This window comes from Actinomycetospora sp. CA-053990, from assembly GCF_050948445.1.
GTDB classification, from domain to species: domain Bacteria; phylum Actinomycetota; class Actinomycetes; order Mycobacteriales; family Pseudonocardiaceae; genus Actinomycetospora; species Actinomycetospora callitridis.
Map to the genome: position 1 here is coordinate 1340017 of NZ_CP192043.1, position 112171 is coordinate 1452187.

Genomic DNA, 112171 nt, shown 5'->3' on the forward strand with positions numbered 1-112171 from the left:
CCCAGCGCGGGGAGTCGCCCCGCTAGGCGCTCGACCGGGCTCGCCGCGCGTGGCAGATGGCCCGGTGCGGTACGCTCAATAACACAATCGTGTTCTGCGCTTTGTCGCAGCGAGAGCCCTGGTCCCCGGGTCTCCAGGCGCGATCGACGCCCGACCGAGGGGGCCTCGTGCGCGACCAGAGCACTCACAGTCTCGATGCCGAGAGAGTGTTGGTCAGGGGGTTGCGTGCCGTGCTGACGGTGTCCTACACGCCCCTGGTCGGCAACGTCGCCCTGCTGGACACCACGGCCGCCGCCTGGACTCTCGAGCTCGACACGGGGAGCTCGGCGGAGGACCACTGCTGGGCGATGCTCGACCTGCTCAAGGTCCTGAGCTTCGGTCTGCAGGCCGCCGACTTCGCGACGCCCTCGCCGCTGTTGCGGCTGGTGCGGGGCTGAGGCCCCACGGCGACGACAGCGACTACGACGACTCCGACGATGCCCCGGAGGTCTCGGACGGGGCCGTGCTCTTCGGCCACCCCAACCGCAACCCGCCGAGGGAGTCCGACCGGGCGCCGGCGAGGCTCTCGTCCGCCGACGCCTCGGCGACGGCAGCACGGATCAGCGTCAGGATCGCGTCGCGCATGCCCGCCGAGAGCCGGTTCGTCCGTTCCGGCATCAGCTCCGAGAACGCGCTGTCCCGACGGACGACGTCGAGGCCGAGGGTCTGCGCCGCCGCGAGGACGACCGTCGTGATGTCGACGTCCAGGACCGCGGCGATGACCGTCAGCGACTCCGGGTCCGGGAACCTCCGCTGTGGGACCCCGGAGCCGAGCTGTTGCCATCGGCCGCGTGTGAGGGCCTTCTCGGACATGCGCTCGAGGTCGCTGTAGGACCATCCGCGATCCTGCATGCGCGCGCGGATGAGTTCGTGGAGGGGCATCGCAGGGCTGCACCCACCCGGATCGTCCTCGGACACTGCTCGCTCACCTCGCACCACGACGAGCGGCCGTGGGTGCCGACCCCGAGGCGGGCGACACTCGCGAAGCGCCGCTGCTGCGTCTACTGTGGCTCTCTCTTCGGCATCACTGTACTTGACAGGGCGCAACGGGGCGCAGGGAGTCTGCCGCCCGCAAGTTCCAATTCGGTCCCGGGCGTAACGCGGAGGGCGTGCGCTGCGAACCACCTGTGCGGGGCACGCGCAGTCACTTTCTGGTCACGGACAGAGGCCGGGGTGAGCGCGGGATCGTTGTCGAGAGGAGCGCTGATGAGTGACCGTCCCGGGCCGGACGATGCCGGACCGACGTGCGCTCAGGTCCTCGGCGAAGAACTGGACGACACCGGCCATCCCGCGTGGTGCCAGTTCGACCGGCCGGGCGCGGTCGGGGGTGTCGAGCACGTGTCGAGGCTCTTCGAGTGGCGCCCCACCTACATGCCCGATGTCGCGGTGACCGGATGGTTGCGGCACGTCTCCTATCAGGACCGCAGCGCGGAGACCCCCGTCGTCGTCCTCCAGGTCGACAACCCCGAGCAGCCGGGCGAGATGGGGATGTCCGCCGAGGACCTCGCGTCGCTGGCCGAGCACCTCCTGGCACTCCGGCGGACCCTGCTCGGCTGAGTCCGTCCGCAGGGTCAGTTCTCCAGGGTGCTCTCGGGGCTGGGCCCGTCGGCGTTGCCGAGGGAGCGCTGACGACCTTCGTTGGCGATGCGGAACTGCTTGGCCAGCTCCACCAGCGATCGCCACTGGTCGTCGGTGAGGTGGTGGAAGTCCTCGGGCAGGGTGCGGACCTGGTGGACCGGGCGTCGGAGTTCGGCGAGCACGGCGTTGTAGTCCAGATCCAGCGCCGAGCAGAGCGGCCTGATCGTGTCGTAACGCGAGTGCGACACCCGACTCTTCAGGACGTTGTGCACGGTGCCCTCGGACACCGGGTCGCCGAGCTCGGCGGTGAGTCGAGCGAGCTGCTTGATGTTCACGCCGCGCCGCTGCATCGCCTCTCGGACGATGTCGCCCAGGCTCCGCTCCACGAGCCCGCACCTTACGACCTCGCCTCCCGCCGTTGTCCACCTTCCGTCACCGGTCGGTCTCTCTGCGGCGCCCGAACGTGGATCTTGCGCCGCAGTCGCCGACAGTTCGGTGACACAGCGTAAGAACAACACGAGAGTGGCGACGCACCGTCACATCGTCGACCCGGGTGGCGGCTTGTGAGGCGAGGGTAGGGGCTCCTAGTCTCAAGTCGCGATTGTTATCTGCGCTTGACGATGTGGCCCCAGACCTCGGCCCCGGTCGCCGAGGGGGTTCGTTCTCCCGTCGACCTCAGATGCGAGTACCGGGGGGATTTCTGTGGGTGTCGCTGCGTGGATCTACCTCGGTGCTGCGTCCTGGACGTTGGTGAGCTGCGGCCTCGGCCTCCTGATCGGCCGATTCCTGGCGACGCGGGATCAGGGCCTCCCGGTCGAGGCGGACCGGGGGACGTCTCAGGTCGTCTGGTCGGCCCGCGCGCCGGCCACGGCGGTCAGGACCGGCACGCCGTCGATCCGCCGGGGCAGGAGCCCGGACTCGGCGGCGGTGGTGACCAGGACGACGAGGTCGACCGCGGGGTGCTGCGCGGCGTGGTGCAACTGCCGCTCCACGGGTTCCGTGAGCCCGCCGAGCGCCGGCACCACACCGATCGACGCCTCGACGCGCGGGTACGGCTCCGCGGCCAGCAACGGCAGGCGGAGGTCTCCGCCGAGCGCGTAGTCCCGGACGGTGACCAGGCCGGCTCCCGCCAGGAGCAGGGCGATGACACCGATGACGGATGTCGGGTCGAGGTGGGGGAACGACGCACCCTCGATCAGCTCGACGACGCGGTGAGCCAGCAGCTCAGCGTTCATGCTCGACCCTCCCGCCTCCCACGACAGGACCATGATTACCTGTCCAGGCCCCTGAGGCGAGCCCTTGACGGGGAACGGTGTGTCGCGGACCTGCTCAGGCGAGCACCGACGCCCCGTGGGGCAGGCGTGCCGCGAAACGGAGCGCCTCGCCGTCGGTGTCGTCGACGTGGTTCCAGCCGCTGACGAACACGCCCTGCTCGGAGAGCACGCGCACCGCGACGGCCTGGGCGACCGCGGGACGGACCCGCGGCGCCGCACCCCGCGGCGCCAGGGGGATCGACCAGGCCACGCGACCGCCGCGACGGCACAGCAGCGACCAGCCCTCGGCGTGGGCGAGCGGCTCGCTGACCAGCTCGTACTCGGTGACGGCTGCCGGCGTGACGACGACGCGCGGGTCGGGGGCGGGGGGTGCCGCGACGGCGAGGTCGCGGAGCCCGATGACGTCCAGGTCGCGGTTCGTGATCATGTCCGGCCCCTCCCGCGGTGCCCTTCGCCCGGCGAGCCTCCCGCCCCGGGGCGATACACGGCAGCTATGTATCGAATTACGCCAAACGTTAGCTGCGCCACACCGCGAGGAGCAACACGCTACGTGTCACTGACACCGGATGGAGCACGCACCCGGGAGGTGTCCCTCACTCGGACGGCCCAGTACCCGGAGATTCGTCGTGACACGAGCGTGAGCGACGGTCCGTCAAGGCGCGGAGCATCGATACGACACGTTTGTGTATCCGTGCCCGAGGGTCACCTACTCGTCGTGTCTCCCGCCGAGCGCGATCCCGCACGTCCGCCCGCGGCACCCCGGATCAAGGCCGTGGCGTCGGGCGACGGCGCCGCTCACGCCGGGGGACACGTGGGCGGCAGGCCGCGCAACGCCGAGATCGACAGGCACGTCCTCGAGGTGGCCCTGCGCCACCTGCGCACCGTCGGGCTGCACGGGCTCTCGGTCGCCGCGGTGGCCGAGGAGGCGGGGACGACGCGCGCCGCGGTCTACCGGCGGTGGGCGGACCGCACCGAGCTCGCCGTCGCGGCGCTCGGCACCATCGCCCACGGCCACCCCGCCACGTCCTCGGGCGACCCGTTCGCCGACCTCGTCGGCGAGCTCGCGCGGTTCCGGCGCTTCGTCGTCGACACCGACGCGACCGCCCTCGTCGCGGTCGGGCTGGTGCAGGGCACCGACGTCCGGGTGTGCGAGGAGATCCGGCGCCGGGTCGTCGAACCGCGCCGCCACCGGCTGCGCGAGTGCCTGCGCGCCGGGGTGGAGTCGGGTGCGCTGCGCGCGCAGGCCGACCAGGCGACCGCCGAGGACCTGCTGACCGGCTCCTGGCTGGCCCACGCCGCCCGGGGAGGCCCTCGCCGACGACTGGGCCGCGCGTACCGCGGCGATGGTGTGGGCGGCGTGCGGCGGGGTCCCCGGCGAGCACGAGACCCGGCGTTAGACGTCCACCGCAGCCGCCTCCGGGTCGGCCGACGCGCCACGCACGGGCAGGTCGGCGAAGAACGCCGGCGGCTCCGTCCAGGGGTTCGCGGGGCTCCCGTTCTCGGCCTCATGGATCGCACGCCAGACCCGTTCGGGAGTGAGCGGCATGTCGACGTGGCGCACCCCCAGCGGGGCGAGGGCGTCGACGACGGCGTTCTGCACCGCGGGCGTCGAACCGATCGTGGCGGCCTCGCCGATCCCCTTCGCGCCGAGCGGGTTGTAGGGCGTCGGTGTCTCGGTACTCGCGACCTCGTAGGTCGGCAGCTCGGCCGCGCTGGGCAGCACGTAGGCGGCGAAGGTGCCCGACGTCGGGTTGCCGTCGTCGTCGTAGGAGAAGCCCTCCCACAGTGCCTGCGAGATGCCCTGCGCGAGCCCGCCGTGCTGCTGGCCGGCGACGAGCGTCGGGTTGAGCACGGTGCCGCAGTCGTCGACGGCGACGTGGCGCACGGGCGTCACGCGGCCGGTGTCGAGGTCGACCTCGACGACCGACACGTGCGCACCGAAGGGGTACGTCGCGCCGGACTGGCTCTCGTCGCGGGCCTCGGTCAGCGACACGCCCTGCTCGGTCGCGGCGGCCGCGACCTCGCGCCACGTGAGCACGCGGTCGGGCACCCCGGCGACACCCAGGCCGACGACGCCGGCGTCGTCCACCGCGGTGATGTCGCCGGGGTCGGCCTCCAGGGCGGCGGCGACGACCTCGCGCGCCCGGGACAGCACGGTGTCGGCCGCGACGAGCACGCTCGAGCCCGCGAGCTGCAGCGAGCGCGAGCCGCCGGTCCCGCCGCCGCGCGGTACGGAGGCGGTGTCGGACTGCACGAAGCGCACCTGGTCCATCGGGACGCCGAGACGGTCGGCGACGATCATCGCGAACGACGTCGCGTGGCCCTGGCCGTGGCCGGAGGTGCCGACGGACACCGTCGCGCCGCCGTCGTCGTCGACGCTCACGGCGCCGTACTCCGCGCCCCCGCCACCCGCGGTGACCTCGACGTACACGGCGAGCCCGATGCCGAGCGCGACCCGGTCGCCACGCGCGCGGCGGGCCGCCTGGTCGCGGCGCAGCTCGTCGTAGCCGGCGATGCGCAGCGCCTCGTCGAGCGCCTTCTCGTACTCGCCGGAGTCGTAGAGCGAGCCCGTGCGCGTGGTCACCGGGAACTCGTCGGGCTGCAGGAAGTTGGCGCGGCGCAGCGCGGCGGGATCCATGTCGAGCTCGTGCGCGGCCATGTCCACCAGCCGCTCGACCATCGCCGCCGCCTCGGGTCGCCCGGCCCCGCGGAACGCGCCCATCGGCGTCGTCGTCGTCAGCACGGCCGCGCCGTCGTAGGCGATGGTGGGGATGCGGTAGACGCCCTGCGCCATGTTGCGCGTGGGCCCGAGGGTGAGCGCGCCACCGAACCCCGCGTACGCGCCGGCGTCGCCGACGACCCGCGCGCGCAGGCCGACGATCGTGCCGTCGCGGCGCAGTCCGAGCTCGCCGTACTGCACCTGCCCGCGGCCGTGCGGCATCGCCGTGAGGTTCTCCGAGCGCGTCTCGGTCCACGTCACCGCGCGCCCGAGCTGCCGCGCCGCCTCGATCACCACCGCGTGCTCGGGCGCGAGCCCGGCCTTGCCGCCGAAGCCGCCGCCGACGTGCGGAGCGACGACGCGCACGCGCTCGGGGTCCCATCCCCACTGGCGCGCGACCTGCCCGCGCAGGCCGTGCGGCATCTGGGTGGAGACGTGGATCGTCATCTCGTACCCGTCGCCGGGTGACGCGGTGACCGCGTTCCCCTCCATCGGCGCGACGGCCAGGCGCTGGTTCACGATCCGCGCGCGCACGACGACGTCGGCCCCCTCGAGCGGTGCGACGTCGTCGAGGTCGCGGAAGCCCGCGGCGAGGTTGCTGCCGAGCTCCTCGAACTGCAGCGGCGCCCCGTCCGCGAGCGCGGCCTCGGGGTCGACGACGGGCTCGAGCGGGTCGTAGTCGACCTCGACGAGCTCGGCGGCGTCCACGGCGGCGGCACGCGTGGTGGCCACGACCGCCGCGACCATGTCGCCGACGAAGCGCACCTTGCCGCGCGCGAGCAGGGGGCGCGCGCAGTCGTCGTTGAGGACCATGAACGGCCGGTGGTCGGGCAGGTCCGTGAGGTCCTCGCCGGTGAGGACCGCCACCACGCCCGGCGCCTCGCGCGCCTTCGCGGTGTCCACGGCGCCCAGCCGGGCGTGCGCGAGCGGGGAGCGGACGAAGACGCAGTGCAGCGCCCCGTCCGGCACGATGTTGTCGACGTACGTGGCCTGGCCGCGGAGGAGCTCGGGGTCCTCGACACGGCGCACGGCCGTTCCCATGATCGATCCTGGCACTCCTCGACGCTAGGCCTTCGAGCGCGGTCGAACGCAACCCGAGCGGGTACTCGGCCGCCATGTCGCTGCCGCCGCCGGGACCCGACGCCGCCGTCCTCGTCACCGGAGCCTCGTCGGGCATCGGTGCCGCCGTCGCCCGGGTGCTCGCCGGGCGCGGCCACCCGACCGTGCTCGTCGCCCGCCGCGGCGACGCGCTGACCGAGCTCGCCGCGGAGCTGCGCGCGGTCTCCGGGCAGGCCTCCGAGGTCCACGCCGCGGACCTCGGCACCGACGCGGGCCTCACCCTCACCCGGGACCTGCTCGACGACGACCGCGTGGTCGGTCTGGTCAACGCCGCCGGCTTCGGCGTGACCGGCCGGGTCGCCGACCTCGCCGGGGACGCGGACCAGCGCGCCGCCCTCGACGGGCTGGTCCGGCTCAACGTGCTCGCGCTGCACGACCTCACGGTGGCCGCGGTCGGTGTGCTCACCCGCCGCGTCGGCGAGGACCGCCCGGGCGCGATCCTCAACGTCTCCTCGATCACCGCGTTCCAGCCCCTGCCGGGTGCCGCGAGCTACGCCGCGAGCAAGGCGTTCGTGCAGTCGTTCTCCGAGGCCGTGCACGCCGAGCTCGCCGGCACCGGCCTCACCCTGACCACGCTGAGCCCCGGCCTGACGCGCACCGGGTTCGCCGACGCGGCCGGCACCGACGCCTTCGACCAGGTGCCCGACCTCGTCGTCGGGGAGGCCGCGGACGTCGCCGAGGCGGGCGTCGCCGCGATGGCGCGCGGCGACCGCAGCGTCACGCCGGGCCTGGTCAACCAGCTCTCCGCCGTCGGCGGACGCCTCGCCCCGCGGACGCTGCTGCTGCCCGCGCTCAAGGCGGGGATGGAGGCGTTCGGGGCCTGAGGGAAAAGTTCTCGGACCCCTGTCGAAACGGGGCGGCGTCGTTCGACGCCGGGGCGAGACCATCCCCGCCCCACCCCGAGGAGCCCCCGATGAGCACCCCGACCAGCACCCCCACCAGCACCGGCTACGCCCCCGTCGGCGACCTGCAGATGTACTACGAGCTCCACGGCCCCGCGGACGCCGACGGCACGCCGCTGCTGCTCCTGCACGGCGGCCTGTTCGACATCGACCTGCAGTTCGGTGCGGTCCTGCCCGGCCTGTCGGCGGACCGCCGGGTCATCGCGACCGACTTCCAGGGCCACGGCCGCACGAACGACCTCGACCGCCCGCTCTCGAGCGCCGCCCTCGCGGGTGACGTCGTCGCGCTGCTGGCGCACCTCGGCGTCGGCCAGGTCGACGTGTTCGGCTTCAGCGTCGGCGGGGCGGTGGCGCTGGAGCTCCTCGTGAACCACCCGGAGCTGGTGCGCCGGGCCGTCATCTCCTCGGTGTCGTTCACCCCCGACGGCATGCGCCCCGAGAACGCCGCCGTGGGGGAGATGAAGGTCGAGATGATCGAGGGCACGCGATGGCGGACTCCTACCGCGCGAAGTCGCCGCACCCCGAGGGCCTGCAGGGGCTGCTCGACAAGCTCGGCGCGTTCGACGGTGGGCCGGGCTGGAGCGACGCGCAGATCGAGGGCATTGCCGCGCCCACGTTGATGACGGTGGGCGACTGCGACGCGGTCCACCTCGAGCACGCGGTGCGCTTCCTGCGCCTGCGCGGCGGCGACGTCAACGGCGACTTCGTCGGCGTCCCCGCCTCCCAGCTCGCGGTCTTCCCGGGCACCACGCACTTCAACGGCATGGCCCGGACGGCGCTCGTGCTGGACGTCGTGACGACGTTCCTCGACTGACGTGCGGGGCTACCCATCAGCCCAGGAGCTCGGAGCGCGGGTTCGAGGCGAAGAGGCGGCCGAGGACCAGGTCGTGGACGACGCGCTGGCGCACGTGCGATCCGCGGGTTCACACGCAACTGCGCAACCTCGATCGATGCGTAGACCAGCTTGAGATTGCGTCGTTGCCGGAGGTGCTGGACTTCGCGTGGCGCGAACTGAGCGAGCGGCTGCTCGTCGAGTGAGCACTACGGCGGCGCGATCAGGCCGGGTGAACCCACGGGCAACGCGCTCGCCGCGGAGCGGATCGCGGCGTGGCTCGACGAGCGTCACGAACTCGCGCCACCGGGCTGAGGTCACCACCGCCCCGCGGGACGCTTCGGAAACCGAAGCTTCCGCAGCACCCCCGGCACGGTCGTCGCGACACACGACCGCCCCGGCACGCAGGGCGCGCCGGGGCGGTCGTCGTGGCTCGGAGCGTCAGCGCCGAGGAGTGCCTCCCGGCGGGGTACCGGGTGCCACGGGCTCGGTGGCGCCGACGCCGTAGGGGTCGCCGGGACGGGTCGCCGGACCCGCCTGGCCGGGCTGGGCGTACGGGTCGCCACCGGGGACGGCCGTCCCCTGCGGCGGCGTCGGCGCGGCCGGGGGAGCGCCGGCGTCGTGCCCGTTGCCGCTCATCCCGCTCGGGGCGTGGGCCCGGGCGTCCGCCTCGGCCCGCTCGCGACCGATCTGCATGTCGCGCCGGACCTGGTCGGACTGCTGCTGGGCCCTGCGGTACCCGGAGTTGATGAGGTCGGCGGCGGCGTCACGCCCGCCGAGACCGAAGGCCAGCGCCGAGCCCAGCGCGACCGCGCCGATCAGGGCGATGTACGTGGCGGTGACGATCGTCTGCGCGATGCCCAGCTGGTTGAGGATCATGAAGACGGCGATGGCCATGACCAGCGTCGGGGCGGCGCTGCGCGCCACCCGGCCGGTGGGGGTGTCGCCCATGGTGCGGTGCACGAGGCCACCGACGGCGGCGGCGATCGCCGCGGCCACCAGGAAGATCAGCACGGCGGCGAGGACGTTCGGCAGGTACGAGAGCACCAGGTTCACGAACCCGGTGACGGCGGGGATGTTCAGCGTCCCGACCGCGGAGACGATGACGAAGACGAGCAGCACCCACTGCACGACCAGACCGACGAGCTTGGACGGGCTGCCGTCGGGGGAGAAGCGTCCGACGTACTCGCCACCGCGGCCGTGGGTCAGCCGCTCGTCGAGGCGGACGCGCTTCAGCAGCTTCGTGATCCCGGCCCGGAGGAGCCGCGCGATGAGGTAGCCGATGAGGAGGACGAGCAGTGCACCGATGATGTTCGGTACGTAGTTCAGCAGGGTGGTGAAGGCGTTCTGGAGGCTCTGCAGGATGTTGAATCCACCGCCTCCGGACGATGCGGGGGGCATGCGGTCTCCGTTCCCGTCGATCGGTCGTGGAGTCCCGTGGTCCCCGATCGACGTCGGCCGTAATCGCTCCGTCACCCGTTCGTCGTGCCCCGACCGGTGGGCCGGGATCAACGGCCGTAGTTGATGTGCACGTTCTTGAGCTGGGTGTACGAGAAGAGCTCGTCGAGGTCCTCCTCGCGGCCGATGCCGCTGTCCTTGACCCCGCCGAACGGCGTGCCGGGGACGTGGCGGCCGACCTCGTTGACCCAGACGTAGCCCGCCTCGAGATCCTCGGCGAAGCGGTGCGCGGTGGCGAGGTCGCGGGTGAACACGCTCGCCGTCAGGCCCAGCGGGGTCCCGTTCGCGATCTCCAGCGCCTCGTCCGCGTCGGCGAAGGGCATCACGGCGAGCACCGGCCCGAAGATCTCCTCCTGGGCGAGACGCGAGCGCGGGTCGACCCCGTCGAACACCGCGGGCCGCACGAACAGCCCGTCGGCGAGCGCGCCGTCGGTGACGCGGTCGCCGCCGGTGCAGAGCCGGGCACCCTCGTCCTGACCGAGTCGGACGTAGCCGAGGACCTTCTCCATCTGCCCGGCGTTGACGATCGCGCCGGTGTCGGCTTCCGGGTCGTCGGGCAGGCCGGGACGCAGGGCGGAGACCGTCTGCACGAGCCGCTCGACGAACGCGGCGTGGATGTCGCGGTGCACCACGACGCGCGAGAGCGAGCCGCACGACTGGCCCTGCCAGGTGAAGTTCATGCCCCGGACCGAGGCCGCCACGGCCGTGTCGAGGTCGGCGTCGGGAAACACGACCAGCGGGTTCTTGCCGCCGAGCTCGAGGGTGACGGTCTTGACGCCGACCTCGGCGGCGCGGCGTTGGATGGCCCGGCCCGTCGCGGCGGAGCCCGTGAACGCGAGGCGGCGGACGTCGGGGTGCGCGACGAGCGCGTCCCCGGAGCCCGCGCCCGTCCCGGTGACGATGTTGAGCACGCCGGGCGGGAGGACGTCGGCGGCGAGCTCGCCGAGGCGCAGGGCCGAGAGGCTCGTGTGCTCGCTCGGCTTGATCACCACGGCGTTGCCGGCCGCGAGCGGGGCCGCGATCTTCGACGCCGCGAACATCAGCGGGTGATTGAAGGGGATCAGGCGTCCGACCACGCCGTACGGCCGGCGCAGCGAGTACGTCAGCGTCCCCGGCTCGCTCGGGACGGTGTCGCCGTGCAGTTGCAGGACCAGGCCTGCGTAGTAGCGCAGGGCGAAGACCGCCGTGTCGACGTCGCGGCGCATCTCGCGCAGCAGGCTGCCGTTGTCGTCGGCGTCGAGCCGTGCCAGCTCGTCGGCGTGGCGCTCGACGATCTCCGCGAGGGTCGTGAGCGCCTCCGAGCGCACGGCGGGGGCGGCCCGCCGCCACTGCGGGAAGGCCGCGCCCGCCGCGGCGACGGCGTCGTCGACGTCGGCGGCCGTGGCCTCCGGGATCGCAGCGAGGACCTGGCCCGTCGACGGGTTCGGGGTCTCGAGCACGCCACCGTCGGAGGCGGGGCGGAGCGTGCCGCCGATGAGCATCCCGGGGCGCCTCACGGGGCCTCCTCCAGGGCGCGGACGAGGTGCTCCCAGACCGCGGCGATCGCCGTCGGCGAGTAGATGTGCTCGCGTTTCGCGAGGGCCTCGTCGGGCGGCGACCAGGACGGCCAGCCGCCCGCGGAGCGGGTGAGGATCTGCTGGGCGCAGGCGCGCTCGAGGATCACGGCCGTCACCACCGCGGTCGGCAGATCGGGCCCGACCGTGACGATGCCGTGGTTGACCAGGAAGAGCGCGTTGCGGTCGCCGAGGTCGGCGGCGACCCGCTTGCCGAGCTCCTCGGTGAGGATCAGGTCCGCGGTGTCGGTGAAGCGCGGGACGTCGGGCGGGGTGAACATCGTCGCCCCGTGGCTCACCGGCAGCAGCGGCTGACCGGTGGCGGCGAGGGCCACCGCGTACGGCGGGTGCGTGTGGACGACCGCGCCGACGTCCGGCCGGGCCGCCAGGACCTCGGTGTGGATCGGGTACTCGCTGTGCCGCGCGCCCGGTCCGCCCTCGACGACGCTGCCGTCCCCGGCGACGAGGTGTACCCGCTCCGGGGTGATCTCCTCCAGGCCCCACTCGGCGGTCTTGATCCACACGCCCCGGCCGTCCGGGTCGCGGACCGAGGCATGGCCCCAGACCAGGTCGCCGTGCCCGTTCGCGGCGAGCACCCGGGACGCGGTGGCGACCAGGGACGCGGTCTCGTGCATGCGGTGTCCTCCGTGAGCGACGTGGGTCACGTTTCGCTGAGTAGACATAGTCTGCTGGGCAGAACGATCGCGGGAGATTCTGCTGGAAAGAACCGCAATGCGGGATCGTCAGCCGGCGCCGAGGTCGTGCGCGATCCCCCGTGCGGTGGTGGCGAGCAGCCCCGCCCACTCGGTGAGGCGGTCGCGACGGTAGCGCGCGGTGGGCATGGAGATCGAGATGCCGCCCGCGAGGCCGTCGGCCGGGACGGCGGCGCCGACGGCGGTCACCCCGGTCTCGGTGCGCTGATCGTTGACGGCGAAGCCCTGGCGCCGGATGCGGCGCAGTTCGCGGACGAGGCCGTCGAGGTCGGCGACCGGCGACCCCGCCCCGCCGTAGAGCGCGCGGAGGTCGTCCTCGTCCCGGGTGGCCAGCACGGCCCGCCCGCCCGACGCCAGGTGCGCGGGCAGCACCCGGCCGCCGCGGTCGCCGACGCGCAGTACCCGGTCGCACTCGACGGAGGCCACGAACCGCGCCTGGTCGCCGACCACCACCACGAGGTTCGTGGTCTCGTCGGTCCGCGCGGTCAGGTCCTGCAGGTGCGGGAGCGCGACCCGGCGCAGCTCGACGGCCGGCTCGGGCGCGGACGGCCGGCGCAGGACGGGGCCGGCGACGTAGCGGCGGTCCTCGTCCTGCTCGGCGAAGTCGCGGTAGACGAGCATGGCGAGCAGTCGGTGCGCCGTGGAGCGGGCCACGCCGAGACGCTCCGCGGCGTCGCTGACGCGCAGCGGGCCCTCCTGCTGCAGCATCGCCGCGAGACGCAGGGCGTGGTCCACGGACTGGATCCCGTACGTCGGCCTGTTCTGCACTCCAGAAGAGTAGGACTCGTCGAGCAGAACGCTCCTAGGGTCGACGCGTGGTCCAGTTCTACGTCGACGGCTACCGGACGGGCGACCCGTTCCTCGAGGAGCCGCACCCCTCGGTGCGCGACCGGCCGGACGGGCTCCCGGAGACCACCGACGTCCTCGTCGTCGGGTGCGGCCCGGCCGGCCTCGTGCTGGCGGCGCAGATGGCGAGCTTCCCCGAGCTCCGCACGGTGGTCGTCGACCGCCGGGACGGCCCGCTCGAGATCGGGCAGGCCGACGGGGTCGCGTGCCGCACCGTCGAGATGTTCGGGGCGTTCGGCCTCGCCGACCGCGTCATCGCCGAGGGCTACCAGGTCAACGAGGTCGCGTTCTGGCGCCCGGACCCCGACGACCCCTCCGCCATCACGCGCACCGGCCGGATCCAGGACGTCGAGGACGACCTGTCCGAGATGCCGCACGTGATCGTCAACCAGGCGCGGATGCTCACCTACCTGCGCGAGCACATGGCGCGGTCGGCGGCGCGGCTCGAGCCCCTCTACGGGCTGCAGGTGGACGGGATCACGGTCGGGACCGGCGACGAGCCGGTGACGGTGACGCTCGCGCACGTCGAGGGCGGCGCGGCGACCGGCGAGACGTCGACGATCCGCGCCCGCTACGTCGTCGGGTGCGACGGCGCCCGCAGCGCCACCCGCACCGCGATCGGCCGCGAGCTCGTCGGCGACCCGATGAACCAGGCCTGGGGTGTCATGGACGTCCTGGTGGTCACCGACTTCCCCGACATTCGGCTCAAGAGCGCGATCACGTCCGCCGAGGGCAGCATCCTGATCATTCCGCGCGAGGGCGGGTACATGGTGCGGCTCTACATCGAGCTGGACTCCGTCGACGGCGTCCGCGACGTCACGCCCGAGACGCTCGCCGCCGTCGCCAACCGGATCCTCCACCCCTACGTGCTCGAGGTGCGCGACGTCGGGTGGTGGTCGGTGTACGAGGTCGGGCAGCGGCTCTGCGACAGGTTCGACGACGTGCCCGCGGGCTCCGACGGCCGTCTCCCGCGGGTGTTCATCGCCGGCGACGCCTGCCACACCCACAGCGCCAAGGCCGGCCAGGGGATGAACGTGTCGATGGCCGACACGTGGAACCTCGGCTGGAAGCTCGCCGCCGTCCTGCGCGGCCGGGCGCGCCCGGAGCTGCTGCACACCTACTCCGAGGAGCGGCAGGAGGTCGCGCGGGAGCTGATCGACTTCGACCGCGAGTTCGCGGCCATGTTCAGCGCCCACCCCGGGGGGCAGGGGGCGGACCCGGAGAAGTTCCAGCGTTACTTCCGCGACCAGGGCCGCTTCACCGCGGGCGTCGCGGTCCGGTACGCGCCGTCGATGATCACGTCCGGCGCGGCGCACCAGCACCTCGCCGAGGGCCTGCCGGTGGGCATGCGGTTCCACTCCGCGCCGGTGATCCGGCTGGCCGACGCCAAGCCGATGCACCTCGGGCACGTCGCGCGGGCCGACGGCGCCTGGCGGCTCCACCTCTTCGCCGACCGCGACGGGTCCCGGCTCCGCGCGCTGTGCGCGTTCCTCGCCTCGCCGGCGTCCCCGGTGGTGCGCCACACCCCCGCCGGCGCCGAGCCCGACGAGGTGATCGACGTCCGGGCGGTGTTCCAGCAGGGTCACCGCGACCTCACCGTCACCGACCTTCCGCCGGCCCTGCTCCCGCGCAAGGGACGGTTCGGGCTCGTCGACTACGAGAAGACCTTCTGCCCCGACCCCTCGGTCGACGTCTTCGACCTGCGGGGGATCGACCGCGACGCGGGCTGCGTCGTGGTCGTGCGCCCGGACCAGTACGTGGCCCACGTCCTCCCGCTGGACGCGCACACCGAACTGGCGGAGTTCTTCGCGGGGGTGCTGACCGAGGCGCGGTGACGACCCGGGCCCGCGAGACGCTTCGGTTTCCGAAGCATCCGGCCGGTCGCTCCCTCGGCCCCGCGTCGAGCGCCGGCTCGTCGACCCGGTCCCGCGGGACGCTTCGGTTTCCGAAGCATCCCGACGGTCACCCTCGGCCCCACCCCGCCCGCAGCTGGGCGTCGATGCCGTCCGGTCCGTCGGTGCGGTTGTCGACCGCGAGGTGGGGCACGGGCGGCGGGACGTCCGGCTGCATCCGGGCGGCGAAGGCGTCGAAGGACGCGAGCTTGCCCGCGTCGTGGTCCCGACCCCGTGACGCGATCCGCCGGCGCAGGGTGGCGGCGTCCGACGCGACCCAGACCAGGTGCACGGGCGGGCCACCGAGCTCGTCCACCCACGCCCGCCAGCGGTCGACGTCCCGGATCTGGCCCGTGAACGGTGCGCTCAGCAGCACCGGGCACCCGCGGGCGCGGATCTCCCGGGCGACGGCGGTCATCCCGCCGTACTCGTGCACCTTGACGTGCTCGTCGTACCAGGGCCCCTCGCGCTCCCCGGGAGGACGACCGGCCGCCGCCAGCGTCGCGGCCACGAAGCCGCCGTACATCGTGTCCTTGTCCAGCAGCGCCGGCACGGGCTGCAGCAGGGCCAGCAGCCGGTCGGCCACCGTCGACTTCCCCGACCCGGGCGGTCCCGCGACCACCCAGACGTCCGCCGGCTCAGGCACGGCGGAAGGAGGGGTAGCCGGCGGCCGCCTCGCGCAGGCACCGCTCCCGGTAGAGGCCGACGCCGCCGGGGTAGTCGGACGACGACGCGACGGGCATCGTGCCCGCCACCTCGTGGTGGTGGGCGATCCAGGCGTCCTCACCCGCGGCCGTCGCCTCCAGGGTCCCGAGACCCACGGCGTGCAGGTCGGCGATCGCCTGCGCGATCCACTCGACCTGCACCTGCCGGCAGGTCGTCATGAGGCACCGGTCCGACGGGGGCGTCAGCGGGGCCGCGGTGGTGAACAGGTTCGGGTAGCCGTGCTTCGCGAGCCCCAGGGCGCTGCGCGCCTCCCGTCCCCACTCCTCGGCCAGCACCCGCCCGCCGTGCCCGCGCACGTCGATGCGCGTCAGGGCGTCCGGCCCACCGTCGAACGTCGAGGTCAGGACGATCACGTCCAGCGCGTGCACCGTGCCGTCGGACAGCTCGATGCCCTCGGGCACCAGGCGGTCGATCGGGGTGTGCGCCAGGTCGACGAGGTCGACGTCGTCGCGGCCGAACACCTCGAGGTAGCCGGAGTCCAGGCGCACGGGCCGCACCCCGAACCCGCCCCGCGGCACGAGCACGTCGGCGAGGCCGGGATCGGGGAGCCGTGCCCGCATCGCCGCCCGCACGGCGTCGCCCGCGTCCGCGGCCCCGGGCGCACCGAGGGCACCCGTCCACGCCGACCTCGTCCCGTCGCCGAGCGTCGGCACGCGCTCCTCGTCGCCGGTCAGGGTGTGGACGACGGTGTCGCGGAGCTCGGCGAACCGGCTCCGGTAGGCGTCCCGCTCCCGCCAGCCGAACACCGGGTTCGCGCGGGGCAGGAGGTCGACGGGACCGGTGGCGAAGACTGTCAGCCGGGACACCCGGTCGACGATCGTGGGCACGAGCTGGACCGCCGCCGCGCCGCTGCCGAGGACGCCGACCCGCTGCCCGGCGAGGTCGTACCGGCCCTCCGGCCAGCGCGCGGTGTCGAGGACCGGCCCCGCGAAGTCGCCGCCGATCAGGTCGATCGTCCGCTCCGCCAGCAGGCCCGTGCAGGCGACGACGAACCGGGCGTCGAGGGTCTCGCCGCGGTCGGTGCGCACGGTCCAGCGGCCGCGCTCCTCGTCGAGGTGCACCTCGACGATCCGGGTGCCGAGGCGGATGTCGCGGCGCAGGTCGAGCCGGTCGGCGACGAAGCGCAGCCACCGCTGCACCTCGTACCCGGCGGGGTAGCGCTCGCTCCAGCCCCAGTCGCGGTAGAGCTCCTCGGCGAAATCAGCGAACAGGTACTGGTACCCGTGCCCCTCGGAGTCGAGGTGCGAGCCCGGGTAGCCGTGCCACCACCACGAGCCGCCCACGTCGTCGGCGGCGTCGTAGGCGCGCACCCGCAGACCCTGCGCCCGCAGCAGGTGCAGCTGGTACAGGCCGGCGACGCCCGCGCCGATGACGACGGCGTCGAGCTCCTCGACCGTCACCGCAGCACCAGCGGGCCCGGCGGTGTGGGCGCGGCGCCGTCCTCGGGTCGCACGAGGTGGACGGAGACGTCGACCGTCACCGCCCCGTCCCCGCTCCGCCCGAACTCGAGGATCATGAAGTGGTCGCGACACGGGTCGCCGGAGCCGCGGAGCGGATCGGAGTACGTGGCGGTGCCCAGCGGCTCACCGTCCAGCGGGAACGGGCTGGTGTGCTCGGGTCCCTCGCCCTCGGGTCCGGCACCGAAGTGGTTGCCGGCGGCGGGGAGCAGCGTCAGGGGCGAGGCGACGAGCTCGTGGAGCACGTGCGCGCGGTCCGTCAGCGTCACGCGGGCGTAGCGGGCGTAGTGGACGTCCCCGGAGAGGATCAGGACGTCGTGGCCCGCCGAGGCGAGCGCGTCGCACAGCCGCCGGTACTGGTCGGCGTGGTCGGGCAGCCCGCGGTCGAGGAGCCGCGGGAAGAAGTCACGGGCCGGGGCGAGCAGCGGCTGGCCCGTCACGAGCACCCCCGGCACGTCCAGCCCGCGGATCCACGCGAGCAGCTCCCCGAAGTCGTCCTCCGCCATGAACCGCTCGACCGGGCTCCACGGCCACCTCGGGCGCTGGCGGCGGACCCGGGTGTCGGCCAGGAAGAAGGCGAGCTCGCGACCGTCCGGGCCGATGTCGAACCCGACGGTCCGCTGGGTGTCCTGCACCTTGTGCAGGAAGTCGCGGGCGTGGAGCTCCCACCGCTCCCGGGTGCGGCGCCGGAGCAGGGTGATCCAGGCCAGCGGGTTGGCCGGGTAGTTGTTCCAGAACTCGTGGTCGTCGGTGACGAAGAAGTTCCCGCCGTGCGCGAGCAGGTGGTTGAGCTTCTCCCAGGTCCGCGAGTAGGTCCGCGAGATGTGCCGCTTCATGCGCGACTGCCCCATCGGCAGCAGGAAGTCGCGGTACGGCGCGTCGAGGTAGACCTGGTCGCCGACGAGGAACTTCACGTCCGGCCGCAGACCCAGCCGGCGCACGTCCTGGTAGCGCGCCGCGACGCGACCGGTCGGCTCGCCCGACGGCGGTCCCGTGCGGAGCAGGCTCGACAGCGCCACCCGCGCCCGCCGCAGCCGGCGGCCGACGCCCAGGGTGGGCCGGGCCCACCGCGGCGGGGCGGCCCGGGTGAGCAGTGAGCCGGTCTGGCCACGCTCGTCGCGGTCCTCGCAGTAGCAGGACGCGAGGAGCACGCGGAACGGCTGGTCGCGCAACGACGTCGGCAGCGTCCGGAAGCTCGCCACGACCCGGTCGCCGTCCTCGCGCGACCATGCGCTGCGCCGGGGCAGGTACCAGACGGTGTACTCCGTGCCCGGCGTCAGCCCGGCGAGGTCGACGAACCAGATGCGGGTGTCGGTGCTGCGCGGCGCGACGTTGGTCATGAGGTGGTCCGGGTCGCGCTCGTCCGGCGACCAGGCGTGGACGACCTGCTCGCCGTCGCGTACCTCGAGCGACCAGCCCCGTTCCTTGAGCTCGGCCTGGATCCAGAGCCGCGCACCGGAGACGGTCGGGCGGTGGATCACGACCTGCATGCCGGCATCCTGCCGCGCCCCGGCGTGCGCGGCGAGGCGCTACGGCACCGGGGCCTCGCTCGCCGCTCCGGGGGACGGGGCCACCGGCATCCCCGGCCTCGACCGTCGAGCGGGCCGGGGGGCGGGCTGGGGTGTCGGCTCGTCCCGCAACGCCTCGCGCCAGGCCCGGCGCGGGTCGGCCGAGCGGATCTCGGCGAGGGGCTCACGCAGCTCGTCGAGCTGGCGGCGGACCTCGGCGAGATCGGCGGCCTCGCCCACCTGGTCCTTGACCGCGGTGGCGTACTGCTTGGCCTGGGTTACCATCCCGGCCACCGCGCGGATCGCCGCCGGGAGCCGCTCCGGGCCGATCACGAAGAAGCCGACGAGGGCGAGCAGCAGCAGCTCGCCCATGCTCATCCCGAACACGGCTACTTCACCTCCTTCTCGAGGGGTGACGGCTGGTCGTCGTCGAGGTCCTCCCAGCCCGGGTCGCGGCGGGCGCGACGGCGGTCGTGCAGCCGGCAGACCTGGGTGGCGGCCTCGAGCAGCACGCAGAGCGCGGCGCCCAGCACCGCCATGGAGATCGGGTCGCCGCCGGGCGTCGCGACCCCGGCGAACAGGAACGCGCCGAAGATCATGCCGCGGCGCCAGCTCGCCAGCTTCCGGTAGGAGACGACGCCGACGCGGTTGAGCATGATCACCACGAGCGGGGTGAGGAACGCGACGCCGAAGACCACCATGAGCGACAGGACGAGGGAGTAGTACTCATCGCCGCGCAGCGCCGTGGTCTGCACGCTGTTGCCGACCATGAGCAGGAACCCGAGCGCCTCCGCGACGACGAGGTACGCGATCACCGCGCCCCCGGCGAAGAGCACCGAGGCGCTGCTGACGAACAGCACCGCGCCCCGGCGCTCGTGGCGCCGCAGACCGGGGGTGACGAACGCCCACAGCTGCCCGAGCCACCCCGGCGAGGACAGGACCACGCCGGCGGTGATCGCGACCTTGAGCCGCAGGACGAACTGGTCGAAGGGCCCGGTGGCGAGCAGCCGGCACTCGCCGGCGCCCAGCCCGGCGCGCGCCGACGACGGCAGGGAGCAGTAGGGCTCGAGCAGCAGGGAGCCCAGGGTGGGTGCCCCGAAGACCGCGTTCTCGTACCAGACGAACCCGGCCACCGTGCCGACCGCCACCGCGAGCAGCGCCCAGGCCAGACGGCGACGCAGCTCGAGCAGGTGGTCGAGCACCGACATCGTGGCGTCGGGGTTCCGGCGCCGCCGGCCGGGCCACCACCGGCTCGCCCGCAGCCGTCGCAGGTCCGGCACCGCCTAGACCGTCGAGGCGTCGGTGGACCTCGCCGGGGCGGCGTCGGCCGACGGCGTCGTGCCTGCCGGCCGCGCGGACCCGGCCTCGACGGCGGCGGGCGCCGGCGTGGGCGACTCCGCGGGCGACGGGGACTCCCCGTCGTCGCTCAGGGCCTTGGTCTCGGCCTTGAAGATGCGCAGCGACCGGCCGATGCCGCGGGCGGCGTCGGGCATGCGCTTGGCGCCGAAGAGCAGCAGGACGACGACGAGGATGACCAGCCAGTGGGTGGGGCTGAGGGCTCCGGTCATGACGGTTCCTTCCGAGAGCGTGCGGGGGAGCGTGCGTGGTGGAGACGGGGAAGCGAGGTGATCTACATGTTCTCGGCGCCCTGCTTGATGGCCTCCCGGATGCGGGAGTACGTGCCGCAGGCGCACATGTTGCGGATCTCGTCGATGTCGTCGTCGGTGATCGACCCACCGTCGGCCTGGACCTTCTTCACCAGGTCGACGGCGGCCATGATCTGGCCGGGCTGGCAGTAGCCGCACTGCGGGACGTCCCGGTCGATCCACGCCTCCTGCATCGGGTGCAGGTCGGCGCCGACGGTGTCCGGGAGGCCCTCGATCGTGGTGACCTCGTCGGTGGGCTGGATCGCGCTGACCGGCACCGAGCAGGGATTGAACGCCCGGCCGTTGATGTGGCTGGTGCAGGCCTTGCAGACGTTGATGCCGCAGCCGTACTTGGGCCCGGTGATGCCGAGGACGTCGCGCAGCACCCAGAGCAGGCGCACGTCGTCCTCGATGTCGACCGTCACGGGGCGGCCGTTGACCTTGAAGGTGCGGGGAGGCATGCGGGGCTCCTCAGCTCGCGGGGTTGAAGGCCGGGCCGGCCGCGGACGGCGTCGGGTAGGCCGTGAGGCCGTCCGTGGGCGACGGGGGCAGCGGCGGGACGAACTTCTTCACCTCGAACGGCACGTCCTTGGTGTGGCCGATCGGGAAGCTGGTCGGCATCTCCCCGACGGCCCGGGCGTAGGCGCACGCCACCGCGGCCGTCGCCGCACCCACGGCGAGCTCGCCGGCGCCGCCGGGCCGGTCGCCGCTCGGCGGCATGACGATGACGTCGATCTCCGGCGGGGCGTTCCAGTGCCGGGTGTAGCGGTAGTCGTCCCAGCTGCCCTCGAGGAAGTTGCCGTCGCGCAGGTGCAGGCTGCCGGTGAACACGTGGGCGATCCCGGTCATGACCCCGCCCTCCATCTGGGCCTTGAGGCCCAGCGGGTTGATGGGCAGGCCCACGTCGACGGCCACCGTGACCTTGCGGACCCGCGGGCCGGTGGTGGCCCCGCGGATCTCGCGCTCGGCCGTCTCCGGGCGGGTGTCGACCTCGGCGAGCACGGCGACCGAACCCTTGTACTCGTTGTGCACGATCACGCCCTGGGCGACGCCCTCGGGCAGGTCCCGTCCCCAGTCGCCCTCGTCGCGGACCGCCTCCAGGCAGGCCTTCGCGCGCTCGTCCTCGACCCGGTTCAGGCGGAACTCCATGGGGTCCTCGCCGAGCTTCGCGGCGAGCTGGTCGACCATGAGCTCCTGCGCGGGCCGGAAGTCCTGGTTGTTGAGGTTGCGGACACTGCCGGTGGCGAACCGGTCGAAGTCGAAGATCTCGTTGTAACCGAACACGATCGCGCCGAGGTCGTACGGCACGCTGGCGGTCAGCAGGAAGACGGTCTGCGAGAGCGTGAGCTCGTTGGCGAAGGGCAGCTTCGCGGCCTGCGACGTGATCATGTCGCCGAAGGACTCGGTGTAGTCGGTGGCGACGCTCGTCTGCCGCTGCTCGAAGCTGACGACCTCGCCGAGGCCCGGGCTGTAGGTGGCCTTCACCCGCGAGATGCACATCGGGTGGACGCGACCGGCACGGCACTCGTCGGCGCGGTGCCACATGAGCCGCACGGGCTTGCCGATCTCCTGCGAGACGCGCGCGGCGTCGAGCGCGGCGTCGCTGAAGAGCCGGCGCCCGAAGGCGCCGCCGCCGCGGGGGACGTGGACGGTCACCTGGGCCGGCGTCATGCCGAGGACCTGGGCGAGCTGGCTCTGGGTGACGATCGGGATCTGGCTGGGGGTCCAGACCTCCGCCTCGCCGTCGCGGACGTCGGCGATGGCGACGTTGGGCTCCATCGCGGCGTTGCTGCGCCAGTAGAAGACGAACTCCTGCTCGAGCGCCTCGACCGGGCCGACCTCCCCGAGGGCGTCGGTCGCGAGGGGGACGACCCCGCCCACCTCGTCCAGCGGGGTCGGCGACGGCAGGTTGGCCGGTGCGTCGGCCGCGCGCAGCTGCTCGAGGATCGTCTCGTCGGACTCGTCGTCGACGTTGCCCCCGCCCCAGCTGATGTCGAGGGCGTTGACCGCGTCGATGCACTGTCCGAAGGTCCGGGCGCGCACCGCGACCGCGGACGAGGTGGTGCCCCGGCCGGGCTCCGCGTCGGTGGAGATCTCGGCGACGTCGGTGACCCCGGGCATCGTGCGGACCTGGTCGAGGTTGTTGACCGACTCGACCGTCCCCTTGATCGTCGGCGGCCGGGCGATCATGGTCGGCAGCGCCTCGGGGACGTCGAGGTCCATCGTGTACTTCTTGGTCCCGGTCACCGCCGCGCGCACGTCATCGCGGCGCGTGTCGGTCCCGATGACGGTGAACTCGTCGACCGGCTTGAGCTCGGTGATCGCCTCCCGCGTCACGGAGTTCGCCGCCGCGGTGGCCAGCTCGGCGAACGGGACGCTCGAGCCGGCGGTGGACAGCACCCGGCCGCCGGTGGTGCGCAGGTTCTCGGCCTCGTCGCCGAGGATCGTGGCCGCCGCCTCGACGAGTTGCCCGCGGGCGAGCGCGGCCGCCACCCGGACCGGCGTGTAGATGGAGATGACCGACGCCGACCCCTGGGTCTGCTGGTTGAACAGCAGCTCGGGGCGCGCGTCGGCGAGGGTGACGTTGACGTCGGAGACGTCGATGCCCATCTCCTCGGCGATGAGCACGGCCGCCGTGGTCGTGATGCCCTGGCCGCTCTCGGCCCGCGGAATGCTGAACGAGACGGTGCCGTCCTCGTTGACGACGACCGTGATGAGGTTCGCCGTCGCGCGGGTGGAGTCCAGCAGGAGGTCGGAGAGGTCGTAGACCTCCGACACCTCGGGGGCCGGCGAGGGCAGGGCGTTGGCCTCGAGGACCGAGTCGGCGGTGAGCTTCACGCCGACGGCGAGGGTCGGGGCGGCGATCAGGTACCCGAGGAAGCGGCGACGTTCCATGCCGGCGACGGTGGGCCGCGTCCTGTCCGCCGGTCGGCGGGACGGTCGCGGGGCGGAGCGGTGCTTGGCCGGCATCGCGGTCCTTTCGGCGTGGTGGAGCCGTTCGTCGTAATCCATAGCGCTTGAAGGAGTAACGACTTTGGTCACGGAACGGTAACGGACTCCTGTCAAGATCATTAAACTGTGTCGGCGAACAAGCTTGCCGACGTCCCTGAACAGGACTTTTGCGTCGGAACCGGATCTGGGCGCGGGTGCCCCACGGCGAGGCGCGCGCCGGCGGCCCGGTCTGGGCCAGGATCAGGACTCCACACGTCCCTCCACCCCGACGGGCCTGCCGATGCGCTACGACGACGACGCCCAGCTCGACGCCTCCGAGGTCACGGACACCCGCGGCGAGGGCGGCGGGTCCGGCTCGGGGTTCGGGGGACTCGGCGGTGGTGGGGGAGGCGGCCTCCTGCCGCTGCTCATCGGGCTGCTCTTCCGCGGGCGAAGCGGCAAGGTCAGCTGGGTCCTCATCGTCGTCGTGGTGGTCGGCTTCCTCGCCGTGACGTTCCTCGGGGGCGGGGGCGGCCAGGGCTCGTCGATCGCGGGCGCGTTCGGCGAACCCGGCGGGCCGGCGGTGGCGGGCACGTCGGAGCTGGCCAGTGAGTGCCGGACGGGCGCGGACGCGAACACCAACGCCGACTGCGCGATCGTCGCCGACATCAACTCGATCCAGGCGTACTGGGCGGGCGGCGGCTACGCGCAGATCGCACCGCGGGTGCGGGGCGCGCAGCCGCGCTACCAGAACGTCGACACCGTGTTCTTCAGCGGCCGGGTGAACACCCGCTGCGGCAGCGCCGACTCCAGCTCGGGGCCGTTCTACTGCCCGGCCGACGACCTGGTGTACATCGACCTGACCTTCTACGACCAGCTGCGCCAGCAGTTCGGGGCCCAGGGCGGGCCGCTGGCCAACGCCTACGTGCTCGCCCACGAGTACGGCCACCACGTGCAGGACCAGCTCGGCACCCTCGGCACCACCGAGGCCGCGTCCGCACGGCAGGGCGCGCAGTCCGCGGCGGTGCGCGTCGAGCTGCAGGCCGACTGCTACGCCGGGGTCTGGATGAACAACGCGACCCGGCCACAGGGCGGGCGGCCCGCGTTCATCACCGAGATCACCCAGGCCGACCTGGACACCGCGGTCGACGCCGCGACGCGCATCGGCGACGACTACATCCAGGGCCAGCTCGGCGGCGGCACCGTCGACCCCGACTCGTTCACCCACGGCACGTCGGCCCAGCGCAAGAAGTGGCTCACCACGGGGTTCACCACCGGCGACCCCGCCCGCTGCGACACGTTCCGGACGAACGACCTGGGGTGAGGGTCAGAAGACGAGCGTCGTCCGTCCCGTGACGACGACGCGGTCGGCGCAGTGCGCGGCGACGGCGCGGGCCAGCACGCTGCGCTCGACGTCGGCACCGCGGCGGGTGATGTCGGCGACGGTGTCGCGGTGCGAGACGCGGGCGACGTCCTGCTCGATGATCGGGCCCTCGTCGAGGTCCTCGGTGACGTAGTGCGCCGTGGCGCCGACCAGCTTCACCCCGCGCTCCTTCGCCTGCGCGTAGGGCCCGGCGCCGACGAACGCCGGCAGGAACGAGTGGTGGATGTTGATCGCGGGCACGCCGAGGGCGTCGAGGAACCCGCCGGTCAGGATCTGCATGTAGCGGGCGAGGACGACGAGGTCGACGCGGCCGTCGAGCAGCTCGATCTGCTGCTTCTCGGCAACGTCCTTGGTGTCGCGGGTGACGGGGATGTGGGCGTAGGGCACGCCGAACCGGGCGACCTCGTCGGCGAGGTCGGGGTGGTTCGACACGACCTGGACGATGTCGACCCCCAGCTCGCCGCGGCGCTGCCGCCAGAGCAGGTCGAGCAGGCAGTGGTCGAGCTTCGAGACGAACACCGCCACCCGCGTGCGCTCGGCGGCGATGCGCAGCCGGAAGGTGATGTCGTACCGGTCGGCCACCTCCTCGCCGAACTCGGCGGTGAGCTCGTCGAGGGCCTCCTCGAGGCCCGGCAGCCGGAAGACCAGCCGCATGACGAAGTGCCCGCCCTCGGGGTCGGTGGTGTCCTGGTCGGACTGCACGATCGTCGCGTTGTGCGCGTGCAGGAACGAGCTGATCGCCGCCACCAGGCCGGGCTGGTCGCGACAGGAGACCAGCAGCCGCCCGACGTCGGTGTCAGGCATCGTGGAGCCCCCGGAAGCCCGTGACCTCCACCGCGGAACGGGAGCCGGCGTCGAGCAGCGCGTCCCACAGGTACTGACCCGACGAGCGCTCGCAGTGCAGCAGAAAGGACCGGACGCCGGAGACGTCGTCGCGCACGACGTCGGTGACCACGGCCGCGACCGACGTGCGCAGCGCGGCGCCGTCGGGGGTCACCGTGTCGGCGAGGTCGATCGCGCAGACGCCGGCCAGGACGGCGGTGGCGGCCGGTCCCTGCAGCCGCATCAGCGCTCGGCCGTGGGTGAGGTCGAGGACCGACGTGAACTCGCCGGTGCCGGCCAGGCGCTCCTCGAGGGCGGTGCGCAGCGCCGGCGCCGTCCCCGGTGCGCCGAGCGCGAGCCACTCCCCGGGGGCGGACCCGACGAGCAGCACTGCCCCGGACCCGACGTCGGTGCGCAGCGTGCGCCCGAACCCCACGCCCAGGGCCTCGCGGCCCGCGCCGTCGAAGGGGGCGCGGACGTGCACCTTCGCCAGCGGGGTCTCGTCCGAGAGCGTGGACGCCCCGGTCGCGGCGCGGGCGCTGACCTCCCAGCCGTCGAGGACGGTGGCGGGGGAGGCGGCGATCGGACTGCGCGCGAGGGGTGCGGCGGTGTCAGACACGCTGGCGCTCTCCTTCGGGGTCGACGTGGACGCGGTCGGTCACCTCGGCGACGACGTCGCGCCCGTCGGGCAGGCGGACGGTGACGCGGGTGCCGACGGCCGCCAGCTCGTGGTCGAGCTGGGCCAGCCCGATCGAGCGCCCGAGCGTCGGGGACATCCGGCTGGACGTCACGCGCCCGGCGATGCCGCCGGCGCGGTCGAGGATCTGGCTGGCCTCCGGGGGGACGATCGTCCCGTCGAGCGTGCGCAGGCCGACCAGGCGCGGATGGGTGTCGCGGCCGCGCTGCCACACCAGTTCCGGCTTGCCGACGAAGTCCGGCTTGTCGAGCTTGATCAGCTCGTCGACACCGGCGCTGAAGCCCTGGGTCAGGCCGTCGGTGTCCTGCCCGACGATCGCGTGCCCCTTCTCGAGGCGCAGGACGCGCTGCGCCTCCACCCCGAAGGGCCGCACGCCGAGGTCCCCGCCGGCGGCCATGAGCTGCTCCCACACGTGCAGGCCGTACGCGGCCGGCACGTGGACCTCGAAGGACAGCTCGCCGGTGAACCCGATGCGCCAGAGCACGCAGTCGGCGACGCCGGCCACGGTGCCGGTGCGGACGCTCATGTAGCCGAAGGACTCGGGGCCGAGGTCCAGATCGGTGAGCCGGCTCAGCAGCTCGCGCGAGCGGGGCCCGGCGACGTTGATGCTCGCGTCGGCCGTGGTCACCGGGGTGATGTGCACCTGCCACTGCGGGCGTGCCGTCTGCAGCCAGCGCTCCGCCCACTCCCACACCGCGGCGGCGCCCGAGGACGTCGTCGACATGAGGTAGTGCTGCTCGCCGAGGCGTCCGGTGACACCGTCGTCGAGCACCACCCCGTCCTCGGCGCACATGACCCCGTAGCGCACGCGGCCGACGCCGAGCTTCTGCCACTTGTTGACGTAGAGCAGCTCGAGCAGCTTCGGCACGTCCGGCCCGCGGAGGTCGAGCTTGCCGATCGGGGTGACGTCGATGAGCCCGACCGCGGTGCGCACGGCCGTCACCTCGCCGGCGGGGTCGCCGTAGTGGTCGGGACGGATCCACTGGCCGGCGACGAGCGGGACCGCGCCGTGGCGCTCGTGCCACGGTTGCATCGGCGAGTACCGCACGGGTTCGCGCGGCCGGCCGGCGAGCGCACCGAGGGTCACCGGCGCGTACATCGGGCGCCACGTGGTGGTGCCCGTCGCGGCGATCGTGCTGCCGGTGGCCTCGGCGAGGACCGCGACGGTGTTGACCGTCTCGAGCTTCCCCTGGCCGGGCCCCATGGTGGCGGTGGTGTAGCGCTTGACGAGCTCGACGGAGTCGTATCCCTCCGCCGCCGCGGTGACGATGTCCTTGGCCGAGACGTCCTCGGAGAGGTCGACGAATCCGCCGGTGCCGTTCGAGAAGAGCTCGGGGTGGTCGGCGACGGCCAGTTCCGGGACGGCGAGCTCCGGGACGGTCACCGCGGTACCCGCTGCCCGCAGCGCCCGTCGTGCCGCCTCGCGGCCCACCGCGTCGGCGTGCTCGACGAGCTGCGCGACGTCGCCCTCGCCGACGATCCCACCCGCGGCCAGCACGTTCTCGGGCATGCGCGACGGGTCCGGCCGGAACCGCGCGGTGCGCGGGTCGTAGACGGGGTTGTCGCCGGACTGGTTGAGCAACGACGTCGGCGCGGTCCACCCGACGGCGGTGACGAGCAGATCGGCCTCGACCCGGCTGCCGTCGCCCAGCTCGATCGCGCGCACCCCCTGGCGCCCGTGGGCGGCGGTGATCGTCTCGCCGCGGCGGGCGTCCACGACGGCGGCGATCTCCACGCCCGCGTCCTCGAGGTCGGCGATCGCGGCGTCGCCCTCGGGGTTCGCGGTGAGGACCACGGCGCGCTGCCCGGGCTGCACCGCCCAGAGGTTGACCAGCCGCCGCGCGGCGGTCGAGAGCACCACGCCGGGCAGGTCGTTGCCGGCGAAGACGTAGGGCCGCTCGATCAGCCCCGGGGCCACGACCAGCACGCCCGCCCGGGCCTTGATGAGCCGCTCGTCGACGCCGGGCAGGCTGCGCTGCACGATCGGGATCCAGTTGTCGTCGTAGCGGGCGGCGACCACCGAGTCGGTGAGCACCTCGATGCCGGGCTGCGCGGCGACCTGCGCGCGGAGGTCCTGCAGGGCCGCCCGGTCGCCCGGGCCGCCCCAGCGCAGGTGCCCGCCGAGCTGGTGCTCCTCCTCGACGAGCATCACCGACGCGCCGGCGCGGGCGGCCGCGACCGCGGCGGCCATCCCCGCGGGGCCGCCGCCGGCGACCACCACGTCGGGGTGGGCGTGGCGCTTGTCGTAGTAGCCGCGGTCGGTGTCGGGCGGCACCTCGCCGGCGTGCACGAAGGTGCGCAGGACCTTCTCGTACGCGGGCCACAGCCGCTCGGGCTTGATGAATGTCTTGTAGTAGAAGCCGGTGGCCAGGAACCGCCCGGCGAGGCCGTTGACGGCCTTGACGTCGAAGCGCAGCGACGGCCACGTGTTCTGCGAGCTGACCTCGAGGCCCGGGGTGAGCAGGCGGTGCGCGCCGCGGACGTTCGGCTCGTCGCCGACCTGCACCATCGTGCCCGGGTCGAGGTAGCTCGCGGTGAGCAGGCCGCGGGGCCGGTGGTACTTGTAGCTGCGGGAGAACACGCGCTCGCCCGCGGCCGCGAGCGCCGAGACGATCGTGTCGCCGGGGTGACCCGTGTAGCGGGTGCCGTTCCAGGTGAACCCGACGGTCCGCCGGCGGTCGATGACCTCGCCCTCGCGGGGCGGCAGACGCCGATCGGTGGCGTCGGCGCCGGGGCGTCGTGTGGTCGGCAGGATGCTCATCGGGCTCCCTCCCCGGCGGCCTGCACGGCGTCCCGCACCTCGCGGACCTCGTGCGTGAGCGTGTGCCGCTCGACGGTGAGCCACCGTCGGCACCCGGCGCCGTGGTACCAGCTCTCGGTCTGCCAGCCCCGGGTGTTGGCGTGGAAGTACAGGTAGCGCCGCCACTCCTCCGGCGTCGTCGTCGCCGGGTCGGGTCGGGGCCCGGCCTCGCCGCCGAACTTGAACTCTCCGGCGTTGCGGGGGCCGCACCAGGGGCACGGGAGCAGCATCACGACAGATCACCTCATGACGGGCGGAGGACGAGGGGCGCCGGCGACTAGTGGCCCACCGCGGCCGCCCCCTTCTCCCCGACGAGCCGCCCGGAGAGGAAGCGGTCCAGCCCGAAGGCCGAGATGATCTCCGGCGGCTTGCCCTCGGCGAGGCACGCCGCCATGGCCTCCCCGGAGACCGGGCCGGCCTTGAAGCCGTAGGTGCCCCACCCGACGTCGACGTAGAAGCCCTCGACCGGCGTCGGGCCCATGATCGGCGAGTAGTCCGGCGTCATGTCGCAGAGCCCGGCCCACTGGCGCAGCAGGCGCATCTTCGCGAGCGCCGGCATCAGCTCCAGGACGTGCCCGGCGATGCCCTCGGTGAACTCCAGCGAGCCGCGCATCGAGTACGACGCGAAGGGGTCGACGCTCGCGCCGAACACCAGCTCGCCGCGGTCGGTCTGGCTGACGTAGACGTGCAGCGTCCCGGAGACGACGACGGTGTCGAGGAACGGGCGGACGGGTTCGGTGACCGCCGCCTGCAGCGGGAACGTCTGGACCGGCATGGCCACCCCGGCCATGTCCGAGATGAGACTGGACCAGCCCGCGGTGGCGTTGAGGACCACCGGCGTCGCGATCCGCCCGCGGGTCGTCTGCACGCCGGTGACGCGCCCGCGCTCGACGTCGATCCCGGTGACCTCGGTCTTCTGGTGGATGTGCACGCCGTGCGCGTCCGCGGCGCGGGCGTATCCCCACACCACCGCGTCGTGGCGGACCACGCCGCCCGGCGGGTGGTACAGCGCGCCGAGGATCGGATAGCGGGTCTCGGCCGAGGTGTCGAGGTAGGGCACCAGCCCCTTGACCTCGTCCGGTCCGATCACCGCGGACTCGACGCCCTGGAGCTTGTTGACCTCGGTGCGCCACGCCATCGTCCGCATCGAGGCGTCGTTGTGCGCCAGCGTGAGGTGCCCGCGCTGGGAGAACATGACGTTGAAGTTCAGGTCCGCGGCCAGGTGCTCGTAGAGCTTCACCGAGCGGTCGTAGAAGCGCACGCCCTCGGGCGTGAGGTAGTTGGAGCGCAGGATCGAGGTGTTGCGGCCCGAGCCGCCGCCGCCGATGTACGACCTGTCCAGCACCGCGACGTTCGTCATGCCGTGGTTCTTCGCGAGGTAGTACGCGGTGGCCAGGCCGTGCACCCCGCCGCCGATGATCACCGCGTCGTAGCTGGGACGCAGCTCCCGCTCGTGCCAGGCGCGCGGCCACTCGGAGCGCGAGAGCCCGTGGCGCAGGAGGCTCCAGGCCGAGTAGCCCCGCACGCGCCCGTTGCGGTGGCCGTTGCCGTGGCCGTTGCCGTTCGTGCTGGTCACCCGGGGTCCTTCCGGAGGTCGATGGCCGGCAAGTCGCGGGCCGGGACGTCGCGGACCGGTCTCACGCCTGCGTGAGGTACCGCCGGACCTCCCAGTCCGACACGGAGGCGTGGTACTCGTCGAACTCCTGCTGCTTGACCGCGGCGAAGTAGTCGATGAAGTCGCCGCCCGGGGTCTTGCCCAGCGCGGCGCGCAGGACGTCGTCCTCGACGAGCTCCTCGACGGCGCGGTCCAGCGTCTTCGGGAGGTGTTTGATGCCGCGGGCGCGCACCTCGTCGGAGTGCAGGGCGAAGAGGTTGTCGTCGGTGCAGGCGCCCGGGTCGAGCTCGCGGTCGATGCCGTCGAGGCCGGCCGCGAGCAGGGCGGTGGCGGCGAGGTACGGGTTGGCGGAGCCGTCGACGCCGCGGTGCTCGATGCGCCCGCCCTCGGGGACGCGCAGCATCACCGAGCGGTTGTTGCCCCCGTAGGCCACGTACGCCGGGGCCCAGGTGGAGCCGGAGGTCGGGGCGCCGACGCCGATGCGCTTGTAGGAGTTCACCGTCGGGCAGATGATCCCGGCGACGGCCCGGCCGTGCTCGAGCAGGCCGCCCAGGTAGTGGCGGGCGAGCGGCGAGAGGCCCAGCGCGTCGGACTCGTCGTCGAACAGCGCCGTGCCGTCCTGGGACCACAGGCTCTGGTGGATGTGCAGCCCGTTGCCGGTGACGGAGCTGAACGGCTTCGGCATGAACGTGGCGACCATGCCGGCGTCGTGCGCCAGCATGTGGATCATGTACCGGAAGAAGATGGTGCGGTCGGCCGTGGTCAGCGCGTCCGAGTAGTGCCAGTTGTTCTCGAACTGGCCGGTGCCGTCCTCGTGGTCGTTCGCGTAGTTGCCCCAGCCGAGGGTGTTGAGGTTCCGCGACACGGTGGACAGGTGGTCCCACATCCGCGTCAGGCCCTTGACCTCGTAACAGGGCTTCGCGGCGGTGTCGAGCGGGTCGGCCACCTCCAGCGTCCCGTCCTCGCGCCGACGCAGCAGGCTGTACTCCAGCTCGGTGCCGGTCTTGAGCACCCAGCCGCGCTTCTCCGCGAGCTCCGCGAGCTGGCGGCGCAGGATCACGCGCGGGGCGTAGGGCCAGGGCTTGCCCTCGACGTGCGGATCGCAGTGCAGCACGGCGACGCCCGGCTTCCACGGCAGGGGCGTGTAGGACGCCGGGTCCGGGACGACGAGCACGTCCGGGTCGGCCGGCGACTGCCCGAGGTCGCCCGCGGCGTAGCCGGCGAACCCGGCCCCGCCGTCCATGAGCAGGTCGAACGACGAGAACGGGATGGCCTTCGCGCACGGCTTCCCGTGCAGGTCCACGAACATCGCCAGGAAGAACTCGATGCCGTCCGCCTCGGCGCGTTCCCGCAGGTCGCTGCGTGCCCTGTCGTCAGCAGAGTCCATGCCGCCTCCCCGGGAAGGTGTGGACTTAGAACCATTCACGCCCGCGGCGAAAGGTGTCAACCCCGTCACAGCCGCTCGCGCACAACCCGTCTGCTCGGACACGCACCGTGACCAGGACGCGGTAGCCTCCCGGCCATGGCCCGGCAGGTCACCTCCACGACGCTGGCCCAGGCCGTGGCCGACCACCTCCGGATGCGCATCCACCGCGGCGACGTGAGCCCGGGGGAGCGCCTGCCCGCGGAGCGGGATCTCGCGGAGCAGCTGGGCGTCGCGCGGATCAGCCTGCGGGAGGCCATCCGGCAGCTGCGCGAGGACGGCTACGTCGAGGTCCGGCGGGGCTCCACCGGCGGCACCTACGTCACCGAGCTGCGGCGTCCGGCCGAGGCCTGGCGGTCCCGGATGCGCGAGCAGGCCGGCGAGATGGACGACATCCTCGACTTCCGCATCGCGCTCGAGACCGAGACCGCCACGCTCGCCGCCCGCCGGCACACCGAGGCCGGCCTCGTGCCGATCCGGGACGCGATCGCGGCGCTGAGCGGGGTCATCGGGCGCACCGCCTTCCGGCAGGCCGACTCCCGCTTCCACGTCGCGCTGGCCCGCGCCTCCGGTAACGAGCGGCTCGAGGAGGCCGTCGAGGCCGCCCGGGGCGAGCTCTTCAGTCCCCGCGACCTCCTGCCGTTCCGGGAGCCGGTCGAGGAGACCCTGCGCGACCACCAGGCGATCTACGAGGCCGTCGCGGCCGGTCACGAGGGCGAGGCCGCCGAGGCCATGCGGGCGCACCTCGAGCGCGCCCGGCGCCAGTTGCGCTTCATCGTGTTCGGCGCCGCCGACGACGCGGAGTGGCCCACCGACTGACGGCCGTGACCTCACATGGGGTTGACACGGTGTGGCGTGGGTCTCTTATTGTCGGCTCGTTCTTGGTCTGCAGATGAGACCAATGCGGAGCCGCTCGCGCCGGCCCGGCAGCGGACCCCGTCATCGACCCGTGCCCACGGCGGCCACGGAGTGCGATCGGAGGCACGGTCATGAGTTCTCTCGACGACCGCATCGCGGGGCTGTTGCGCCGCGACCGGCTCCTCGCGATCGGCAGCACCGTCGCCATGTGGGTGGTGCTGGTGTTCGTCTTCCTCGCCTCGGCGCCCACGGTGCCGGGGACCACGCTGCTGGTGGTCCTCGGGGTCGCGATGGTGGCGCTCGGCGGCCTGAACACCGCCTCGGCCGCGGCGCTGATCCGCCGCTACCGGGCGGCGAAGGACCAGGTCTACCGGCCCGACATCGAGAACCTCGACGCCCAGCGTGCCGCGAAGCACGGGAGCGCGTCGTGACCGCGGACGCCGGACGGCGGGCGGCCTACGAGCCCCCGAAGCAGTCGGTCCGGGGTCAGCTCCTGGACGCGTTCGTCGTCCTCGCGCTGATCTTCGTGACCCTGTTCGGGACGACCTACCTGATCGAGTCGGAGGACACCGGCGCAGGTGCGGTGCGCCCGCTGGCCGAGCTCCCCATCACGCCGGGCGAGCGCGTGCAGTACCAGAAGATGATCGACACCGGTGTCGCCGACCTGGAGACGATCTCGGCGGGCGTCGAGGCGAACCAGGCCGGCGCCGACAAGTACGACATCGACGTCCTCGCCCTGCTCGGGACGGCGGTGCTGCTCGCCCTCTACCTCGGTTTCGTCTACCGCGTGTCGTTCCGCGAGTACCGCGAGGTCGTGGAGGAGAAGTTCGGGCCCAGCGACGGCGACGGCGAGTCCGGGAGGCAGTCATGAGCACCGTGGCGGTGGTGGAACTGATCGCGTGGGTGCTCAGCGCGCTCATCGCGGGCTGGCTGGTCCTCGACGTCCTCAAGGTCGCCCGTCACCACGACGAGGCGACGCTGGTGAACGCGCCGGACCCGCTCGAGGAGCCCCCGGGCACCGTCGAGGGGTCGGGGGTGAGGTCGGCATGAGCGCCACCGAGGACGCCCCCGCCGCCGCGCCGTCCGCCGCCGGCACCCAGGAGCGGCCCGCCCTGCGCAAGGTGCTCGCGCCGATGCACATCTGGGCCCTCGGGGTCGGGATCGTGCTCGTCGGCGAGTTCATGGGCTGGAACTTCGCGGTGGAGAAGGGCGGCATGTACGGCGCCCTGGTCGCCTGCTGGGTCGTCGGGCTGCTCTACACCTGCATCGTCATGATCAACTCCGAGGTGACCTCGGCGATCCCGGCCGCGGGCGGGCAGTACGCGCAGGCCAAGCACACCGTCGGGCCGTTGATGGCGTTCAACGTCGGGCTCTACCTGACGCTCGCGTACACCATGCTCGAGGCGGCCAACGCCAACGTCCTGTCCGACCTGCTGAGCACCCTGTCCGGGCTCCTGGGCAGCGAGCAGGAGCTCTCGCCCTACCCCTTCGCGGTGCTCGCGATCCTCGCCCTCGCGTTCCTGAACTACCGCGGGGTGTTCGCCTCGCTGACGCTCAACCTCGTGATCACGGGGTTCGCGTTCGCGACGATCCTCGTGCTGTTCATCGGCCTGCGGGCCTGGTCGCCGTCCGGCGAGCTCGACCTGGCCGGCCTCGCCGGGGACGCCACGAACGCCCTGCCCTACGGGTGGATCGGCGTGATCGCGGCCTTCCAGTTCGGCATGTGGTTCTACCTCGGCATCGAGGGCACCGCGCAGGCCGCGGAGGAGTGCAGGTCGGCGCCGCGCTCGGTGCCGCTGGGCAGCCTCGCGGGCATCATGACGCTGATCATCGCGGCGTCCCTGACGTGGTTCGTCTGCGCCGGGACGCTGCCGTGGCACTACCTGGGGACGGCGATCACGCCGCTGTTCGACGCCGCGCTCGTCTCGGGTCAGGACGTCCTGGTCGTGCTGCTCCTGCTGGGGACGCTGTGCGCGACACTCGCGTCGGCCAACGGGTGCATCAACGACGCCTCGCGGGCGTGGTTCTCGATGGGCCGCGACCGCTACCTGCCGGAGTGGTTCGGCGCGGTGCACCCGAAGTACCACACGCCGTTCCGGGCGATCGTGTTCCTCGTCCCGGTCGCGATCGCCTTCGCGCTGCTGCCGGTGCTGCTCTCCGAGCCGACGCTGCTGTCGACGGTGATCACGTTCTCGATCCTGTCGGGGCTGCTCATGTACAGCTTCATGGGGCCGAGCTTCATCCGGTTCCGGCGGCTGTGGCCGCTCGGCAAGATCACCCGCGCCTACACGCTGCCCCTGCACCCGGCGCCGGCGATCGCCCTGCTGGCGCTCTCGGCCGTCGTCTTCTTCGCGACGTTCCTGGGCTACGGCGCCGCGCTGATCTCGATCCTGGCCTTCTACCTGCTGGCGTCGATCTGGTTCGTGCTCCGGCGGTACAAGTTCGTGCGCCGGGGCGCGCAGTTCACCGCCGACCTGCCGCGTCCCGAGGGGTACTGATGGGGATGACCGGCGCCCTCGTCGTGGTCGTCGTGGCGGTCGTGGTCCTCTCGGTCCTGCACCGACGGTCGCAGCGTGCCGACGCCGCGGACCGCGCGCGGCTCTTCGAGCGCGTGGTGCCGCTGGTGCAGGACGCGCGCCTCACCCGTGAGGGCGGCGGCTACCCGGTGCTCACCGGCCGTCTCGGCGGCCACCGCGTGACCCTCCGGCCGATCGTCGACGCGGTGACGCTGCGCAAGCTGCCCGTCCTCTGGGTGGAGCTCGTCGTGCACCGCGCCCTGGAGGTCGAGGGCACGGTGAACGTCCTGCTGCGCCCGCTGGGCACCGAGTTCTTCTCGCCGGACGCGGGGTTCGCCCACGAGCTGGCGCCGCCGCCCGGTCTGCCCCGGCCGGTGCGCGTCGCGTGCGCGTCGGCGGACCGGGCGCCTTCGGACGAGGTGCTGGCGGGCCTGCTCGCGCCTGCGACCGAGCTCTGCGGGGACCCCGCGACGAAGGAGCTGGGCGTGGGCCGGGGCGGGCTCCGGGTGGTCCTGCGGGTCGCCGAGGGCGACCAGGCGAGCTACCGGAGCGCCCGGCGCGCGGTGTTCGACCGCCCGCGCGTCGACCCGGACGCGCTGCTGCGGGCGGTGGCGGTGCTGGGCGCGACCGGTGACCGCGTGTCGGCCGGGGAGGTCCTGTCGTGACCCGCTCCTGGCTGGTGCTGGCCGTCGCCGTCGTGCTCCCCGGGATGGGCCACGTGCTCCTCCGGATGCCCGTGCGGGGACTCATGTTCGCCTTCTACACGGTGCTCCTGGGCGCGATCACCTGGCAGCTCACGACACCGGAGATCTCGCTGGTCGGGCGCCTCGCCGGCGGGCTGTTCGTGTACGCGATCAGCCTGCTGGACGCCTACACCTGGGCCACTCGACGTTTCGTGCGAAGCAACGTAATTTCTCAGCAGTAGTCCCCGATCGCAGGAAGGCCCGAGTCCCATGTGCGGCATCATCGGTCTCCACCTCCGCGACCCCGAGCTGGCTCCGATGCTCGGACGCCTCCTCGACGACATGCTCTGCGGGGTCTCCGAGCGCGGCCCCGACTCGGTGGGCATCGCCGTCTACGGCGACGGGGAGCGCAACCCGGCGGGCCACTCCGCGGTGTCCGTGCTGCGGGCGCCCGGCGATCTCGCGGCGTCCGCGGGCGCCCTCCTGCCGGGCACGCCGACCGTGACGGCCCGGGTGGCGGGGGACACCACGGTGCTCAGCGCCCCGGTCGGGGTCGAGGCGCTGGCGGCCGCCGTCGCCGCCGCGGCGCCCGAGGCGCTCGTGGTGGGCAGCGGCAACGACCTCGTCGTCTACAAGGGTGCCGGGCACCCCCAGGACCTCGCCCGGACCTACGGGCTGCGCGAGGTCAGCGGCTGGCAGGGCGTCGCCCACACCCGCATGGCCACCGAGTCGGCGATCAACCCCGAGGGCTGCCACCCTTACTCGGTCGGCGCCGACCAGTGCCTCGTGCACAACGGCTCCTTCTCCAACCACGCCACCATCCGCCGCGACCTCGAGCGCCAGGGCGTCACGTTCGACTCGGAGAACGACTCCGAGGTCGGCGCCCGCTTCGTCGCGGCCTGCCTCGCCGAGGGCGACGACCTCGAGAAGGCGCTGCTGCGGCTCGGCGAGACCTTCGACGGCTTCTACACGCTGCTCGTCACCACGGCCGACGGCTTCGCCGTGGTGCGCGACGAGATCGCATGCAAGCCGGCCGTGATCGCCGAGCACCCCCGCTGGGTGGCCATGGCGTCGGAGTTCCGCGCCCTCGCGGACCTCCCCGGGATCGACGAGGCCCGCGTCTTCGAGCCCGATCCCGGCAAGGTCTACGCATGGCAGCGCTGAGCCGGGCCGAGGCGGAGGCCCGTTCCCCCGTCGTGTTCGACCTGCACGAGACGACGGTCCGCGCGCTCAACGCCGAGCTCCACGCCCCGACCGCGACCTCCTACGAGGTGCTCCACCCGCAGGGTGCGCACTCCCTCGGCGCCGGCATCCACGACGAGATCGACGTCGCGGTGCGCGGGCACGCCGGCTACTTCTGCGCCGGGATGAACCAGCTCGGCCGGGTGGTCGTCGACGGCTCGGCGGGCAACGGCGTCGCGGAGAACATGATGTCGGGCTCCGTGCGGGTGCGCGGGGACGCGTCCCAGTCCGCCGGGGCCACCGGGCGCGGCGGTCTGCTCGTGATCGAGGGCTCGGCGTCGATGCGCTGCGGGATCTCGATGAAGGGCATCGACATCGTCGTCGGCGGCTCCGTCGGCCCGATGAGCGCGTTCATGGCGCAGGCGGGGCGGCTCGTCGTCTGCGGCGACGCCGGCGACGGGCTGGGCGACTCGATCTACGAGGCCCGCCTCTACGTCCGCGGCAGCGTCGGGACCCTCGGCGCCGACTGCATCGAGAAGCCGCTGCGCGACGAGCACGTCGCCGAGCTCACCGAGCTCCTCGACGCCGCCGGTCTGGACCACCGGCCCGAGGAGTTCCGGCGCTTCGGCTCGGCCCGCGGGCTCTACCACTTCACCGGCGACCACGGGAGCTACTGATGGCGGGGCTACTGATGGCGGGGCCACTGACGGCAGCAGACGCGGAGTGGAGCGCGACCCGATGAAGGATCCCGCGGAGCGGGGGCTGCGCGAGTCGGCCACGTTCGACCGCGCGACGATCGCCGCGATCCAGCACGCCGCCCGCACGGGCGTCTACGACATCCGCGGCTGGGGCGCCAAGCGCGCCGTGCCGCATTTCGACGACCTGCTGGTGCTCGGCGCGTCGATGTCGCGCTACCCGCTCGAGGGCTACCGCGAGCGCTGCGACACCGACGTCGTGCTCGGCGACCGCCACGCCACGCGGCCCCTGCACCTCGACATCCCCGTGACGGTCGCCGGCATGAGCTTCGGCGCGCTCTCCGCCCAGGCCAAGGAGGCCCTCGGGCGCGGGGCCAGCGAGGTCGGCACCTCGACGACGACCGGCGACGGCGGCATGACCGACGAGGAGCGCGGCGAGTCCAAGACGCTCGTCTACCAGCTGCTCCCGAGCCGGTACGGGATGAACCCCGACCACCTGCGGGCCGCGGACGCGATCGAGGTCGTGCTCGGTCAGGGCGCCAAGCCCGGCGGCGGCGGGATGCTGCTCGGTCAGAAGATCTCCGACCGCGTGGCCGAGATGCGGACGTTGCCGCCCGGCATCGACCAGCGCAGCGCCTGCCGCCACCCCGACTGGACGGGTCCCGACGACCTCGCCATCAAGATCGGCGAGCTGCGCGAGATCACCGACTGGGAGAAGCCGATCTACGTCAAGGTCGGGGCGACGCGCACGTACTACGACGTGAAGCTGGCCGTGGCCGCCGGCGCCGACGTGGTGGTGGTGGACGGGATGCAGGGCGGCACGGCCGCCACCCAAGAGGTGTTCATCGAGCACGTCGGCATCCCGATCCTCGCCGCGATCCCGCAGGCCGCGCAGGCGCTGCAGGAGCTGGGCGTGCACCGGAAGGTGCAGCTCATCGTCTCCGGCGGGATCCGTACCGGCGCCGACGTCGCCAAGGCGATGGCCCTGGGCGCCGACGCCGTCGCGATCGGCACCGCCGCCCTGATCGCCCTGGGCGACAACGACCCGCAGTACGCCGCGGAGTACGAGGCGCTCGGATCGGGAGCCGGCTACTACGACGACTTCCAGGATGGCCGCGACCCCGCCGGCATCACCACCCAGGATCCCGAGCTCTCCGCGCGGCTCGACCCCGTCGAGGGCGGGCGCCGCGTGGCGAACTACCTGCGGGTGCTGACCATGGAGGCCCAGACGCTCGCGCGCGCCTGCGGGAAGGGGCACGTGCGCCACCTGGAGCCCGAGGACCTGGTCGCCCTGACGATCGAGTCGGCCGCGATGGCCCGGGTGCCGCTGGCGGGCACGTCGTGGATCCCGGGGCACGGGCAGGGCCTGTGATCGTCGCCTTTCGGCGTGTCGTTCGTTCTCGGTGGTGAGGGCACGGCGTCACGGCACGGCTCACGGCACGGCTCACCCCGAGGAGCGTCGGCGATGGGGCACCACCGGAAGGGCCGGTCGACCCGGCGCCACGACGGAGCGCCCGGGGTCCAGGAGGCCCACGGCTCTGATCGCGCGGAGACCCCGGGTGTACCCGAGGTGCGGCCGGAGCCGGGGCCCGCCGCGGTGGCCGGACCCGGGCCGAGGCCGGTGGTCGGGGGCGTGAGCGGCCGGCCGCTCGAGGACCTCGCCGAGGCCGCACGGACCGCGCGCCGGACCGGGTGGGCCTTCGGAGCCGAGGTGCTCGCCTCCGCCGACACCCGGGGCGTGCCGACGTCGACGCCACCCCCGCGCGACGGGCGCCCGCGGCGCTACGCGACCCACCAGCCCACCGCGCCGATCGCGGTGCTCGACGGCCGCTGACCACCCGGACCGGTGTGCTCCGGGTCACGATCAGCTAGCGTCGCCGTCGTGGCCCACCGGGCCCGTCCCGCCCCGACGTGACCAGGAGCCCGAAGCCATGGTGGACACCCCCGCTGCGTCCGAGACCGTCTTCCGGTTGATCTACCGCAGCCGCATGCGGATCGCGTCCGAGGCCCGCAAGTCCGAGTTGGGGGAGATCTTCAGCATCGCCCGGTCGAACAACAAGCGCCTCGGCGTGACCGGCGCGCTGCTCGTGTGGGACGAGTTCTTCGTGCAGACCCTCGAGGGCGACGAGACCGTGGTGCGCGATCTCTACGACCGCATCCACCGCGACGCCCGCCACGAGCGCGTGGCGATCATCAGCGAGGACCCCGCCGCCGAGCGGGTGTTCGGTCGCTGGTCGATGGCGCGGGTGGGCGACGGCGACGAGCCCGACATCCCCCTGCTGATGAACCGGGACAAGGGCGGCATCTCCCCGGCCGCTCCGCGCCCGACGACGCCGGACCAGGAGGCCGTCCTGGGCGACATGCGGGAGGCCGCCCGTAGCGGCGCGCAGCCGGCCTGAGCCCAGGTGGCCTGACACCGGCCGAGCCCGTCAGGTCGCGGCCGGCGTGGGGGACGGCGTCGGCGTCACCCGTCGCTGGCGCGTGCGGGGGCCGAAGAGGGCGACGGCGATCGCGCCGACGATCCACATCGCGGCGATGAAGACGAAGACGCTGGCGTAGCCGCTGCCGGTGTAGAGCGCCGCGATGATCAGCGGGCCCGCCGCGTTGGAGAGGCGTCCGACGCCGTAGGAGATGCCGGTGCCCAGCGAGCGGGTGCGGGTGTCGAACAGCTCGGGGGAGTACGCGTAGGCAAGTGCGGTGTAGCCCCGCTCGACGAGGTTGACCAGGAACCCGAACACCACGATGAGGACGGGGTCGAAGGTCAGCCCGTAGAGCAGGCCGCACACGCCGATGACGGTGCCGAAGACGGCGAGGCACCACTTGCGCTCGAAGCGGTCGGTGACCGCGGCGGCGAGCAGGCAGCCGAGCGGGGCGCCGATGGTGGTGAGGGCGACGTAGAAGATCGAGTTCTCGACGCTGAAGCCCTGCTTGGCCAGCAGCGTCGGCGCCCAGCTCGAGTAGCCGAAGAACCCGACGGTCTGCGTGACCCACAGGACGCAGAGCAGCAGCGTCGGCAGCAGCACGCGCCGGCGCAGCAGGACCCGCCACCACGGGGCGCCGGCCTCCGGGTCGGCGTCCCCCGACGGGTCCTGTGCGGTCCGATGAGGAGTGGCCGGCTCCGCGGCGGGCTCGGGCAGCGGGCCCTTCTCGGCGGCGACCGACTGCTCGATCTCGCGCAGCACCGCGTCGGCGCGCTCGTGCTCGCCGCGGTTCTCGAGCCACTTCGGGGACTCCTTGATGTGCCGCAGAAAGAACACGAACAACAGGCCGAGCGCGCCCCACAGGTAGACCAGGCGCCACGACCAGTCGGACAGCGGCACCACGAAGCTCGCGATGAGGTTCGTCGCCGGCGTGCCGCAGATGCCGATGGCGATCGCGTACGCCTGGTACTTCCCGCGCCGCGCCGCCGGGAAGATCTCGCTGATGTAGATCACCGCGACGACGGTCATCGCGGCGAGACCCGCGGACGTCAGGAAGCGGAACACGCCGAGCGACACGACGTCCCAGGAGAACACCGAGGCCAGCGAGAACACGCCGAAGAACACGACGGTGAACGTCAGCGCGGGCTTGCGGCCGGCGCGGTCGGCGAGGGCGCCCGCGCCGATGGAGCCGAGGAACATGCCGACGAACGACGTCGAGGTCACGTACGCGATCTGGTCGATCGTGACGCCCCACAGCTTCAGCAGTCGCGGCGCGGTGACCGCGAAGGTGTTGATGTCGGCGAACTCGAAGAAGTACGCGAACGACACCGCGACGAGGGTGACCAGGTGGAACCGGGCGATCGGGAGCCGGTCGAGGCGCGCGGCGGCGCTCGGCGCGGTCGGGGATGCGGTCACGGCGTGGTCTCCGTCTCGGCAGGGTCGTCGGAGGGGTCGTCGGAGGGGTCGTCGGAGGGATCGTCGGAGGGCTCGTCGGGCCAGTACAGGCGCCTCGGGTTGTCGACCAGCAGGAGCCGGCGCGCCCGGTCGTCGGGAGCGATGTGGCGGACGTGGTCGACGAGCAGCCCGTCGTCGGGCATGTGGCCGGTGAGGTTGGGGTGCGGCCAGTCGGTGCCCCAGAGCACGCGGTCGCCGAACTCGGCGACCACGCGGCGGGCGAAGGGCACGACGTCGGTGTAGGCGTTGCGCTCCCCGTCGACGGCGGGCGGACCGGTGATGCTGAGCCGCTCCGGGCAGCTGACCTTGACCCAGACGTCGTGGCGGTCGACGAACCGCAGGAAGCGGGCGAACCCGGGGCCGTCCGGATCGGCGGTGACGTCGGGCCTGCCCATGTGGTCGACGACCACCGGGACCGGGAGGCGGGCGAGGAAGCCCTCGAGATCGGGCAGGTCGGCCGCCTCGAGGTAGACCACGACGTGCCACCCGAGCGGCGCGACCGCGGCCGCGACGGTGGCCAGGTCCTCGGTCGGCGCGGCGTCGACCAGGCGCTTGAGGAAGTTGAACCGCACGCCGCGCACCCCGGCGCGGTCGAGGCGGGCGAGCTCGTCGGCGGTGACGTCGGGGCGGACGGTGGCCACTCCGCGCGCCCGGCCCTCGGCCGCGGCCACCGCGTCGAGCATGGCGCTGTTGTCGGCGCCGTGGGCCGTGGCCTGCACGATCACCTGGCGTGCGATGCCGAGGTGGTCGCGCAGCGCGAAGAGCTGCTCGCGGCCGGCGTCGGTGGGCGTGTACTTGCGCTCCGGGGCGAACCCGAAGACGTCGGCGGGCCCGAAGACGTGGCAATGGGCGTCGACCGTGCCCGGGGGCAGCGCGACGGTCGGCCGGGACGGCGCGGGGTCCCACGTCAGCCAGCCGGGCGTCGGAGCGGCGGGGCCCACGGCGTCCTCCCGTCGTCGGTGTCGGTCCGGGGTGAGCTTCCACGGTCACCAGGATCGGCGCAAGGATTGTCAACAATTTCGTACGCGTTCTCGGTGCTAGGGTCGCCCCCGTGAGCTCCGCGGTCGGGTCCGTCGGCGAGCCCGAGGAGGTCGTCGACCTCGTGCGGCGCGCCATCCACGAGGGCGACTTCGTCCCCAACCAGCGCCTGGTCGAGGGCGACCTCTCGGTGCAGTTCGGCGCCAGCCGCGCCGCGGTCCGCACGGCGCTCGTCCAGCTCGCGGCGGAAGGGCTCGTCGAGCGCGTCCAGAACCGGGGCGCCCGGGTGCGGGCGGTGTCGCTCGACGAGGCCGTCGAGATCTCCGAGGTGCGCATGGTCGTCGAGGGCCTCTGCGCGGCGAAGGCGGCGGTCCGCGCCTCCGAGGAGGATCTCGCGATCCTCACGGGCATCGCCACCGACATGCGCGCGGCCGTCGAGCGCGGCGACGTGTTCGGCTACTCCGAGCTCAACCGGCGCCTCCACGCGACGGTGCGGCTGGCCGGCAACCAGGCGGTCGCCGACGCCGTGCTCGAGCGCCTGCGCGGCCAGAACGTCCGCCACCAGTTCCGGCTCGCGCTGCTCCCCGGGCGCGCGACCGTGTCGCTGCCCCAGCACCTCGAGATCGTCGACGCCATCTGCGCCCGCGACCCGGAGCGCGCCGAGGCGGCGATGCGCGCACACCTCGCCAGCGTCATCGAGACGCTTCCGCAGGTCGAGCGGGGTACGTCCGGCGCCTGAGCCCCACCGGCGCGGCCTCCGCGGTTCGATGTCGCCCAGATTGTTGACAATCTGGGCGACAGGGCTGCACGCTCGGGGTGTGCCGCCGACCGTGCGGCCGGCCGGACGCGAGGAGGCAGCATGAGGACGGTGGTGGTCACCGACCCACCGCGCGCCGACGTCGACGACGCGGCGACGCTGGGGAACCACGGGGTCGCGACCGTCCACGAGGCCCTCGGCCGCACGGGGTACCTCGGCCCGGAGTTCCGCCCGGCGTGGCCGGGCGCACGCATCGGCGGCACGGCGGTCACCGCGCTGTGCTGGCCCGGCGACAACCTCATGATCCACGTGGCGGTCGAGCAGTGCCGGCCCGGCGACGTCCTGGTGGTCGCCACCAGCTCGCCGAGCACCGACGGTCTCTTCGGCGAGCTGTTCGCCACGGCCCTGGTGCGTCGCGGTGTACGCGGCGTCGTGCTGGCCAGCGGCGTGCGCGACGTCGCGGAGCTGCGCGTGATGGGCTTCCCCGCCTGGTCGCGCGCCGTCTCCGCGCAGGGCTCGGTGAAGGCCACGCCGGGGGCCGTGAACGTCCCCGTCGTGCTGGGCGGGCAGACCGTCCATCCCGGCGACGCGGTGGTCGCCGACGACGACGGCGTCATGGTGGTGCCGCGCGGGGACGTCGACCGGGCGCTCGCCGCCGCCCGTGCCCGCGAGGAGAAGGAGGCGGCCACCCGCGCCGCGTTCGAGGCCGGCGAACTGGGCCTCGACCGCTACGGCCTGCGCGACCGCCTCGAGGAGCTCGGCGTCGAGTACGTGCCGTACGAGAAGTGGACGCCGTGAACGACACCGACGAGGCCGGCGTCCGCCTCACGATCCTGCGCGGGGGAACGTCGCGGGGCCTCTACGTCGAGGCCGCCGACCTGCCCGCCGACCCGGCGGCGCGCGACGACCTGCTGCTGCGGCTGATGGGCACCCCCGATCCGCGCCAGATCGACGGGCTCGGCGGTGCGACGTCGCTGACCAGCAAGGTCGCCGTCGTCGGCCCCTCGGAGCACCCCGACGCCGACGTCGACTACCTCTTCCTGCAGCTCGGCGTCGACGAGGCGTCGGTGTCCGACCGGCAGAACTGCGGCAACATCCTGGCCGGCGTGGGGCCGTTCGCCCTCGAGCGCGGCCTGGTCGCCGCGGCGGAGGGCGCGACCGAGGTCCGCATCCGGATGGTCAACTCCGACAGCGTCGCCGTCGCGACGGTGGCCACGCCGGGGGGCCGGGTCTCCTACCGCGGCGACGTCGCGATCGCCGGGGTGCCCGGCACCGCGGCCGGGATCACGCTCGCGTTCGCCGACACCGAGGGCTCGGCCACCGGCGCGCTGCTGCCCACCGGGCGGGTCCGGGACACCGTCGACGGCGTCGAGGTCACCTGCGTCGACAACGGCATGCCCGTGGTGCTCGCCCTCGCGACGTCGCTCGGCCTCACCGGGCACGAGGGCCACGAGGAGCTCGCCGCCGACACCGCGCTCGCGGAGCGGATCGACGCCCTGCGGCAGAAGGCGGGCGCCCTCATGGGCCTCGGAGACGTCGCGGGATCGTCGGTACCCAAGACGGTGCTGCTCGCCCCGCCCGCCGACGGCGGGCAGGTGGCCACGCGCTCGTTCATCCCCGTCCGCCCGCACACGGCCGTCGGCGTGCTCGCCGCGGTCAGCGTGGTCACCGGGATGCTGCTGCCGGGGGCCGTCGGGCACGACATCGCGGCCGAGCACTTCCCGGCCGGCGGCCGGGTCGACGTCGAGCACCCGACCGGCCATTTCCTCGTCGACGTCGTCGTGGACGCGACGACCTCCCCGCCGCGCGTGACCCGCTCCGGGGTCGTGCGCACGGCGCGCAAGCTGATGGACGGCACAGCGTTCCCGCGGCCGGCATCGTGAGCGCCGCCGGGCTGCGGGTCGCCGTCCTCGGGCTCGGCGAGGCCGGCGGCGAGATCGCCCGCGACCTCGTGGCCGCCGGGGCCGAGGTGCGCGGTTACGACCCGGAGGTGACACCTCCTGACACGGTCATCGCCCGCGCCGACGAGGCCGACGCCGTGCGCGACGCCGAGCTCGTGCTCAGCGCCAACAGCTCGCACGACGCGCTGACGGCCCTGGTCCACGCGCGCCCGGGCCTGCGCCCCGGGGCCATATGGGCGGACCTCAACACCGCTTCGCCCGGGGTGAAGGCGAGCCTGGTCGAGGCCGCCGGAGCGGACGTCGCCGTCGTCGACGTGGCGCTGATGTCCCCGGTGCCCGGCAAAGGTCTGCGCACGCCGATGCTGGTGTCCGGAGAGGCCGCGGAGCGGTACGCGGCGCTGGTGCGCCCGCTGGGCGCCGAGGTCACCGTGCAGCCCGGCCCGGCCGGCGCCGCGATCTCGCGCAAGCTGCTGCGCAGCGTGTTCTACAAGGGCCTGGCCGCCGCCGTGGTCGAGGCGCTCGAGGGCGCCGAGGCCGCCGGGTGCGCCGACTGGCTCGCCGCGAACATCGCCGGCGAGCTCGCCGGGTTCGACGAGACGGCCCTCGACCGGCTCGTCGACGGCACCCACCGCCACGCCCGTCGGCGCGCCGACGAGATGGCGGCGGCCGCCGAGCAGCTGCGCGAGCTCGGCGTCGAGCCCCGCGCGGCGACCGCCGCCCACGACCTGCTCGCGAGCCTGCGCGACGCCCGGGAGGGAGACGCCACGTGATCATCGACTGCCACGGCCACTACACCACCGCCCCGGAGGCCCACACCGCGTGGCGCGAGGCCCAGACCACTGCGTACGACGCCGGCGACCCGCCGCCGCTCTACCCGGACATCACCGACGCCGAGATCCGCGAGAGCGTCGAGGCGAGCCAGCTGCGGTTGATGGCCGAGCGCGGCATCGACCTGACGATCTTCTCCCCGCGCGCGTCGGCCATGGGCCACCACCGCGGCGACGAGGCCGTGAGCAGCGCGTGGACGCGCGCGAGCAACGACCTCGTCGCCCGGGTCGCCGGCCTGTTCCCGCAGCACTTCGCCGGGGTGGGCGCGCTCCCGCAGTCGCCGGGGGTGCCGATCGAGCGGTCCGTCGCCGAGCTGCGCCGGTGCGTCGAGGAGCTGGAGTTCGTCGGCGTCAACCTCAACCCGGACCCGTCGGGCGGGCACTGGACGGCGCCGCCGCTGACCGACCGGCACTGGTACCCGTTCTACGAGGCGATGGTCGAGCTGGACGTGCCCGCGATGGTGCACGTCTCCGCGGTCACCAACCCGAACTTCCACGCCACCGGCTCGCACTACCTCAACGCCGACACGACGGCGTTCATGCAGCTCCTGGAGGCCGACCTCTTCCGCGACCTCCCCGGCCTGCGCCTCGTGATCCCGCACGGCGGGGGCGCGGTGCCCTACCACTGGGGCCGCTTCCGGGGCCTCGCCGACATGCTCGGGCGCCCGCCGGTCGAGGACGCGGTGATGGGGAACGTCTTCTTCGACACCTGCGTCTACCACCAGCCGGGCATCGACCTGCTCTTCGACGTGATCGAGCCCGACAACATCCTCTTCGGGTCCGAGATGGTCGGGGCCGTCCGCGGGATCGACCCGAGGACGGGGCACCACTTCGACGACACCCGCCGTTACGTCGACGCCGTCAAGCTCGAGGGCGACGATCGCGACAAGGTCTACGAGGGCAACGCGCGCCGGGTCTACCCGCGCCTCGACGCCCTGCTGCGTGGCCAGGGTCGCTGACGCTGGCGTCCGTACCCGGGTCGCGACGAGAGTGGTGGCATGGACCGCACGGTGGACTGGGACGGCTCGGGCGAGGGCGCCGTCACCGCCGTCGACCAGCGCGCGCTCCCGGGCGAGTACCGCCTCCGCCGGCTCGCGAGCGTGGACGAGCTGGTCGCGGCGATCGCCGACCTGACGATCCGCGGCGCGCCCGCCCTGGGCGCGGCCGGAGCGCTGGGGTCGCGCTCGCCGCCCGTCGCCACGCGGACGATCCGGCCCGGGTGCGTGACGAGGCGGAGCGGGTCGCGGCGGTCCGCCCGACCGCCGTGAACCTGCGCCGCGGCGTGCAGCGGGCCCTGGCGCGGCTGGGCGAGGGCCCCGACGCCGTGCTCGGCGAGGCGTGCGCGCTGCTCGACGAGGACGAGGCGACCAACCGGCGGATGGGCCGGCGCGCCGCGGACCTCGTCACCACGCTGTGCCCCGACCGCCCGCTGCGGGTGCTGACCCACTGCAACTCCGGGGCGCTCGCCGCCGTCGCCTGGGGCACCGGGCTCGGTGCGGTCCGCGAGCTCGCCGGGCGGGGCCGGATCGCCGAGGTGCTGGCCTGCGAGACCCGCCCGCTGCTGCAGGGGGCGCGGCTCACGGTGTGGGAGCTGCGGGAGATGGGCGTCGCGCACCGGCTGTGCGTCGACTCGGCGGGCCCGTCGGCGATCGCGCGGGGGCTGGTCGACGTCGTGATCGTCGGCGCCGACCGGGTCGCGGCCAACGGCGACGTCGCCAACAAGATCGGCACCTACGCGCACGCCTGCGCCGCGGCGCGCCACGGCGTCCCGGTGATCGTGGTGGCACCCGAGTCGACCGTCGACCACGCGACGCCGTCGGGCGCCGACATCGTCATCGAGGAGCGCGCGGCCGACGAGGTCCGCAGCGTCGCGGGCGTACCGACGGCGCCGCCGGACACCCCGGTCTACAACCCCGCCTTCGACGTCACGCCCGGCGCGCTGCTCGCCGCGGTGGTCACCGAGGCGGCGACGTTCCGGGACGGCGTCTGGACGGTCGAGGCCCCAGCCCCGGCCCCGGCCCCGGCGACGTCCGGGGCCGCTCCGTGAAGCTCCGCGACGAGCGCGAGGCCGTCGTCGCCCACGCCCGGCGGATGGACGCCGACGGCCTCACGGTCGGCACCTCGGGGAACCTCTCGGTGCGCGCCGGCGACCTCCTCGCGATCACCCCGAGCGGGCTGCCCTACGACCAGCTGACACCCGAGACGGTCAGCGTCGTGGACCTCGACGGCCGGCCCGTCGACGCGCGGTTGCGGCCGTCGTCGGAGCTGCCGATGCACACGGCGGTGTACCGGGAGACCGACGCCGCGGCGGTCGTGCACACCCACCCCGTGTTCGCGACGGTCCTGTCGACGCTGGTCGACGAGCTCCCGGCGATCCACTACATCATCGCGCACCTGGGCGGCCCGGTCCGCGTCGTGCCCTACGCGCCGTACGGCACCGAGGAGCTCGCCCGGCTCGGGGTCGAGGGGCTGGCCGGGCGGTCCGCGGTGATCCTCGCGAACCACGGCGCCACCACGTACGGCGCCGACCTCGCGCAGGCCTACACGCGGACCGAATACCTCGAGTGGCTCTGCCGGCTCTACGTCGAGGCCCGGAAGCTCGGCGAGCCGCGCCTGCTCGACGACGCGCAGATCGCGGCCGCGACGGCGGCGTTCGCGGACTACGGCCCGGTTCCGCGCGCCTGAGGCCCGTCGGCGCCGGACCGCGCCGTGGGCAGCGCCCGCTCCAGCGCCACGAGCTCGGGAGCGAGGAAGCCCTCGTCCTCCGGGACCGCGACCCGCCGGCCGGACGTCGCCGCGGCGAGGTCCGCCAGCTCGCTCTCGATCTCCCCGGCCCGGGTGGCCGTGACCTCCGGGGCCGTCGGGCGCCCGTCGCCGCGGGCCTCGTCCATCGTCCAGCACGCCGCCAGCGTCCGGTGGGCGAGCCGCTGGGCGGCGTCGAGGGCGGGCCACCAGGCGGTGGTGTCCGGGCTGCGCACGATCGGGAGGGCGTCGCCGCGGTGGGCGTCGGCCAGGGCGAGCACCCGCTGGTCGAGGTCCCGGCGGGCCGCGCGCGCCGCGGGGCTGCCGGTGCTGCCGTCGACGAGGTGGGGAGCACCCGCCCGACGTCGCGCAGCGTCTCGCGCACCCGCGCCGCCGGGTCCGGCACGGCGGCTCGGGGCGCGATCAGCAGGAACACGAGGACCCCGATCGCGCAGCCCACGGCGGTGTCGACCCCGCGGGCGAGCAGGAGACCGCCGAGGTCGGCGGGGTGGCCGCCGCTGCCGATGGTCAGGGCGATCGGGGTCACGAGGACGACGCCGAGGCCGTAGTTGCGCGGCATGAGGAGCTGGATCCCGAACTGCAGCACCGCGATCGTCAGCGCCAGCCCCACGCCGGCCGGCTGCGCCGCGAGGATCGCGGCCGCGAGCAGCAGCCCGATCCAGGTCCCGAGCAGCCGGAGCGCGGCGCGCTCGAGCGTGCCGACCGGCCCCAGGCCCTGGCACAGGACGAGCACCGCGCAGGCGACGGCCCAGTAGGCGTGGTCGAGCCCGACGAGCGCGGCGCCGGTACCGACGACCACGGCCGCGACGCCGACGCGCAGCAGCACCACGCGCCACGGCGACCCGGGAGCGAGCAGGGCACGGGCCGTGGCCGCGACGCCGGGGCCGCCCAGCGGCACGTCGGCGGGATCGAGGTGGCGCGCCACGGCCGGCGGGTGGTCGACCTCGGTGGCCAGCGCGCGCACCCGGTCCGCCGCGGCGGGGTCGACGGCGCGGCCCTCGTCGTGGGCCCGGATCGCCTCGGCGAGGGCGCCGTGCGCCTCCAGCGCGATCGCGCGCAGCCGCACCAGCGTCCCGCCGGGGCCGGCGACCGGGGCCTGCTGGCCGACCAGCACGACCCAGCAGGCGTGCATCGCGCGGGCCGCCCGGTCCCGCGCCGCCGGGTAGCCCTCGCCGTCGGTGGCGAGCAGGCGCGCCACCGCGTCGACCCCGGCCGCCACCGCCGCCTTCTCCGGGTGGCGGGGCCCGGCGACGACCCCGATCATGTGCGCGCACCACGAGAGGGCGCCGCCGGCGAGGACGAGCAGGCCCAGGCGCCACGGCTCCGCGGTCGCCCCGGGGATCCCCGACGCGGTGGCGCAGGCGAGGACGAACATGTACGCGCCGGGCGGGCCCGTGTCGACGATCTGGCACAACGCCGTCGCCGCCACGGCGATCACCGCGACGACGGGCACCGAGGCCCACACGGAGAACTCCGACCACGCGCCGACCGTCACCACCGCGGCGAAGGCGAGCGCGACGGCGGCCAGCTGCCGGGCCCGGAAGCGGTAGGGACGACGGCCGCCGTAGAGCGCGGTGAAGGCGCCGATGCTCGCGACGAGGCCGGCGGAGACGTCGCCGGCCCACCAGCCGATCAGGACGGTGCCGCCGGCGCAGGAGGCGGCGCGGACCGCGTCGACGAGGTCGAACCCCGTGTGCCGCAGTCCGACCAGGTCCCGCGCCCACCCCCGCCACGAGGGACGGGTCACCGCATCCGCCTGCGGAGCACGAGCAGCGCGGCGACCACGAGCAGCACCGCCATCGGCAGCTCGAGCAGCAGGGCCGACAGCGCGCTGACGCCCCGGTCGCTGCGGTTGGCCGTCGTCGTGTCGAACCAGGCGTCGCACACCAGCAGGGTCGCCGCGACGAGGGCGGGCACCACCATGAGCGGGCGGCCGCGCCAGGCGAGGAACGACGTGGCGGCCAGGGCGAGCAGCAGCGCGGTGTCGAACCCGACCCACGCCAGCGTCCAGTGGACCGCCACGTAGCGGTGCGGCAGCGTCACGGCGAGGAAGCCGATCCACGGCACGAGCACCAGCGACCCGACCGCGGCGACGAGGACGAACCGCCGGCGGCGCCGCTCGGGCGCAGCGCCGGCCTCGTCGAACCGGGCGAGGCGCAGCGCCAGCGCCCGTCGCTCGCCGTCGGACATCCCGGCGAGTGCCTCGTCGTCGATCACGAGCCCGAGGGGCCGTCGGGCGGGTCGTCGAGGAAGTCGGCCGTCGGCGCGTAGTAGAGGGAGCCGGTGACCGCGGTGGAGAAGTCGAGGATGCGGTCGTGGTGGCCCTCGGCGGTGCCGACGAACATGTTCTCCAGCATCTGCTCGGTGACCCCGGGGTCGCGGGCGTAGCCGATGAAGTAGGTGCCGTACTCCCCGGCGCCGACGTGGCCGAAGGGCATGTTGACGCGCAGGATCTGCCGCTCCTGCCCGTTCTCGTCCTCGATGACGTTGAGCGCGAGGTGCGAGTTCGGCGCCTTCTGGTCGTCGGGGATCTCGATGTCCTGGAGCTTGGTGCGCCCGATCACCCGCTCCTGCTCCTCGACGGTGAGCGCGTTCCAGCCGTCCATGTCGTGCAGGTACTTCTGGGTGATCACGTAGCTGCCGCCGGCGAACCCGGGATCCTCGTCGCCGACGAGCACCGCCTCGCGGGCTGCGGCGCCGTCGGGGTTCTCGGTGCCGTCGACGAAGCCGAGCAGGTCGCGCTCGTCGAAGAACCGGAACCCCTGGACCTCGTCGACGACCGTGGCGTGCGTGCGCAGGCGCGTGGCCAGCAGCTGTGCGAGCTCGAAGCACATGTCCAGGCGGTGGGCGCGGAGGTGGAACAGGAGATCCCCTGGCGTCGACGGCGCCTCGTGGGCTCCGTGCAGGGCGCGGAACGGGTGCAGCGACGCCGGCCGCGGGCCGCCGAACAGCCGGTCCCAGGCCTCCGACCCGATCCCGGCGACGCAGGTGAGCTCGCCCTCCGGGAGCCGGAAACCGACCGAGCGCTTGAGGCCGGAGACGTCGGAGAGCACGTCGCGCACCGCCGCCGCGTCGCCACCGGGGTCGAGCGTCAGCGTCAGGAAGATCGACGCCTCCGTGATCGGCGCCAGGACGGGCTGGGGCTCACCGTGGACCATGAACCGCACCCTAGAGGCGCCGTCGGCGCAGGAGCAGTGTTCGGCCATCCGGCCGCCGACCTGTCACGCTGTCGCCGCGACACCGCCGTCCAGGAACGCGCGAGGGGAGTCCGCCGTGACCGAACAGATCGCCGAGCACTACGAGCGCGTGGCCGCGACCTACAACGACCACTGGACCTACGACCCCGACTACGTCCGGCAGCTCGCCCACGCCATGACCGACGCGCTGCGTCTGACCCGCTCCGATGCGATCGCCGACATCGGCTGCGGCACCGGCCTCTACACGCGCCACATCGCCGACGACGTCCGCCCGACCCGGCCGGTCCTGTGCGTGGACCCCGTGTCGGCGATGCTGGACCAGCTCCCGCGGTCGCCGTCCCTGCAGCCGCTGCACGCCAGCGCCGAGGACCTGGCGTCCGGACGCGTCGCGCTCCCGGAGTCGGCGCCGCTGGACGCGATGATCATCAAGGAGTCGATCCACCACATGACGGATCGGCGCGGGACGCTCGACGGTCTCGTCCGGCTCCTGTCACGCCACGGCCGCATCCTCGTCGTGATGCTGCCGAAGGCCATCCACCACCCGCTGTTCCGGGCGGCGCACGAGCGGTTCGGGGAGCTGCAGCCGGACCCCGCCGACATCCAGGAGATCGTGGCTGCGGCCGGACTCCGGGCCTCGGTGAGCCAACGGACGTTCCACGTGGCCATCGAGCGCGAGCGCTACGTCCGCATGCTCGAGGCGCGGTACATGTCGGTGCTCGGCGAGTTCTCCGACGAGGAGCTCGAGGAGGGCATCGCGCAGTTCCGGCGGTCCTACCGGGACACCCCGGTGCTGCGGTTCGAGGACCACTTCGCCTTCGTCAAGGGCTGGGTCCCGGGCCGCCCTCCGGCCTGACCGGCCTGACCCGTCAGCGGCGCAGGACGAGCACGGTGGTGATCAGCAGGACGACCGTGCCGGCCGACTCGACGACGAGGGTGGTCGGCGCCAGGGCGTAGTCCAGGCTGGACTCGATCCCGAACAGCCCGACGGTCAGCGCGATCACCAGCGCGGCCAGGGTGCCGGCCATGAACAGCAGGCCCAGCACGGTGGCGACCTGCAGGAGCCGCCCCTGCAGCAGGGTGATCGCGACCGCCAGCACGAGGCCGCCGATCGCGTTGAGCACGAACAGCATGCCGAGCACGCCGCCGGTGCTCGTGAGCACCAGGTAGAGGTGGATGCCGCCCATCGCGAGCAGGGCGAGGGCGCTGAGCAGCCGCCAGACCATGACCGAGCGGGACGAGCTGCTGGCGGGACGCGCCGGGTGCGCGGCGTGCGACATGTCCGTCTCCCTGCCCGGGGACCGTGCGCGGTGCACGGTGCGGTGACGGAACTGGTTACCACAGTTCGGGCGCCGGACCCAGGGGCGTCAGCCCCACGTGGAGGTCGACGGTGCAGGTCAGGGCGTGACGAGCCGCCGCGCGCCGGGCAGCCCGAGCAGCAGCGCCGCCACCGCCGAGACGACCGCGAGCCCGGCGAGCGGCCCGGCGAGACCGCCGCCGCCGGCGAGGGCCGAGAGCAGGTACGGCACCCCGAAGCCGAGGTAGGCGCAGGCGTAGAACGTGCCGGTGAGTGCGCCGCGCTCGCTCGGGGCCGCGAGCCGCGCGACCGTCGTCAGCCCCGACGCCAGGCACAGGCCGTAGCCCACGCCGAGCAGCAGCGCCACGGGCACGAGCAGCGGCCACGCCGACAGCGCGACCCCGAGGAGGGCGATCCCGAGCCCGATCGCGCCGATCCCCAGACCCACCGGGCCCGCCCGCTCCGCACCGAGGCGCCGGGCCAGCGGCGGCACGAGCGCGCCCGTCGCCAGGGTCAGGCCCGCCACCAGACCCGTGACGGCCACGGCGATCGACGGCATCTGCGGGGTGAGCAGCAGCGGCAGCAGGGTGACCGCGGTGGACGGGAAGGCGAACACCCCGATCGCGACCGGCACGACGACCAGCACGAACGGTCGCCGCGCGTCCGCCGGCACGCCGAGGTTCACGACGGGACCGCCGTCGCGCCGGCGGTCCGGCGGGAGGGTGTCGGGGATGCCGCGCAGCAGGGCGATCGCGCCGATCATGAGCACGACGTGGAGCAGGTACGGCAGCACGGTCGGGGCGGGCGCCCACTGCGCCAGCAGCCCCGTGAACAGCGGCCCGAGCGCCCAGCCCGCGGCGAGCGCGACGGTCGTGAGCCGCGCCGAGCGGCCCGGCTCGCCGACCAGCTCGCCCAGCCACGCCGTCCCCACGCTGAAGACCACCCCGGACACGGCGCCCTGGAGGAACCGCCCGAGGAACAGCACCGCCACCGATGACGCGGCCCCGAGGAACAGCAGCGAGATGAGGCCCGCGAGCACGACGAACGGCACCACCACCGCGCGCCGTCCGAGGCGGTCGGACGCCGGCCCCGACAGCAGCAGCGCCGGGATGAGCCCCGCGGCGTAGACCCCGAAGGCGGCGGTCAGGGCGGTGGGCCCGAGCCCGAGCGTGTCCCGGTAGACCAGCAGCAGGGGCGTGGGCACGTTCGTCCCGTAGGCGACGACGAACACGACGATCCACAACGCCCGCGCGGGCGTCGACACCGCGGCGGCGCGAGTCACGGGCACAGCTTGGCCTGTCGCGCCTGGGCGCGCGATCACGAACCTCGCGCTGTGGAGGCGATCCGTCGTCGCGGGGATCGATACTTCGAAAACCGAAGCATCGTCGTGAGGTCGAACGACTCCGGACGCGCGCCCGCCTCTCCGCGCCCGGGCACGCGCTCACTCACGGGCGCCCGGCGCGAAGGTGGGCAGGGCGTGGGGGTCGCGGACGGGGACCGGGCTCTCGACGCGGGCGATCTGCACGAGCACCGTCTGGGCGCTCGTGCCCTGTGAGAGCCGCGAGGCGGGGACGTCGCGGGTCAGGACGTTCGGGTTGCCGTGCAGCTCGGCGCTGTCGTCGGCGGCCGGGTCGAGCGGGGTGTACCAGGCGCCGGTCGCCAGGAGGGCCACGCCGGGCAGGACGTCGTCGGACACCACCGCGCCCACGTAGGTCTCGCCGCGCTCGTTCCACAGGCGCAGCACGTCGCCGTCGGTGATGTCCCGCGCCGCGGCGTCGGCGGCGTTCACCACGCACGGCTCGCGGCCGGCGACCTTCGACGCGGTGCTCACCGGGCCCATGTCGAGCTGGCTGTGCAGGCGGGTGCCCGGCTGAGGGGAGAGCAGGTGGATCGGGAAGCGCTCCGTCGCGCTGCCGGCCCACTCGGTGGGCGGCAGCCAGGTGGGGTGGCCGGGGCACTCGTCGTAGCCGAAGCCGTCGATCGTCGCGGAGAACAGCTCGATCCGTCCCGACGGCGTCGCCAGCGGAGCCGCGGACGGGGACCGCCGGAACGCCGCGTACGGCGGTGGGGGCGCGGGCAGGTCGTAGCGGTGGTGCCCGGTGGTCCAGAAGGTGTCGAAGTCGGGGATCGGGTGGCCGTGCTCGGCGGCCGAGCGCCGCGCCCGGTCGTACATCGCCCGCAGCGCCCCGGCGTCGTCGAGGCCGCCGGTGTACGCCTCCGCGACGCCGAGCCGCTCCGCCAGCGCCGCGAAGATCGTCCGGTCGTTGCGGGCCTCGCCCGGCGCGTCCACGCTGCGCTGCATCGCGATCAGCCACGGTTCCCCCGAGCCGGCGGCGATGTCGTCGCGCTCGAGGGTGGTGGTGGCGGGCAGGACGACGTCGGCCATCCGCGCGGTGGGGGTCCACCACGGCTCATGGACGACGACCGTCTCGGGGCGCTGCCAGGCCCGGGCGAGCCGGTTGAGGTCCTGGTGGTGGTGGAGCGGGTTGCCCCCGGCCCAGTAGACGAGCCGCACGTCCGGGTAGCGGTGCACGGCCCCGTCGAACGCGTACTCCTCGCCGGGGTGGCGCAGCATGTCGGCCAGGCGCGCGACGGGGACCCGCACGGGGCACTCGTTGTAGCGCGCGGTGAACGCCGGCGTCCCGAACGTCCGGTACGTCGCGCCGAAGCGGGCGACGCAGCCGTACCCGAACCCGAACCCGCCGCCGGGCAGGCCGATCTGCCCGAGGTAGGCGGCGAGGGCGACGACGGCCCAGTAGGGCTGCTCGCCGTGCTCGGCCCGCTGCAGCGCCCAGGTCGCCGTGACGAGGGTGCGCCCCGTGCGCAGCCGGTCGGCGAGACCCTCGATCGTCGCGGCGGGCACGCCGGTGAGCGCCGCGGCCCAGTCGGGCGTCTTGTCGACCCCGTCGACGGCCCCGCGCAGGTAGGCGCGCAGACGGTCGTCCCCGACGGTGCACCGCGCCACGAACTCCTCGTCGACGGCGCCCAGGACGTCGAGCCGGCGCATCAGGGCCAGGACCAGCGCGGTGTCGCTGCCGGGACGCACCGGGACCCAGTCGACGCCGGGGTGATCGGGGGCGTCGCTGCGGACCGGGTTGACGTTGACGACCCGGGTGCCGCGCTCGAGCGCCCGGGCCAGCCCGAGGCGCGCGGTGTGGTCGCCGGTGCCCCCGGACTCCAGCTGCACGTTCTTGGCCGGGAAGCCCCCGAGCATGAGCACGGTGTCGGTGTGCGCGGCGATGTCGTCCCAGGTCGCGACCTGCCCGGTGACGGGGGCGGTGTCCCCGAGGACGTGGGGCAGGAGCCGCTCGGCGGCCCCGTAGCTGTAGTTCGAGACCTGGCCCGAGTAGCCGCCGGCGCAGGCGAGGAAGTGGTTGAGCTGGGTCTTCGCGTGGTGCAGCCGGCCGGCGCTCGCCCACCCGTAGGAGCCGCCGAACACCGCCTCCGGCCCGTGCTCGGCATGGACCCGGCGCAGCTCGCCGGCCACCAGGTCGAGCGCGGTCTCCCAGGACACCTCGACGAACGGGTCCGCGCCGCGCCGCCCACCGGAGCCGTCCAGCCACGACCCGCGCACGGCGGGGCGCGTGACGCGGTTGCGGGCGTGCACCGCGCCCGGCACCGAGCGCAGCAGCGGCGAGGGGTCGGTGTCGCCCTCGAAGGGGACGGCCTCGACGAGGCGCCCGCCCTCGACACGCGGGCGGAAGGCGCCCCAGTGGGACCCGTGGATGGTCATCGCCGACGATCCTCGCCCGCGCCACGGACCCGGCGCCATCCCCGACCGGCCGCGCGGGACACTGATGCGCGTCGAGACACCGGCACCCGGGAGGACACGGCTGTGGGCACGTTTCGGGCGTCCTTCGAGTTCCCGCCGTCGCCGCACGCCCCGGGGATGGCCCGCCGTCTGCTCGGGGAGCTCTTCGACGCGTGGGCGCTCGACGGGGCGCTGCACGTCGACGCGAAGGTCCTCGTCAACGAGCTCGTCTCCAACGCCGTGGACCACGCCGGCAGCGACGTCGTCCTCGAGCTCGACGTCGCCGCCTCCGACGGGTGGTTGCGGGTCGGCCTCGCCGACGGCTCGACCATCCGCCCGGTGGTCCGGGAGCTCGACCACAGCGCCCCGCGGGGCCGCGGGATGCAGATCGTCGCGGAGCTGGCCGACCGGTGGGGCAGCGAGGAGCGCGACGGGGGCAAGCGGGTCTGGTTCGAGCTGGCCTCGTCCTGACCGGCTCCTGAACGATCCCCGACCGACGGGCCGGGGCCCTCAGGGGCGCTCGTCCACCGGCCAGAACTCCGCCCACAGGGCGCCGGGCTCCTCGACCTCCTGGACGTGCAGCGCGTAGCCGCGCCGCCGGGCGATCACCTCGGCGCCGCCGCGGTTGACCCGCCGGATCGTCAGCCCGACCCGGTCCGGCAGCAGTCGCGCGGCGAGCTGCTGGTCGAGGCGGCCCATCTCGAATCCGGCCTCCCACCAGTCGGCGGCGCTCCCGGCCGCGACCCTCGGGTCCCCCGATGTCTCCGTCGTCATCCCCTGACCTCCGTCCTGTCGTCGGCGACGACACGAGTGTTGACCCTGCCGACCTGCTGTGTCTACAGTCATCGCCAGCAGATATATCAGTTGGCTACGATGAGGATCGCGGATGTCGGTCACAATCGCCCCCGAGGGTCGGACGCCCGTCGCGTCGGTCCTCGACCGGTCGCTCGCGCAGGCGGATCCCGAGGTGCACGCCCGGATCGCCGACGAGCGGAGCCGTCAGCACCGGACGCTCGAGATGATCGCGAGCGAGAACTTCGCGCCGCAGGCGGTGATGGAGGCGCAGGGCTCGGTTCTGACCAACAAGTACGCCGAGGGCTACCCGGGCCGGCGCTACTACGGCGGCTGCGAGCACGTCGACGTCATCGAGCAGCTCGCGATCGACCGGCTCAAGGCGCTGTTCGGGGCCGAGTACGCCAACGTCCAGCCCCACTCCGGGGCCCAGGCCAACGCCGCGGTCATGGCCGCGCTGCTGACGCCCGGTGACACGATCCTCGGGCTGGACCTGGCCCACGGCGGCCACCTCACGCACGGGATGCACCTGAACTTCTCGGGGCGCCTCTACGACGTCGCCGCCTACCACGTGCGCGCCGACGACCACCGCGTCGACATGGCCGAGGTCGAGCGCCTCGCCCACGAGCGCCGCCCGGCCCTGATCATCGCCGGCTGGTCGGCCTACCCGCGGCAGCAGGACTTCGCGGAGTTCCGCCGGATCGCCGACGCGGTCGGCGCCTGGCTCATGGTCGACATGGCCCACTTCGCCGGCCTCGTCGCCGCGGGCCTGCACCCCTCGCCGGTGCCGCACGCGCACGTCGTCACCTCGACCACCCACAAGACCCTCGGCGGCCCCCGCGGCGGGGTGATCCTGGCGGGCACCCGGGAGCTCGCCAAGAAGCTGAACTCGAGCGTCTTCCCCGGCCAGCAGGGCGGGCCGCTCGAGCACGTGATCGCCGCCAAGGCCGTCGCGTTCAAGCTGGCCGCGGAGCCCGAGTTCCGCGAGCGCCAGGTGCGCACGCTCGCCGGTGCCCGCCTGCTCGCGGAGCGCCTGGTGGCCGAGGACGGCATCGGCGTCGTCTCCGGCGGCACCGACGTCCACCTGGTGCTCGTCGACCTGCGCGACTCCGACCTCGACGGGAAGCAGGCCGAGGACCGGCTGCACCGCGTCGGCATCACGGTCAACCGCAACGCGGTGCCCTTCGACCCCCGCCCGCCGATGGTCAGCTCCGGCGTCCGCATCGGCACCGCCGCCCTCGCGGCCCGCGGCTTCGGCGACGACGACTTCGCCGCCGTCGCCGACGTCATCGCCCGGGCCCTGCGACCGCAGGTGACGGAGTCCGAGCTGGACGCCCTCGCCGACCGCGTCGCCGCCCTCGCCGACCGCCACCCCCTCTACCCGGAGCTGCCGGCATGACGCACGCAGGCACGACCGCACCCACGACCGCGCCCACCCCGCCGGGCGCCGACCTGCCCGAGCACCCCGAGTCCCTCTGGCGCAGCGCCGAGCCGAAGAAGTCCTACGACGTCGTCATCGTCGGTGGCGGCGGGCACGGCCTGGCCACCGCCCACTACCTCGCGAAGCTCGGCATCACGAACGTCGCCGTGCTCGAGAAGGGGTGGCTGGCCGGCGGGAACATGGCCCGCAACACCACGCTGATCCGCTCGAACTACCTCTGGGACGAGTCGGCCGGCATCTACGAGCACGCGCTCAAGCTCTGGGAGGGCCTCGAGGAGGACCTCGGCTACCCGATCCTGTTCAGCCAGCGCGGGGTGCTCAACCTCGCGCACACCGAGCAGGACGTGCGCGACTCGGTGCGCCGCGTCGAGGCCAACAAGCTCAACGGGATCGACGCCGAGTGGCTCGACCCCGACGAGGTCGCGAAGGTCTGCCCGATCGTCAACGTCTCGGGCGACATCCGCTACCCGGTCCAGGGCGCGACGTTCCAGGCCCGCGCGGGGATCGCGAAGCACGACTACGTCGCGTGGGGCTTCGCGCGCCGGGCGAGCGATGCCGGCATCGACATCATCGAGAACTGCGAGGTCACGGGCTTCGTGACGGGAGGACCAGGCGGCGACCGCGTCACCGGCGTGCGCACGACCCGCGGCGACATCGCCGCGGGCACGGTCGCGCTCTGCGCGGCCGGCCACACCTCGGTGCTGCTGGACATGCTCGGCGTGCCCGCCCCGCTGCAGTCCCACCCGCTGCAGGCGCTGGTCTCGGAGCTCCTCGAGCCCGTGCACCCGACGATCGTCATGTCGAACGCCGTGCACGTGTACGTCTCCCAGGCCCACAAGGGCGAGCTGGTGATGGGCGCGGGCGTGGACACCTACAACGGCTACGGCCAGCGGGGCGCGTTCCACATCATCGAGCGCCAGATGGCGGCCGCGGTCGAGCTCTTCCCGGTGTTCGCCCGGGCCCACCTGCTGCGCAGCTGGGCCGGCGTCGTCGACGTCACGCCGGACGCGAGCCCGATCGTCGGCGCCACGCCCTACGAGAACGTCTTCCTCAACTGCGGCTGGGGGACCGGCGGCTTCAAGGCCACCCCGGGCCTGGGTGCGGCGTTCGCCGACACCGTCGCCCACGGCCGTCCCCACCCACTCATCGCGCCCTTCGGCCTCGACCGCTTCGTCACCGGGGCCCTCGTCGACGAGCACGGCGCCGCCGCCGTGGCCCATTAGGAGTCCCGATGCAGCTCATCGCCTGCCCCTGGTGCGGCCCCCGCGAGGAGATCGAGTTCTCCTACGGCGGCCAGGCCGCCGTCGCCTACCCGGCCGACCCCGCGTCGCTGTCCGACGAGCAGTGGGCCCGCTTCGTCTTCTTCCGCGACAACCCGAAGGGCCCGTTCGCCGAGCGCTGGGTCCACAGCGCGGGGTGCCGCCGCTGGTTCGGCGCCGTCCGCGACACCCGGACCTACGAGTTCCTCTCCGTCGGGCCCCTCTCCGCCACGACCGCGCGCACGTCCGTCCTCCCGGAGGCCACCCCATGAGCCGGATCGAGGGCTACGGCCGCATCGACCGCAGCCGCCACGTCACGGTCACCGTGGACGGCACCGCCTACACGGGCCACCCCGGCGACTCGCTGGCCTCGGTACTCCTCGCGCACGACGCCCGTCCGGCCAGCACCGGGGTCAAGCTGGGACGCCCCCGCGGCATCGGCGCCTCGTGGACCGAGGACCCGACGGGCCTGGTGCAGGTCGAGGAGCCGTTCCCCGAGCCGATGCTGCTGGCCACGACCATCGAGGCCACCGACGGGCTCGTCGCCCGCGGCGTGAACGGGCAGGGCCGGCTCTCCGAGGTCCCCGACCTCGCCCGCTACGACCGCCTGCACACCCACTGCGACGTCCTGGTGGTCGGCGCCGGCCCGGCCGGGCTCGTCGCCGCCCGCGCCGCGGCCCGTCGCGGCGACGACGTCGTCCTCGTCGACGACCGCCCCGCCGCCGGCGGCACGCTCACCGGCACCGAGACGATCGACGGCCGCCCCTCCCTGGAGGTCGTCGACGAGATCGTCGCCGAGCTCACGGCATCGCCGAACGTCACGCACCTCCAGCGCACGACGGCCTTCGGGCACTACGACGACGGCTTCGTGCTGGCCCTCGAACGGCGCACCTCCCACACCGACGACGGCGGCCTCGCGCGGCGCTCGCGCCAGCGGGTGCACCGCATCCGCGCCGCCCGGATCGTAGTCGCGGCCGGTGCGATCGAGCGCCCGATCGTGCTCGAGGACAACGACCGCCCCGGCGTCATGCTCGCCGCGTCGGCGCGGGACTTCCTGCACCGGTACGGCGTGCTCGCCGGCCGCGAGGTCGTCGTCTTCACCAGCGACGACGCCGCGTACGCCACCGCGGTCGACCTGCACGACGCCGGCGCTTCGGTCCAGGTGCTCGACGCCCGCCCGACGGCCCCCGCGCTCTGGTCCCGGCGCTGCGCGGACCGCGGCATCGCCGTCACGTCGGGCACCCACGTGCACGGCACCCGGGGACCCGACCGCATCACCGCCGCCCTCGTCGGCCCCGAGCGCCGCGAGGTGCCCTGCGACCTGCTGCTGACCAGCGGCGGCTGGAACCCCACCGCGCACCTGTTCAGCCACGTCGGCGGCCGGCTGGCCTACGACCCGTCGCTGGGTGCCTTCCGCCCCGCCGCGCCCCGTCCGGGCGTCGAGGTGGTCGGCGCCGCCGACGGCACCTTCGGCCTGGCGGACATCCTGCGCCAGGCGGGCGGCCCGGGTGGTGCCCCGCAGGCGGACGACGAGCCCCGCGACCCGACGACGGTGCTCTGGCGCACCGACGGCGACCCCGCCCGCCAGTTCGTCGACATCCAGCGCGACGCCACGGTCGCCGACATCGCCCGCGCCGTCGGCGCCGGGATGACGTCGGTGGAGCACGTGAAGCGCTACACGACGATCGGTACCGCGCACGACCAGGGCAAGACCTCCGGCGTGATCGCCTCCGGCATCACCGCGGAGCTCCTGGGCCGGCCCGTCGAGGACCTCGGGACGACCACGTTCCGGCCGCCCTACACGCCGGTCGCGTTCGCCGCGCTGGCCGGGCGGGAGCGCGGCGACCTCTTCGACCCCGTGCGCACCACCCCGATCCACGACTGGCACGTCGCGGCCGGCGCGGAGTTCGAGGACGTCGGGCAGTGGAAGCGCGCGCGGCACTACCCGCACCCCGGGGAGAACATGACCGACGCGGTGCTGCGCGAGTGCGCCGCCGTGCGGACCTCGGTCGGCATCATGGACGCCTCCACGCTCGGCAAGATCGACGTGCGGGGGCCCGACGCGGCGGTCCTGCTCGACCGGCTCTACACGAACATGATGTCGAGCCTGAAGGTCGGGCGCGTGCGCTACGGCGTCATGTGCGGCAACGACGGCATGGTCTTCGACGACGGCACCGTCCTGCGCCTGGCCGACGACCGCTTCCTCGTCACCACCACCACCGGCAACGCCGCCGCCGTCCTCGACTGGATGGAGGAGTGGCTCCAGACCGAGTGGCCGGAGCTGCGGGTGCGGCTGACGTCGGTCACCGAGCAGTGGTCGATCTTCGCGGTGGCGGGTCCCCGCTCCCGCGACGTGGTCGGCGCGGTCTTCGCCGACGGTCCTGATGGCTTGGACGTCTCGAACGACGCCTTCGGCTTCATGACCTGGCACGACACCGCCCTCGACGGGGTGCCCGTGCGGCTGGCCCGGATCTCGTTCTCGGGCGAGCTGGCCTTCGAGGTCAGCGTGAGCGCGTGGTACGCGCCGGCGGTGTGGGCCCGCCTGGTCGAGGCCGGCCGCGCCCACGGGATCACGCCCTACGGCACCGAGACGATGCACGTCCTGCGGGCCGAGAAGGGCTACCCGATCATCGGGCAGGACACCGACGGCACGGTCTCCCCGCACGACCTCGGCATGGCCTGGGCGGTGTCGAAGAAGAAGCCCGACTTCATCGGCCGGCGCTCCTTCACCCGGGCCCAGAACCAGGACCCGCTGCGCAAGCAGCTGGTGTCGCTCCTGCCGACCGACGCCGCGACGAAGCTGCCCGAGGGCTCGCAGATCGTGCGCTTCGCCGACGACGGACGGCTGCCCGCGCCGCCCGTCCCGATGCTCGGGCACGTCACCTCGAGCTACCACAGCGCCGCCCTCGACCGCCCGTTCGCGCTCGCCCTGGTCAAGGGCGGGCGGGAGCGCATCGGCGAGGTCGTCGGCGTCCCCGTCGCGGGTGAGCTGGTGCCCGCACTGATCGGCGAGACCGTGCTGGTCGACCCCGAAGGAGCGCGCCGCGATGGCTGACACCTCCATGCTCGGCACCGTCATGCTCGTCCGGCACCCGCTCGAGTCGCGGCGCACGCAGCTGGCGGAGCTCTCCGCGGAGCTCGACGGCGTGGCCCTCGAGCTCGAGGCGCCGGTCGCGGCTGTCGACCTGCGACTCGACCCCGCGGGCCCCGGGCCCGCCGCTGTCGCGGAGGTGGCCGGCGGCCCGCTGCCTGCGCAACCCGACACCTGGACCGAGCTCGTCGCCGGGCAGGCCCAGATCCCGTCAGGGCAGGCACTGCGTCTCGGCCCCGACGAGTGGCTGCTGACGAGTGCGGCCGCCCGGCCCGAGGACTGGGAGTTCGGCCTCGACGAGGCCGCCGCCCCCTTCGGCGGCACGGCGCTCGACGTGTCCGCGCAGCGCACGACGGTGCGGGTGCGGGGCGCCTCGGCCCGCCGGCTGCTCGCCTCCGGATGCGCGATCGACCTGCGCCCCAGGTCGTTCCCGCGCGGGCGCTGCGCCCAGACCCTGCTCGGCCAGGCGGGCGTCCTGCTCGTCGCCCTCGGTGTCGACGCACGGGGCGCCGACGACCTCCAGCTGTTCGTCCGTCCCTCCTTCGCCGGATACGTCGTCGACTGGCTCGTCGACGCGGCGCAGGAATTCCGCTCCTGACACCCCCGCGACCTCGAAAAGAGACGCCATGAGCACCACCCCCCGCGTCGTCGTCATCGGAGCCGGGATCGTCGGCGCGAACCTCGCCGACGAGCTCACCGAGCGCGGCTGGACCGACGTCACCGTCCTCGACCAGGGACCGCTGCCGCTCACCGGCGGCTCGACGTCCCACGCCCCCGGCCTGGTGTTCCAGACCAACGCGTCGCGGACGATGAGCGCGTTCGCGTCGTACACCGTCGAGAAGTTCCTCGGGCTGGAGGTCGACGGCGCCTGGTGCTTCAACCAGGTCGGCGGGCTCGAGGTCGCCACCACCGCCGAGCGCCTCGCCGACCTGCACCGCAAGCAGGGCTGGGCCACCGCACGGGGCATCCCCGCCGAGGTCGTCGACGTCGACGAGTGCGTCCGCCGCCACCCGCTGATCGACCCCGAGCGCATCCTCGGCGGTCTCCACACCCCCACCGACGGGCTGGCCAAGGCCGCGCGCGCGGTCACCGCGCTCATCCGACGGGCGGAGTCCCGCGGGGCGACCTTCCGCGGCTCCACGCGGGTCACCGGCATCTCCCAGGTCGGCGGGCGCGTCACCGGCGTGCAGACCGACCACGGCGAGGTCCCGGCCGACATCGTCGTCTCCTGCGCCGGCTTCTGGGGGCAGGCGATCGGCGACATGGTCGGCATGCGCGTGCCGCTGCTGCCGCTGGCGCACCAGTACGTGTTCACCGGTCAGGTGCCCGAGCTGGTGGGCCTGGGCGACGAGGCGAGCGAGGCGCGGCTGCCGATCCTGCGTCACCAGGACCAGGACCTGTACTACCGCGAGCACAACGACCGCATCGGCATCGGCTCCTACGCCCACCGCCCGATGCCCGTGTCGCTGCACGAGCTCCCCGAGGTCGACGACGTCAGCGAGGCGCGCCAGCCCTCGATGCTGCCGTTCACCGAGGACGACTTCGCGGCCCAGTGGGAGCAGAGCCGGCTGCTGCTTCCGTCGCTGCAGGACACCAAGGTCGACACCGGCTTCAACGGCATCTTCTCGTTCACCCCGGACGGCGGGCCGCTGATCGGGGAGTCGACGGACGTCGCGGGCTTCTGGATCGCCGAGGCGGTGTGGGTGACCCACTCCGCCGGGGTCGCCCGCAGCGTCGCGCAGCTCCTGGTCGACGGGCGCAGCGAGATCGACCTGCACGGCTGCTCGGTGCACCGCTTCGAGGAGTTCCAGACCGCCGACGACTACGTCTCGGCGACCGCGCAGCAGAACTTCGTCGAGATCTACGACATCGTGCACCCGCTCCAGCCGCGCCTCGCGCCCCGCGACCTGCGGGTGAGCCCGTTCCACGCCCGTCAGAAGGAGCTCGGGGCGGTGTTCCTCGAGTCCCACGGCTGGGAGCGCCCGCACTGGTACGAGGCCAACGCCCCGCTCGTCGCCGACCTGCCGCCCGAGTGGGCGCCGGTGGCCCGCGACCCCTGGTCGGGGATGTTCGACTCGCCGATCGTCGCGGCCGAGGCGTGGAAGACGCGCACCGCGGTGGCGATGTACGACATGACCCCGCTGACCCGTATCGAGGTGTGCGGCGCCGGCGCGCTGGCGTTCCTCGACCGGCTCACCACGGGGAAGATGGACAAGTCCGTCGGGGCGGTCACCTACACGCTCGCCCTCGACGAGGCCGGCGGCATCCGCAGCGACCTCACGGTCGCCCGCCTCGGTCCCGACCACTTCCAGGTCGGCGCCAACGGCCCGCTCGACGTGCACCACCTCCAGCAGGAGGCGGCCGGCGAGGACGACGTGTCCGTCCGCGACGTCACCGGCGGCACCTGCTGCGTCGGCGTCTGGGGTCCGCTCGCACGGGACCTCGTGCAGCCGCTGACCTCGACCGACCTCTCGCACGAGGGGTTGACGTACTTCCGCTGCGTGCAGGGGCAGATCGGCGGCATCCCGGTGACGGCGATGCGCCTGTCGTACGTCGGCGAGCTCGGCTGGGAGATCTACACGTCCGCGGAGTACGGGCAGCGGCTCTGGGACGTCCTGTGGCGGGCCGGGCAGCCGCTCGGCGTCGTGGCCGCGGGCCGGGCGGCGTTCAACAGCCTGCGCCTGGAGAAGGGCTACCGCAGCTGGGGCACGGACATGACCAGCGAGCACGACCCCTACGAGGCCGGGGTCGGCTTCGCGGTGCGGCCGCAGACCAAGGGCGACTTCGTCGGCCGGGCCGCCCTCGAGGGCCGCGCCGCGCCGACCCGCTCCCTGACCTGCCTGACCGTCGACGACGGGCGCAGCGTGGTGGTCGGCCACGAGCCGGTGCTCGTCGACGGCGTCCCCGCCGGCTACGTCACCTCGGCGGCCTTCGGGCACACCATCGGCCGTCCCGTGGCCTACGCGTGGCTGCCCGCCGGGCTGGAGGTCGGCACCTCGGTGTCGATCGAGTATTTCGGGCAACCCGTCCGCGCGACGGTGGCCGCCGAGCCGCTCGTCGACCCGGAGATGGCGCGCATCCGGCGCTGATCCCCGGCGGGTCCTTCGTCAGAGAGGCGTCGCGTGCGCACTGAGACGGTCGAGCACTTCCCGGAGTCCCTGGCCGCCCGGAGCCCTGCTCCGGGCGGCCGGACCGGCGCTGCGCTCCACGCGGCCCAGGGGGCGGCGCTCGCCGCCAAGGTCGCGCGCGACAGCGGGGTCGTGTCCTCGCCGGAGCGGGCCGACGAGCTCCGCGAGACCGCGCTGGCCCTGGCCGCCGGCGACGTCGACGGCACCGGGCCCGCGGGACCGGGACGGTTCTCCACGGAGGTCATCGCCGTCTCCGCGCAGGTCCTGACCCTGGCGGAGGCGATCCGCCCGGTGGCCCGCCGCACGGCGGTCGCCGACCTCGCGGCGGCGGCCGAGGCGGTGCGCGCCGCGGCGGGCACCGCCCGGGTCGACGTGGAGGTGGACCTGGTCGGGATCACCGATCCCGGCGAGCGGGAGCGGCTCCTCACGGCGATCGAGCCCGTCGACGACCTCGTCCTGCGCGCCGCGAAGCTGACCGCCGTCGTCCGCGAGCAGATCCTGCGCTGACCCCACGTGAGCGAAGTTCCCGGCTATAGCCGGGAACTTCGCTCACGGGTCAGATGACGGCCCGGATCGCCTTCTCGAAGCCCTGCACGTGGTGGCGAGCCTTGCGGGCCGCGCCGTCGGCGTCGCCCTCGGCGATCGCGCGGAGCAGGCCCGCGTGCTCCTCGACGTGGGAGACGAAGTCGGACATGCGGTCGAGGAAGATGCAGAAGATCCGGGTGGCCAGGTTGTCGTAGCGCACGAGGGTGTCCTCGAGATGCGGGTTGCCGGCCGCGCGGTAGACCGAACGGTGCACCCGCAGGTCCCAGCGCATGAGCTCGTCGCGGGTCAGCTCGGGGATGTCGAGCGCGTCGGTGGCGTCGGCGAGGTCCTCGAGCTCCGCACGCAGCGCGGTGGACGTCGCGGCGTTCTCGGCCGCGCGGCGCGCCGCCAGCGGCTCGAGCTGGACGCGGATGTCGGAGATGTAGGCCAGGTCCGTGATGTCCACGGCCGTCGCGAAGGTCCCGCGCCGGGGGTAGGAGACGACCAGCCGGTCGACCTCGAGGCGCTTGAGCGCCTCGCGCACCGGCGTGCGCCCCACCTCCAGCGACTCCACCAGGGCGACCTCGTCGATCGGCGCCATGGGTGGGATCTCCAGCATGATCAATTTGTCCTGGATCGCCGTGTAGGCGCGCTCGGAGAGCGACAGGGGCGGACCGGTCTCCTGCTCATCGCTGAGGACGCTCACGGGCGGAGCCTACAACAGATGGAGCAACTCTTCTGGTCTGGAGCCATAACTGATATACTAGTTTGACCTCAACCGCCCTGCGATCGTCAGGGGTGCTCCATGGCCATCTCGGTGTTCGACCTGTTCAAGGTCGGGATCGGCCCGTCCAGCTCGCACACCGTGGGCCCGATGCGCGCCGCCTTCCTGTTCGTCTCGCGGCTGCACGACACGGGCCTCCTCGAGCGTGTCGCGTCGGTGCGCTGCGAGCTGTTCGGGTCCCTGGGCGCGACCGGGCACGGCCACGGCAGCGTGCCCGCCGTCGTCCTCGGCCTGTCCGGCGAGCAGCCCCACCTCGTCGACCCGGTGGAGGCGGAACCGATCGTCTCGGCCGTGCGGTCCGGGGGGCGGATCGCCCTCGGCGGCAAGCACACCGTGGCGTTCTCGGTCGACGACGACGTCGTGCTCCACCGCCGGGGCCGGCTGTCCTTCCACAGCAACGGCATGGTGTTCCTCGCCCTCGACGCCGTGGGCCGTCCCGTCGACCGCCGCGAGTACTACTCGGTCGGCGGCGGCTTCGTCCTCGACGAGGACGAGACGGGCGAGCCCGTGCTCCGCGAGGACCCGACGCCCGTGCCCCACCCCTTCGACTCCGGGGACGAGCTGGTCGCCCGCGCCCGCGAGCACGGCCTGCGGATCAGCGACGTGATGCTCGCGAACGAGGCCGTCCGGCGCCCCGAGCCGGAGACCCGCGCGGGCCTGCTGCACCTCTGGTCGGTGATGCGCGAGTGCGTCGAGCGCGGGTCGACCACCGGCGGGGTGCTGCCCGGGGGTCTGCGCGTGCGCCGGCGCGCCCCCGAGCTGCGGCGCCACCTCGACGAGGAGGTCGACGCCGCGGAACCGATGGACCGCGTCACCCTCTACGCCCTGGCCGTCAACGAGGAGAACGCCGCCGGCGGCCGGGTGGTCACCGCCCCCACCAACGGCGCCGCCGGCATCGTGCCCGCGGTCCTGCACCACGCGGCAAGCACCGTCCGCGGGTTCGACGACGACGCCGTCGTGCGCTTCCTGCTCACCGCCGGCGCGATCGGGCTGCTGTTCAAGAGGAACGCGTCGATCTCCGGCGCCGAGGTCGGGTGCCAGGGCGAGGTCGGCTCGGCGTGCTCGATGGCCGCGGGCGGGTTCGCCGAGCTCCTGGGCTGTTCCCCCGAGCAGGTCGAGAACGCCGCCGAGATCGGGATCGAGCACAACCTGGGGCTGACCTGCGACCCGGTCGGCGGCCTGGTCCAGATCCCCTGCATCGAGCGCAACGCCGTCGCGTCGGTCAAGGCCATCACCGCCGCGCGCATGGCCCGGCGCGGCGACGGCGTCCACCACGTCTCGCTCGACAAGGCGATCAAGACCATGCGGGAGACCGGCGCCGACATGTCGGTCAAGTACAAGGAGACCGCCCGCGGCGGGCTGGCTCTCAACGTCATCGAGTGCTGATCCCGAACCGAACGAGGACCCCGTGACCGATCCGTTCGTCCTGACCCTGAGCTGCCCGAACCGGGCCGGCATCGTGCAGGCCGTGAGCAGCCACCTCGGCGCCTACGGCTGCGACATCGTCGAGCACCAGCAGTTCGACGACCCCGTGAGCGGGCGCCTGTTCATGCGCACCCGGGCGTCGACCGACACCGAGCTCGACACGCTGGCCGCGGGCTTCGCCGACGTCGCCGCCGCGTTCGGGATGGAGTACGCGTTCCACCCGCGCCGCGACGTGCGGGTGCTGGTCATGGTGTCGAGGTCGGGACACTGCCTGAACGACCTGATCTTCCGCTGGCGCACCGGCAGCCTCGACGGCGACCTGGTGGGCGTCGTGTCCAACCACGAGGACCTGCGCGCCATGGCCGAGTCCGCCGGCCTGCCGTTCTTCCACGTGCCCGTGTCCCCGGCGACGAAGGCGGACGCCGAGGCCGAGCTGCTCGCCCTCGTCGACGACCTCGACGTCGAGCTCGTCGTGCTCGCCCGCTACATGCAGATCCTGTCCGACCGCACCTGTGTGGCCCTGCGCGGGCGGGCCATCAACATCCACCACTCGTTCCTGCCCGGCTTCGTGGGCGCGAAGCCCTACCACCAGGCCTACGACCGCGGGGTGAAGCTCGTCGGGGCGACCGCGCACTACGTCACCCCGGACCTCGACGAGGGGCCGATCATCGAGCAGGAGGTGGTCCGCATCGACCACTCCTACGACCCCGAGGCCCTGCAGACCGTGGGGCGCGACGCCGAGGCGCTGGCGCTCTCGCGGGCCGTGCGCTGGCACTGCCAGCGGCGGGTGCTCGTGGACGGGCACCGCACGGTCGTGTTCCGCTAGAGGGGTCCTCCGCTAGCTAGGTCTCGCCCCGGTACCCGAGCTTCGCGGACAGCTCGGCCGCGCCCTCCCGGAGCTCGCCCACGATCGCGCGGGCCCGGCGGCGCGGGAGCCGGTAGGCCGGGCCGGTGGCGCTCAGGGCCGAGCCGACGGTGCCGTCGAAGGAGAAGACCGGCACGCCGACGGCGTGCATCCCGACCTCGAGCTCCTCGAACGAGCGGGCGTGGCCCTCGTCGAGCACGCGGGCGAGCTCGGCGCGCAGGTCGGCGGCGGTGACGATGGTGTCGTCGGTGAACCGGGTGAGCTTCTTGCGCAGCACCTGGCGCCGCTCGTCCTCGGTCATCCACGCGAGCAGCACCTTGCCCGCGGACGAGGCGTGCAGGGGCGTCCGGCGGCCCACCCAGTTCTGCGACGTGATGGCGGCCGTGCCGTCCTCCTGGGCGACCGTGATGCCGGCCTCGCCGTCGTGGACGGCGATGTTGACGGTCTCGCCCAGGCTCTCCGCGAGGCGCTGGCAGATCGGCTGGCCGAGCCGCGCCACGTCGAGGCGGGCCGTGGTGGCCGCCGCGAGCCGCACGATGCCGAAGCTCAGGGTGTACTTCCCCCGCTCGGAGAGCTGCTCGAGCAGGTTGCGGTGCTGCAGCGCGGCGACGAGGCGCGACGCCGTCGACTTGTGGACGTCGAGCTCCTCGGCGATCTCGGTGATCCCGACCTCGCCGCGGGTGGCCACGAGTTCCAGGATCGAGATCGCGCGGTCGACCGATTGGACCGAGGACGCCTTCTCCGTGGATTCCTCCGGTCCCCGCGTCGCAGACATCATCGTATGCTACCTGACAGTAGGTGGAGCGCGGTCACCGCATTCGTCGGTGGGTGGGCCGACCTTTCTCCGCAATTCGCGGTGGAATACCGGGAAATGCGTTCAGTCGGTCGAGTCGCGCCGGATGGCCTGTGCGAGCTCGCTCAGCAGGCCGGTGAGACGGCCGGCGCAGGTCGGGCAGACGCAGTCGCTGCCGTGCACGGCGAGCTCGTCGGCCACGGCGAACGCGTCGCGGTAGCGCGCCGGGCCCGCCGCGGTCGCGAGCGGGTCGGCGTCGTCGGAGGGGCTCCCGGGGGAGACAGGGTGCATGGTGTGGTCCTCGTGTCGGTGCTGGTCAGGGTGGTGGGACGGTCAGTCGATCTTCTTCTGGACCCAGTCGTGGAACTCGCCGATGTGGTGCTCGCTCGGGACGAGCACGCCGCCGCGGGCGTAGGCGCGGGAGTCCATCGCCACCTGACAGCGCTCGCAGGCGTCGAAGTCCTGCTGGTTCACCCGGTGGAAGAGCTCCACCGAGCGCTCGATGTCGGCGCCCGAGTCGACGACCTCGGGGAGGTAGAGCCAGTCGCAGCGCACGAGGGTTCGCGTGGGTGAGAGCGGGAACATGCGGTGGAACACGACGTGGTCGGGGACGAGATTGATGAAGACCTGAGGCCGGACGGTGATGGCGTAATAGCGCCGATCCTGGTCCTCGGCGACGCCGGGAATGCGATCGAGGCCTTCCGAGCCGTCGACGGTGAACCCCGCGACGTCGTCGCCGAATGCGGCGCCGTGGCCGACGAAGTACTGCGCGGCGAGGCCGTCGGCGAACTCCGGGAGGACCTCGGTGAGCTCCGGGTGGATCGTCGCGCAGTGGTAGCACTCCATGAAGTTCTCGACGATCTGCTTCCAGTTCGCCGCCACGTCGTACTCGATCCGCCGGCCCAGCTTCAGATCCGCCACCTGGTAGCCGACGATCGCGTCGGGGGAGCCCAGCCGCTCGCCGACGTCGGCGATCACCGTGTCCTCGAAGGACGGCGGCTCGTCGGCCAGGCACAGCCAGACGTAGCCGAGCCACTCGCGCACGTGCACGCGGTTCAGGCCGAACTCGACGCGGTCGACGTCCGGCATGTCGCCGATGTTGGGCGCGGCGATGAGCTTGCCGTCCAGGCCGTAGGTCCAGGCGTGGTACGGGCACTGGAAGGACCGGCGAACGGCGCCCTTCTCCTCGGTACACAGCCGTGCGCCGCGGTGGCGGCAGACGTTGAGGTAGGCGTTGACCGCACCGTCGCGTCCGCGGGCGACGATCACGCTCTCCCGGCCGACCTGGACGGTCTCGAAGGCACCGGGGCCCGGGATGTCGGTGGCGAGCACCGCACAGAACCACTGCGTCTCGAAGATCAGGGCCTGCTCGGCCGCGAAGATCGTCGGGTCGGTGTAGTACCGGCCGGGCAGCGTGCCCCGCAGGCTCGCCGGCAGCCCCGACACCGTCGGTGCCATCTCTCCAGTGGTCATTGAATCCGTGCTCCTCGGAGTGCGGCAGGGGCGGGGCGACGGCGCCGTGGCGGGAGTGTTGCGTCCGTGTTGCGTATAGAACAACGTGGTTCGCAGTACGCAACACACACGGTCCGATCGCCGAGTCGCGTTGTCAAGGGTCCGCGCCGGTGACTTCGTCTCACCTCTCGACGGATCTCGGGCAGGACACCTCTTGACAAGCGGTTCCGTCTCTCCCACCGTCAACTGTTGCGAGATGAGCACCGTGTTTCTCATCGCGCAACGCACTCCAGCCCGTGGGTGTTCGCTCACCGGTCGTCAGCGATGAGGCTCGACCGGCTCGTCCCCCGAGACCTCCCGACCCCGGGCCCGACGGCCACGCGGGGGCGTGAGGACACGCGCGCGCGATCCGCGCGCCACCCCCCAGTACCGCAGGCCGACCAGGAGGCCGCATGAAGACCATCGCGATCGTGGGAGGGTCCGTCGCCGGGGTCCGGTCCGCCGAGGCCCTGCGCGCCGCGGGCTACGACGGACGGCTGGTGCTCGTCGGCGACGACGTGCACCGGCCCTACGACCGGCCGCCGCTGTCGAAGGGGTTCCTCGACGGCAGTGTCGACGAGGACGGGATCGGCCTGCTCGACCCGGCCGACGACGACGAGCTCGCGCTGGAGCTGCGGCTCGGTGTCACGGCGTCCCGACTGGATGCCGCGGGCGGGCGCGTCGTGCTCGCGGACGGCTCCGACGTCCGCGCCGACGGCGTCGTGCTCGCCACCGGCGGGCGGGCCCGCCGCCTGCCGGGCACCGAGGGCGTCGAGGGCGTGCACGTCCTGCGGACCCTCGACGACGCCGTCTCGCTCCGGGCGGCCCTGCGCGACGGCGCCCCCCGGGTGGCGATCGTCGGGGCCGGCTTCATCGGCGCCGAGGTGGCGTCGACGTGCCGCGCGCTCGGCCTCGAGGTGACCGTCCTCGACGGCACCGATCTGCCCCTGGCGCCCGCCCTGGGGCGCCGCATCGCCCGCAGCTGCGTCGACCTGCACGCCGCGCACGGCACGTCCCTGCAGGTCGGCGCCGCCGTCGCGGGTCTGGCGACGGTCCCGAGCGGCGAGGGCCGCCGGGTCGTCGGCGTCGAGCTGGGCGACGGCAGCACGGTCAAGGCCGACATCGTGGTGGTGGGCATCGGCATCGTCCCGAACACCGAGTGGCTCGAGGGGTCGGGCGTCACGCTCGACCGCGGCGTCCGTACCGACGCAGGGCTGGTCACCGACCTCCCGACCGTCGTGGCCGTCGGCGACGTCGCCCGGTGGACCGACGGGGCCGAGGCGGGCACCCACCGCCACGAGCACTGGACGAGCGCGGGGGAGCAGGCCGCCGTCGCGGCGGCGAACCTGCTCGGTGGGCGCGGCAGCGCGACCTTCCGGCCCAGCGGCTACGTCTGGTCCGAGCAGTACGGGCGGATGCTGCAGCTCGCCGGGCACCCGTCGGTCGACGACGAGGTCGAGATCGTCGACGGCGACGTCGCCGACGGCCGGTTCGTCGCGCGCTACACCGACGGCGCAGGCACGACGACCGGGATCTTCGGCATGGGCAACCCGCGCATGTTCGGGCGCTTCCGTCGCACCGAGCTCCGGCGTCCCGCGTAGAGCGCCTACTCGCCCGGGCGCTCCAGGGGCACGCCGTCCGCCGACACCGGCGGCGGCGGGAGCTCGGCACTTGAGGTGAGCGGTGCGGCCCCCGCGAGCGGCTGACCGGCGGACTCCCGCAGGAACGCCACGCTCACCAGGCCGACCACCCCCGCCGCCACGAGGTAGTAGCCCGGCCAGTCGAGGTTCCCGGTGGCCGTCGTCGCCGCGGCGATGACGGTCGGCGCGGTACCGGCGAACACCGAGACGGAGACGTTGAACGTCAGGGCCAGACCGCCGTAGCGCACGAGCGTCGGGAACATCGCCGGCAGCGTCGACGGGGCGACCGCGGCGAAGCAGACGAGGCTCGCCCCCATCAGGACGAGGCCCGCGAGCTGGCCGCCGAGGCCCTGGCGCAGCAGCCAGACCGACGGCAGGCCGAGGACGACCAGCGAGAGGCTCCCGGCGAGCAGGACCGGCCGGCGCCCGATGCGGTCGGAGAGCCGGCCCAGCGAGGTGATCACCGCGAGCATCGCGACCATGACGATCACCTGCAGCAGCGTCGACGTGGCCGTCCCCGTCCCCGTGCCCGTCTCGCCGTGCTCGGCCAGGGTGCTCGTGAGGTAGGTCGGCACGTAGCTGGTCATCACGTAGTTGGCGATGTTCCAGGCCACGATCAGGCCCCCGGCCACGACGAGCGCCCGGCGGTGGCGGCGGACGAGGATGTGCAGCGCGCGCCGCAGCGGCATCGTCGCCAGCGCGGGGGAGCGTTCCATGAGCTGCCGGAAGGCCGGGGTGTCCTCGAGCCGCAGGCGCAGGTAGATGCCGACGACCCCGAGGGGCAGCGCCAGCAGGAACGGCACCCGCCAGCCCCAGGCGAGGAGGTCGTCGTCTCCCAGGAGGCCGATCACGGCCGCGCTCACGCCGGCGCCGAGCGTGTAGCCGGTGATGGTGCCGAACTCCAGCCAGCTCCCGAACACCCCGCGACGCGAGTCCGGGGAGTACTCGGCGATCATCGTGAGCGCGCCGGTGTACTCCCCGCCGGCCGAGAACCCCTGCAGCATGCGGATCGCCAGCACGAGCACCGGGGCCGCCGCGCCGAGCGCGCCGTGCGTCGGGACGAGCCCGAGGAGCACGGTGGCCACCGCCATGAGGAGCACCGTCATCGACAGCACGCGGGTGCGGCCGATGCGGTCACCCAGCGGGCCGAAGACCAGGCCCCCGAGCGGGCGCATCAGGAACGCGGCGGCGAAGGCGCCGAGCGTGTAGACGGTGGCCCACGGGCCCGCGTCGGGGAAGAACACCCTGCTCAGGGCCGCCCCGGCCAGGTAGGAGTAGATCCCGAAGTCGTACCACTCGGCGACGTTGCCGATCGCCGCGGCGGCCGTCGCGCGCCGCAGGGTGTGCTCGCCCTCGACGGCCCGGGCGACACCGTGTCCCGGGGGCGGTCGCTGCGAGGTCATGGGGCGGCCATCGTAGCGTGTTCGAAATATCAGTGGAATATCAATCGTCGATGCTTCTCGCGACACATCTCGTGGAGACGTCGGCCAGGGAGGTTGACGGCCGACTTCCGAAGCCTCACCCTGGTGTTGCGGATTACAGGACTCGATGCGCATAGCGCAACAGGAGCTCGACATGATCTACGTGGCGGAGCTGGCCGACATCCCCGAGGGGGAGTCGGTGCGGGTGCAGGGCTCGGTGGCCATCGCGGTCTTCAACGTGGACGGCGATCTCTATGCCATCGACGACACGTGCACCCACCAGGACGCGTCGTTGTCCGACGGCTGGCTCGAGGGCTGCGCGGTCGAGTGCCCGCTGCACGCGGCGTGCTTCGACCTGCGGACGGGTCGCCCCAGCGGCCCGCCGGCGAAGAAGCCGGTGCGCACCCACGAGGTACACGTCGTCGAGGGCGTCGCCTACGTCCAGGAGACGGTGACGGTGGAGGCCGCTGCCGCGCCCGCGCAGCAGGTGACCGCGGCGTAGCCCGTCGTCACAGCGCGCGGCGCTCGGGCCGCAGCGCCGTGGTGATCCCGTCGAGCCGGGGGCGCCAGCCCAGGCCGACCAGGGCGCCGACGCCCACCATCACCACGAGCAGGGCCTGCCCGGGGAGCGCGAGCCAGAAGAGCCCGACGACCAGCGCCACGGTCACGAGCACGACGGCGGCTCGCCCGCGCGCCGCCCGTCGACGGCGGACACCGGGCCGGCGCATCCGCCGGGCCAGGGAGGGGTCGTCGCGGGCGAGCGCCCGTTCGGTCTCCTCGAGCACCGTGCGTTCGTCGTCGTCGAGCATCGCGGGGTCCTTCCCCCTGGAAGCGCCGGCCGTCCGGGATCACCGGCCGTCGGGGGAGACGTTCGCGCGCCGGCCGCGGCCCGTTCGGTGGCGATCCGGCCGGATGCCCGGGCGCGTGGTCCGGCTCACGCGGCCTTGAGGGTGCCGCGACGGCACGGCGTCCCCTGGGTGCAGCTCGCACCCCGGGAGGACGGAAATGCGCCGCAGCCCCGCTGTCTGGTTCGCCTCGTACGGCATGTCCCTGCTCGGCGCCGGCATCGCCAGCGTGGTCATGCCGCTGCTCGTGCTCGAGCGCACGGGCGACGTGCTCGCCGCCGGTGTGCTCGCGACCGTGACGACGGCGGCCGCGGCGGCGACCGGCCTGCTCTCGGGCCTGCTCGTCGACCGCATCGACCGACGCGTCGTGGCGGTCGTCTCCGACCTGCTCTCCGCGCTCTCGCTGGCCGCGCTCCCGGTGGTGGACGCCCTGTGGGGCCTGGACATGACCGCGTTCCTGGTGCTCGGCCTGATCGGTGCCGTCATCCGCGTGCCGGGCATGACCGCCCAGGAGTCGGTGCTGCCCGTCCTCGCGCGGCTCGGGGACGTCCGCCCGGGGCGCCTGGACCGCCTCATCGCCACCCGCGAGACCGTCGGCAACGTCCTGCTGCTGGCCGGGCCCGGGCTGGGCGGCCTGCTCGTCGGGCTCCTCGGCCTGTCGCCCGCCCTCGTGCTGACGACCGCCGCCACCAGCGTCGGGGCCGCGGTGCTGACGCTCGTGCTCGATCCCCGGGTCGGCGTCGTCGGCCCGCGCGACCGCACCCGCCCCGGCGGGGCGGTGCGCCGCGCCGTCACCGACCTCGTCGTCTCGTGGCGGTTCCTGGCCGGCCACCGGCTCGTCCTCGGGGCCACGCTCGTCGGCGCGACGTTCGTCGCCGTCCTGAGCTCCCTGCAGAGCACGCTGATGCCCGCCTACTTCACCGCCGAGGACCTCCCGGCGCTGACCGGGCTGACCCTGAGCGCGATCGCGGGCGGCAGCATCGCCGGCTCCGCGCTCTACGCCGCCACCACCGGCCGGGTGCGCCGTCGCACGTGGTTCGTGATCGGCATGACCGGCACCCTCGCCGGGTTCGTCGCCGTCGGCAGCATGGCCTCGCCGTGGCTGGTCCTCGCCGGTGCGGCGCTGGTCGGGCTCACCAACGCCCCGGCCTCGGCCGTGCTCGGTGTCCTCACCGTGGAGGCCACCCCCGACGCCATGCGCGGCCGGGTGCTCGGCGCGCAGAACACCGTCATGCTCTCGGCCCCCGCCCTGACCAGCGCCCCGCTCGCCGCCGTGGCCGCGACGGCCGGGCTGCCCGCCGCCGGGCTCGTGATCGCCGCGCTCGCCGGCCTGACCGCGATCGTCGCCCTCGTCGTGCCGGCGTTCCGCGCGCTGGACGAGCCGCAGGGGCCGCCGGCGACCCACACGGCGGCCGTGCTCGTGTCAGGCGGTGGCGTCGCGACCGCTCCAGAGCCGCCGGCGTGAGGTGTCGATGGTGCTCATCTCCTCGAGCATCGTCGCGAGGTTGTTCTCCAGGTGCTCGCGGACCGCGGCGCGGACCGTCTCCGGATCGCGGGACCGGGCGGCGTCGACGAGCTCGTCGTGGGCGTGGGCCCGGCGGGTCGCGAACGACTCGGGCGCCTCGACGGGGTCGAACACCAGCCGCGTGTAGCGCTCGGAGGCGTCCCAGAGCGGGGCGAGCATGCGCCGGTCCCAGTCGCTCGCCGCCGGCTCGATCATCGCGGCGTGGAACGAGCGGTGCGGTTCCCAGAACGCCTCGCCGAGTACGTCGCCGAACGTCGCGCGCACCATCCCGTCGAGCGCGGCGATCTCGGCGTCGGTGCGGTGCGGGGCCGACAGCGCCGCCAGCTCGGGCTCGACCGTGATGCGCAGCCGGTAGAGGGCGCGCAGGTCGTCGGCGTCGAGCGGGGTGACCGTCGCGCTGCGCGAGGGGCTGAGGGTCACCAGCCCCTGGGCCTCGAGCTGGCGCAGCGCCTCGCGGACCGGGACGTGGCTCACGCCGAGGCGTTCGGTGAGGGCGGGCACCGTGAACGGCTGACCCGGCGGCAGCGCCCCGGACAGGATCGAACGGCGGATCTCGTGCAGCACGAGATCCACCGCCGACGCCTTGCGCGCCGCCACCGACTGCACCCCCGGGACCGTCACGGCGAGCAGCCTAGCGCAGATTGACATCTTATAAGTTAGCGCCCTAGCGTCCGGGGTGGCCCGCGTCACGCCGCCGTGACCACCGACCCGGAGGTGCTCGTGTCCTCACCACCGACGCCCTGCTCGCTCGACCGTCCCGGGACCTCCGACGAGGCCCGTGCCCTGCGCGCGGAGCTGGTCGGACGGGCCCGCGAGATCGTCCCCGTGCTCGCCCGCAACGCGCCCCGCACCGAGGAGGACCGTCGGGTCGTCGAGGAGAACATCGCCCTGATCGACGAGGCCGGTCTCTTCTCGATCATGCGGCCGAGGCGGCTCGGCGGGCTCGAGACCGACATCCGCACGAAGCTCGAGGTGTCCCGCGAGCTGGCCCGCGGCTGCGGCTCCACCGCGTGGGCGACGACGCTCATGAACGTCTGCCCGTTCTTCGCCGGCCTCTTCCCCGACCAGGCGCAGCGCGACGTGCTCGAGGACTCGCCGGGCCACCGCATCGCCGGGGTGCTCGCGCCGACGGCGGAGGCGACCCGGGTCGACGGCGGCTACCGCGTGACCGGCTCCTGGGGCTGGGCGTCGGGCTGCCTGCACGCGCAGTGGGCCGTCGTCGGGTTCCCCGTGCCGGACGAGCACGGCGAGATCGTCGACCAGGGCCTGGCGCTGGTGCCGATGACCGACATGTCGATCGAGGACACGTGGTTCGTCGCCGGCATGCGCGGCACCGGCTCGAACACCCTGGTCGCGCGCGACATCCTGGTGCCCGAGCACCGGGTCATCTCGATCCCGGCCGCGATCGGCGGGCGCTACGCCACCGAGCACACCGACGAGGCGCTCTACCGGTCGGCGTTCATCCCGGTCGCCGCCATCGTGCTCGCCGGCCCGCAGCTCGGCCTGGCCCAGGCGGCCCTGGACCTGGTGCTCGAGAAGGCGCCGAAGCGCGGCATCTCCTACACGTTCTACGACACGCAGACCGAGGCGCCGACCGTGCAGCTCGCGGTGGCGAAGGCCGCCTCGCTCATCGACGCGGCGCACCTGTTCGCCTACCGCGCGGCCGCCGACATCGACCAGGCCGCCGCCGACGGCGTCTACCCCGACTACGCCGCCCGGGCGCGCGTCCGGATGGACACCGGCGCCGCCATCGAGAACGCCCGCGAGGCGATCCGCACGCTGGTCTCGGCGCACGGGGCCGGCTCGTTCGCCGAGGTCAGCCCGATGCAGCGAATCTGGCGCGACTCCGAGGTCGCGTCCCGCCACGCGGTCATCAGCCCGGCCATCTCGTCGGAGGTCTACGGCCGGGCGCTGCTCGGCCTGACCGACGGCGTGACAGCACTCGTGTAGAGCCCCTGGAGAAGGAAGGACACACGTGCGCATCGCCAATCACGCGGGCCGGCTGGCCCTGGTGGAGCCCGACGCCGAGTCGGCGGGGGGCCTGCGTGGACTCGACGTGGAGCGGGCCAGCGACGGCCGCTTCACCGCCGACCCGCAGGCCGTCTACGACCGGTGGACCGAGTTCCGGGACTGGGCCGCGTCGGCGGACCTCGCCGCCGCCGTCCCCCTCGGCACGGGCGCGCTCGGGCCGGTCGCCCCGCGGCCGCCGCAGGTCTTCGCCGTGGGGCTGAACTACCGCGACCACGCCGCCGAGTCGGGCATGGAGCTGCCGACCACGCCGCTGGTGTTCACCAAGTACGCGTCGAGCTTCACCGGCCCCCAGAGCGACATCCGGCTCTCGCCCGGCACCGTCGACTGGGAGGTCGAGCTCGTCGCCGTCATCGGCGCGGGTGGCCACCACATCCCGGCGGCGCAGGGGTGGGACCACGTCGCCGGCCTGACCGTCGGCCAGGACATCTCCGACCGCGTCACCCAGTTCGCCGCCCCGCCCCCGCAGTTCGGGATGGGCAAGTCCTACCCCGGGTTCTCGCCGATGGGCCCGGCCCTCGTCAGCGTCGACGAGCTCCGCGCGGCCGGCCTCGACCCCGACGACCTGGAGCTGGGCTGCCTCGTCAACGGCGAGAGCGTCCAGAAGGGCCGCACCGGGGCGATGATCTTCTCGGTCCCGGACCTGGTCGCCGAGCTCTCGGCGATCGTCACGCTGCTGCCCGGCGACGTCGTCTTCACCGGCACCCCGGCCGGGATCGGCGCCGGGCGGACCCCGCCGCGCTTCCTCGGCGACGGCGACGAGCTCGTCACCTGGTGCGCCGGGATCGGCCAGATGCAGCACCGGTTCGTGACAGGAGACAAGGCGTGACCATCCTCGAGGCCGCCGACCGCGCGGCGACGTTCGTCCGGCACACCTACCCGGAGCAGACCGTGGACCTCGGCGAGGTCCGCATGAACTACGCCGTCGCCGGCGACCCGTCGCTGCCCGCGCTGCTCCTGATCCCCGGGCAGTCCGAGTCGTGGTGGGGCTACGAGCCGGCGATGCCGCTGCTCGCCGAGCACTTCCACGTGCACGCCGTCGACCTGCGCGGGCAGGGACGGTCGACGTGGACGCCGGGCCGCTACACGATCGACAACTTCGGCAACGACCTCGTCCGCTTCATCGACCTCGTGATCGGGCGGGAGACGCTGGTCAGCGGGATGTCCTCCGGCGGGATCCTCTCGGCCTGGCTCTCGGCGTACGCGAAGCCCGGCCAGATCCGCGCCGCGGTCTGGGAGGACCCGCCGCTGTTCTCCAGCCAGACCACGCCCGCGATCGGGCAGAGCATCCACCAGGCCATCGGCCCGGTGTTCGCGGCGTGGAACAAGTGGCTTGGCGACCAGTGGTCGATCGGCGACTGGGCGGGGCTCATGCGGGCGTTCCCGACCGAGATCCCGATGCCGATGCTGGTCAACCTGGCCGCGATGATCCCGCCGGACGAGAACGGGGGCCCCGCCGACGGCGTGCCGCAGAACCTGCGCGAGTACGACCCGGAGTGGGGACGGGCGTTCGTCTCCGGCACCGCCACCGCGTCGTGCGACCACGTGACGATGCTCGAGCAGGTCCGCGTCCCGGTCCTGCTGACGCACCACTTCCGCACCGTCGACGCCACGACGGGCCGCCTCGTCGGGGCGTCGTCCGACGACCAGGCCCGGCGCGCTCGGGAGATCGTCACCGCCGCCGGCGGGCGGATCGACTACCGCGACTTCCCGGACGCGCCGCACGCGATGCACGAGCACCTGCCGAAGCAGTACGTCGAGGCCGTCCTCGACTTCGTCGCGACCCTCGACCGATAGGAGACGTCATGGCCGGAGAGCACCTGCAGGCCCCGATCATCCCGCCGAAGCTGCACCACGCCACGTTCCTGACGCTCAAGCTGGACGAGATGGTCCGCTGGTACGGCCTGGTCTGCGGGCTGTACCCCGTGCACTACGCCGAGAGCGCGGCCTGGCTGACCAACGACGAGGCCAACCACCGCATCGCGCTCATCGCCCACCCCGCCGTGCACCGGCCGGTGGACAAGCCGACCAGCGCCGGCCTGCACCACACGGCGTTCGAGTACGGCTCGTTCGGCCAGTGGCTCGACAACTACGAGCGGCTGCGCGACCACGGCATCACGCCGTTCATGTGCGTCGACCACGGCATCACGATGTCGATGTACTACGCCGACCCCGAGGGCAACGGGGTGGAGATCCAGTTCGACGCCTTCGGCGACTGGGCGGTCTCCAAGGAGTGGATCTGGGCGTCGCGCGAGTTCGCCGAGAACCCCATCGGCGAGTGGTTCGACCCCGACAAGCTCGTCGAGGCCCGCGCGCAGGCCGTGTCCGAGGACGAGATCCACGAGGGGGCGCGCGCCGGGAAGTACCGGCCGGAGGACGTGCCCGCGGACATCCTGCTGCCCGAGGTCTACTAAGCCGTGCGCTCCACGCAGGTGCTCGTCTCCGGCGGCGGCCCGGTCGGGCTCGCGGCCGCGGTGGAGCTCGGTCGGCGCGGCGTCGAGTGCCTCGTGGTCGAGCCGCGCGCGACGGTGTCGCACGCCCGGCCCCGGTGCAAGACGGTGAACGTGCGCACCATGGAGCACCTGCGCCGGTGGGGGATCGCCGACCGCCTGCGCGACCGGGCCCCGCTGCCGCGCGGGTTCTCCACCGACGTCGTGTTCTGCACGTCGCTGGTGGGTCGCGAGCTCTCGCGCTTCACCGGCGTGCTCGGCCTGGCGGCGCAGGGCGGCCGCTTCCCGGAGGTCGGCCAGCAGGCGCCGCAGTACGTGCTCGAGGAGCTGCTCCGGGAGGTCGTCCTCGGGCTCGACACGGTGACGCTCGCGCTGGGGTCCCGCGTCACCGGGCTGCTGCAGGACGCCGACGGGGTGACGGTGCGCCTGGACGACACCGAGTCGGTCCGGGCCGACCACGTCCTCGGGTGCGACGGCCCGCGCAGCGCGGTGCGTGAGCTCGTCGGCGCGGACTACGTCGGCGAGCACGCGCTGCGCCCGAACTTCGGGATGGTCTTCCGGGCGCCCGGTCTCGCCGAGCGTGTACCGCACGGGTCGGCGGTGCAGTACTGGACGGTCAACCCGCAGGCGCCCGCGCTGCTCGGCCCGCTCGATCCGGCCGACGGCACCTGGTGGGTCATCGCGTTCGGCGTCGACCGCGCCACCGGCGAGCGCGACGGCGCGGCGTTGATCGACGCGGCGGCGGGCGTGCCCGTCGGCGCCGAGGTGCTCTCGACCGACCCGTGGACGGCGCGCATGCAGCTCGTGGACCGGGCGAGCGTGGGCCGGGTGTTCCTCGCCGGGGACGCTGCCCACCTCAACCCGCCGTTCGGCGGGCACGGGCTCAACACCGGGATCGGCGACGCCGTCGACCTGGGGTGGAAGCTCGCTGCCGTCCTGCAGGGGTGGGGCGGGCCGGGGCTGCTCGAGAGCTACGAGGCCGAGCGGCGCCCCGTCCAGGACCGCGTCGTGAAGGCCGCGAGCGAGAACATGCGGACGCTGTCCGGTGACCTCGTCGCCGACGACCTCGAGGCCGACACCCCGGCCGGGGACGCCGCCCGCCGGCTCGCCCACCAGCGGATACAGGAGGCGAAGAGCGCCGAGTTCCACGCGCTCGACCTCGTCCTCGACGTCGGGGTGGCGGGCTCGCCAGTGGTGGCCGACGGGGCGGGCGACCGGCTGCCCCACGCGTGGTTGCCCGACGGCCGGTCGCTCTACGACGTCCTCGGTGCGGGGTACACGCTGCTGGCGCCACCCGGCTTCGTGGGTGCGGCGCTGGTCGACGCCTGCGCCCGGCGCGGCGTCCCGCTGGCCGTCGCGCCGCTGCCGGACGGGGACGAGGCCCTGCTGGTCCGGCCGGACCAGCACGTCGCCTGGCGCGGCGGGCACCCGCCCGCCGACCCGGTGGCGCTGGTGGAGCGCGTCACGGGCTGAGTCGCGGCGCGGCTCAGGACTCGGGGGCCGGCACCACCAGGACGGGGCGGTGGGCGTGGTGGAGCACGGCCATGGCCGTGCTGCCGAGCACCAGCTGGCGCAGCGTCGAGCGTCCCCGCGAGCCGACGACGACGACCCCGGCCTTGCGCGCGGCGGCCTCGGCGCCGAGTGCCTCGGCGGTCGCGCGCGGGCCCCAGCCGTGCGCGCGCACGGACACGGCCTCCGGCGGGCCGCCCTCCTCGTCCACGGACGCGGTGACGTGGACGTCGATCCGTTCGCGGCCGGGCAGCAGCGCCGCGGCCGCCGCCCCCGCACGGGCCGCGCCCTCGGACCCGTCCTGGGCGATCACCACCGGGCCCGTCGCCGCGCGGGCGCGCTCCCAGCTCATCAGCGGGGGCACGACCAGCACCGGGACGGGGCTGTGGTGGACGGCGAGGTCGGAGACGCTGCCCAGCAGGGCGGACGCCCCGCCGAGGCCGCGCGAGCCGACCACCATCGCGGCGGGCCGGAGCTCGGCGGCGAGGAGGGCGAGCTCGGCGCCCGGGTCGCCGTAGGAGCGGCGGGTGAGCGGCTCCGCCGACCAGCCGGCCGCGCGGGCCAGCGCCGTCCCGTCGGCGGCGACGTGCTCGGCGTCGATGCCGCACTCCCGCTGCATGAGGTCGCCGAGGTCGCCCAGCCTGCCGATGTGGTGGGTCACCCGCTCGCGCAGCGCGGGGTCGGTGCCCGGGGGCGCCCACACGTGCACGACCCGGGCGGCGAGGTCGGGCAGGACGCGCGCGCCGACCGCGATCGCCCGGGAGGCCTCGCGCGAGCCGTCGAAGCCGACGAGGACCACGCCCGCGCCACCGTCTGTGCTCATGGCGGCGAGTATGCCGCGAATCGGGCATCTCCCCGTTCCGTGTGTGGTGGGCGCACGCCCGCCGCGTCAGGGGCAGACTCGCGCACGGCGTGCCGACGACCGAGGAGGAGACGGACGGATGAGCGATCTCGACGTGGACGTCGTGGTGATCGGGGCCGGCCCGGTGGGCGAGAACGTCGCCGACCGAGCCCACCAGCAGGGGCTCTCCGCGGCGATCGTCGAGGACCGGCTGGTCGGGGGTGAGTGCTCCTACTACGCGTGCATCCCGTCGAAGGCGCTGCTGCGCCCGGTCGACCTGCTCGCCGCGACACAGCGCGTGCCCGGTGTCGAGGCCGGCCCGATCGACGTCGCGAAGGTCCTGGAGCGCCGCGACGGGTTCGCCGCCCCGGACGACTCCGGCCAGGCCGGTTGGCTCTCCGGCGCCGGCATCACGCTGCTGCGCGGGCGCGGGCGGCTCACCGGCGAGCGCGCCGTCGAGGTCACCCACCACGACGGCACCACGACGTCCGTGGCCGCCCGGTACGTCGTCGTCGCCACCGGCTCGGTGCCGGCGTTCCCGCCGGTCGACGGCCTGGACACGGTGAACGCCTGGACCAACCAGGAGGCCACCCAGGTCAAGGAGATCCCGGCGTCGCTGCTGATCCTCGGCGGCGGCGTGGTCGGGGTGGAGATGGCGACGGCCTACCAGCGCCTCGGCGCGCAGGTCACGCTCGTCCAGCACGGGGACCGGCTCCTGCCGACCACCGAGCCCGAGGCAGGGCGCCGGGTGCAGGCCGCGCTCGAGGCCGACGGCGTCGACGTGCGGCTCTCCACGTCGATGACCGCGGTCCGCCGCGACGGCCCGGACGTCGTCGCGACGCTCGACGACGGCGCCGAGGTGCGCGGCGCCGAGCTGCTCGTGGCCGCCGGGCGCCGGCCCGCGACCTCCGACATCGGCCTCGACACGGTCGGGCTCGAGCCCGGCGGGCACCTCGAGGCCGACGACGCGACGACGGTGCTCGGCGACTGGCTCTACGCGGTCGGCGACGCCTCCACCGGCGCCCAGCTCACGCACATGGGCAAGTACCAGGCGCGGATCTGCGGCGACGTGATCGTCGCGCGCTCGCGCGGCCAGGAGCTCGGCGGCCGGTACTCCCACCACGCCACCACCGCCGAGCACACCGCGGTCCCGCAGGTGATCTTCACCGACCCGCAGGTGGCGAGCGTGGGCCACACCGAGGACTCGGCGCGCCGGGCCGGCCTGTCGGTGCGCGCGGTGAGCTACGAGATCGGGAACGTCGCCGGCGCCTCGCTCCAGGCCGACGGCTACGACGGCGTCGCCATGCTCGTCGTCGACACCGACCGCGGCGTGGTCGTCGGCGCGACCTTCGTCGGCCAGGACGTCGCGGACATGGTCCACGGGGCGACGATCGCGGTCGTCGGCGAGGTGCCGCTCGAGCGCCTCTGGCACGCCGTGCCCTCGTTCCCCACCATGAGCGAGGTCTGGCTGCGCCTGCTCGAGACCTACGGGCTGTAGGAGCCTCGGTCCGGCTGGACGATCTCCGCCTCGCCGACCTTCTCGTTGGCGAGCGTGGTGATCTCGCCCGTGGTCGTCCCGGTGTCGAAGAGGACCGCGAGCGGACCCTCGTTGCGCAGGATGTCGACGACGTCGTGGAAGCGGGCGAGGGCGTAGTAGAGGACCACGAACTCCTCGGGCGAGCCGAGGCCGCCGCCCACGGCCGGCTCCGCCGCGAGGAACTGCAGTTGCGCCACCCAGGTGTCGCCGCGGTAGCAGTCGACGACCGCCCGGGCGTTCTGCCACTGCGCACCGGCCGCGAGGTAGCGCAGCGTGTAGGTGTCGAAGGACTTCACGACGATCGCCACCTCGCCACGCTGACGGAGATCGCTCCTGGCGGCAAGACCGGGCTAGCCTGTGCGACCTCGACGAGGAGGCCGAGCCCGTGATCTTCATCGTGATCAGCATCGACGTCCGTCCGGACCGGCGGGACGCCTTCCTCGAGGGCATCCGGCGCTACAGCGCCCAGGTGCGCGAGGAGCCCGGCAACCTGCACTTCACGTGCTACGAGAGCGTCGAGGGCGGCGACGAGTACGTCGTGGTGGCGAACTACCGCGACCAGACCGCCGGCGAGGCGCACGTGTCCTCGGCGCACGCCCAGTGGTTCTTCGGGTGGCTCCCGTCGGTGGTCGCGCGCGTCCCGAAGATCGTCTACCAGGAGCTGCCCGCGGGCGTGGACTGGTCGGAGATGGGCGAGGTCGCCGCGCACATGTGAGCGCCGCTCGTAGGCTCACGGCATGTCGTCCCCGACGCCGTCCGAGCCCCCTGCCGACCTGCGCGCCGCGGTGGACGCGGTGCTCCCCGACGCCCGCGCCGACCTCGAGGCGCTCGTGCGCATCCCGAGCATCTGGGCCGACCCGGCCCACGCGGAGGACACCCGGCGCTCGGCCGATGCGGTCGCCACCCTCGCGCGGGGGGCCGGGGCGCAGCGGGTCGACGTCATCGCTGCCGAGGGCGGCGCGCCGGCCGTCGTCGCGCACTGGCCCGCCCCCGACGGCGCTCCCACGGTGATGCTCTACGCGCACCACGACGTCCAGCCCACCGGCGGCGACGAGCTGTGGACCACGGCGCCGTTCGAGCCCCACGAGCGCGACGGCCGCCTCTACGGGCGCGGGGCCGCCGACGACAAGGCCGGCGTGATGACCCACCTCGCCACCCTGCGGGCCTTCGACGGCCGGCCGCCGGTGGGCGTCCTGCTGTTCGTCGAGGGCGAGGAGGAGTCCGGGTCGCCGACGCTGCCCGCGCTGCTCGCCGAGCACCGCGACTCCCTCGCGGCCGACGTCATCGTGATCGCCGACGCCGCCAACCCCGCCGTCGACGTCCCCGCGCTCACCACGAGCCTGCGCGGCCTGGCGAACATCGTCGTCGAGGTCTCGATGCTCGAGCGCGCGGTGCACTCCGGGATGTTCGGCGGCCCCGCGGGCGACGCCCTGACCGCCCTGTGCCGCCTGCTCGCGACGCTGCACGACGACAAGGGCGAGGTCGCGGTCGCGGGCCTGACCGTCGGGACGTCGGAGGCGCCCGACGTCGAGGAGGACACCTTCCGCGGCGACGCCGGCCTGCTCGACGGCGTCGAGCTCCTCGGCACCGGGACGATCACCGAGCGCCTCGCCCACCAGCCGGCGATCGCCGTGCTCGGCATCGACGCGCCGGCCGTCGACGGGTCGGCGAACATCCTGCTGCCGCGTGCCCGCGCGATGGTCAGCGTCCGGTTGGCTCCCGGCGACGAGTCGGGGCGCGCCGTCGAGGCCGTCACCGAGCACCTGCGTCGCCACGTCCCGTGGGGTGCGCACCTCGAGGTCACGACGCGGGCCACCGGCGAGCCGTTCGCGCTCGAGGCCACCGGCGACGTCTACGACCTCGCCCGCGACGCGCTGTCCGCCGCGTTCGGCCACGGCACCGTCGAGATGGGCATGGGCGGCACGATCCCGTTCATCGCCGAGTTCGCGCGGACCTTCCCCGGCGCGGCGGTGCTGGTCACCGGCGTCGGCGACCCGGCCAGCCGCTGGCACGGCGTCGACGAGAGCCTCCACCTGGGGATGTTCGGGCGCTGCGTGCTCGCCGAGGCGATGCTGCTGCGCTCCCTGGCGCCCGCCGCTCGCTGAAGGGTCAGCCTGCGGCAGTGACCGCCCCGGTGACGGGCCCCAGCGCGATCGTCCGGCCTCCGGGTCCCGGGGCCCGGGCGGTGATGGTGACCTCGTCCCCGTCGGCGAGGAAGGTGCGCCGGCTCCCGTCGGGGAGCGTGAGCGGCTCACGGCCGTTCCAGCTCAGCTCGAGCAGTGACCCGTACTGGTCGTGCTCGGGACCACTGACCGTCCCGCTGGCGAGGAGGTCGCCGGGTCGCGTCGGCGCACCGTTGGACGTCAGGTGGGCGAGCTGCTGGGCGGCGGTCCAGTAGGTGGTCCGGAACGGCGGGCGGGAGATCACGTGCCCGTTGAGCCGGACCTCGAGGGCGAGGTCCAGGGCGGCGTCCCCGGGGTCGACGAGGTGGGGCAGCAGCGGCACGTCGCGCGGGGGCGGGTCGATGCGCGCGTGCTCGAGCGCCGCCCACGGCACCACCCACGCCGAGATCGACGTCGCGAACGACTTGCCGAGGAACGGGCCCAGCGGCACGTACTCCCAGGCCTGCACGTCGCGGGCGGACCAGTCGTTGACCAGCACCACCCCGAAGAGGTGGTCGGCGGCCTCGCCGACCGGGATCGGCTCCCCGAGCGCGCTGTGCCCGCCGACCACGAACCCGACCTCCGCCTCGATGTCGAGGCGCTCGGTCGGCCCGAACGTCGGCGGCCCGTCGTCGGTCAGGCGCTGACCGTTCGGCCGACGCACGGGCGTGCCGGAGACGACGACCGACCCGGCCCGTCCGTGATAGGCGACGGGCAGGTGCTTCCAGTTCGGCGCCAGGGTCGGCGACTCGGGACGCAGGATGCGCCCGACGTTCGTGGCGTGGTGCTCGCTCGCGTAGAAGTCGACGTAGTCGCCGACGGTGAAGGGCAGGTGCATCGTCACCGCCTCGCGCCGGTGGCGCAGCGGTCGCGGCGCGCCGGTGGTCCGCCGGTCGGGAGACCCCAGCCAGCCGGTGAGGGCCTCGCGCACCCGGCGCCACAGGGTCGGGCCCCCGCCCAGCAGCGGGTCCAGCGAGGGCACGTCGAGGACGTCGACCAGCGCCGATCCGTGGGCCGCGGCGAGGGCGCCGGCGTCGATCACCTCGTCGCCGAGGGCCACGCCGAGCCGGCGGCCGTCGCCGGCGTCGAAGACGCCGTAGGGCAGGTTGTCGAGGCCCCAGCCGTCGTCCGGGGTCACCGCGCCGGTCCGCGACCCGCCCAGGTCCAGGCGTAGCGCCCGTCGTCGGACGCGACCCCGCCCTCGCCCAGCTCGAGGGGCCGGAACGTGTCGACCATGACCGCGAGCTCGTCGAACGACTCCGCACCCAGGGACCGCTCGACGGCGCCGGGCTGCGGCCCGTGCGAGTGGCCGCCGGGGTGCAGGCTCACCGAGCCCTGCCCGATGCCCGAGCCCTTGCGCGCCTCGTAGTTCCCGCCGCAGTAGAACATGACCTCGTCGGAGTCGACGTTGGAGTGGTAGTAGGGCACGGGCACCGACAGCGGGTGGTAGTCGACCTTGCGGGGCACGAAGTTGCAGATCACGAAGCCGTCGCCCTCGAAGACCTGGTGCACCGGCGGGGGCTGGTGCACCCGCCCGGTGATCGGCTCGAAGTCGGCCACGGCGAACGTGTACGGGTAGAGGCAGCCGTCCCAGCCCACGACGTCGAACGGGTGGGTCGGCACGATGTAGCGGGTGCCGGTGACCCCGCCGCGGGAGTCGCGGTGCTTCACGAACACCTCGACGTCCGCGTGGAGCTCGTCGGCGACCAGCGGCCCGTCCGGCCCCTGGATGTCGCGCTCGCAGTAGGGCGCCGTCTCGAGGAACTGGCCGTAGCGCGACAGGTACCGCGCGGGCGGCGCGATGTGCGAGTTCGCCTCGATCACGTAGCAGCGCAGCGGCTCGTCGCCGCCCGGGAGCCAGCGGTGGGTGGTCGCGCGGGGGAGGAGCACGTAGTCGCCGCCGGTGACCGGGAGCGTGCCGAAGACCGTCTCGACCACGCCCCGTCCGGACTCGACGTAGACGCACTCGTCGCCGACCGCGTTGCGGTAGAGCGGCGACGTCTCCCCGGCGACGACGTAGGAGAGGCGGACGTCCGCGTTCCCGAGCACGAGCCGCCGGCTCGTCACGGGGTCGGCGGCCTTCCACTCCTGGCCGGGGAAGAGGCCGTGCAGGTCGAGGTGCCGCGGCAGCAAGGGCTGGTTCACCGTCGTGGTGAGGTCGCCGGGCGTCCACGAGGTGGCGTCGACGATCGCCGAGGGGATCGCGAGGTGGTAGAGGATCGAGGAGTCCGAGCTGAAGCCCTCCTCGCCCATCACCTCCTCGGCGTGCAGGGCGCCGGAGACGTGCCGGTGCTGGGTGTGGCGCTTCGGGGGCACGTCCCCGACCCGTCGGTAGTACATGGGCTCCTCCTGGTCACCAGCGCAGCGGCAGACGCGTCAGGCCGTTGATGAAGTTCGACGTCAGCCGCCGCGGGGCGCCGTCGAGCTCGACCTCGGGCAGCAGGTCGAGGAACGCGGTGAAGAACTCCCGCATCTGCAGGCGCGCGAACTGCGCGCCCAGGCACAGGTGCGGGCCCTGGCCGAACGCGAGGTGGTCGCAGGGGTCGCGGGCGACGTCGAAGCGGAACGGGTCGGCGAAGTGGCGTTCGTCGTGGTGCGCGGACACGTGGTAGACGACGACCTTGTCGCCCGCCGCGATCTCGACCCCGCCCAGCGTCGTGTCCCGCGCCGCCGTGCGGCGGAAGGTCAGCACCGGCGGGTGCCAGCGCAGCATCTCCTCGAGCGCACCGGGCAGCAGCGAGCGGTCCGCGCGCAGACGGCGGTACTGCTCGGGATGCTCGACGAGCGCGAGGACGCCGCCGGGCAGCGCGGAGCGGACGGTGTCGTTGCCGGCGATCGTGAGCAGGAAGAAGAACATCTGCAGCTCGGTGTCGTCGAGCGACTCCCCGTCGACCCGGGCCTCGACGAGCGCGGTCATGACGTCCTCGGCGGGGTGGCGACGCTTGTGGTCGGCCAGCTCGCCCGCGTAGGCGAACATCTCGGCGAGCATCGCCGGCGACCGCGGGTTCACCGGCCGCCCGCGCTCGTCGCGGACGACCTGCGCGTGCTCGTCGTCCTGGTAGCCGATCACGCGGTTGGTCCACGCGAGCAGCAGGTGCCGGTCGGACTCGGGGACGCCCATGAGCTCGGCGAGGTTGGCCAGCGGGAAGTCGTCGGTGACCTGGCGGGGCAGGTCGCACGCCCCGGCGCCGGCCACGTCCGCCAGCAGGCCGCGGGCCCGGGCGGCGACGTCGTCGGTGAAGCGCTCGAGGCGCCGCCGGGTGAACGCGGCCGTCACGAGCTTCCGGAGCCGCTGGTGCTCCGGCGGGTCCATGTTGAGGATCATCCGGCGGATGAACGGCAGGTCCTCCGGCTCGGGATCGCGGATCTGGGTCGCGCCCCGCGCCGAGCTGAAGACCTCCGGGGTGCGCAGGACGTACCGGACGTCGTCGTAGCGCGTGACGGCCCAGAAGCCGGGGCCGGCCGGCCAGTCGCCGACGGCGTGCTCGTCCTGCCAGGCGACCGGCTGCTCGTCCCGCAGCCGCCGCAGCGCCTCGTGCGGCACCCCGCGGGCGAAGACGGCCGGATCGAAGACGTCGTCCTCCGCACCCAGGCGCGTCATCCTCGACCTCCCCGGTGAACGGTCTACCACGGGGACGACGCCTGCTACCAGGGACGCCGTCGGGGCCTCCCCGCCGGCCCGGCAGGGCCGTTCGGCGCTCGCCGGGGGCCGTCGCGGCGGGCTACGTTCCGCTCCTGATCGCTCGACGCGAGGAGCACGGGATGGCCCAGCCGGCGACCGCTGACGACCTGGCCCTGCTCGACGCGTACTGGCGGGCGGCGAACTACCTCTCGGTCGGGCAGATCTACCTGCTGGACAACCCGTTGCTGCGGGAACCGCTGCGCCCGGAGCACGTCAAGCCGCGGCTGCTGGGGCACTGGGGCACGACCCCGGGGCTCAACCTCCTCTACGCGCACATGAACCGGGCGATCCGGCAGCGGGACCTCGACACGCTGTACGTCACCGGGCCCGGGCACGGCGGACCGGGGCTCGTCGCGAACGCGTACCTGGAGGGCACCTACAGCGAGGTCTACTCGAGCCTCGGCGAGGACGTCGACGGGATGCGGGCGCTGTTCCGGCAGTTCTCCTTCCCCGGCGGCATCCCCAGCCACGTCGCGCCGGAGACGCCGGGCTCGATCCACGAGGGCGGCGAGCTCGGTTACGCGCTCGTGCACGCCTACGGCGCGGTGTTCGACAACCCGGGACTGCTGGCGCTGTGCGTCGTCGGCGACGGCGAGGCGGAGACCGGGCCGCTCGCCGCGAGCTGGCACTCGAACAAGTTCCTCGACCCGCGCCGCGACGGCGTCGTGCTGCCCGTGCTGCACCTCAACGGCTACAAGATCGCCAACCCGACGGTGCTCGCCCGCATCCCCGACGACGAGCTCGCCTCGCTGCTGCGCGGCTACGGCCACACGCCGCACTTCGTCGTCGGCGACGAGCCGTCCGCCGTGCACCAGGAGCTGGCCGCCACCCTCGACACCGTCCTCGACGACATCGCCGCCATCAAGGCCGACCCGGGCTCCACGCGTCCCGCCTGGCCGATGATCGTTCTGCGGACGCCCAAGGGCTGGACGGGGCCGAAGGAGGTCGACGGGAAGCAGGTCGAGGGCACCTTCCGCTCCCACCAGGTCCCGCTCGCCGGCACGCGGACCGACCCCGGGCACCGGGCCCAGCTCGAGGAGTGGATGCGCAGCTACCGCCCCGAGGAGCTCTTCGACGCCGACGGCCGCCTCGTCCCGGAGCTCCGCGCGCTCGCGCCGGAGGGGGATCGGCGGATGAGCGCGAACCCGCACGCGAACGGCGGTCGCCTCCTGCGGGACCTCGCGATGCCGGACTTCCGGGACTACGCCGTCCCGGTCGAGCAGCCGGCCGCGTCGATGAGCGAGGCGACCACCGTCCTGGGCCAGTTCCTCCGGGACGTCGTGGCCCGCAACGACGACCGCTTCCGGCTCTTCGGCCCGGACGAGGTCGCGTCCAACCGCCTGCAGGCGGCGTTCGAGGTGACCGACCGGGCCTGGAACGCCACCGTGATCGACGGGGACGACCACCTCGCCCCGGGCGGCCGGGTGATGGAGATCCTCTCCGAGCACCTGTGCCAGGGCTGGCTCGAGGGCTACCTGCTGACCGGACGGCACGGCCTGTTCACCAGCTACGAGGCGTTCGTCCACATCGTCGACTCGATGCTCAACCAGCACGCCAAGTGGCTCAAGACGACGCTCGGCATCCCGTGGCGCGCACCGATCGCGTCATTGAACTATCTGCTCTCCTCCCACGTCTGGCGTCAGGACCACAACGGGTTCTCGCACCAGGACCCGGGCTTCCTGGACCACGTGATCAACAAGAAGGCGGAGATCGTCCGGGTCTACCTCCCGCCGGACACCAACACCCTGCTGTCGGTGGGCGACCACTGCCTGCGCAGCAGGCACTACATCAACGTCATCGTCGCGGGGAAGCAGCCGCAGCTCACCTACCTGACGATGGACCAGGCGATCGCCCACTGCATCCGCGGCGTCGGCATCTGGGAGTGGGCCGGGAACACCGAGGGCGAGCCGGACGTCGTCCTCGCGTGCGCGGGGGACATCCCGACCCTGGAGACCCTCGCCGCGGCGAAGCTGCTGCGCGAGCACTGCCCCGACCTCGAGGTGCGGGTGGTGAACGTGGTCGACCTGATGAGGCTGCAGCCCGCCAGCGAGCACCCGCACGGCATGTCGGAGAAGGACTTCGACGCGCTCTTCACCCCGGACAAGCCGGTGATCTTCGCCTTCCACGGCTACCCGTGGCTCATCCACCGGCTCACCTACTCCCGGAGCAACCACCGCAACCTGCACGTCCGCGGCTACAAGGAGGAGGGCACGACGACCACGCCCTTCGACATGGTGATGCTCAACGACCTGGACCGCTTCCACCTGGTCATGGACGTCATCGACCGCGTCCCGGCGCTGGGCAGCAACGCCGCGGTCCTCCGCCAGCGCATGGAGGACGCCCGGCTCGCCGCCCGCCGCTACACCCGCGAGCACGGCGAGGACGATCCGGCGATCTCCGGGTGGACCTGGGAGTGAGCCGGGTCCTCGTCGTCAACGCCGGCTCGTCCAGCCTCAAGCTGCGCCTGCTCGGCGGGGACGACACCGTCGAGCAGGCGGCGGACGTCGAGGCGGGACCGGACGGTGTGGCCCGCGACGACCTGACGGCCCTGCTCGACGGCTGGGCGACGCCGGACGCGGTGGGCCACCGGGTCGTCCACGGCGGCACCCGGTTCACCCGGCCCACCGTGATCGACACCTCGGTCCGGCACGCCCTGGAGGAGCTCGGCTCCCTCGCGCCGCTGCACCAGCCGAAGTCCCTCGCCGGGCTCGACGCCGTGTCGCGGCTGCTGCCGGACGTGCCCGCGGTGGCCTGCTTCGACACCGCCTTCCACGCCACGATCCCGGACGCGGCCGCCACCTACGCCGTCCCGGCGCAGTGGCGGGAGCGCTACGCGATCCGCCGCTACGGCTTCCACGGGCTCTCCCACGGCTACTGCGCCGGGCGCGTGGCCGAGCTGACGGGGCGGACCGGCCAGCGGGTGGTGACCTGCCACCTCGGCGCCGGGGCGTCCCTCGCCGCGGTGGTGGACGGCCGCAGCGTCGACACGACCATGGGGTTCACCCCGCTCGAGGGCCTGGTGATGGCCACCCGCTCCGGGAGCGTCGATCCCGGGCTCGTCCTCTGGCTCGAGGAGCACGAGGGCCTCGCCCCGCACGAGATCGCGACGGCGCTGGAGACGCGGTCGGGGCTGTCCGCGCTCGCCGGGACGGCGGACATGCGCGAGATCGTCGCCGCCGTCGGGCGGGACGAGCCGGACGCGACGCTCGCGCTCGACGTCTACCTGCACCGCCTCGTGGGTGGCATCGCCTCGATGGCCGCCGCGGCCGGCGGTCTCGACGTCCTGGCGTTCACGGGCGGGGTGGGGGAGAGGGCGCCCCTCGTGAGGCGGCGCGCCGCCGAGCGGCTCGCCTTCCTCGGCGTGGACGTCGACGGGTCGAGGAACGACGCCGCCGAGGGCGACACCGACATCGGCGCCGAGGGCGCCGCGGTGGCGTCGTTCGTGCTGGCGGCCCGCGAGGACCTGGCCATCGCCGCGGGGACCCGTGCCGCGCTCGTCGGCTGAGCTTGCCCCGTGAGTGCGCCCCGGGACGCGGACCGATCAGGTTTCCGCCCCGCGCCCGTCCGTACCTGTGACATCGACCCACGGGAGGCTGCACGATGCGGAAATTGATCTTCGCCATGAACGCGACAGTGGACGGCTACATCGCCGCGCCCGGCGACGATCTCGGCTGGAGCGGGGGAGACGGACCGGACTCGTCGCCGGGCGACGAGTTCTTCCGGTGGTGGTCCGACCGGGTGGAGGCGACGGGCCTGGCGCTCTACGGACGCAAGCTGTGGGAGGAGATGAGCTCCTCCTGGCCGACGGCCGACGAGCAACCGGGCGCCACACCAGTGGTGATCGAGTTCGCGGGTCGCTGGCGGAAGATGCCGAAGGTGGTGTTCTCCTCGACGATCGACGAGGTCGACGGGAACACCCGCCTGGTCACCGGCGACGCGGTCGCCGAGATCACCCGACTGAAGGCGGAGGACGGCGGCCCCATGGACATCGGCGGGGCGACGCTCGCGGGGGCGGCCATGCGGGCCGGGCTGATCGACGAGTACACGATCGTCACCCATCCGGTGCTCGTGGGTGGCGGTACGCCGTTCTTCACCACCCTGGACAACTGGGTGAACCTGCGCCTGGTCGAGACGCGGACGTTTCCCGGCGGTGTGCTGCTGACCCGGTACGAGACGAGGAGATGATCAGAGTGTCGGGGGCAGGTCCAACCAGGGTGTGGCGGCGGCGTCGAACCCGGTGAGCTCGGCGATCTCCCCGTCGACGATGCGCAGGACCGCGAGGGCGAACAACCGGTACTCCGGGTCGCCGGGAGCGCGGAGGTACAGCACGGCGGCCGGCATGCGGTTGACCGTCGTGGTGATGCCGCGCCAGTCGTCGTGGCCGCGCTCGAAGAGCCCGCCGGAGACCCAGCCGTCCACCGCGTCCTGCGCCGTCATGGGCACGGGGCCCAGTTCCGGCAGCATCGCGAAGCGCAGGTCCCGGCGCAGCAGGGACGTCAGCCCGTCGAGGTCGTTGCGCTCATGGGCGTCGATGTACGCCGTCACCACGGCGCGCTCGTCGTCCGACAGCTCGTGGGTGGCGCGGCTCCGCCAGTCGAGGCGGCGGTCGGGCAGCTGCTCGCGCATCGTCACGCGGGCCCGCTGCAGCGCGCTGGTCACCGATGCGAGGGTCAGGTCGAGGGCGTCGGCGGCCGTCGACGCCGGCCAGCCGAGGACGTCGCGCAGGACGAGCACCGCCCGCTGCCGCGGCGGCAGGTGCTGGACGGCGACGATGAACGCCAGCTCGATCGTCTCCCGGGCCACCACCGATTCCTGCGGGTTTTCGGGGAGCATCCGGTCGGGGTAGGGCTGCAGGTACAGCAGCTCGGAGGCGGGGTCCGCCAGCTCGGACGGCACGGGTGTGCGGTCGTTGCGCTTCTCCAGGAAGTCGAGGCAGGCGTTCGTCGCGATCCGGTACAGCCAGGTCCGCAGCGCGGCGTGGCCCCTGAACGACTCCCGCTTGTTCCACGCCCGCAGGAACGTCTCCTGCGTCAGGTCCTGGGCGTCGTCGTAGTTCGCGAGCATCCGGTAGCAGTGGACCTGCAGCTCACGCCGGTGGCGCTCCGTGAATGAGGCGAACCGCGCGGTGTCGCCCGAGCGGACCGCCGCGAGGACCGCGGCCTCGTCGGCGTCCACCGGTCCGGCGTCGGTCATGGTCGTCGATCCTTCCATCGGAGCCAGGGGCCACGAGGACCGACGATGGGGCGGCTGATTCCTGATCGGTGACGCCGCCGCAGTCCCTACCGGGGAGGCGCCACGGACGTGGTCTCGACGCCACGGCGCCGGGCCAGCACCAGCACGACGGCCACGTAGACCACCGTCCCGAGCGCCGAGACGACGAACATCCCGGCGCCGACCTCGGTGTAGTCGGCGATGGATCCGGTCGTGGCGTAGGCGGCCGAGACGATCCAACAGACGCTGTTGTGGACCAGGTGCAGGGCCAGGGCGGCCTCGAGGCCACCGGTGAGCAGGGTCACGACCGAGAGCGCGACCGCGAACACCACGAGGTCGGCGAAGCCCCACGCGCTTGCCGTTGTTCCCTCGTGGATCAGCGCGAACAGGACGGCACTGACCGCGACGCCGGGCCACGGGCTGCGGACCACGGCGCCGAACGTCTGCACGATCCAGCCCCGGAACAGGTACTCCTCGGCCGCCGCCTGGAACGGTGTGAGCACCAGGGCCACGACGGCGACCCCGAGGAACGACGACCAGCCGGCGAAGGCGCTCCCGGTGGGATCGACGAGCTCGCCCACCAGGCCGGCGAGCGCGGAGACCGCGATCGCCGGGACCAGGCACACGGCGAGCCAGCGACCGCGCAGGCGCCCGGTGACCGACGAGAGTGTCCCGGCCCGGCGCTCCACGAACCGGACGACCAGGAGCACCGCGGGCAGGGTGGCAGCGATGATCACCAGGCCCGCCGCGTCCGACCAGCCCGGGCCGGTCGGGAGGCCGTCGGCGTCGAGGGGGATTCCCGCGATCACCGCCGCCAGGTCGAGCGCCGAGCCGAGCACGAACACGAACAGCAGGCCGGTGACGACGAGAGCCAGGAGCGCAGCAGGACCGACGTACCAGCGGCGACCCGCGGTCCGGGCGAGGTGGTCGTAGGTCAGCGGGACCGGAGCGACCGAAGGGGTGCCGACGCGGACGTCGTCCTCCGGAGCCGGTGTCGGTGGGGCGGACGGATGCGTCGCGGTCATGGCGGTTCCTCCGACGAGGTGCAGTGCGGCACGGTGGCGGGCGTGCGGGCCCTGCACGCAGCGTCGACCGGTTCTCCGACGCGGTCTGTGGCGCCGCGGTGCGGATTTCGTGACCGCAGGACAAGCCTTGTGTCACCAGAAGGAGAGGTCCGCGGTCGACCGGAAGGCTCCTGGCTGCCGCGGAGCCTCGCCTCCGAGCGGGCCGTGATCGGTACCGTCGGTGTGATCGAGGGCCTGGTCGCGCTCGTCGCCCCGACCTACTTCATCACCCTCGACGGCGATGTCCTCACCATCGACCTGACCGCCTGGGGCTGGGTGCACATCATCATCGGCGCGCTGACCCTGGTCACCGGGTGTCGCCCTCCTCGGCAACGTCCCGAACTGGAGCGGGGTCGGGATCGGGTTGGTGGCCCTCACCATGCTCGTGCAGCCGGCGTGCTCCCCGCCTACCCGATCCGGTCGATCACCGTGATCATCATCAGCGCACTCTCGATGACCTGGGCTGGCCGGGTCTCCAGCGCCGATGAGGACGGCCATGGCGCGGGTCGGGGTCGGGTCCCTGCCCCCGACCCGCGCTCACACCGACGCAGCATCACCCGGGCGCTCGTGACGGGGGGTCGCGGACGGCAGGGCGCCGGTCACGACCAGGCTCGCCAACGCGATCGCGGCGACGGCCAACAACCCGGCGCGCAGTGCCTGCAGCTGGGCTTCGGCGTAGGCCTCGACCACGGCGGCGGTCTGCTCGGGCGGCACCCCGGCCCTCGTGAGCGCCGCCTCGGCCTGGCCGACGGGGATGAAGTCCAGCCCGCCGGAGACCGCGACCCCGAACCGGTCGGCGAGGTCGGCCGGGATACGCGGGTCGCCCTCCACCCCGCGCGAGGCCGCGCCACCCAGGGCGGCGATGAGCACGGAGCCGACGAAGGCGGTGCCGAGGGAGGAGCCGAGGTTCTGCGCGGTGTACTGCAACCCACCGGCGGCTCCACGGTCGTCCTCGCCGACGCTCGATTGGGCGATGTTGCCGAGCTGGGCGGCGAGCAGACCCATCCCCACCCCGAGCAGGGCGGTCCCCCCGGCGAAGGCGGCGTCGTCGAGCTGGGGCTCGACCGTGGCGAGCAGCCACAGGATCGCCACCACCAGGATGCCGAGACCCAGCCGTACAGCCTGGCGGGGCGCGAGGACGCCGGCGAGTCGCGGCGCGGCGAGGGCGGTGGCGAGCATCGTCGCCGAGATCGGCAGCAGCCGCAGACCGGTCTCGAAGGCGTTGAGCCCCAGCACGACCTGCAGGTAGAGCGGGATCGAGAAGAACAGGCCGAGCAGTACGAGGTTCTGGGCGAGCAGGCACCACAGGGCGGCCCGTAACGGCGGGACCGCGGTCAGCGACCACCGGATCAGTGGGTGGCGACCGGACGCCTCGCGGTACCGCACCCAGGAACGCAGGAGGGCGAGTACGACGAGGCCCGCCGCGACGACGAACAGCGTCGGCGCGAACCCGAGGAGGGCCACCTGGGGGTCCCGCGGGCGCAACCAGCCCCAGGTCGTGCTCTGCAGGACGCCGAGCACGACCAGGGCGACCCCGAGCACCGAGAGCGCCGCGCCGACCACGTCGAGGCGAGGTCGCGGCCCGTCCAGTGGGGCGTCCCGCACCCACCGCAGCCCGACCAGGATCAGGAGCACGAGGACGACCTCACCGGCGAAGACCAAGCGCCAGCTCAGATAGGTCGTCACCCAGCCGCCGAGCAGGGGCCCGACCGCGATCCCGGCCCCGGCAAGGGCGCCGACCACGCCGTAGGCGAAGGTGCGCTCCTTGCCCGCCGCATAGTTGCCGCCGACGAGGGCGGCCAGCGCGGGCAGCACGAGTGCGCCCCCGAGACCCTCGATGATCGACCACCCGAGAGTCAGCACTCCGACGGTCGGGGCGACGGCGGTGATCAGGGAGCCGATCCCGTAGACGACCAGGCCGGCGGCGAACGTCCGCCGCCGACCGAGCACGTCGCCGATCGTCCCGCCCGTGAGCAGGAACGCGGCCATGACCATGGTGTAGACGGTGATGACGCGCTGGATCGTCGTGACGTCGGTCTGGAAGTCCGCCACCAGCTGACTGATCGACACGTTCATCACCGAGGTGTCGAGCACCACCAGGAACTGCGCCGCTCCGAGCGCCACCAACGGCGCCAGGCGTGGCCTGCCCGTAGTCATCTCCGGCGGCGTTCCGGGATCAGGCCTGTGATCAGCGTCGTGGCCAGCGCGGCGCACACGGGCATGAGCACGACCGGGATCCACAGCCGGATCGTCGTCGGCTCGCGGTTCTCGACCACGTCCACGACCGCGTGCACGAGCAGGACCAACGCCACCGTCATGCGGGTGGTGCGTGTGGTGGCCGGACGCCCTGGCCCTCCTGCGCCGCCCCCGTCCGTCGGGGACCCGTGCCTGGTCATCATCATGGTCGCTCGCCCGCTCGTCGGCGCTCACCGTCTGGCGAAGACCTCCGCCCCTCGGCGGCCCGAGGACACCCTGGTGGTCGCCCCAGGATCGACGAGGTGCCCGACGGTGGCGTCACCCCCTGCGGGGGATCCGTCCCCGACGGCCCTCGTCGACCGCCACCACCGGGGCACCACCCCCGCATCCGAGAGCGCAACTGCTCGCCCACGACCACCATGTGCGCGCGTCATCCACGCCGCTACCGACGAACTCCTCCGCGAGCTGGAGACCGACACCACCCTGCGACGACCAGCCCATGACAACGCCCGAACCCAGACGACGTGGGTCCGGGCGTCCGGGATGTCCTGAGACACGACACGGCGCCCCCGGCAGGATTCGAACCTGCGACACCCGCTTTAGGAGGACGGCAGACCGAGGGCGCTGAGCCTGCTACCAGCGACTTTGTGGGCTGCCTCGTGCGCAGGGTCCGCTCCCAAGGCACCGTTCAACCTCAGTTCGCCCCCATGCCCGCACCCCGGACAAGATCGAGCTGGGCCGCCGATGCGGTCTCGGGGGCCACGGCTCGTGTATCGGTCAGGTTTGTTCGGAGACGTTCTCGCGGTCCCGGTTACGCGCCTATCAAGCGCCGTGCGCGGTGAGGACGCGCTGCTTGGCGCTCTGGAACTCCGGGTCGGTCAACACCCCTTGGTCGCGAAGGGCAGCCAGCTTGCCGAGTTCCTCGGCGAGCCCGCCGGCCCCGCCGCGACGGACGACGGCGGGGCAGCAGCGGCTGGCGGAGTCACGATCATCATCGGCCGCTTGATCTCGGCGATCCGGGCGCGCATCTCGTTGAGGCGGGGTAGCGCTCGCTGGTAGAGGTCGCGCGGCATTGGGACGGTGTTCGACAGCGTCCACGGGTCTCCCGCGTCGGCGTTGCGCGACGCGCGGGTGCCGCGCCAGTAGTCTCGGTTGGCGGTCCCGCTGTAGCTCGGGGTGAGGAGTTCGAGAACCCCGGTGACGATCCCGGCGTTGTACTCGATCCCGGTGATCTCCGAGTAGGGGAACGTCGTTACGCGCCCGCCGCCGAGTGATCCGGCCATCATGCTTGTCATTCCACCGACCTTGACCACCATCGCGCGGTCGGTGAACGCGGCGAGCACCCCGGCGGTGCCTGCGCCGACGACGAACCACGGCACCTCGTCGGGCGAGCAGTGGTCCTTGAGGGCCTTCCAGGCCTTCTCGTTCGGCGCTGTACCGATCACTTCGACCGCGTCCCACGCCGTGCGCCCGCGTCGGTCGGTCTCGTGCTGGTGGGCGATCGCCCGGCGGGCGTCGGGGGCGCCGCCGACGAGCCCGAGGTGGCGCACGATGCCGAGCACCATCTCCTGGTCGGCCGCGGGGACGTCGCCGAACGACAGCTCCTCTCCGGCATGTGTGGTCACCACCAGCGTGTTGGCGCCGAAGGTCTTCTTCATGACGTCTACACGAGCGATGTCCTCGGCGAGGACCTCGCGCTTGGCGCCCTTGTCGAGCTCGTACCGGTTGAGGGCCAGGACCCGAGAGTTGGTCACCGCAAGGACATCGCAGTTCGGGCGAAGCAGGGCCGTCTTCGACAGCGCTGTCACTGCCTCACCCGGGTAGAGCTGCGGCGCGAGCGCCGCGAGCCACGCGGCCGCGTGCTTGTCCTTCACCTTCGTCGCTATGACCGGTTCCATGCCGGCTCCCTTCGCGGGGTCGTGGAGCTGCAGGGGGACCGTCACCGCGTCCTGCTCCGGGACGGCCACCGGATCGGGCATGTGCGCCAGGCGAGCTCCCGGGGTCGGCTTGATGCTCGGACCCACCGCTGCCGCGCGCAGTCGGCACCACGTGAGTCCCTGCTCGGCCACCAGGTGCAGGCCCTCGCGCTCGTCGCGGTAGTCGCCCAGGGCGCCGATCACCGGTATGACGCCGAAACGTCGCTCACCACGCCTTTGCGGGCGCCCGCTGAGGTCGTGCTGGAGCGAGCTGAGTGTGCGGCCCATCCGCGCCAGCGCGGCGCCGGTCGCCAGCCCCGGCGACGCCGGAGGCGCCGAGGGGTCGGCCAGCTCGGGGACGAGGATGCCTGCCTCCTCCTGGGCCCGGCGACGCTGAGCTCGGCCCCCGCTCCCGACCAGCTCCCGCCCGAGCAGGACCGCCCCGAGCAGCTCGACCTGGTCGTCGCGGTCGATGATCCCGTGCTCCTGGGCGAGCGCGCACAGCAGGAGGCCCTGGCCGCCAACGGAGATCAGCTCTCCGACTGGCAGCGTCTCACCGAGGGCACCGGCGAGTCCGGGCAGCGCCGCCAGCATCGCGACGGCCCGCCCCAGGGTGGCCTCCCATCCCGTACAGCGCTGGTCGGCCGTGAGCGTTGCCCAGTGCGCTGTACCCGGACGCTGGGTCGCTAGTTTCTCGAGGCCCGAGGCCAACCCGGCACGGACCCTCTCACCACCCTGACGTGCAGGCCGCTCCAGCGCGATCCGCCGGAACCGTCCTCATCCACCATGCCGAGCGGCGCCGACCCGACGCTGAGAGCGAGAAATTCCGGGTCCCGCAGCTTTGCCAACACGACCTCGGACGCGATCACCAAGCCACGCGCAGCGACCGCGGCATGATCACCGTCGGGTGTTTCCCCCACGCCACATCCCTCCCGGGTGACCGTCGCGGCGTGGGCGACCACCCTGTAGCAGCCGCGGCTGCGTCACCCGGCCTAACCGAAGGGTCGCATGTGGCTCACCGACCACAAGCCCGCGGGGCCGGGGCATCTACTACGGCGCGGCCCCCCGCCTCCGTGAGCCGCGTGGTGCGAAAGCGTTGTTCTTCGGCCAGCGTCGTGCGTCCCTTGGTGCGCTGGGGTAGACACCGCGGCGACGCCGAGACGGGGTGGACGGCGCAGAGGGGGACTCGTGGGACAGGACGTCGGCTACCGCTACAACCCACCCCCGGGGTGGCCTGCCCCACCAGCTGGTTGGACACCTCCGCCGGGGTGGACTCCCGACCCGCGCTGGCCTGCCCCGCCACCGGGCTGGCAGCTTTGGATCGCTGGGTCGCCGTCCGCGGAGGGCTCTGTCGGCTCGGGGACAAACGGCGGTAGCGAGACCCGCCCTTCTCAGTCGGCACGGCATCGCCGCCCTGACACTGGTGACAGTCAGCCAGGGCTTGGGCCTCGCGTTGCGCCGACAATGGCGACGCAGTGCCCCTCGGGAGCTCTGCCACTCGCGCCGCAAGTCGTCGCAGTGCCCCCGGGGCCTCGGGGGGTCCCTCCGGCCGGAGACTTGGGTCTGCCCCCGGACCGGCCCCGAGAATCGGAGGTTCCGGTCGGGGATGAGTCGGGCTCGAAGGTTGGCCTCTTCGGGGCGCGCAAGGAGCTGCGGCGAGCCGAGGACCGCGTGCGGGCCCTGAACGCGCACAACACTGAGCTAGCAGACGCAGCGAACCGGCTCGCGGCGGACAACACCGCGCTACGCCGTCGCGTCGACGAGCTCCGCGGTCCGGAAGCGGCCGGGCTCGAGGCCGAGATAGCCCGCTCCCGCGCTGAGCTCGCGGGACTTGAGAACCGGCTGACCGCGGGCCGCTCCGAGGTCACGCGCGCTCGGGCCGAGGCCGAGCAGATTCGCGCGGACTCGGCACGTGCGGCCACCGATGCGGTGCGACGGGCCCAGGACGAAGAACGTGCCGCGAGCGACGCAGCCCAGCAGCGGCAGCAGGTTGTCGAGCGTGCGGCCGCGGAAGCCGAGTCGCGGCTGCTTCAGTTGCGCGGCGAGGTCACCGCTACCGAGGACGTCGCAATGCTGCAGCAGACGGGAATCTACGAGTTCCGGCACCGGCTCGCTGACGCTGTGGCCTACAAGGACCGGCTCGAGCAGATCAAAGTCCGATACAAGCACCTCGTTCGGCAAGACCAAGCTGTGCTGGCCGCGAGCGGGTGGACGGTCAACGGGTCGGCCGCAGAGGGCCGCAAGATGATCCGCGACTACACCAAGCTGATGCTTCGCGCCTACAACGCGGAGGTCGACGCCGCCGTGCGCACGATGCGCCCACACCGCCTCGTAGCCTCAATCGAACGTCTCACCAAAGCACGGGACACCATTGCCCGGCTCGGCAAGACCATGAATATCGAGGTAGCGCCGGCCTACCACCAGGCTCGTGTCGAAGAACTCGAACTCACCGCGGACCACCTCGCCCAGGTCGAGGAGGAGAAGGAACGCGCCCGCGCCGAGCGCGAGCGACTGCGTGACGAGGCCGCCGCCCAGAAGGAGATGGCCAAGGAACGGGAGAAGCTCCTCAAAGAGCAGGCACACTGGCAGGCTCTCGCCCTCCGTGCCGAGCAGGGCGCGGTCGATCAAACGGTGGCCGCCGATGCGGCCGAAGCTCTCGAACGGATCGAGGGTTCACTCGAGGAGCTCAGTGTTCGCGCGAACCCTGGCGTCGGGACGGTCTACGTCATTTCCAATGTGGGCGCCTTCGGAGAGAACATCATCAAGGTGGGTGTGACTCGCCGGGAGAAGGTCGAGGAACGAGTCCGGGAGCTCGGCGACGCATCGGTGCCCTTCAAGTTCGATCTCCATGCGGCCATCTTCACCACTGACGCATTCGGGCTCGAGAACCAGCTTCACAAGGCCCTGGCCCATCGCCGGGTCAATCGGGTCAACATGCGGCGCGAGTTCTTCTACGCCACACCGTCGGAGGTGCGCGACATCTTGTCGCATACCGATCACGCCCGCTTCGTCTACGAATACAAGGACGAGCCCGACGCGGAGGAATGGCGAACCAGTCAACAGCTTGCTGGGGTCGGCTGAGGTGCTCAGCGGACGACACCGTGCGGTCGCGCCCTAAGCCGCCGTCGCCGCCGCAGCGCCCTGGGCTGGCAGTCGCCGAAGAGTTCGAGAACCAGAACAAGATCGTCGTGGCCTGAAGCTTCCAGTCACTCGACTCCGCGGAACCCGGGGACCCCAGAGCCACCACTGGACCCGGGGCGCTTCACCGACTGGTTCGGCGCGCGTGCGGTTCGGCTTGGGGCCAGTAACCGCGTCCCGAGGGGATCGTTGGGGCCCCAGAGACGGGAAGATCGGGTCGCTCGGGGGACGAATGAGATCGATGCGGGCGGCGTTTGTGGCAGCCGTGGTTGTGCTGACCTTGCTCACCGGTTGGGGAGCCGTTGGAACCGCGGGTGCTCCTGTCGCCATGGCGTGCGAGGCCGAGGGCCCGGAGTGTCAAGGTGGAGGTGCGCCGGGCCCTGCAACGCCGACCGTCCCCAGCCCCGGAGTGGTGCTGCCGCAGGGATGCACGCGCACGGATGGATTCGTGAGCTGTCGTTACGAGTTCACCGGCGCGGTCCAGAGCTTCCGCCCGCCGCTCGGGGTGACCGTCCTGTCGGTGCGCCTGTCGGGCGGCAGCGGTGGTCAGGGCGGTGGCGTCCTGGACGGCGGGACCGGAGGCCGGGCCGGACGCGGAGCATCGGTCGGGGGGACGCTCCTTGGTGTGAGCGCGCCGGTCACAGTTCTTGTCGGAGGGGCAGGCGAAGCTGCTAGCCAAACCCGATCGGAGCGAGGACGGCCCTTTCAGTCGGGAGGCGCGTCGACTCCGGAAGCTGTCGGAGGCTTCGGCTACGGCGCGGGCGGGGGAGGCGGCACGAGCCGAGGGTTCCCGTTGATGGGTGGCGGCGGCGCGGGCGGAGGTGGCTCAGCCCTCGTTGTCGGCGGGGTTCCGATGGCCGTGGCGGCGGGCGGCGGGGGCGGCGGCGGCGGGAGCGATCGGATCGGTCCTGGAGGCTCCGCGGGAGGCGCAGGCGGAGAGGCCGGCCGCGACGGTGTGGGCGGCGACACCAACGCCGTGGGTTCACCGGGAGGCGCTGGCGGGCGGGCAGGGGCGTCGATTGTTCCGGATGGCGTTGACGGCCGATCGAGCCAGTCCTTCGGCCGCGGGAGCGGCGGGGGCGGCGGCGGTGGGCTTCTCGGCGGGGGCGGCGGCGACACGGTTGCCGATGAGTCCACTACTGGCGGTGGTGGTGCTGGGGGTAGCAACCTCGTGCCGCCGGGCGGCGAGTTGCTCGAGGCAGCGAGCTCCGGTGACGGTGTCGTCACCATCACCTACCAGCAGTGACGCGGGCCGCCAGTCCGGTTGGAGGGCGGGATGGCTTCAGCGCGAAGCGGTATCGCAGAAGGCGGCCAGCGCGCACTATCGCGAGCATGGTGACGGCCGCCGCGAAGGTGGGGCCCGCTGGGTGGGCGCTCCGTGCCGCGCGAACGTCGAGACGTGCCGCTCGTCCGATGGATCGCGTCAAACCACAGGCCGAACACGGGTTGCCGGTCAGCAGCCGGTACGGACAGACGGTGGGACCTTGACGGTGCCCGGCGACGGCCGCTGCGGCCACGTAGAGCGCGACAGCGGTGAGCACTCGGTCAGCGGTAGTCACCGCCCGGAGCGTGACGCAGTGATCGAGCGGGCGTAGTTCACCATGTCCTGGTACCGGGAGATGTCGTACGGCGACGACACGGGCAACTGCACCGCGTGAAAGAAGCCTGGTCCTTGCACACCGATCTGCGCCCAGCCGACGGTGCGTTCCTCCTTGGCTAGCAGGAACAGCAGACCGAGGAGGCAGAAGACGAAGAAGATGATGGCCAGGACGATCGCCCAGGCTGGGATGCCGGACGTGGTGTGCGATTGGTCGGTCAAGGTCCAGTGCACCTGTCCAACCGGAAAGCGCCCCTGTGGCGTGATGACGTGTTCGGGCGTCACGGCGATGTCCCCGATGGTGATGAGCACCGGCTCAGGTGAATGTCCAGGCCATTCTAGGCTCATGACGAGCCGCTCCCTTCGGGGTGGTGGTAATCATTCGTTGTTCAGCGGAGAGTCGAGGGCGCGGCAGCGATGAGGTCACCGGCACGGGATATGTGCCGTGAGGCGGGTGCCGCGCATAGGTGGACTGGTGAGTTCGACGTGCCCACCTATGGTCTCGACGCGATCGACGAGCCCCTGCAATCCGTAGCCGGTAGCGTCGGCGCCGCCGACGCCGTCATCAGTCACCTCGAGAGTGAGGCGATTGCCGTCGAAGTGGGCGTCCACGGTGACGCGGAGTGCTCCCGCGTGCTTCGCGACGTTGGTCAGGGCCTCGCAGATGACGAAATAGGCCGTCGCCTCGGCGGCGGGATCGACGCGCACGGTATCGATGTCGAGCCGTGCCTCGAGGGGGAGGCGACTAACGACGTCGTCGATCGCAGGACTAAGGCCATCGCGGGTCAAGACGATCGGATGCAGTCCGTGGGCGAGGTCTCGGAGCTCCCGGAGCGCGACGCGGAGATCGCCGCCAGCGCGGTCGAGAGTTGCTCGACGTTCCGTGCCATCGTCCTGGACGCCGGCGAGTCCGATCGAGCTGGCCACGGAGAGCAGGCGTTGTTGGGCACCGTCGTGGAGATCCCGCTCCATCCGACGCCGCTCGAGCAGGCCGACGTCCAGCACGCGTGCCTGAGCGTCGCGGAGGGCGGCGAGCTGGGCGCGGACGGTTGCCTGCAGGCGAGCATTCTCCAGCGTGGGGCGTACTGCTGAGACCACTGTCTCGAGGTACTGCCGCTGCGAGCGCAGGGCCGCGTCTGTCGTCACCACCGCCACCGGCTCGCCGTCGCTGGTCGCGACCGGTAGACGCATGCGTCCGGCGCCTTCATTCGCGGAGTCGACTGGTCGGCCATCGCGACCCACATAAAGGGATCGCTCGGTCACCCAGAAGTAGACGGTCGTCGTGTCGTCGCGGAGGAGTTCCTGCAAGAGCGCTTCCACGGCGTCGGGTCCAGCCCCGTGCGCCAGGCCGGCCAGCGCAGTGCCCAGTTCGGCCCGCAGCAGACGAGCGCGCAGAACGCTCACCGCGAACGCGAGAGGCACCCCAAGCAGCAGTGCTTGATCGATGACGGTGACGCGTCCGGTGATGGTCCACGCCACTGCCGCACCGATGGCCGAGACGGCGGCCGCTATGGCGACGGGGCTGGAGTGGCGGTGATCGAGTCGGGCCAACGCGCTAGCGCGCCAACCGATCAACACGCAGAAGACGATCGCCGACGCGACGTTGAGGAGGCCGAGTATGCCCTGGACGGCGGTCGAGGCGTCGAGGTCAGGAACGAGGGCTGGCCACCAGGTGTCCGGAGGCAACCCGACCCATTCTGGTCTGGACACAATCGACCACGTCAGCTGCCCGCCGATGAACGAGGTCCACATTGCGCCGAGGAATACGCGTTCAGGCCATTGAAGGGGGGATCGCTGGAAGGTCAAGATTCCCTGGCAGAGCGCGACCCAGAACACGCCCTCGGTGATCCCGAGCACGAAAGGGACTGGCCCCACGTCCCAACCGACGCCTGTGTTCAGCGGCGCGAGGACACAAGCTGCGAGCATGGCCCGTCCCGCCGAAGCCGTATTCTCATCGAAGATGAGCAGCCCACCAACCACGCCGAACGCCGCGGTGACGAGCACGACGAGCACCGCGAGGGCGTCGCCGAGTAGCAGTTGCGGCAGTGTGGAGGCAAGTCCCCACGTGAGCGCCGCCGAGGAAATCAGCCAGAGACGACGGTCGAAGCCTGCCTGGCGGCCCTGCGCGTCCAGCGAACGCGACCTCAGTACCGTCATGCTGCGACCTCATCAAGGATGGCTGCAGCGGCGATAGAGTGGTAACACCGCACCGAACGGACAGTCATGGCGAGACGGGATCGTTGCTTCGGCTCCGGGGGTCTCGTAGCCACAGCAGCACGGCTTGCACGCGCCGGTTGCTCTCCTGGGTCAGGTCGAGGCCGAGCTTGGTGAAGATGCGGGCCGCGTAGTTCTCAACGGTGCGTTCGCTGAGGTGAAGCGCTGTCGCGACACCGACATTGCTTCGACCTTCGGCCATCGCGCGGAGGACGTCGAGCTCCCGCGGGCTGAGATCGATGAGCGCACTACGCCGGGCACGGAGCTCGAGTAGTTCGTCGACGACCTCGGGGTCGATGACAGCCTGGCCGTCGACGAGCCGACGAAGTGCATCATGGAGTGCCGCGACGTCGGCGACCCGGTCCTTGAGCAGATAGCCCACACTTGTAGAGCCACCTGATAGCAGGCGCGTGGCGAGAGACGCCTCGACGTGGGTCGAGAGCACCAACACGGCGACGTCGGGGTGCGACCGACGCAGCGTTTCTGCCGTCACCAACCCCTCGTCGAGATAGTTCGGCGGCATGCGGATGTCGACGACGACAGCGTCAGGAGGGTCGGCGGCGACCGCGTGGACCAGCGCCTCGCCGTTCCCGACCTCGGCGCACACATCGACACCCATGGAGGACAGCAGCCGGGCCAGTCCGCTCCGGAACAGGGTCGAGTCGTCGGCCAGCATCACGCGCACGGCACCCACACCCTTATCGAGGTCCCCAATCCTGGTTCGCTGAGCACCGTGAGACGCCCACCGAGGGCGATCACCCGGTCGGCCATGCCCCGCACGCCGTGCCCCTCGGTGTCGGCCCCTCCGATGCCGTCGTCACAGACGTCGAGTTCGACACCGTCCTCGACCTCGCGCACCGTCAGCCAGGCGCGATCCGCACAGGCGTGCTTGGCGACGTTAGTGATCGCCTCGCATGCCACGAAGTAGATGGCCGACTCAACGACCGGCGTCAGGCGGTGGACGGAGGTGGTCACCTCGATCGGAAGGGCCAACCGGCTCGCGGCCTCCCGCAGGGCCGGAGAGAGGCCTTCTCTAGTCAGCACACTCGGATGCAGCCCGCGCGCCAGGTCTCGCAACTCACAAAGGGCTCGGCGAACCTCGGCTTCCGCGTCGCGCACCACAGGCTGAGCGGGCGTGTCGACTGTCTCGTGCCGTGCAAGGGAGAGAATAGCGAGGACACCGAGGAGGCGTTGCTGTGCTCCGTCGTGCAGGTCCTGCTCGAGGCGGCGTCGCTCGTCGAGGCCTGCCTGCACGGTACGTGCATGCGCGCGACCGACAGCCTCGACCTGAGCTCGCACCAGGGCCCGCAAACCGGCGTTCTCGATGGCGGTCGCCGACAACCGCACGGCGGCCTCGACCTGGCGCCGCGCGCTCGGCGAGGTCGCCACCGTGCTCACATGCGCCGTCAGTCGTCCGTCCCGCCGCAAGACCGGAATCTCGAGGCGGCCGGTAGAGGTCGGCAGAGGGGCGGCGAGCCGACCTGCTTCGTCGACCCACTCGCGCCGCTCCGAGGACCAGAAGGTCATCCGAAGGCTCGCATCACGGAGGACACTTCGTAGCGCGGCTGTCACTGCGGCGCCGTCCGATCCCCCCGGTAATGCCGCCAACGCTTCGCCCAGCTGAACCCTTATGCGGGACAGACGGGTGGCGCTATATACAAAGGCTGCAGGCAACGGCAGCAGGACCACAGGCACGGCCAGGGTGGTGCGTCCGTAGGAGGCCCAGGAGATCCCCGCAGCGAGAGCCGCGGCCGCGATCGCGGCGACGACTGGGGTCAACGAGTACCGATCGAGTGCGACCCCTCGCTTCTGACGGAGGGCGACCAGCGCCGAGAAGACCAGCGCGTTCGGCACATAAAGCAGGGCGAGGACAAGGGATGTGGCGTCGAAGAGTGCACGGTTCTCGATAACCGTCGGCCACCACGCCTCGGCAGGAAAGCCTCCCCACTCGGGGCGCGATACGCCAACCCAGATCATCTGCCCTAGGATGAATTGGACGCCTGACGCGATGAGGTAGAGGCGTTCGGGCCTGGCGAGGCGCGGATCCTGGTACAAGAACACGGCCGCCGCCAGGACGACCCAGAACACGCATTCCCCGAATTGACGGATGATCGGGAAAGCACCCACTTGCCATCCCGCCAATGTGTTCAACGGCCATAACCACCCCGAGACGGCGAGGAGTACGGCAGCCGGTCTCCGAGCGGGTTGCCGCCCGACGACGGCGGATGCAAGCACCAGTCCCGCCGTCAGCGCGATGCTGCAGGCACCAGCCAATGGCATGGCGGCGAGGTCAGGACCGAACCACAGGGCGCCCCATCCGGCCGCGAGCACGACGATCATCGCAACCTCGAGGTGCTGACCAACGTCCGAGGACGGACGATCCGTCCCAG

At 73.2% G+C, this 112171-nt stretch carries 108 protein-coding genes and 4 pseudogenes (1 of these 112 cut by a window edge); 57 read left to right on the forward strand and 55 right to left on the reverse strand.

The window, feature by feature from the left end:
* Both ACQPYN_RS06915 and ACQPYN_RS06920 read left to right on the forward strand, forming a co-directional pair.
* Positions 1 to 26 carry the 3' end of a hypothetical protein gene (locus ACQPYN_RS06915; protein ID WP_433035000.1) on the forward strand. The gene continues 301 nt to the left of window position 1, outside the view, so the window shows 26 of its 327 coding nt (coding positions 302-327); the start codon falls outside the window, past its left edge; it ends in the stop codon at positions 24 to 26.
* Between the two features lie 204 nt (positions 27 to 230).
* Positions 231 to 437 carry a hypothetical protein gene (locus ACQPYN_RS06920; protein WP_433035003.1) on the forward strand — a complete coding sequence of 69 codons (207 nt, stop codon included), beginning with the start codon at positions 231 to 233 and terminating at the stop codon, positions 435 to 437.
* A 22-nt stretch (positions 438 to 459) separates the two neighbouring features.
* Here ACQPYN_RS06920 and ACQPYN_RS06925 read toward each other — a convergent pair whose 3' ends face one another.
* Complete coding sequence (locus tag ACQPYN_RS06925) at positions 460 to 921, reverse strand: hypothetical protein (protein ID WP_433035006.1); 462 nt, start codon at positions 919 to 921, stop codon at positions 460 to 462.
* A gap of 324 nt (positions 922 to 1245) precedes the next feature.
* On the opposite strand from ACQPYN_RS06925, the gene ACQPYN_RS06930 reads away from it, so the two are divergent.
* Complete coding sequence (locus ACQPYN_RS06930; RefSeq protein ID WP_433035009.1) at positions 1246 to 1596, forward strand: hypothetical protein; 351 nt, start codon at positions 1246 to 1248, stop codon at positions 1594 to 1596.
* Between the two features lie 14 nt (positions 1597 to 1610).
* On the opposite strand, the gene ACQPYN_RS06935 is transcribed toward ACQPYN_RS06930, so the two are convergent.
* The 3 genes from ACQPYN_RS06935 to ACQPYN_RS06945 form a co-directional block, all read right to left on the reverse strand.
* Positions 1611 to 2003, reverse strand: coding sequence for a helix-turn-helix domain-containing protein (locus ACQPYN_RS06935; protein ID WP_433035012.1), 393 nt, complete (start codon positions 2001 to 2003; stop codon positions 1611 to 1613).
* A 450-nt stretch (positions 2004 to 2453) separates the two neighbouring features.
* On the reverse strand, positions 2454 to 2852 hold the full coding sequence (locus tag ACQPYN_RS06940) for a hypothetical protein (RefSeq protein ID WP_328310334.1): 399 nt from the start codon (positions 2850 to 2852) through the stop codon (positions 2454 to 2456).
* 94 nt (positions 2853 to 2946) lie between these two features.
* A complete protein-coding gene (locus ACQPYN_RS06945; protein WP_433035016.1) occupies positions 2947 to 3318 on the reverse strand; it encodes a hypothetical protein in 372 nt (123 codons plus the stop codon).
* A 66-nt stretch (positions 3319 to 3384) separates the two neighbouring features.
* On the opposite strand from ACQPYN_RS06945, the pseudogene ACQPYN_RS06950 reads away from it, so the two are divergent.
* Positions 3385 to 3819, forward strand: a pseudogene (locus tag ACQPYN_RS06950) (hypothetical protein); the annotation flags it as partial.
* 465 nt (positions 3820 to 4284) lie between these two features.
* On the opposite strand, the gene ACQPYN_RS06955 reads toward ACQPYN_RS06950, so the two are convergent.
* Entirely contained in the window at positions 4285 to 6651 is a 2367-nt protein-coding gene (locus tag ACQPYN_RS06955; protein WP_433035019.1) for a xanthine dehydrogenase family protein molybdopterin-binding subunit, read from the reverse strand.
* A gap of 74 nt (positions 6652 to 6725) precedes the next feature.
* Between ACQPYN_RS06955 and ACQPYN_RS06960 the strand changes: the two genes are divergently transcribed.
* The 3 genes from ACQPYN_RS06960 to ACQPYN_RS06970 all read left to right on the forward strand — a co-directional run bounded on the left by ACQPYN_RS06960 (position 6726) and on the right by ACQPYN_RS06970 (position 8445).
* A complete protein-coding gene (locus ACQPYN_RS06960; RefSeq protein ID WP_433035022.1) occupies positions 6726 to 7553 on the forward strand; it encodes an SDR family NAD(P)-dependent oxidoreductase in 828 nt (275 codons plus the stop codon).
* 89 nt (positions 7554 to 7642) lie between these two features.
* Positions 7643 to 8251: an alpha/beta fold hydrolase gene (locus ACQPYN_RS06965; protein WP_433035025.1), complete on the forward strand. Its 609-nt coding sequence runs from the start codon at positions 7643 to 7645 to the stop codon at positions 8249 to 8251.
* A 5-nt stretch (positions 8252 to 8256) separates the two neighbouring features.
* Positions 8257 to 8445 carry a hypothetical protein gene (locus ACQPYN_RS06970; protein ID WP_433035028.1) on the forward strand — a complete coding sequence of 63 codons (189 nt, stop codon included), beginning with the start codon at positions 8257 to 8259 and terminating at the stop codon, positions 8443 to 8445.
* 459 nt (positions 8446 to 8904) lie between these two features.
* Here the strand turns inward: ACQPYN_RS06970 and ACQPYN_RS06975 are convergent, their stop codons facing one another.
* From ACQPYN_RS06975 to ACQPYN_RS06990, 4 genes are all read right to left on the reverse strand, one after another.
* A complete protein-coding gene (locus ACQPYN_RS06975) occupies positions 8905 to 9864 on the reverse strand; it encodes a mechanosensitive ion channel family protein (protein ID WP_433035031.1) in 960 nt (319 codons plus the stop codon).
* 107 nt (positions 9865 to 9971) lie between these two features.
* The gene (locus ACQPYN_RS06980) at positions 9972 to 11417 is read right to left on the reverse strand and encodes an aldehyde dehydrogenase family protein (RefSeq protein WP_433035034.1); all 1446 of its coding nucleotides are present in this window, start codon (positions 11415 to 11417) and stop codon (positions 9972 to 9974) included.
* Positions 11414 to 12109 carry a class II aldolase/adducin family protein gene (locus ACQPYN_RS06985; RefSeq protein WP_433035037.1) on the reverse strand — a complete coding sequence of 232 codons (696 nt, stop codon included), beginning with the start codon at positions 12107 to 12109 and terminating at the stop codon, positions 11414 to 11416. Before ACQPYN_RS06985 ends, ACQPYN_RS06980 begins: the two co-directional genes overlap by 4 nt.
* 108 nt (positions 12110 to 12217) lie before the next feature.
* Positions 12218 to 12955 carry an IclR family transcriptional regulator gene (locus ACQPYN_RS06990; RefSeq protein WP_433035040.1) on the reverse strand — a complete coding sequence of 246 codons (738 nt, stop codon included), beginning with the start codon at positions 12953 to 12955 and terminating at the stop codon, positions 12218 to 12220.
* Positions 12956 to 13002: 47 nt separating this feature from the next.
* On the opposite strand from ACQPYN_RS06990, the gene ACQPYN_RS06995 reads away from it, so the two are divergent.
* Complete coding sequence (locus ACQPYN_RS06995; protein ID WP_433035043.1) at positions 13003 to 14868, forward strand: FAD-dependent monooxygenase; 1866 nt, start codon at positions 13003 to 13005, stop codon at positions 14866 to 14868.
* A gap of 127 nt (positions 14869 to 14995) precedes the next feature.
* On the opposite strand, the gene ACQPYN_RS07000 is transcribed toward ACQPYN_RS06995, so the two are convergent.
* The 8 genes from ACQPYN_RS07000 to ACQPYN_RS07035 all read right to left on the reverse strand — a co-directional run bounded on the left by ACQPYN_RS07000 (position 14996) and on the right by ACQPYN_RS07035 (position 23157).
* Entirely contained in the window at positions 14996 to 15571 is a 576-nt protein-coding gene (locus ACQPYN_RS07000; RefSeq protein ID WP_433035046.1) for an AAA family ATPase, read from the reverse strand.
* A complete protein-coding gene (locus ACQPYN_RS07005) occupies positions 15564 to 17051 on the reverse strand; it encodes a flavin-containing monooxygenase (RefSeq protein WP_433035049.1) in 1488 nt (495 codons plus the stop codon). Before ACQPYN_RS07005 ends, ACQPYN_RS07000 begins: the two co-directional genes overlap by 8 nt.
* Positions 17048 to 18598 carry a hypothetical protein gene (locus ACQPYN_RS07010; protein WP_433035052.1) on the reverse strand — a complete coding sequence of 517 codons (1551 nt, stop codon included), beginning with the start codon at positions 18596 to 18598 and terminating at the stop codon, positions 17048 to 17050. The genes ACQPYN_RS07005 and ACQPYN_RS07010 overlap by 4 nt, the downstream gene beginning before the upstream one ends.
* Before the next feature lie 39 nt (positions 18599 to 18637).
* A complete protein-coding gene (tatB, locus tag ACQPYN_RS07015; protein ID WP_433038765.1) occupies positions 18638 to 18994 on the reverse strand; it encodes a Sec-independent protein translocase protein TatB in 357 nt (118 codons plus the stop codon).
* Positions 18995 to 19005: 11 nt separating this feature from the next.
* The gene (gene tatC, locus ACQPYN_RS07020; protein ID WP_433035055.1) at positions 19006 to 19896 is read right to left on the reverse strand and encodes a twin-arginine translocase subunit TatC; all 891 of its coding nucleotides are present in this window, start codon (positions 19894 to 19896) and stop codon (positions 19006 to 19008) included.
* A gap of 3 nt (positions 19897 to 19899) precedes the next feature.
* On the reverse strand, positions 19900 to 20184 hold the full coding sequence (gene tatA / locus ACQPYN_RS07025; protein ID WP_433035058.1) for a Sec-independent protein translocase subunit TatA: 285 nt from the start codon (positions 20182 to 20184) through the stop codon (positions 19900 to 19902).
* Between the two features lie 62 nt (positions 20185 to 20246).
* Positions 20247 to 20723 carry a (2Fe-2S)-binding protein gene (locus ACQPYN_RS07030; protein ID WP_433035061.1) on the reverse strand — a complete coding sequence of 159 codons (477 nt, stop codon included), beginning with the start codon at positions 20721 to 20723 and terminating at the stop codon, positions 20247 to 20249.
* A 10-nt stretch (positions 20724 to 20733) separates the two neighbouring features.
* Positions 20734 to 23157, reverse strand: a complete 2424-nt coding sequence (locus tag ACQPYN_RS07035; protein WP_433035064.1) for a molybdopterin cofactor-binding domain-containing protein — start codon at positions 23155 to 23157, stop codon at positions 20734 to 20736.
* A gap of 337 nt (positions 23158 to 23494) precedes the next feature.
* On the opposite strand from ACQPYN_RS07035, the gene ypfJ reads away from it, so the two are divergent.
* Positions 23495 to 24517, forward strand: a complete 1023-nt coding sequence (gene ypfJ, locus ACQPYN_RS07040; protein WP_433035067.1) for a KPN_02809 family neutral zinc metallopeptidase — start codon at positions 23495 to 23497, stop codon at positions 24515 to 24517.
* A gap of 3 nt (positions 24518 to 24520) precedes the next feature.
* Here the strand turns inward: ypfJ and purU (ACQPYN_RS07045) are convergent, their stop codons facing one another.
* The 6 genes from purU (ACQPYN_RS07045) to glnT all read right to left on the reverse strand — a co-directional run bounded on the left by purU (ACQPYN_RS07045) (position 24521) and on the right by glnT (position 31898).
* Positions 24521 to 25381, reverse strand: a complete 861-nt coding sequence (gene purU, locus ACQPYN_RS07045; RefSeq protein WP_433035070.1) for a formyltetrahydrofolate deformylase — start codon at positions 25379 to 25381, stop codon at positions 24521 to 24523.
* Complete coding sequence (locus ACQPYN_RS07050) at positions 25374 to 26018, reverse strand: sarcosine oxidase subunit gamma family protein (RefSeq protein ID WP_433035073.1); 645 nt, start codon at positions 26016 to 26018, stop codon at positions 25374 to 25376. Before ACQPYN_RS07050 ends, purU (ACQPYN_RS07045) begins: the two co-directional genes overlap by 8 nt.
* The gene (locus ACQPYN_RS07055) at positions 26011 to 28857 is read right to left on the reverse strand and encodes a 2Fe-2S iron-sulfur cluster-binding protein (protein WP_433035076.1); all 2847 of its coding nucleotides are present in this window, start codon (positions 28855 to 28857) and stop codon (positions 26011 to 26013) included. Before ACQPYN_RS07055 ends, ACQPYN_RS07050 begins: the two co-directional genes overlap by 8 nt.
* A complete protein-coding gene (locus ACQPYN_RS07060) occupies positions 28854 to 29126 on the reverse strand; it encodes a sarcosine oxidase subunit delta (protein ID WP_433038767.1) in 273 nt (90 codons plus the stop codon). Before ACQPYN_RS07060 ends, ACQPYN_RS07055 begins: the two co-directional genes overlap by 4 nt.
* Positions 29127 to 29173: 47 nt before the next feature.
* A complete protein-coding gene (locus tag ACQPYN_RS07065) occupies positions 29174 to 30472 on the reverse strand; it encodes a sarcosine oxidase subunit beta family protein (protein WP_433035079.1) in 1299 nt (432 codons plus the stop codon).
* A gap of 61 nt (positions 30473 to 30533) precedes the next feature.
* Positions 30534 to 31898 (reverse strand): type III glutamate--ammonia ligase, encoded by a 1365-nt coding sequence (gene glnT, locus ACQPYN_RS07070; RefSeq protein WP_433035082.1) that lies wholly within the window; start codon positions 31896 to 31898, stop codon positions 30534 to 30536.
* A 135-nt stretch (positions 31899 to 32033) separates the two neighbouring features.
* Here glnT and ACQPYN_RS07075 point away from each other — a divergent pair, with 135 nt between their 5' ends.
* The 12 genes from ACQPYN_RS07075 (at position 32034) to ACQPYN_RS07130 (ending at position 40267) form a co-directional block, all read left to right on the forward strand.
* Positions 32034 to 32753: a FadR/GntR family transcriptional regulator gene (locus ACQPYN_RS07075; protein ID WP_433035085.1), complete on the forward strand. Its 720-nt coding sequence runs from the start codon at positions 32034 to 32036 to the stop codon at positions 32751 to 32753.
* Positions 32754 to 32923: 170 nt separating this feature from the next.
* Positions 32924 to 33223, forward strand: a complete 300-nt coding sequence (locus ACQPYN_RS07080) for a hypothetical protein (RefSeq protein WP_433035087.1) — start codon at positions 32924 to 32926, stop codon at positions 33221 to 33223.
* Positions 33220 to 33663 carry a hypothetical protein gene (locus ACQPYN_RS07085; RefSeq protein WP_433035090.1) on the forward strand — a complete coding sequence of 148 codons (444 nt, stop codon included), beginning with the start codon at positions 33220 to 33222 and terminating at the stop codon, positions 33661 to 33663. Before ACQPYN_RS07080 ends, ACQPYN_RS07085 begins: the two co-directional genes overlap by 4 nt.
* Positions 33660 to 33842, forward strand: a complete 183-nt coding sequence (locus ACQPYN_RS07090) for a hypothetical protein (RefSeq protein ID WP_433035093.1) — start codon at positions 33660 to 33662, stop codon at positions 33840 to 33842. Before ACQPYN_RS07085 ends, ACQPYN_RS07090 begins: the two co-directional genes overlap by 4 nt.
* The gene (locus ACQPYN_RS07095; RefSeq protein ID WP_433035096.1) at positions 33839 to 35290 is read left to right on the forward strand and encodes an APC family permease; all 1452 of its coding nucleotides are present in this window, start codon (positions 33839 to 33841) and stop codon (positions 35288 to 35290) included. Before ACQPYN_RS07090 ends, ACQPYN_RS07095 begins: the two co-directional genes overlap by 4 nt.
* On the forward strand, positions 35290 to 35973 hold the full coding sequence (locus ACQPYN_RS07100; RefSeq protein ID WP_433035099.1) for a hypothetical protein: 684 nt from the start codon (positions 35290 to 35292) through the stop codon (positions 35971 to 35973). Before ACQPYN_RS07095 ends, ACQPYN_RS07100 begins: the two co-directional genes overlap by 1 nt.
* A complete protein-coding gene (locus ACQPYN_RS07105; protein WP_274192881.1) occupies positions 35970 to 36233 on the forward strand; it encodes a hypothetical protein in 264 nt (87 codons plus the stop codon). The genes ACQPYN_RS07100 and ACQPYN_RS07105 overlap by 4 nt, the downstream gene beginning before the upstream one ends.
* Positions 36234 to 36309: 76 nt before the next feature.
* A complete protein-coding gene (locus ACQPYN_RS07110; protein WP_433035102.1) occupies positions 36310 to 37155 on the forward strand; it encodes a glutamine amidotransferase in 846 nt (281 codons plus the stop codon).
* The gene (locus tag ACQPYN_RS07115) at positions 37143 to 37850 is read left to right on the forward strand and encodes a glutamate synthase (protein ID WP_433035105.1); all 708 of its coding nucleotides are present in this window, start codon (positions 37143 to 37145) and stop codon (positions 37848 to 37850) included. The genes ACQPYN_RS07110 and ACQPYN_RS07115 overlap by 13 nt, the downstream gene beginning before the upstream one ends.
* Before the next feature lie 61 nt (positions 37851 to 37911).
* Entirely contained in the window at positions 37912 to 39240 is a 1329-nt protein-coding gene (locus tag ACQPYN_RS07120; RefSeq protein WP_433035108.1) for an FMN-binding glutamate synthase family protein, read from the forward strand.
* Positions 39241 to 39501: 261 nt separating this feature from the next.
* Positions 39502 to 39702: a hypothetical protein gene (locus tag ACQPYN_RS07125; RefSeq protein WP_433035111.1), complete on the forward strand. Its 201-nt coding sequence runs from the start codon at positions 39502 to 39504 to the stop codon at positions 39700 to 39702.
* Between the two features lie 97 nt (positions 39703 to 39799).
* Positions 39800 to 40267 (forward strand): BLUF domain-containing protein, encoded by a 468-nt coding sequence (locus tag ACQPYN_RS07130; RefSeq protein ID WP_433035114.1) that lies wholly within the window; start codon positions 39800 to 39802, stop codon positions 40265 to 40267.
* Positions 40268 to 40297: 30 nt separating this feature from the next.
* On the opposite strand, the gene ACQPYN_RS07135 is transcribed toward ACQPYN_RS07130, so the two are convergent.
* Positions 40298 to 41704, reverse strand: coding sequence for an MFS transporter (locus tag ACQPYN_RS07135; RefSeq protein ID WP_433035117.1), 1407 nt, complete (start codon positions 41702 to 41704; stop codon positions 40298 to 40300).
* Positions 41701 to 42684, reverse strand: coding sequence for an amidohydrolase family protein (locus ACQPYN_RS07140; RefSeq protein WP_433035120.1), 984 nt, complete (start codon positions 42682 to 42684; stop codon positions 41701 to 41703). The genes ACQPYN_RS07135 and ACQPYN_RS07140 overlap by 4 nt, the downstream gene beginning before the upstream one ends.
* A 110-nt stretch (positions 42685 to 42794) precedes the next feature.
* On the opposite strand from ACQPYN_RS07140, the gene ACQPYN_RS07145 reads away from it, so the two are divergent.
* The 7 genes and pseudogenes from ACQPYN_RS07145 to ACQPYN_RS07175 all read left to right on the forward strand — a co-directional run bounded on the left by ACQPYN_RS07145 (position 42795) and on the right by ACQPYN_RS07175 (position 48891).
* Positions 42795 to 43460: a GntR family transcriptional regulator gene (locus tag ACQPYN_RS07145; RefSeq protein WP_433035123.1), complete on the forward strand. Its 666-nt coding sequence runs from the start codon at positions 42795 to 42797 to the stop codon at positions 43458 to 43460.
* Between the two features lie 120 nt (positions 43461 to 43580).
* On the forward strand, positions 43581 to 44276 hold the full coding sequence (locus ACQPYN_RS07150; protein WP_433035126.1) for a 4-carboxy-4-hydroxy-2-oxoadipate aldolase/oxaloacetate decarboxylase: 696 nt from the start codon (positions 43581 to 43583) through the stop codon (positions 44274 to 44276).
* Positions 44264 to 45361, forward strand: a complete 1098-nt coding sequence (locus ACQPYN_RS07155; RefSeq protein ID WP_433035129.1) for a 4-oxalomesaconate tautomerase — start codon at positions 44264 to 44266, stop codon at positions 45359 to 45361. Before ACQPYN_RS07150 ends, ACQPYN_RS07155 begins: the two co-directional genes overlap by 13 nt.
* Entirely contained in the window at positions 45358 to 46149 is a 792-nt protein-coding gene (locus ACQPYN_RS07160) for a DUF1932 domain-containing protein (protein WP_433035132.1), read from the forward strand. Before ACQPYN_RS07155 ends, ACQPYN_RS07160 begins: the two co-directional genes overlap by 4 nt.
* Positions 46146 to 47165, forward strand: a complete 1020-nt coding sequence (locus tag ACQPYN_RS07165) for an amidohydrolase family protein (RefSeq protein ID WP_433035135.1) — start codon at positions 46146 to 46148, stop codon at positions 47163 to 47165. The genes ACQPYN_RS07160 and ACQPYN_RS07165 overlap by 4 nt, the downstream gene beginning before the upstream one ends.
* Before the next feature lie 39 nt (positions 47166 to 47204).
* Positions 47205 to 48253 (forward strand): annotated as a pseudogene (mtnA, locus tag ACQPYN_RS07170) (S-methyl-5-thioribose-1-phosphate isomerase).
* Complete coding sequence (locus ACQPYN_RS07175; RefSeq protein ID WP_433035138.1) at positions 48250 to 48891, forward strand: class II aldolase/adducin family protein; 642 nt, start codon at positions 48250 to 48252, stop codon at positions 48889 to 48891. The pseudogene mtnA and the gene ACQPYN_RS07175 overlap by 4 nt, the downstream one beginning before the upstream one ends.
* Here the strand turns inward: ACQPYN_RS07175 and ACQPYN_RS07180 are convergent.
* Positions 48867 to 49229, reverse strand: coding sequence for a hypothetical protein (locus ACQPYN_RS07180; RefSeq protein WP_433039178.1), 363 nt, complete (start codon positions 49227 to 49229; stop codon positions 48867 to 48869). The two genes, ACQPYN_RS07175 and ACQPYN_RS07180, sit on opposite strands and share 25 nt — an antisense overlap.
* Positions 49230 to 49393: 164 nt before the next feature.
* Positions 49394 to 49933, reverse strand: a pseudogene (locus ACQPYN_RS07185) (FUSC family protein); the annotation flags it as partial.
* Here ACQPYN_RS07185 and ACQPYN_RS07190 point away from each other — a divergent pair.
* Positions 49836 to 50135, forward strand: coding sequence for a hypothetical protein (locus tag ACQPYN_RS07190; protein WP_433039180.1), 300 nt, complete (start codon positions 49836 to 49838; stop codon positions 50133 to 50135). The pseudogene ACQPYN_RS07185 and the gene ACQPYN_RS07190 sit on opposite strands and share 98 nt — an antisense overlap.
* Positions 50136 to 50147: 12 nt before the next feature.
* Positions 50148 to 50519, forward strand: a complete 372-nt coding sequence (locus tag ACQPYN_RS07195; RefSeq protein ID WP_433039182.1) for a hypothetical protein — start codon at positions 50148 to 50150, stop codon at positions 50517 to 50519.
* A gap of 193 nt (positions 50520 to 50712) precedes the next feature.
* Here ACQPYN_RS07195 and ACQPYN_RS07200 read toward each other — a convergent pair whose 3' ends face one another.
* Entirely contained in the window at positions 50713 to 51186 is a 474-nt protein-coding gene (locus ACQPYN_RS07200) for a hypothetical protein (RefSeq protein ID WP_433035141.1), read from the reverse strand.
* Entirely contained in the window at positions 51183 to 52127 is a 945-nt protein-coding gene (locus ACQPYN_RS07205; protein ID WP_433035144.1) for a Dyp-type peroxidase, read from the reverse strand. Before ACQPYN_RS07205 ends, ACQPYN_RS07200 begins: the two co-directional genes overlap by 4 nt.
* A 115-nt stretch (positions 52128 to 52242) precedes the next feature.
* Here ACQPYN_RS07205 and ACQPYN_RS07210 point away from each other — a divergent pair, with 115 nt between their 5' ends.
* Complete coding sequence (locus ACQPYN_RS07210) at positions 52243 to 53019, forward strand: class I SAM-dependent methyltransferase (protein ID WP_433035147.1); 777 nt, start codon at positions 52243 to 52245, stop codon at positions 53017 to 53019.
* A gap of 13 nt (positions 53020 to 53032) precedes the next feature.
* Here ACQPYN_RS07210 and ACQPYN_RS07215 read toward each other — a convergent pair whose 3' ends face one another.
* The 3 genes from ACQPYN_RS07215 to ACQPYN_RS07225 all read right to left on the reverse strand — a co-directional run bounded on the left by ACQPYN_RS07215 (position 53033) and on the right by ACQPYN_RS07225 (position 57193).
* Positions 53033 to 53443 carry a hypothetical protein gene (locus tag ACQPYN_RS07215; RefSeq protein WP_433035150.1) on the reverse strand — a complete coding sequence of 137 codons (411 nt, stop codon included), beginning with the start codon at positions 53441 to 53443 and terminating at the stop codon, positions 53033 to 53035.
* A gap of 117 nt (positions 53444 to 53560) precedes the next feature.
* Positions 53561 to 54742 carry an MFS transporter gene (locus tag ACQPYN_RS07220; protein WP_433035153.1) on the reverse strand — a complete coding sequence of 394 codons (1182 nt, stop codon included), beginning with the start codon at positions 54740 to 54742 and terminating at the stop codon, positions 53561 to 53563.
* A 159-nt stretch (positions 54743 to 54901) separates the two neighbouring features.
* The gene (locus ACQPYN_RS07225) at positions 54902 to 57193 is read right to left on the reverse strand and encodes a molybdopterin-dependent oxidoreductase (protein ID WP_433035156.1); all 2292 of its coding nucleotides are present in this window, start codon (positions 57191 to 57193) and stop codon (positions 54902 to 54904) included.
* A gap of 102 nt (positions 57194 to 57295) precedes the next feature.
* On the opposite strand from ACQPYN_RS07225, the gene ACQPYN_RS07230 reads away from it, so the two are divergent.
* Positions 57296 to 57682, forward strand: coding sequence for an ATP-binding protein (locus tag ACQPYN_RS07230; protein WP_433035159.1), 387 nt, complete (start codon positions 57296 to 57298; stop codon positions 57680 to 57682).
* Between the two features lie 39 nt (positions 57683 to 57721).
* On the opposite strand, the gene ACQPYN_RS07235 is transcribed toward ACQPYN_RS07230, so the two are convergent.
* Positions 57722 to 57985 carry a hypothetical protein gene (locus tag ACQPYN_RS07235; protein ID WP_433035162.1) on the reverse strand — a complete coding sequence of 88 codons (264 nt, stop codon included), beginning with the start codon at positions 57983 to 57985 and terminating at the stop codon, positions 57722 to 57724.
* Positions 57986 to 58097: 112 nt separating this feature from the next.
* Between ACQPYN_RS07235 and glyA the strand changes: the two genes are divergently transcribed.
* Genes glyA through ACQPYN_RS07270 form a run of 7 tightly spaced genes read left to right on the forward strand, consistent with a single transcriptional unit; the run spans position 58098 to position 67429 of the window.
* Entirely contained in the window at positions 58098 to 59402 is a 1305-nt protein-coding gene (gene glyA, locus ACQPYN_RS07240; protein WP_433035165.1) for a serine hydroxymethyltransferase, read from the forward strand.
* Complete coding sequence (locus ACQPYN_RS07245; RefSeq protein WP_433035168.1) at positions 59399 to 60667, forward strand: sarcosine oxidase subunit beta family protein; 1269 nt, start codon at positions 59399 to 59401, stop codon at positions 60665 to 60667. The genes glyA and ACQPYN_RS07245 overlap by 4 nt, the downstream gene beginning before the upstream one ends.
* Before the next feature lie 8 nt (positions 60668 to 60675).
* Positions 60676 to 60975 carry a sarcosine oxidase subunit delta gene (locus ACQPYN_RS07250; protein ID WP_274192898.1) on the forward strand — a complete coding sequence of 100 codons (300 nt, stop codon included), beginning with the start codon at positions 60676 to 60678 and terminating at the stop codon, positions 60973 to 60975.
* Complete coding sequence (locus tag ACQPYN_RS07255; RefSeq protein ID WP_433035171.1) at positions 60972 to 63758, forward strand: 2Fe-2S iron-sulfur cluster-binding protein; 2787 nt, start codon at positions 60972 to 60974, stop codon at positions 63756 to 63758. The genes ACQPYN_RS07250 and ACQPYN_RS07255 overlap by 4 nt, the downstream gene beginning before the upstream one ends.
* Positions 63751 to 64392, forward strand: coding sequence for a sarcosine oxidase subunit gamma (locus ACQPYN_RS07260; protein ID WP_433035174.1), 642 nt, complete (start codon positions 63751 to 63753; stop codon positions 64390 to 64392). Before ACQPYN_RS07255 ends, ACQPYN_RS07260 begins: the two co-directional genes overlap by 8 nt.
* Positions 64393 to 64420: 28 nt before the next feature.
* Positions 64421 to 66883, forward strand: coding sequence for a GcvT family protein (locus ACQPYN_RS07265; RefSeq protein WP_433035177.1), 2463 nt, complete (start codon positions 64421 to 64423; stop codon positions 66881 to 66883).
* 33 nt (positions 66884 to 66916) lie between these two features.
* A complete protein-coding gene (locus tag ACQPYN_RS07270; RefSeq protein WP_433035180.1) occupies positions 66917 to 67429 on the forward strand; it encodes a cyclodeaminase/cyclohydrolase family protein in 513 nt (170 codons plus the stop codon).
* 49 nt (positions 67430 to 67478) lie between these two features.
* On the opposite strand, the gene ACQPYN_RS07275 is transcribed toward ACQPYN_RS07270, so the two are convergent.
* Positions 67479 to 68153 carry a GntR family transcriptional regulator gene (locus tag ACQPYN_RS07275; RefSeq protein WP_328310212.1) on the reverse strand — a complete coding sequence of 225 codons (675 nt, stop codon included), beginning with the start codon at positions 68151 to 68153 and terminating at the stop codon, positions 67479 to 67481.
* A 99-nt stretch (positions 68154 to 68252) separates the two neighbouring features.
* Here ACQPYN_RS07275 and ACQPYN_RS07280 point away from each other — a divergent pair, with 99 nt between their 5' ends.
* Together ACQPYN_RS07280 and purU (ACQPYN_RS07285) are read left to right on the forward strand one after the other, a co-directional pair.
* Entirely contained in the window at positions 68253 to 69617 is a 1365-nt protein-coding gene (locus tag ACQPYN_RS07280; RefSeq protein ID WP_433035184.1) for an L-serine ammonia-lyase, read from the forward strand.
* A 22-nt stretch (positions 69618 to 69639) separates the two neighbouring features.
* Positions 69640 to 70482: a formyltetrahydrofolate deformylase gene (gene purU / locus ACQPYN_RS07285; protein ID WP_433035187.1), complete on the forward strand. Its 843-nt coding sequence runs from the start codon at positions 69640 to 69642 to the stop codon at positions 70480 to 70482.
* A gap of 16 nt (positions 70483 to 70498) precedes the next feature.
* Here purU (ACQPYN_RS07285) and ACQPYN_RS07290 read toward each other — a convergent pair whose 3' ends face one another.
* From ACQPYN_RS07290 to ACQPYN_RS07300, 3 genes are all read right to left on the reverse strand, one after another.
* On the reverse strand, positions 70499 to 71296 hold the full coding sequence (locus ACQPYN_RS07290) for an IclR family transcriptional regulator (RefSeq protein WP_433035190.1): 798 nt from the start codon (positions 71294 to 71296) through the stop codon (positions 70499 to 70501).
* A gap of 102 nt (positions 71297 to 71398) precedes the next feature.
* Positions 71399 to 71605: a hypothetical protein gene (locus ACQPYN_RS07295; RefSeq protein ID WP_433035193.1), complete on the reverse strand. Its 207-nt coding sequence runs from the start codon at positions 71603 to 71605 to the stop codon at positions 71399 to 71401.
* 42 nt (positions 71606 to 71647) lie between these two features.
* Positions 71648 to 72787 carry an aromatic ring-hydroxylating oxygenase subunit alpha gene (locus ACQPYN_RS07300; RefSeq protein ID WP_433035196.1) on the reverse strand — a complete coding sequence of 380 codons (1140 nt, stop codon included), beginning with the start codon at positions 72785 to 72787 and terminating at the stop codon, positions 71648 to 71650.
* A gap of 431 nt (positions 72788 to 73218) precedes the next feature.
* Here ACQPYN_RS07300 and ACQPYN_RS07305 point away from each other — a divergent pair, with 431 nt between their 5' ends.
* Positions 73219 to 74406: an NAD(P)/FAD-dependent oxidoreductase gene (locus tag ACQPYN_RS07305; RefSeq protein ID WP_433035199.1), complete on the forward strand. Its 1188-nt coding sequence runs from the start codon at positions 73219 to 73221 to the stop codon at positions 74404 to 74406.
* A gap of 5 nt (positions 74407 to 74411) precedes the next feature.
* Here the strand turns inward: ACQPYN_RS07305 and ACQPYN_RS07310 are convergent, their stop codons facing one another.
* The gene (locus ACQPYN_RS07310) at positions 74412 to 75848 is read right to left on the reverse strand and encodes an MFS transporter (protein ID WP_433035202.1); all 1437 of its coding nucleotides are present in this window, start codon (positions 75846 to 75848) and stop codon (positions 74412 to 74414) included.
* 172 nt (positions 75849 to 76020) lie between these two features.
* Here ACQPYN_RS07310 and ACQPYN_RS07315 point away from each other — a divergent pair, with 172 nt between their 5' ends.
* Positions 76021 to 76368 carry a bifunctional 3-phenylpropionate/cinnamic acid dioxygenase ferredoxin subunit gene (locus ACQPYN_RS07315; RefSeq protein WP_433035205.1) on the forward strand — a complete coding sequence of 116 codons (348 nt, stop codon included), beginning with the start codon at positions 76021 to 76023 and terminating at the stop codon, positions 76366 to 76368.
* A 7-nt stretch (positions 76369 to 76375) separates the two neighbouring features.
* Here the strand turns inward: ACQPYN_RS07315 and ACQPYN_RS07320 are convergent, their stop codons facing one another.
* A complete protein-coding gene (locus tag ACQPYN_RS07320) occupies positions 76376 to 76675 on the reverse strand; it encodes a DUF3040 domain-containing protein (RefSeq protein ID WP_433035208.1) in 300 nt (99 codons plus the stop codon).
* A gap of 196 nt (positions 76676 to 76871) precedes the next feature.
* Between ACQPYN_RS07320 and ACQPYN_RS07325 the strand changes: the two genes are divergently transcribed.
* A complete protein-coding gene (locus tag ACQPYN_RS07325; protein WP_433035211.1) occupies positions 76872 to 78176 on the forward strand; it encodes an MFS transporter in 1305 nt (434 codons plus the stop codon).
* Here ACQPYN_RS07325 and ACQPYN_RS07330 read toward each other — a convergent pair.
* Positions 78135 to 78857, reverse strand: coding sequence for a GntR family transcriptional regulator (locus ACQPYN_RS07330; RefSeq protein ID WP_433035214.1), 723 nt, complete (start codon positions 78855 to 78857; stop codon positions 78135 to 78137). The genes ACQPYN_RS07325 and ACQPYN_RS07330 overlap by 42 nt on opposite strands.
* 75 nt (positions 78858 to 78932) lie before the next feature.
* Here ACQPYN_RS07330 and ACQPYN_RS07335 point away from each other — a divergent pair, with 75 nt between their 5' ends.
* From ACQPYN_RS07335 to ACQPYN_RS07355, 5 genes are read left to right on the forward strand one after another with little or no spacing between them, the layout of a single operon-like run.
* Entirely contained in the window at positions 78933 to 80186 is a 1254-nt protein-coding gene (locus tag ACQPYN_RS07335) for an acyl-CoA dehydrogenase family protein (RefSeq protein ID WP_433035217.1), read from the forward strand.
* Between the two features lie 25 nt (positions 80187 to 80211).
* Positions 80212 to 81093, forward strand: a complete 882-nt coding sequence (locus tag ACQPYN_RS07340) for a fumarylacetoacetate hydrolase family protein (protein ID WP_433035220.1) — start codon at positions 80212 to 80214, stop codon at positions 81091 to 81093.
* Positions 81090 to 82061 carry an alpha/beta fold hydrolase gene (locus ACQPYN_RS07345; protein ID WP_433035223.1) on the forward strand — a complete coding sequence of 324 codons (972 nt, stop codon included), beginning with the start codon at positions 81090 to 81092 and terminating at the stop codon, positions 82059 to 82061. Before ACQPYN_RS07340 ends, ACQPYN_RS07345 begins: the two co-directional genes overlap by 4 nt.
* Before the next feature lie 8 nt (positions 82062 to 82069).
* Positions 82070 to 82678, forward strand: a complete 609-nt coding sequence (locus ACQPYN_RS07350) for a VOC family protein (RefSeq protein ID WP_433035226.1) — start codon at positions 82070 to 82072, stop codon at positions 82676 to 82678.
* A 3-nt stretch (positions 82679 to 82681) separates the two neighbouring features.
* Positions 82682 to 84187, forward strand: coding sequence for an FAD-dependent monooxygenase (locus tag ACQPYN_RS07355; RefSeq protein ID WP_433035229.1), 1506 nt, complete (start codon positions 82682 to 82684; stop codon positions 84185 to 84187).
* A gap of 13 nt (positions 84188 to 84200) precedes the next feature.
* Here ACQPYN_RS07355 and ACQPYN_RS07360 read toward each other — a convergent pair whose 3' ends face one another.
* Entirely contained in the window at positions 84201 to 85046 is an 846-nt protein-coding gene (locus ACQPYN_RS07360) for a universal stress protein (protein ID WP_433035232.1), read from the reverse strand.
* A gap of 118 nt (positions 85047 to 85164) precedes the next feature.
* Here ACQPYN_RS07360 and ACQPYN_RS07365 point away from each other — a divergent pair, with 118 nt between their 5' ends.
* Positions 85165 to 86562 carry a dihydrolipoyl dehydrogenase family protein gene (locus ACQPYN_RS07365; protein ID WP_433035235.1) on the forward strand — a complete coding sequence of 466 codons (1398 nt, stop codon included), beginning with the start codon at positions 85165 to 85167 and terminating at the stop codon, positions 86560 to 86562.
* Here ACQPYN_RS07365 and ACQPYN_RS07370 read toward each other — a convergent pair.
* The gene (locus ACQPYN_RS07370; protein WP_433035238.1) at positions 86550 to 86909 is read right to left on the reverse strand and encodes a hypothetical protein; all 360 of its coding nucleotides are present in this window, start codon (positions 86907 to 86909) and stop codon (positions 86550 to 86552) included. The genes ACQPYN_RS07365 and ACQPYN_RS07370 overlap by 13 nt on opposite strands.
* Before the next feature lie 77 nt (positions 86910 to 86986).
* Between ACQPYN_RS07370 and ACQPYN_RS07375 the strand changes: the two genes are divergently transcribed.
* Together ACQPYN_RS07375 and ACQPYN_RS07380 are read left to right on the forward strand one after the other, a co-directional pair.
* Complete coding sequence (locus tag ACQPYN_RS07375; RefSeq protein ID WP_433035241.1) at positions 86987 to 87316, forward strand: putative quinol monooxygenase; 330 nt, start codon at positions 86987 to 86989, stop codon at positions 87314 to 87316.
* Between the two features lie 22 nt (positions 87317 to 87338).
* The gene (locus ACQPYN_RS07380) at positions 87339 to 88706 is read left to right on the forward strand and encodes a dipeptidase (protein ID WP_433035244.1); all 1368 of its coding nucleotides are present in this window, start codon (positions 87339 to 87341) and stop codon (positions 88704 to 88706) included.
* Positions 88707 to 88710: 4 nt separating this feature from the next.
* On the opposite strand, the gene fahA is transcribed toward ACQPYN_RS07380, so the two are convergent.
* Genes fahA through ACQPYN_RS07395 form a run of 3 tightly spaced genes read right to left on the reverse strand, consistent with a single transcriptional unit; the run spans position 88711 to position 92364 of the window.
* Positions 88711 to 89901: a fumarylacetoacetase gene (gene fahA, locus ACQPYN_RS07385; protein WP_433035247.1), complete on the reverse strand. Its 1191-nt coding sequence runs from the start codon at positions 89899 to 89901 to the stop codon at positions 88711 to 88713.
* Positions 89898 to 91103, reverse strand: a complete 1206-nt coding sequence (locus tag ACQPYN_RS07390) for a homogentisate 1,2-dioxygenase (protein WP_433035250.1) — start codon at positions 91101 to 91103, stop codon at positions 89898 to 89900. Before ACQPYN_RS07390 ends, fahA begins: the two co-directional genes overlap by 4 nt.
* Positions 91104 to 91116: 13 nt before the next feature.
* A complete protein-coding gene (locus ACQPYN_RS07395; RefSeq protein WP_433035253.1) occupies positions 91117 to 92364 on the reverse strand; it encodes a cytochrome P450 in 1248 nt (415 codons plus the stop codon).
* Positions 92365 to 92525: 161 nt separating this feature from the next.
* Between ACQPYN_RS07395 and ACQPYN_RS07400 the strand changes: the two genes are divergently transcribed.
* The 3 genes from ACQPYN_RS07400 (at position 92526) to ACQPYN_RS07410 (ending at position 96630) form a co-directional block, all read left to right on the forward strand.
* Entirely contained in the window at positions 92526 to 94862 is a 2337-nt protein-coding gene (locus ACQPYN_RS07400; RefSeq protein WP_433035256.1) for a phosphoketolase family protein, read from the forward strand.
* Entirely contained in the window at positions 94847 to 95950 is a 1104-nt protein-coding gene (locus ACQPYN_RS07405) for an acetate/propionate family kinase (protein WP_433035259.1), read from the forward strand. Before ACQPYN_RS07400 ends, ACQPYN_RS07405 begins: the two co-directional genes overlap by 16 nt.
* 95 nt (positions 95951 to 96045) lie before the next feature.
* A complete protein-coding gene (locus ACQPYN_RS07410) occupies positions 96046 to 96630 on the forward strand; it encodes a dihydrofolate reductase family protein (RefSeq protein WP_433035262.1) in 585 nt (194 codons plus the stop codon).
* On the opposite strand, the gene ACQPYN_RS07415 is transcribed toward ACQPYN_RS07410, so the two are convergent.
* Positions 96631 to 97638 (reverse strand): RNA polymerase subunit sigma-70, encoded by a 1008-nt coding sequence (locus ACQPYN_RS07415; protein WP_433035265.1) that lies wholly within the window; start codon positions 97636 to 97638, stop codon positions 96631 to 96633. It lies immediately after the preceding gene.
* A gap of 86 nt (positions 97639 to 97724) precedes the next feature.
* Positions 97725 to 98681, reverse strand: coding sequence for a lysostaphin resistance A-like protein (locus ACQPYN_RS07420; RefSeq protein WP_433035268.1), 957 nt, complete (start codon positions 98679 to 98681; stop codon positions 97725 to 97727).
* On the opposite strand from ACQPYN_RS07420, the pseudogene ACQPYN_RS07425 reads away from it, so the two are divergent.
* Positions 98667 to 99026: pseudogene (locus ACQPYN_RS07425) on the forward strand (DUF7144 family membrane protein); the annotation flags it as partial. The gene ACQPYN_RS07420 and the pseudogene ACQPYN_RS07425 sit on opposite strands and share 15 nt — an antisense overlap.
* Positions 99027 to 99257: 231 nt before the next feature.
* Here the strand turns inward: ACQPYN_RS07425 and ACQPYN_RS07430 are convergent.
* From ACQPYN_RS07430 to ACQPYN_RS07440, 3 genes are all read right to left on the reverse strand, one after another.
* Entirely contained in the window at positions 99258 to 100844 is a 1587-nt protein-coding gene (locus ACQPYN_RS07430) for an MFS transporter (protein ID WP_433035271.1), read from the reverse strand.
* A 29-nt stretch (positions 100845 to 100873) separates the two neighbouring features.
* The gene (locus ACQPYN_RS07435; protein ID WP_433035274.1) at positions 100874 to 101038 is read right to left on the reverse strand and encodes a hypothetical protein; all 165 of its coding nucleotides are present in this window, start codon (positions 101036 to 101038) and stop codon (positions 100874 to 100876) included.
* A 756-nt stretch (positions 101039 to 101794) separates the two neighbouring features.
* On the reverse strand, positions 101795 to 103426 hold the full coding sequence (locus tag ACQPYN_RS07440; protein ID WP_433035277.1) for a hypothetical protein: 1632 nt from the start codon (positions 103424 to 103426) through the stop codon (positions 101795 to 101797).
* Between the two features lie 1077 nt (positions 103427 to 104503).
* Here ACQPYN_RS07440 and ACQPYN_RS07445 point away from each other — a divergent pair.
* Positions 104504 to 105913 (forward strand): DUF4041 domain-containing protein, encoded by a 1410-nt coding sequence (locus ACQPYN_RS07445; RefSeq protein ID WP_433035280.1) that lies wholly within the window; start codon positions 104504 to 104506, stop codon positions 105911 to 105913.
* A 1286-nt stretch (positions 105914 to 107199) separates the two neighbouring features.
* Here the strand turns inward: ACQPYN_RS07445 and ACQPYN_RS07450 are convergent.
* The 5 genes from ACQPYN_RS07450 to ACQPYN_RS07470 all read right to left on the reverse strand — a co-directional run bounded on the left by ACQPYN_RS07450 (position 107200) and on the right by ACQPYN_RS07470 (position 112121).
* Positions 107200 to 107529, reverse strand: coding sequence for a DUF2752 domain-containing protein (locus ACQPYN_RS07450; protein WP_433035283.1), 330 nt, complete (start codon positions 107527 to 107529; stop codon positions 107200 to 107202).
* A complete protein-coding gene (locus tag ACQPYN_RS07455; protein ID WP_433035286.1) occupies positions 107526 to 107879 on the reverse strand; it encodes a hypothetical protein in 354 nt (117 codons plus the stop codon). Before ACQPYN_RS07455 ends, ACQPYN_RS07450 begins: the two co-directional genes overlap by 4 nt.
* A 111-nt stretch (positions 107880 to 107990) precedes the next feature.
* Entirely contained in the window at positions 107991 to 109724 is a 1734-nt protein-coding gene (locus ACQPYN_RS07460) for a sensor histidine kinase (protein ID WP_433035289.1), read from the reverse strand.
* Positions 109725 to 109788: 64 nt separating this feature from the next.
* The gene (locus ACQPYN_RS07465; RefSeq protein ID WP_433038769.1) at positions 109789 to 110457 is read right to left on the reverse strand and encodes a response regulator; all 669 of its coding nucleotides are present in this window, start codon (positions 110455 to 110457) and stop codon (positions 109789 to 109791) included.
* Positions 110457 to 112121, reverse strand: coding sequence for a sensor histidine kinase (locus ACQPYN_RS07470; RefSeq protein ID WP_433035292.1), 1665 nt, complete (start codon positions 112119 to 112121; stop codon positions 110457 to 110459). Before ACQPYN_RS07470 ends, ACQPYN_RS07465 begins: the two co-directional genes overlap by 1 nt.
* Positions 112122 to 112171: the final 50 nt, after the last annotated feature.

What these genes read in the sequence shown, in the direction of transcription:
- ACQPYN_RS06955 (WP_433035019.1), bottom strand. Translation starts at nt 6,651, where the DNA reads ATGGGAACGGCCGTGCGCCGTGTCGAGGACCCCGAGCTCCTCCGCGGC.
- ACQPYN_RS07115 (WP_433035105.1), top strand. Translation starts at nt 37,143, where the DNA reads ATGGCAGCGCTGAGCCGGGCCGAGGCGGAGGCCCGTTCCCCCGTCGTG.
- ACQPYN_RS07150 (WP_433035126.1), top strand. Translation starts at nt 43,581, where the DNA reads ATGAGGACGGTGGTGGTCACCGACCCACCGCGCGCCGACGTCGACGAC.
- ACQPYN_RS06930 (WP_433035009.1), top strand. Translation starts at nt 1,246, where the DNA reads ATGAGTGACCGTCCCGGGCCGGACGATGCCGGACCGACGTGCGCTCAG.
- ACQPYN_RS06945 (WP_433035016.1), bottom strand. Translation starts at nt 3,318, where the DNA reads ATGATCACGAACCGCGACCTGGACGTCATCGGGCTCCGCGACCTCGCC.
- ACQPYN_RS07460 (WP_433035289.1), bottom strand. Translation starts at nt 109,724, where the DNA reads ATGACGGTACTGAGGTCGCGTTCGCTGGACGCGCAGGGCCGCCAGGCA.
- ACQPYN_RS07260 (WP_433035174.1), top strand. Translation starts at nt 63,751, where the DNA reads ATGGCTGACACCTCCATGCTCGGCACCGTCATGCTCGTCCGGCACCCG.
- ACQPYN_RS07060 (WP_433038767.1), bottom strand. Translation starts at nt 29,126, where the DNA reads ATGCTGCTCCCGTGCCCCTGGTGCGGCCCCCGCAACGCCGGAGAGTTC.
- ACQPYN_RS07095 (WP_433035096.1), top strand. Translation starts at nt 33,839, where the DNA reads ATGAGCGCCACCGAGGACGCCCCCGCCGCCGCGCCGTCCGCCGCCGGC.
- ACQPYN_RS07075 (WP_433035085.1), top strand. Translation starts at nt 32,034, where the DNA reads ATGGCCCGGCAGGTCACCTCCACGACGCTGGCCCAGGCCGTGGCCGAC.
- ACQPYN_RS07465 (WP_433038769.1), bottom strand. Translation starts at nt 110,457, where the DNA reads ATGCTGGCCGACGACTCGACCCTGTTCCGGAGCGGACTGGCCCGGCTG.
- ACQPYN_RS07365 (WP_433035235.1), top strand. Translation starts at nt 85,165, where the DNA reads ATGAGCGATCTCGACGTGGACGTCGTGGTGATCGGGGCCGGCCCGGTG.
- ACQPYN_RS07420 (WP_433035268.1), bottom strand. Translation starts at nt 98,681, where the DNA reads ATGACCGCGACGCATCCGTCCGCCCCACCGACACCGGCTCCGGAGGAC.
- ACQPYN_RS07320 (WP_433035208.1), bottom strand. Translation starts at nt 76,675, where the DNA reads ATGCTCGACGACGACGAACGCACGGTGCTCGAGGAGACCGAACGGGCG.
- tatA (WP_433035058.1), bottom strand. Translation starts at nt 20,184, where the DNA reads ATGACCGGAGCCCTCAGCCCCACCCACTGGCTGGTCATCCTCGTCGTC.
- ACQPYN_RS07245 (WP_433035168.1), top strand. Translation starts at nt 59,399, where the DNA reads ATGACGCACGCAGGCACGACCGCACCCACGACCGCGCCCACCCCGCCG.
- ACQPYN_RS07205 (WP_433035144.1), bottom strand. Translation starts at nt 52,127, where the DNA reads ATGGTCCACGGTGAGCCCCAGCCCGTCCTGGCGCCGATCACGGAGGCG.
- ACQPYN_RS07325 (WP_433035211.1), top strand. Translation starts at nt 76,872, where the DNA reads ATGCGCCGCAGCCCCGCTGTCTGGTTCGCCTCGTACGGCATGTCCCTG.
- ACQPYN_RS07290 (WP_433035190.1), bottom strand. Translation starts at nt 71,296, where the DNA reads ATGTCTGCGACGCGGGGACCGGAGGAATCCACGGAGAAGGCGTCCTCG.
- ypfJ (WP_433035067.1), top strand. Translation starts at nt 23,495, where the DNA reads ATGCGCTACGACGACGACGCCCAGCTCGACGCCTCCGAGGTCACGGAC.
- ACQPYN_RS07305 (WP_433035199.1), top strand. Translation starts at nt 73,219, where the DNA reads ATGAAGACCATCGCGATCGTGGGAGGGTCCGTCGCCGGGGTCCGGTCC.
- ACQPYN_RS07080 (WP_433035087.1), top strand. Translation starts at nt 32,924, where the DNA reads ATGAGTTCTCTCGACGACCGCATCGCGGGGCTGTTGCGCCGCGACCGG.
- ACQPYN_RS07410 (WP_433035262.1), top strand. Translation starts at nt 96,046, where the DNA reads ATGCGGAAATTGATCTTCGCCATGAACGCGACAGTGGACGGCTACATC.
- ACQPYN_RS07055 (WP_433035076.1), bottom strand. Translation starts at nt 28,857, where the DNA reads ATGAGCATCCTGCCGACCACACGACGCCCCGGCGCCGACGCCACCGAT.
- ACQPYN_RS07380 (WP_433035244.1), top strand. Translation starts at nt 87,339, where the DNA reads ATGTCGTCCCCGACGCCGTCCGAGCCCCCTGCCGACCTGCGCGCCGCG.
- ACQPYN_RS07090 (WP_433035093.1), top strand. Translation starts at nt 33,660, where the DNA reads ATGAGCACCGTGGCGGTGGTGGAACTGATCGCGTGGGTGCTCAGCGCG.
- ACQPYN_RS07110 (WP_433035102.1), top strand. Translation starts at nt 36,310, where the DNA reads ATGCTCGGACGCCTCCTCGACGACATGCTCTGCGGGGTCTCCGAGCGC.
- ACQPYN_RS07310 (WP_433035202.1), bottom strand. Translation starts at nt 75,848, where the DNA reads ATGACCTCGCAGCGACCGCCCCCGGGACACGGTGTCGCCCGGGCCGTC.
- ACQPYN_RS06975 (WP_433035031.1), bottom strand. Translation starts at nt 9,864, where the DNA reads ATGCCCCCCGCATCGTCCGGAGGCGGTGGATTCAACATCCTGCAGAGC.
- ACQPYN_RS07440 (WP_433035277.1), bottom strand. Translation starts at nt 103,426, where the DNA reads ATGCTGGCGGCGCTGCCCGGACTCGCCGGTGCCCTCGGTGAGACGCTG.
- ACQPYN_RS07415 (WP_433035265.1), bottom strand. Translation starts at nt 97,638, where the DNA reads ATGACCGACGCCGGACCGGTGGACGCCGACGAGGCCGCGGTCCTCGCG.
- ACQPYN_RS07250 (WP_274192898.1), top strand. Translation starts at nt 60,676, where the DNA reads ATGCAGCTCATCGCCTGCCCCTGGTGCGGCCCCCGCGAGGAGATCGAG.
- ACQPYN_RS06940 (WP_328310334.1), bottom strand. Translation starts at nt 2,852, where the DNA reads ATGAACGCTGAGCTGCTGGCTCACCGCGTCGTCGAGCTGATCGAGGGT.
- ACQPYN_RS07360 (WP_433035232.1), bottom strand. Translation starts at nt 85,046, where the DNA reads ATGAGCACAGACGGTGGCGCGGGCGTGGTCCTCGTCGGCTTCGACGGC.
- ACQPYN_RS07130 (WP_433035114.1), top strand. Translation starts at nt 39,800, where the DNA reads ATGGTGGACACCCCCGCTGCGTCCGAGACCGTCTTCCGGTTGATCTAC.
- ACQPYN_RS06960 (WP_433035022.1), top strand. Translation starts at nt 6,726, where the DNA reads ATGTCGCTGCCGCCGCCGGGACCCGACGCCGCCGTCCTCGTCACCGGA.
- ACQPYN_RS07315 (WP_433035205.1), top strand. Translation starts at nt 76,021, where the DNA reads ATGATCTACGTGGCGGAGCTGGCCGACATCCCCGAGGGGGAGTCGGTG.
- ACQPYN_RS06925 (WP_433035006.1), bottom strand. Translation starts at nt 921, where the DNA reads ATGCCCCTCCACGAACTCATCCGCGCGCGCATGCAGGATCGCGGATGG.
- ACQPYN_RS07100 (WP_433035099.1), top strand. Translation starts at nt 35,290, where the DNA reads ATGGGGATGACCGGCGCCCTCGTCGTGGTCGTCGTGGCGGTCGTGGTC.
- ACQPYN_RS07265 (WP_433035177.1), top strand. Translation starts at nt 64,421, where the DNA reads ATGAGCACCACCCCCCGCGTCGTCGTCATCGGAGCCGGGATCGTCGGC.
- ACQPYN_RS07280 (WP_433035184.1), top strand. Translation starts at nt 68,253, where the DNA reads ATGGCCATCTCGGTGTTCGACCTGTTCAAGGTCGGGATCGGCCCGTCC.
- ACQPYN_RS07395 (WP_433035253.1), bottom strand. Translation starts at nt 92,364, where the DNA reads ATGACGCGCCTGGGTGCGGAGGACGACGTCTTCGATCCGGCCGTCTTC.
- glyA (WP_433035165.1), top strand. Translation starts at nt 58,098, where the DNA reads ATGTCGGTCACAATCGCCCCCGAGGGTCGGACGCCCGTCGCGTCGGTC.
- ACQPYN_RS07295 (WP_433035193.1), bottom strand. Translation starts at nt 71,605, where the DNA reads ATGCACCCTGTCTCCCCCGGGAGCCCCTCCGACGACGCCGACCCGCTC.
- ACQPYN_RS07035 (WP_433035064.1), bottom strand. Translation starts at nt 23,157, where the DNA reads ATGGAACGTCGCCGCTTCCTCGGGTACCTGATCGCCGCCCCGACCCTC.
- ACQPYN_RS07235 (WP_433035162.1), bottom strand. Translation starts at nt 57,985, where the DNA reads ATGACGACGGAGACATCGGGGGACCCGAGGGTCGCGGCCGGGAGCGCC.
- glnT (WP_433035082.1), bottom strand. Translation starts at nt 31,898, where the DNA reads ATGGACTCTGCTGACGACAGGGCACGCAGCGACCTGCGGGAACGCGCC.
- ACQPYN_RS06965 (WP_433035025.1), top strand. Translation starts at nt 7,643, where the DNA reads ATGAGCACCCCGACCAGCACCCCCACCAGCACCGGCTACGCCCCCGTC.
- ACQPYN_RS07400 (WP_433035256.1), top strand. Translation starts at nt 92,526, where the DNA reads ATGGCCCAGCCGGCGACCGCTGACGACCTGGCCCTGCTCGACGCGTAC.
- ACQPYN_RS07350 (WP_433035226.1), top strand. Translation starts at nt 82,070, where the DNA reads ATGGCCGGAGAGCACCTGCAGGCCCCGATCATCCCGCCGAAGCTGCAC.
- ACQPYN_RS07255 (WP_433035171.1), top strand. Translation starts at nt 60,972, where the DNA reads ATGAGCCGGATCGAGGGCTACGGCCGCATCGACCGCAGCCGCCACGTC.
- ACQPYN_RS07390 (WP_433035250.1), bottom strand. Translation starts at nt 91,103, where the DNA reads ATGTACTACCGACGGGTCGGGGACGTGCCCCCGAAGCGCCACACCCAG.
- ACQPYN_RS07215 (WP_433035150.1), bottom strand. Translation starts at nt 53,443, where the DNA reads ATGTCGCACGCCGCGCACCCGGCGCGTCCCGCCAGCAGCTCGTCCCGC.
- ACQPYN_RS07120 (WP_433035108.1), top strand. Translation starts at nt 37,912, where the DNA reads ATGAAGGATCCCGCGGAGCGGGGGCTGCGCGAGTCGGCCACGTTCGAC.
- ACQPYN_RS07300 (WP_433035196.1), bottom strand. Translation starts at nt 72,787, where the DNA reads ATGACCACTGGAGAGATGGCACCGACGGTGTCGGGGCTGCCGGCGAGC.
- ACQPYN_RS07030 (WP_433035061.1), bottom strand. Translation starts at nt 20,723, where the DNA reads ATGCCTCCCCGCACCTTCAAGGTCAACGGCCGCCCCGTGACGGTCGAC.
- tatB (WP_433038765.1), bottom strand. Translation starts at nt 18,994, where the DNA reads ATGAGCATGGGCGAGCTGCTGCTGCTCGCCCTCGTCGGCTTCTTCGTG.
- purU (WP_433035070.1), bottom strand. Translation starts at nt 25,381, where the DNA reads ATGCCTGACACCGACGTCGGGCGGCTGCTGGTCTCCTGTCGCGACCAG.
- ACQPYN_RS06985 (WP_433035037.1), bottom strand. Translation starts at nt 12,109, where the DNA reads ATGCACGAGACCGCGTCCCTGGTCGCCACCGCGTCCCGGGTGCTCGCC.
- ACQPYN_RS07010 (WP_433035052.1), bottom strand. Translation starts at nt 18,598, where the DNA reads ATGCAGGTCGTGATCCACCGCCCGACCGTCTCCGGTGCGCGGCTCTGG.
- ACQPYN_RS07435 (WP_433035274.1), bottom strand. Translation starts at nt 101,038, where the DNA reads ATGACGGTGGCGTTGGTCCTGCTCGTGCACGCGGTCGTGGACGTGGTC.
- ACQPYN_RS07225 (WP_433035156.1), bottom strand. Translation starts at nt 57,193, where the DNA reads ATGACCATCCACGGGTCCCACTGGGGCGCCTTCCGCCCGCGTGTCGAG.
- ACQPYN_RS07470 (WP_433035292.1), bottom strand. Translation starts at nt 112,121, where the DNA reads ATGATCGTCGTGCTCGCGGCCGGATGGGGCGCCCTGTGGTTCGGTCCT.